Origin of the sequence: Alkalicoccus luteus, assembly GCF_012034335.1 — a bacterium.
In the GTDB taxonomy this organism is placed as follows: Bacteria; Bacillota; Bacilli; order Bacillales; family Salisediminibacteriaceae; genus Alkalicoccus; species Alkalicoccus luteus_A.
This window is the reverse complement of the sequence record NZ_JAATHJ010000002.1, coordinates 1-115,343: the sequence shown is the minus strand read 5'-3', so window position 1 is coordinate 115,343 and position 115,343 is coordinate 1. Positions and strand designations below refer to the sequence as shown.

The following is a 115,343-nucleotide window of genomic DNA, read 5'->3' as shown; positions in this document are numbered from 1 at the left end:
CACAGGACAGAACGCCATGACGCAGGCGAAAATGTTCGGCGAAGCGACAGATGTTTCCGGCATTGTTTTAACAAAGCTTGACGGAACAGCAAAAGGTGGAATTGTGCTTGCAATTCGAAATGAGCTGGATATACCGGTAAAATTTGTTGGACTTGGAGAGAAGGTGGAAGACCTTCATGAATTTGATCCCGATCAATATGTGCACGGCCTGTTTGCAGATGTCATAGAACGTGAAGAACAGGAGAGTTCCTGATTGACAGGAAAACGTGTGTCAAGTAGCATTAATGTGTAAAGGTCCAGTCCTTAACAAGGTGGTGCAGACATGATTGATAAAACGATACGCATGAATTATCTATACGATTTTTATCACGCGCTGTTAACCGAAAAACAGAATCAGTATATGTCCATGTACTATCTGGATGACTGGTCTCTTGGTGAAATTGCTGAGCATTTTTCCATCAGCAGACAGGCAGTCTATGATAATATTCGCCGGACAGAGCTATTGCTGGAAGAATACGAAGAGAAGCTGCAGCTTCTTAAAAAATATGAGGAACGGCGCTCGAAGCTGAATGAGCTGAGGGATCTCCTCGAGGACAGCAGCGATACGAAGCTGAAACAGCTGATCGCAGGCCTTGAAAAAATTGAGTAGGAGGCGCTGAAATGGCATTTGAAGGATTAGCTGAACGTCTGCAAGGCTCTATGAAGAAGATTAAAGGCAAAGGAAAAGTAACGGAGCAGGACGTTAAAGATATGATGCGGGAAGTCCGGCTTGCCCTTCTGGAAGCGGACGTTAACTTTAAAGTCGTGAAACAATTTATTAAAGATGTGAAGGAACGTGCTGTCGGCCAGGAAGTGATGGACAGCCTGACGCCCGGGCAGCAGGTTATTAAAGTCGTAAATGAGGAACTGACCGAGCTTATGGGCGGCGAGCAGAGCAGGCTCAATACGGCGCAAAAGCCGCCTACAGTCGTTATGATGGTCGGGTTGCAGGGGGCAGGTAAAACGACTACCACCGGAAAACTTGCACTGCATCTTCGGAAAAAGCATAATCGCAAGCCGCTCATGGCCGCTGCCGATATTTACCGTCCGGCGGCGATAAAGCAGCTGGAAACACTCGGCAAGCAGCTGGACATGCCGGTTTTTTCTATGGGTGATCAAGTCAGTCCGGTAGAAATTGCGGAAAAAGCAGTTGCTGAGGCGAAAGAAGAGCACCACGATTATGTTTTGATTGATACAGCCGGCCGCCTGCATGTGGACGATGATCTGATGGGAGAGCTTGACCAGATTAAAGCTGCTGTAAAACCGGATGAAGTGCTTCTCGTCGTCGATTCGATGACGGGTCAGGATGCCGTTAATGTTGCTGAAAGTTTTAATGAGCGGCTTGGAATTACCGGTATCGTCATGACGAAGCTCGACGGGGATACGAGAGGCGGTGCTGCGATTTCGGTTAAAGCTGTAACCGGTAAGCCGATTAAATTTGCCGGTATGGGAGAAAAATCAGATGCACTGGAGCCTTTTCATCCGGAGCGAATGGCATCACGAATATTAGGAATGGGCGATATGCTCAGTCTGATTGAGAAGGCACAGACTAACGTCGATGAGGAAAAAGCGAAGGAACTCGAACGTAAAATGCGTTCGAATGATTTAACGTTTGATGATTTCCTTGATCAGCTTGCACAGGTGAAAGATATGGGGCCAATCGACGAGCTGCTGCAAATGATGCCCGGAGCAGGAAAAATGAAAGGAATGAAAAATCTTCAGGTAGATGACAAGCAGATTGCTCATATAGAAGCAATCGTGAAAAGTATGACGAAGGAAGAACGGGATAATCCAGCTGTCCTGAACGGAAGCCGCAAGCGGCGGATAGCGAAAGGAAGCGGCAGGAATATTCAGGAAGTGAATCGTCTTATTAAGCAGTTTGACGAAATGAAGAAGATGATGAAGCAGATGACGGGTATGTCCAAAGGGAAGAAAAAAGGCGGCTTCAAGATGCCGTTTATGTAATGCGGTATTTCTATAAACTTGTGCGTTACAGATGAAAAAAAGCTGTAATACTCGATTTAACGATTGCTTTTATTTGTCATCAAAAGCCAAGAGAGCCTGTTTTAGCAGGAAAAAATGTACTGTAAAGATTTTTTCCTTTACTAGGGTTGCCACCCGTGCCCGGATATGCTAATATAATTAATCGTGTAAGACATTTTTGGAGGTGAAACACATGGCAGTTAAAATTCGTCTGAAACGAATGGGAGCAAAAAAATCTCCGTTCTACCGCGTTGTTGTTGCAGATTCCCGCGCACCACGTGATGGGCGTTTTATTGAAGAAATTGGCGTATACAATCCGCTTAAGAACCCTGTAGAGTTCAGCGTGGATGAAGAAAAGGCTGTAAAATGGATGATGGAAGGCGCTAAGCCATCCGACACTGTTCGTAACCTTTTCTCAAGCAAAGGCTTGATGCAGCGTCTTCACGAAGCAAAAAACAACAAATAAAAAACAGGCGGTGGATGACTGTTGAAAGAACTGGTTGAAACAATCGCAAAAGCGCTGGTTGATCACCCTGACGACGTCCGTGTAACCGAAGAAGATAAAGGTCATTCCCTTTTCATCCGCCTGGAGGTTCACGCGGACGATATGGGGAAAGTGATCGGCAGACACGGCAGAATTGCCAAAGCTGTCCGCTCGGTTGTGTTTGCAGCCGGTGCTGGAAATAGAAAGCGTGTTCAGCTGGATATCGGTTAATGAGCGGGTGCTTCGGCATCTGCTCTTTTTTTCATCCTGAAAACCATGTATACTTGGTTGGGAATGACAATGAGGAGGTGCTCCATTTGGAGATCATCAAAAAAGTGGTAGTAAAGCAGATTTTAACAGAGGACAGCAGAACAAAGCTGCAGGAACAGTTTTTGTCCCGCCAGTATAAGCTGAACAATGAATTAAAGCAGCTGGAGTTTGTTCTACATAAAAAAATGAAGGAAAACAACGATCCGAAATATCAAAAGTCCCTTCAGGAAAGCTTTAATAAAGAAGTTGCCAAGCGTAAGGAACGCATCCGCCAAATCGAGCTGAAGCTCGGTCAGCTTGAAGAACTGGAAATCGGAGCTGAGCTTCGGGAAGGCACCATCCAGATGATTGAGGAAGTTGCAGAAGGCGACAACTGGGATGAGATCATGAAAGGCACAGAAATCGTTGTCAAAGACGGCCTCGTGCATGAACTTCGCCACGGAGGCATGGAAGATGACTGATTGGCTTAACGTCGGGAAAATCGTGAATACTCACGGTATCCGCGGCGAAGTGCGGGTAATATCCCGCACAGATTTTCCGGAAAGGCGCTACCGGACTGGAGCAGTGTTAACTGCTTTCGATTCATCCGGCGCCACGGTTTCTCTGACTGTGTCCAGCTGGAGGCAGCATAAAAACTTCGATTTGCTTACGTTTGAAGAAATTCAAGGCGTGACGGAAGCAGAGGCATTAAAAGAACGTATATTGAAGATTGAAAAATCATCGCTCGAAGATGATGAATTGGCTGATGGAGAATTTTACTATCATGACATTATCGGTCTTCAGGCGTATGATGAGGCCGGAAACAGAATTGGAACAGTGAAAGAAATTCTCCAGCCAGGAGCAAATGACGTCTGGGTCCTTGACACTGAAAAAGGAGAACTTCTTCTGCCTTATATTGAGGATGTAGTGTTAAGCGTAAACCAGCGCGACGGATTTATCACTGTCCGTATTCCTGAAGGACTGGAATAGCATGAAAATTTCAATTTTAACGTTATTTCCAGAGATGTTTGACGGACTGTTCAATCATTCGATCTTAAAGAATGCACAGGAAAAAGGCATTGTATCATACAACGTTATCGATTTCCGGACCTTCAGCAAGGATAAGCATCAGCGGGTGGATGATTATCCATACGGAGGCGGAGGCGGTATGGTTCTAACTCCTCAGCCGCTGTTTGACGCAGTTGAACAGACCGCTGACCGTTCCAAAGCAAGAGTCATCCTGCTCTGTCCTCAAGGGGAACAATATACGCAGGCGAAAGCGGAGGAGCTGGCAAATGAAGAAGAACTCGTTCTGCTGTGCGGTCACTATGAAGGGTACGATGAGCGGATCAGACAGGAGCTGGTAACCGACGAGATTTCGATCGGGGACTATGTTCTGACCGGAGGAGAAATCGGTGCTATGGCTCTTGCGGACAGTGTGACAAGGCTGCTTCCCGGAGCACTGGGAAATGATACTTCTGCCGTTACGGACTCCTTCAGCACGGGGCTGCTTGAATACCCGCACTATACTCGGCCTGCTGATTTTAACGGGCTTAAAGTTCCGGAAGTGCTGCTCTCCGGCCATCATGCCAATATCGAAGCATGGAGGAGAGAACAATCGCTGCGAAGAACGTGGGAACGCCGCCCTGACCTGTTAAAAAAAGCGTCATTATCAGACGCAGAGCGAAAGCTCATTCAATTATGGGAAGAAATTGAATGAATCAAGGAAACTGCCTTGTCATCATGAAGCTGCTGTGATATGATATTCTTTGTGGCTGAAAGGCCAGATCAAGATATTCCGCTGTTTACTAGACATGAGTATCTGTAGGGAAGGAGGCGGACAATAATGGAACAACTCATTCGTGATATTACGAAAGAACAGCTCAAATCTGACATCCCTGAATTTCGTGCAGGTGATACTGTACGTGTTCATGCTAAGGTTGTCGAGGGTACTCGTGAGCGAATCCAGGTATTCGAAGGTGTCGTCATCAAGCGCCGCGGTTCTGGAGTCAGCTCTACGTTCACCGTTCGTAAAGTATCTTACAATGTTGGCGTCGAGCGTACTTTCCCAGTACACTCTCCACGTATCGACAAGCTCGAAGTGAAGCGCCGCGGTAAGGTTCGTCGTGCGAAGCTCTACTATCTGCGTTCCCTTCGCGGAAAAGCAGCTCGTATTCCAGAGCGTTCTATGCGCTAATTTAAAAATGGAAGCCGTCCCGGTCGCCGGGGCGGTTTTTTTGATTATGATGAAGATGGATTTTCTACATCCTGTTTACGGCTTCCTGCGAAACCATTGATCGACAGAATGTGATGAACGAATAAATAATATCTTGAAGCTGCTGTCAGGAAACAGGAATGTCATTTCAGTCATGCGGTGCAATCTGAAACGACGTACTGTAAAATAAACATGAATCTGTCAATGACTGGAGGAGTGAGTTCAATGTACCCGGGAGAGCAGTGGAGATGGTTTACAGCGGTTGTGCTTTGTGTCCTTGTATTAGTTTCGGTCAGGCTGTTTTTGTACTCGCCTGCAGTAGTTGACGGTGATTCAATGGAACCTTCCCTCCGCAATGAAAACAGGATGCTGATCAGTCATGTCGGATACGTTTTCAATGATCCGGAGCGTTTCGATATTGTCGTCTTTACTGCAGACGATGACAGGCATTACGTGAAGCGTGTTATCGGACTTCCCGGAGATACGATCTGGTATGAGGGCAGCAGTCTTATCGTAAATGGAACGATTGTAGCAGAGCCTTTCTTATCCGGTTCAAAACCTGAAACGCAGTCAGGTGAACGGTTTACTGTGCCTGCTGACCATGTTTATGTACTTGGGGACAATAGGCTGAACAGCTATGACAGCCGCCACATAGGTTCAGTGCCGGTTGCACAGATATCCGGAAAAGCAGAGCTTATTTTCTGGCCTCCTGAAAGTGCAGGAATAGTAAATTAAGATTAATGTAAGGGGATGACATATATGAAAATACAATGGTATCCGGGACATATGGCAAAAGCGAAACGCCAGGTAACGGAAAAATTGAAGATGATCGACGTAGTAATGGAAATAGTGGATGCCCGGATTCCGATGTCTTCACGCAATCCGATGATTGAAGAGGTAACGGAAAATAAGCCGAGACTCATGCTGTTAAATAAGGCAGATCTGGCAGATCCGCAGTTGACCAGGGAATGGGAAGCTTATTTCGAACAGGAAAACGTAAAACCGTTAACAATCGACGCCCAGCACGGAAAAGGTATGAAGCAGATACCGGCAGAAGTGCAGAAACTGGCTGCCCCGCTATATGAAAAATGGGAACGCAAAGGCATCAATCCACGACCGCTGCGCTCGCTGATTGTAGGGATACCAAACGTAGGGAAATCAACTGTTATTAATAAACTAGCCGGTAAAAAAATTGCAATTATCGGAGACAAACCGGGCGTAACGAAAAAGCAGCAGTGGATCAAAATGGGAAGCACATTGGAACTGCTGGACACGCCGGGAATTCTCTGGCCTAAATTTGAGGATGAAGCCGTCGGATACAGGCTTGCTTTAACAGGAGCAGTGAAAGAGGAGATTTTTGATTTTCAGGATGCCGTACTTTTCTTTTTGACATTTATGGCATCTGAATATCCACAGCTTCTGAAGAGCCGCTATAACCTCGATTCCATTCCTGAGGACAAAGTGGAGCTCTTCGATGATATTGGCAGAAAAAGAGGCTGTCTTATTTCAGGTGGGCATGTAGACTATGACAGAACGGCAGAAATTATCTTCCGCGATTTCCGCCAGGGATTGTTTGGACCAGTAACATTGGAAAAACCAGTTACTTAACCATACTATTATTATGTAAACTAAAGTAGGCTTCATTTTATCCATTTAGCTAAATCACAGGGAGTGGGACAGATCGCTACTATTAAAGAAATTAAACAGTTACTGCAGCAGACTGATGATGAAAAAGCTGCTGCCCCCTTCAGGGAGGATGGCCGCAGGGGTGTCCAGGCGGAGTTAAAGAAATTTGACAGAAAGATAAAACAGAAGCAGAACGAACAGGACTTGTGGCAGGAGATGTCCCGGTATGAGTGCGAATTGCATGATTATAGTTATATCGCCGGGGTGGATGAAGTCGGTCGGGGACCTCTTGCAGGAGGTGTGACAGCAGCAGCCGTGATTTTACCCGAAGGTACATATCTGCCCGGGCTTAACGATTCCAAGAAAATACCGAAAGTAAAAAGAGAGCAGCTGTTTGAAGAAATCTCGTCCTGCGCCTTTGTCGGGATCGGAAGCTGCACGCCGGAGGAGATTGATACATATAATATCTATGAAGCCTCTAAAAAAGCAATGCTTCGCGCAGTGCAGGAGCTCCCCGTTCAGCCTGATTATTTGCTCGTTGATGCTATGACACTGCCCGTTGAGATTAACCAGATGAACTTAATAAAAGGCGACGCCCGCTCTGTTTCAATTGCTGCTGCATCAGTTGTTGCAAAAGTCACGCGGGATCGCGAAATGTGCGAATTGGACCGGATCTATCCGGGCTATGGATTTAAAGCAAATGCAGGCTACGGAACGAGTGAACATTTGGAGGCTCTCGAGCGTCTTGGACCGACTCCTTCCCACAGGCGCAGCTTTTCACCGGTGAGAGAGCGGATGCACTCTAAATCATGATGTAAACAAAGAGGTGTAGCTGTGGATATTCTTCATGTTTTGCAAAACCAGCTCTCGTCAGGAGTAATGTCAGCAGTCAGGCTTGAGCCAGGAAGTATGATTGAAGGGCGTGTTACGGAATTATACCCCGGCAATATGGCAAAGCTGATCGTGAACGGAAAAAATTTAACGGCAGAACTGAAGACCGGAGTAGAGAAAAACCGTCATTACTGGTTTCGTGTCGAACCATCTGATACTGTGCCGCTGCTGAAAATCGTGCGCGAAGCCGGATCTTTATCTCAGCCGGAGAAGCTGCTTCCCTATCTGAAGACAGAGGTTTCAAAGCCAAATACAGAGACTGTCCGGATGCTTCAGAGAGAAGGAATGCCTCTGCTCGGCAGTCAGATCGAAGCAGTTACAAAAATCAGGATTCGGGATAACATTCCGCCCGCTAAAATGATGGAGGCACTGGCGCTGCTTCATTCCAGGGGGATGCCTGTCCGGGGTGAGACCATTCAAGCTGCACTGGCACTGTCTGAAACGGATAAGTTAGGAAGTTTGCTTAAATCCTCACTGGAAGCTGTGCCGCCGGGCTCAGAAAGGAAATTCCCGTTCCTGAAAAACGCAGGCGACCGGACGATTGTACCGCAGTTGCCAATGATTGAAAGGCTTATTAATGAATCGCTTATTCAAAGTGGCCGGAACAGAGAAACGATCCTTCATGTATTATTTGGAAATCAAAGGCCGGAAGCCTCTGCGTGGCCGGCTGTTCTGAAACAAATTTTGCAAGCTTCCGCTCAATTCAAGGGTTCTGAACACGCTACAGGAGCGATGCAGGTAAAACTTACTGAAAGCAGCCTTCCGCACTTTCTGGCGCGACGGGAAATCCCGCAGCTGCGCGGGGATGTTCAGTCAGCCGCGCTGCTGCAGTCTTCTTTTACGAGAAATCTGCTGCTTGATCATGCTCTCTTATTTCCAAAGGCGCTACCGGGAAGCGGCGAACTACCAGGTGGTTCATCAGAGCTTGGAAAAATCAAATCAGAGCTGGAACTGCTTAAGGGAATGGCTCCAAAAGCAGGCAACACGGCCGATGCTGCAGTACGAATCATTTCGGGTCTGCAGCTTGTCTCATCGGATCAGCCCCAGGCACCGGGAATATGGAGTATGATACCGTTCCCTCTTGATCAGACCGGAATACATATTCAATGGTCAGGTAAAAAAAACGGCTGATGGTACAATCAATCAAAACCATTGCCGGATGTTGTTTTATCTGCAGATGGAGCATTTTGGTGAAATGACGATCGATGTGCAGATTCAGAATCGAATTGTCTCAATTGCCGTTTACAGCCATTTTCCGGAACCGGCTGATTTGAAAGGTCAGTGGTTTGAAAAATTGGATTCAGCTCTCGGTGAAATGCAATATAGTTTATCAGGTGTCATCTGGAAAAACAGCACAGTGCAAACGACCAGAGGAATACCTCACCAAGGTTCGTTCCATACCGGGAAGGTGGACATCCGCATATGAAACAGCACTTTAGAAAAAAAGCCGCAGCACTGGCCTACGATCCGGTAAAGGACACTGCCCCTTCTGTTAAAGCCAGAGGGGCAGGGCTCCGTGCAGAGGATATTATTCAGCGGGCAAATGAGAGCGGAGTTCCGGTTTATCGGGACCCGTCTATGGCGGAAGTGCTTTCTCAACTGGAATTAAATCAGGAAATTCCTGGTGAACTTTACGACGCTGCAGCAGAGATATTTTTGTATATTTACAGACTCGATCAAGAAGAAAAAGTCCGCAGACTGACTGATAAAAACCCGAATTCATAAAAATTTAGAGTTTTTTTAACGTTATCGGTGTATAAAGAAGGCAATCTATTGTAAAATGATGATTGTGTGAAAAGCCTCTCATTTAAACGAGGCTCACATTGATTCAAGTACCAACGACTCAATTGAGGAGGATGGCTATGAATATCCATGAGTATCAAGGTAAAGAAATTTTACGTGACTATGGTGTGGCTGTCCCTAATGGTAAAGTTGCTTACACGCGCCAGGAGGCCGTTGACGCAGCAAAATCTTTAGGAACAGATGTAACCGTTGTCAAAGCACAGATTCACGCCGGAGGAAGAGGGAAAGCCGGTGGTGTAAAAGTAGCTAAGAACCTGGACGAAGTCCGTACATATGCTGAAGAAATTCTCGGCAAGGTTCTCGTTACCCATCAGACTGGACCGGAAGGAAAAGAAGTGAAACGTCTTCTAGTTGAGGAAGGCTGCGATATTAAGGACGAATATTATGTTGGTCTCGTTGTGGACCGTGATACGTCCCGAATCGTCATGATGGGGTCAGAGGAAGGCGGTACCGAGATTGAAGAAGTAGCCGCTGAAACACCGGAGAAAATCTTTAAAGAAGTGATCGACCCCGTTACCGGACTGATGCCATATCAGGCACGCAGACTGGCTTTCAACATGAACATTCCGAAAGAGCTGGTCGGTAAGACCGTTAAATTCATGCTAGGTCTATATAAGGCGTTTGAAGAGAAAGACTGCTCTATTGCAGAAATCAATCCGCTCGTTACGACCGGTGATGGAAACGTCATGGCTCTGGACGCAAAAATGAACTTTGATTCCAACGCTCTCTATCGTCAAAAAGACGTTTTGGAGCTCCGCGATCTGGATGAAGAGGACGAAAAAGAAATTGAAGCGTCAAAATATGACCTGAGCTATATTTCGCTGGACGGTAACATCGGTTGTATGGTCAATGGTGCCGGACTTGCCATGGCCACGATGGATATCATTAAACATTACAGCGGCGATCCGGCCAACTTCCTCGACGTTGGGGGCGGAGCAACAGCTGAAAAAGTAACAGAAGCATTTAAAATTATTCTTTCCGACAAAAGCGTAAAGGGTATTTACGTAAACATTTTCGGCGGAATTATGAAATGCGACGTTATTGCAGAAGGTATCGTGGAAGCTACGAAACAGATGGGTCTCGAGCTGCCGCTTGTTGTCCGTCTCGAAGGAACAAATGTGGAACTCGGCAAAAAAATTCTGGACGAATCCGGTCTCAATATCACATCTGCTGACTCAATGGCAGATGGTGCTCAAAAGATCGTCCAGGCAGTTGGAAAGGCGGGTTAATACATGAGTATTTTACTGAATAAAGATACGAAAGTGATCGTGCAGGGAATCACCGGAGCTACCGGCCTCTTTCACACGAAGCAGGCAATTGAGTACGGAACTCAGATCGTCGGCGGCGTTACACCAGGTAAGGGCGGTACTGAAATTGAAGGTGTGCCGGTATTTAACACGGTGGAGGAAGCGATTGCCGAAACAAAAGCAAATGCCTCCGTCATCTATGTTCCGCCACCGTTTGCTGCTGATGCGATTATGGAAGCTGCAGATGCAGGAATTGAGCTTGTGATCACGATTACAGAAGGTATTCCTGTCGTCGATATGATCAAGGTGAAGCGGTTCCTTGAAGACAAAGATACTCGTCTGATCGGACCGAACTGTCCTGGTGTTATTACACCTGAAGAATGTAAGATCGGTATCATGCCAGGTTATATTCATAAAAAAGGTCATGTCGGTGTTGTATCCCGATCCGGTACACTAACGTATGAGGCTGTTCATCAACTTTCTACGGAAGGAATTGGACAGTCAACAGCAGTCGGCATCGGCGGGGATCCGGTAAACGGAACGAACTTCATCGATGTTCTGAAGCTCTTCAATGAAGACCCCGATACTTACGCGGTCATCATGATCGGTGAAATCGGCGGTACGGCAGAAGAAGAGGCAGCTGAATGGATTAAAGATAATATGACGAAACCAGTAGTCGGATTTATCGGCGGTAAAACAGCACCTCCAGGAAAGCGTATGGGTCATGCCGGTGCGATTATTTCCGGCGGCAAAGGTACAGCTGATGAAAAGATCAGCACATTAAACAGTGCAGGTGTTAAAGTAGCAGAAACACCGGCGGTTATGGGTGAGACACTCATTGAAGTATTGAAGGAAAATAATATCTATGATAAGTGTGTCACGCACGCGGTAAATTAAGCCGCATCTGATTTTTTTGAGGCGTGGAAAGGGAATTGATCCCTCTCCACGCCTCTTTTTTGGTTCTGTAAAAGTCTGCGCTGCAGCAATCAAACAGCTTTCAACAATCTTAGACAGCGACGCCTGAAGCTAATAACTTATTTGAATGTGACTTTAGTTTATTCTTTAAAATCAGCAGATTGCGCCAGGTCAATTCATGTCTCAAAAATAAACGACTGGGAGCTGGTCAAAATGGATCGTAACAAGCTTTTAGCATTACATGAAGCGTGCGGAGGGAACAGTAGAGTTGTGCATAAAATTATACACGCCGATAATGAGCTGAGCTGCCTTCATAAGACGATGGGGGAAATCCCGGTAAGTTGGCCGCCGAACGTTCGTAAAACCGTGTGGGCGGCTCGTCAGACTCTTCAGAATGGCAACCGCAGTGACAGTGGAGATATACAGGTTGTCACATTTGCAGATAGTCATTATCCGGAGCAGCTTCGCCACATCAGCTGTCCGCCGGCGGCACTCTATTTCAGAGGTGATCTTTCAATCGTCACAACCGGCCTGCAGCTTGCAGTCGTCGGATCCCGAAAACCTCCTGCGCAGGCTGTGACAGCATTAAACCGATTAATGCCGGAAGGGCTTCCGGATCAGACAACGATTATCAGTGGTCTGGCAGCGGGGATTGACAGCCACGCTCACAGATCAGCATCAATGGCGGGAATTCGCACTGCTGCTGTTCTCGGTCATGGACATGGTTCATGCTATCCGGCAGAAAACAGGAACCTGAAAAAAGATTTGGAGCGGAAGGAGCTGGTGCTCAGCGAATATCCTCCGAATATAAAGCCTGAACGATGGATGTTCCCTGAGCGAAACCGGATTATCAGCGGACTTGCTGACGCAGTGCTCGTAGTCAGCGCAGCAGCCAGAAGCGGTTCCCTTATTACAGCGGAAATAGCTCTTGAGCAGGGCAGGGAAGTCTTTGCTGTGCCAGGATCTTATGCAGAACCATCTATGGAAGGGTGTAATGAGCTCATTCGGGACGGGGCAGGACTGATCAGCAAGCCAATTCACTTGTCAGAAGAGCTCGAAGCCTGTCTCAGGCGCAAAAGTTGTTTGACAAATTGAGATAGAGTGTTTAATAATAGGGGAGATTCTTCAAAGTTGTAACAAGGGAGGAAAACTGTATATGTCCGATTACCTCGTAATCGTCGAATCTCCCGCTAAAGCGAAAACAATTGGAAAATATTTAGGGAAAAAATATGTCGTTAAAGCATCGATGGGTCACGTTATCGATTTACCTAAAAGTCAAATGGGTGTAGACGTAGAAGATAACTACTCTCCTAAGTATATTACGATCCGCGGGAAAGGTCCGATTTTAAAAGAGTTAAAACAAGCCGCTAAAAAAGCGAAAAAAATCTATCTGGCTGCTGACCCTGACAGAGAAGGGGAAGCAATCGCCTGGCATTTAGCAGATAGCTTAAATATTGATAAAGATTCCAAATGCCGTGTTGTATTTAACGAAATAACGAAACAGGCTATTAAAGATTCGTTTAAGCATCCGCGAGAGATTAATCTGAATTTGGTTGATGCCCAGCAGGCACGCCGGGTGCTGGACCGGCTGGTCGGCTATAACATTAGTCCGCTGCTCTGGAAAAAAGTGAAAAAGGGACTTAGTGCAGGCCGGGTTCAGTCAGTAGCAGTTAAAATGATCATTGACCGTGAAAATGAAATCAATGCATTTGAACCGGAAGAATACTGGTCAATTACGGCAGAGCTTGAAAAAGACGGCCGTAAATTTGAAGCGAAATTCACCCATGTTAATGGAGAAAAAACCGATCTTACCAGCGAGGAAGAAGTAAATCAGATTCTGGAGCAGATGAATGGAAATGATTTAAAGGTGGAAAAAGTAACTCGCCGGGAACGGAGACGAAATCCGGTTGTGCCGTTTACTACGTCTTCTCTGCAGCAGGAAGCAGCAAGAAAGCTGAACTTTCGTGCAAAGAAAACAATGATGCTTGCTCAGCAGCTTTACGAAGGGATCGATATCGGCAAAAGCGGGACAACAGGTCTTATCACTTACATGCGTACTGATTCGACTCGAATATCTGATACGGCCAAGGCAGAAACGAAGGCTTACATTGAATCTCATTACGGCAGTGATTATTTAGGGCAAGAAAGGGAGCAGAAGCAGTCTACCAATTCTCAGGATGCGCATGAAGCGGTCCGGCCTACTTCAGCTGATCTTGATCCGAAAGCGGTTAAACAGTACTTATCAAGAGATCAGTACCGTCTTTATAAGCTTATCTGGGAGCGCCTTGTTGCCAGCCAAATGGCGCCTGCTGTCATGGATACAATGGCAGTCGATCTTGATAATAACGGTGTTCGATTCCGGGCAAACGGCTCCAAAATGAAATTTCCTGGCTTTATGAAAGTTTACATCGAAGGAAACGATGACGGGAAAGAGGAAAAAGACAGGCTGTTGCCGGATCTTGAAGAAGGAGAAACGACGGAAGCACACGAAATTGTACCGAATCAGCACTTTACACAGCCGCCTCCAAGGTATACAGAAGCCAGACTGGTCCGCACGCTTGAGGAGCTGGGCATAGGGCGTCCGTCCACCTATGCGCCGACGCTTGATACAATCCAGCGAAGAGGATACGTAGCACTGGAAGATAAACGGTTTATTCCTACGGAGCTCGGTACCATAGTGCTGGAACTCATCGAAGAGTTCTTCCCAGAGATACTAGATGTCGAGTTTACTGCTTCAATGGAGTCAAATCTCGATGCAGTGGAAGAAGGCAAAAACTCCTGGGTCGGAATCATTGATGACTTTTATCAAGGATTTGAAAAGCGGCTGAAAACCGCTGAAGAAGAAATGAAGGAAGTCGAAATTAAAGACGAACCAGCTGGTGAAGACTGTGAAAAATGCGGTAATGAAATGGTTTACAAAATGGGACGTTACGGCAAGTTTATGGCGTGTTCCAATTTTCCTGAATGCCGCAATACGAAAGCGATCGTAAAAGAAATAGGTGTCGATTGTCCAAAGTGCCAGAAAGGACAGGTCGTCGAACGAAAAAGCAAGAAAAGACGGATTTTCTACGGGTGCGATCAATATCCCGAGTGTGATTTTATTTCCTGGGACAAACCGATCGCTCGGCCTTGCCCAAAATGCGAAAGCATGCTTGTAGAGAAAAAGTCTAAAAAAGGTACACACGTCACCTGTTCATCCTGCGATTATGAGGAAGAGAGAAACTGAGCTGCATGTTCACGCGGAAGCTGTCTGAGCGTACTCAGACGGCTTTCTGCTGTACTAAACGGGAAGGAGTCGAATAACAAATGAATCAATCTGTTAATGTCGTAGGAGCAGGACTGGCCGGAAGCGAAGCAGCCTGGCAGCTGGCGGAAAGAGGAATTCAAGTTGATTTGTACGAAATGAGGCCGGTCAGGCAGACAGCTGCGCATCATACGGATAAGTTTGCTGAGCTTGTCTGCAGCAACTCGCTGCGCGGAAACAGTTTAACCAATGCTGTTGGCGTGTTGAAAGAAGAGATGCGTCAGCTCAATTCTGTTATCATCCGTGCAGCTGATGAATGTGCAGTTCCGGCGGGTGGAGCACTTGCAGTGGACCGGCATGAATTTGCTGCTAAAGTAACGAGCCTTGTTAAAGAACATAAAAACGTTACCGTTCACACTGAAGAAGTAGAAGATTTATTGGAAGGGCCGACTATTGTTGCCACTGGTCCGCTTACCTCTGAAAACCTTGCTGCTAAACTGAAGGCACTGACTGGTGAGGAATATTTGTACTTTTACGATGCAGCTGCACCGATTATTGAAGTGGATTCAATAGACCGTGAAAAGGTATATTTAAAATCCAGGTATGATAAAGGAGAAGCCGCATATTTAAACTGTCCTATGACGGAAGAAGAATTCAACCGCTTTTATGATGCGCTCATTGCGGCTGAAACCGTCCCTTTGAAAGAATTTGAGAAAAAGATGTTCTTCGAAGGCTGTATGCCGGTAGAAGTAATGGCTGGCAGAGGACGGAAAACGCTGCTTTACGGACCGATGAAGCCAGTGGGTCTTGAACTTCCCGACAGTGGAAAGAGGCCTTACGCGGTGGTTCAGCTTCGGCAGGACAATGCTTCCGGTACGCTTTATAATATCGTAGGATTTCAAACACACATGAAATGGGGTCCTCAAAAAGAGGTAATCCGTATGATTCCGGGATTGGAAAATGCAGATATCGTCAGGTACGGAGTGATGCACCGAAATACGTTCGTCAATTCACCTAACCTGCTTCATACGACTTACCAGTACAAGGAGCGCAACGATTTGTTTTTTGCGGGCCAAATGACCGGGGTAGAAGGGTATGTGGAATCGGCAGCTTCAGGTCTGACAGCAGGTATCAACGCAGCCAGGCTGCTGAACGAAGAAGAACCGCTGACATTTCCTGAAGAAACGATGATCGGTGCCATGGCTCACTATATTACAAGTGCCAACCCCGATAATTTTCAGCCGATCAACGTGAACTTTGGGCTGGTACCTCCCTTTGAAAAACGTATAAAAGGGAAACAGGAGCGGTATGAGAAATATGCAGAGCGAGCGCTTGACTCCATTCAGAATTTTGTGAAAAAAATGTAAACATAATTGAAAGAGCTACTAAGTTGTGATACTATTTAGTAGCTCTAATTGTGTGGATAAAGTCCGGACTGGAAGGGATAATATGGATGTAATAATGAGTTCCTTCATTGATTATCTGAGAATTGAAAAAAGGTCCTCGCCTCATACGGTTCAGGCGTATCAGCGTGACCTTGACGAATACAGCTTATTTCTGAACGGCCGCTATAAGAAAGAGATAAAGGAAGCAGGAACAGCAGAGCTCAGAGGATTTTTAACGGAGCTGTATGCACATGGTACCTCGAGGAGGACAGTATCCCGAAAGTTGTCTTCGCTGAGGGCCTTTTATCGTTTTCTGCATCGGGAAGATGTGCATGCTGAAAACCCGGCAGCGCTGCTGTCAGCTCCGAAAAAAGGCCGGAAACTGCCGGTCTTTTTCTATGAGGAAGAACTGAATGCACTTTTTCAGTCCCTTCCCGACAAAACAGCACTGGATGTACGTAACCGTGCTTTACTGGAACTGCTTTACGCGACAGGAATTCGTGTGGGAGAGTGTGTAAAAGCGGATATTAGTGATTATGACAGCGATCTTGGGACTCTCCTTGTCCATGGTAAAGGTGGTAAAGAGCGGTATGTTCCGGTGGGGAGCTACGCCGCTGATGCACTCGAAAGTTATTTAATCGATTCAAGGTCCTCTCTGTCCCCGACTTGCGAAGCTATCTTTTTAAACTACCGTGGAGACAGGCTGAGTGCAAGAGGGATTCAAAAGATTTTGCTGAAACTGTCCGAAGATGCTTCCGTAAGCAGTCGAATTAGTCCGCACGTTATCAGACATTCATTCGCCACACATCTGTTGAATGCCGGTGCAGATTTGCGGACTGTACAGGAACTTCTTGGTCATGAAGGTCTTGCGGCCACACAAATATATACGCACGTTTCAAAGGACAGACTCAGGGCTGTGTATAATCAAAGCCATCCGAGAGCTTAGAAAAGAGGATTCGAATGGAGAAAATTAAAGGTACAACGATATTTGCAGTTAAGCATAATGGAGGCTGTGCGATGGCCGGTGACGGCCAGGTAACTTTCGGAAATGCCGTCGTCATGAAGCATTCCGCCAAAAAAGTCCGCACTCTTTATCGCGGAAAGGTAACAGCAGGATTTGCCGGATCTGTAGCAGATGCCTTTACGCTGTATGATAAATTTGAATCAAAGCTGGAAGAATTCAGCGGCAATCTTCAGCGGGCTGCTGTAGAACTTGCAAAGGAATGGCGCAGCGACCGGGTTCTGAGGCGTTTAGAGGCGATGCTAATCGTCATGGATAAAGAAAGCCTCTACCTGATCGCCGGCACGGGGGAAGTAATTGAACCCGATGATGGCATAACAGCAATCGGCTCCGGCGGCAATTATGCGCTGGCCGCCGGCAGAGCGCTAAAAAAGCACGCGCCGCACCTTACCGCTGCTGAAATTGCAGAAGCTGCTCTTAGAACGGCAGCCGACTTATGCGTCTATACAAACGACCATATTATAGTTGAAGAAGTAAGCACTCAATAAAAGGGGGTACCCTCGTGGAACGAGATTTAACACCTGCAGCGATAGTAGAACAGCTTGATCAGACTATTGTCGGCCAGAAAGCGGCGAAACGTTCAGTCGCCGTTGCCCTGCGCAACAGATACCGCCGCAGTAAGCTTCCTCAGGAAGTGCGGGATGAAGTAACGCCTAAAAACATTTTAATGATCGGTCCGACAGGTGTCGGTAAGACCGAGATAGCCAGACGGCTTGCAAAGCTGGCGAACGCTCCATTCATGAAAGTAGAGGCCACAAAATTTACGGAAGTCGGCTACGTCGGCCGGGACGTGGAGTCCATGATCCGGGATCTGGTAGAAGCATCTGTCAGACTCGTGAAAGAAGAAAAAACCGCTTCGGTTGGCAGCAAGGCGGATACAGCCGCCGAACGAAAGCTTGTAGAGCTTTTGCACCCTCACAAAAAAAAGAAAAAAGCTCCGTCCTATCGAAATCCGTTAGAAATGTTTTTTCAGGGGAACGAAGAAGAAGATTCTGAAGAGGATGAACAGCCTGCTTCGAAGGACGAGTCATACCGCGAAATTCGCAGACGTCTTCAGGATCAGCTCTCCCAGGGAATGCTCGAAGATGAAGAAGTGACGATATTTGTAGAGGAGCAAAGCCGGGGACCGGCTGACATGTTTCAGGGCGGCATGGATCAGATGGGTATGAACATGCAGGAAATGTTCAGCAGTATGATGCCCAAACAGCAGAAAGAAGCAGTGATGACGGTCCGTGAAGCAAGACCGGTGCTGCGTGAGCAGGAAGCCCAGAAAATGATTAACATGGAGGAAGTCACCCGCGAAGCCGTCATGCGTGCCGAACAGCTCGGAATCGTATTTATCGATGAAATTGATAAAGTGGCTGGAAAAGGGCAGCAGTCAGCAGATGTGTCCAGAGAGGGTGTGCAGCGGGACATTCTGCCGGTGATTGAAGGATCAACCGTTATGACAAAGTACGGGCCTGTGAAAACGGATCATATGCTCTTTATCGGGGCGGGGGCATTTCATTTTTCCAAACCCTCTGATTTAATTCCGGAGCTCCAGGGTAGACTCCCTATAAGGGTAGAGCTTACTTCTTTAGGAACAGAAGATTTTGTCAACATATTGACAGAACCAAAGCATGCACTGTTAAAGCAGTATGCTGCTATGCTTGAGGTAGAAGGCATCCATTTAAGCTTTGATGATGATGCGGTCCGTAAAATTGCTGAAGCGGCAGCTGAAGTAAATACGAATACGGAAAACATTGGTGCACGCCGGCTGCATACGATTCTTGAAAGGCTGCTTGAAGATTTATTGTTCGAGGCTCCCGGCATTACAATGGAAGAAATTCGGATCACCGCAGACTATGTAGACGATAAGCTTTCAGCACTAGCGCGCAATACAGACGTCAGTCACTATATACTATAATTTACTGGAGGCAGATACAGATGGATTTACTATCAAAAACGAGAAAACTTAACGACCTGCTGCAAAAAAGCGGAGGCCAGGCAGTCAACTTTAAAGATATGGCAGTTACACTGCGCGATGTGATCGAAGCAAACGTGTTTATCGTAAGCAGGCGCGGTAAGCTGCTGGGCTATGCTATTAAACAGGAAATTGAAAATCAGCGTATGAAATCGATGCTTGAAGAACGTCAGTTTCCTGAAGTGTATACGAGTGGACTGTTCAATATAGAGGAAACATCTTCCAATTTGGATATTGAGTCCGACTATACTGCTTTTCCGGTTGAAAACAAGGACTTGTTTAAAAACGGATTGACTACAATTGTTCCAATTCAAGGCGGCGGTCAGCGCCTCGGCACGCTTATTCTTGCTAGATTAGACGACTCATTTGATAACGATGATCTTCTGCTCGCAGAATACGCATCAACTGTTGTTGGCATGGAAATTTTGCACGAGAAGCAGGAGGAAATTGAACAGGAAGCACGCAGCAAGGCAGTTGTACAAATGGCCATCAGCTCCTTATCATACAGTGAACTGGAAGCTGTTGATCATATTTTCCAGGAGCTGGATGGTAATGAAGGGCTGCTCGTTGCATCTAAAATAGCAGACAGGGTTGGTATTACGCGATCCGTAATCGTAAATGCGCTTCGTAAGCTGGAGAGTGCCGGTGTTATCGAGTCAAGATCTCTTGGCATGAAGGGCACTTATATTAAAGTTTTGAACGACAAGTTTCTCTTAGAGCTGCAAAAGCATAAGAATTAAATGCTGGCTTAGGGTAGGTTCCGTTTAAAAAGATTAACTGTATACGGAAGATTTTAAATTTTTTAATTGAGTCGACAATCGCTATCAGGATTGTCGACTCTTTGTCGTGTTAACTGGCGTTATTGATAACTCTATTGAGGGGGATGCGAGCTGTATCTTTTATGACAATATATGACCACCCAAGTAATAATGCCGGTAAAGATCAGACTGCTAAAGCTGAAGCAACTTACACGAACGAAAGGTGCTTGGCATCGAAGGAGCACGGTTCAACTGGCATATGTGCCCCCGTACAGCGGTTGCTCTGAGCATAAAAAAAGCCAGAAAATTAAAGCAAGTCACTGAGGTAAAGAGTCAGTTAAACGAATTGATTAGTCAAATCGTCTCTCTTTTTACATGTTTTCATAGATTCACAAAAAATTTACACCGGATTGGCGAGTAGTGTGCTATTGTACGAAAAGAGAATATAAATTCGACAAATTTTTCCTTGTCTTTTAGTCTTATTTTAATAGGGACTTTTGCATTTAATTGTTTCAATCTGATAATTACCTTGGACAAAAGGCTTACTTTTTAATACTATTAGAATAGTTTAAACACACATTAAGGTCATAAAGGAGGATATTGACGCATGAATCTCTTACATAATGATAAGATGACTTTGATGGAAAATGCACTGAATGCTTCAGCTCTTCGTCAGAAAACGACAGCAGCTAATATTGCTAACGCAGATACACCAGGGTATAAAGCACAAAAAACGGTGTTTCAGCATCAGCTTGATGAAGAGCAGGCCAGGCTGTCAGCGAGGAGAACGTCTGACCAGCATGTTCACTTTGGTGAACATTCAAACGGTCAGGCCTATGTCACAGAGAATAGAGCCACTACATTTAACCATAACGGCAATAATGTGGATATTGATAAAGAGATGAGCAGTATGGCAGAAAATCAAATTTACTACCATTCATTAATTGAACGGATGAACAGCCAGTTTAATTCAATACGAACTGCAATTGGAAAAGGGAGGTAGCTGATTCATGTTTAATGGAATGAATGTGAGCGCATCAGCGTTGACAGCTCACCGTCTTAGAATGGACGTTACATCAGCTAACATGGCTAACGCTGACTCGACAAGAGGCAGAATGGTAGATGGAGAATGGGAGCCATACAGGCGGAAGCTTGTTCACATGCAGTCTCAGCAAAATCAGGACTTCAGAGCGCATATGCGGCAAGCCGGAGGCGGAAGTGAGCCTGCGGGAGTAACAATCAGTGCGATTGGCGAAGATACGACTCCATTTAAAGAGATGTATCAGCCGGAGCATCCGGATGCAGATGAGAACGGTTATGTACAGCTGCCAAACGTCGATCCGCTAAAAGAAATGATTGATCTGATGGGGGCAACGAGGTCATACGAGGCGAATATAACTGCTTTTGACGCGCATAAGAGTATGCTAATGCGCGCACTTGAAATTGGAAGATAAGCTTAAGGGGGACATGAAAATGCCAATAGAATCAGTTGGTAATCCTGCGTCGATTATGGCAAATCCGGGATATCGAAATGCAATTGAAACAACGCCTGCCCAGGCAGGCAATTCGTTTTCAACCTGGTTAAATGATGCTGTAGGCAATCTGAATGAAACGCGTGCAGCTTCAGACGTAAAGACGGAAGCGATGGCAAGAGGAGAGGATGTTGACCTGCATCAGGTTATGATCGCAGGCCAAAAAGCATCTATTGCTCTCGAAACAACGGTAGAAGTCCGAAACAAAGCGATAGAAGCCTATCAGGAAATTATGAGAATGCAGGTTTAACTTAATATGTATATCGTCTGTATTCCCGAACTTTAAAGTGTTTAAACATAGAAAGATTAATTGCACCAGTTGGCGAGCGTCGGTGAAGTGGGAGGAAGCATGAAAGAGCAGCTATCACAGACCGGAACGCGATTCAAGGAGTTCTGGCAGACACGAACAAAAAATCAAAAAAGCTTATTAATCGGGGCACTGATCCTGATCGTTGTGCTCGCAGCTGCTATTTCATGGGCTGGATCGCGCACGCATTATGTTCCGTTGTATACGAACATGACAATGCAGGAAGCTGGCGAAGTGAAAGCGACGCTTGATGGACGAGGAATTGCGAATGAAGTATCTGCTGACGGAACAGTTGTATCTGTACCGGAACGGATGGTTGATGACCTGAAAGTATCTCTTGCCGCGGAAGGAATTCCAAGAACCGGCCGAATCGATTACAGTACGTTCAGTGAGAACATGGGATTTGGAACAACAGAAAACGAGTTTCAACTGTTAGAGCGGGCTGCACTGCAAACCTCTTTGGAAGATCTGATTCGCAACATTGATGGAATCAGTCAGGCACAGGTGATGATCACAATGGCCGAAGAAAGTCCCTGGCTTGCAGAGGAAGAGGGGGCTTCTACTGCCTCCGTTATGGTAAACGTACAGCCTGGAGCTTCATTGGATGAGGCCCAAGTCCGCTCGCTTTATCATTTAGTTGCACAAAGTGTTCCGAACCTTGCTGTTGAAGATGTCGTGATTACAGATCAAATGTCCAGACACCTTGAATTTGATTCTCAGGATGGCAGCAGTACCGGAACAGCATATGAACAAAACCGTGCTGTTCAACGGGATATTGAACGGGACATTCAAAGAGAACTTCAGCAAATGCTTGCTACCATCATGGGGCCTAACAAAGCGGTCGTATCTGTTTCAACGGATATTGATTTCACTCAAGAGAACAGGCAGGAAGAACTGGTTGAACCTGTTGATGAGGATTTAAACGAAGGAATTGCAATCAGTGTAGAGCGAATCACCGATATTTACGAAGGTCTTGATCCGGAAGACGGAGATGTACCAGGCACAGATGAAGACGATGTTCCTGGATTCCCAGGCCTAGTAGGCGGCGGCGCTTACGGAGATTCAGAACGCATAGAAGAGAGAATTAACAATGAGGTTAACCGAATCTCAAGAGATATCGTAGAAAGCCCTTATAAAATCAGAGATCTCGGGATACAGGTTATGGTGGAGCCGCCTGATCCGGAAGACATGAACTCGCTCCCGCAGGCGCAGCTGAATGATATTCAGGCACTTGTCAGTCAAATTATCCGCACCTCTGTTGATAGTGAAATGACAGCTGAATGGGATGAGCAGGACATTGAAGAACGAGTCCTCGTATCGGCGATGCCGTTTCACGGAGCACCGGACATGGAAGAGCCTGGCGGCGGCTTCTCCCTCTGGATGATCGCATCCGGATTGCTAATTTTGATCGTCGCACTGCTCGTTTTCCTGTTAGTCCGAAAAAACAAAAAAGAAGAAGTAACAGAAACAGGTTTTATCCAGGAAGAATACGAACTCCCGCCACTTGAAGAACGTGAGGATGAATCAACGACCAGACGTAAGCAGCTGGAAAAGCTGGCCAGAGAGAAGCCCGATCAATTCTCTAAACTGATCAGAAGCTGGCTGTCGGAAGACTAAAAGGGGGCGCGTATCATGGCAAAACGAAAAGAATTAACAGGTCGTCAAAAAGCGGCTATCCTCCTTATCTCAATGGGTCCGGATGTTTCAGCTCAAGTTTATAAGCACTTGTCCGAGGAAGAGATCGAAAAACTGACGCTGGAAATTGCTGGCGTTAGGAGAGTTGAGCAAGAACAAAAGGATGAGATTCTGGATCAATTTCATAAACTGGCTGTCGCGCAGGAATACATTTCACAGGGTGGTATCGGTTATGCGAAGGATGTTCTCGAAAAAGCGCTCGGCGGGGAAGAAGCGGACGCAATAATAAATAGACTTACGTCTACTCTGCAAGTGAGACCATTCGATTTCGCCAGAAAAACAGACTCTATGCAAATTTTTAATTTTATTCAAAATGAACATCCGCAGACCATTGCATTGGTATTGTCCTATCTCGACAGTGAACAGTCCGGACAAATATTGTCAGCCCTGCCTCAGGAACTGCAGGCGGATGTAGCGAAGCGGATTGCCATTATGGACAGCACATCACCGGAAATCATTCACGAAGTAGAATCGATTCTGGAGAAGAAGCTCTCTTCGACAGTTACACAAGACTTTACCGAAGCCGGCGGAATTGAATCAGTTGTTGAGGTGCTGAATAGTGTTGACAGGAGCACGGAACGAACGATCCTTGATGCTCTCGAAATTCAGGACCCTGAACTTGCTGAAGAAATCAAAAAACGGATGTTTGTATTTGAGGATATTGTTACCCTCGATAACCGTTCAATCCAGCGTGTTATTCGTGACGTGGAGAATAATGATTTGCAGCTGGCTCTTAAAGTGGCAAGTGAAGAAGTGAAAAACATCGTTTTCACAAACATGTCGCAGCGAATGTCTGAAACGTTCCAGGAAGAAATGGAGTTTATGGGTCCAGTCAGACTTCGGGATGTGGAAGAGGCACAGACGAGAATTGTCGGAACGATCAGAAGACTGGAGGAGTCCGGTGAGATCGTCATAGCCCGTGGTGGAGGAGATGATATTATTGTCTAGCATTATCCGGAAATCCGATAAAACGAGCTCGTCTGTCAAAATCATCCGCCCCCTCGTAATGCCGGCTGCAGAAGAAGCAGCCGCTGTACTGGATACTCCTGCGCGAGAAGACAGTAAGATGGTTCAGCAGAAAATGCAGGATATATCGATGCAGCAGCAAGAGCTGGATAAACAGAAGCAGGAAGTGGAAGAGTGGCGGATTTTTCAGGAGTCGGAATTAAAAGAAAAGTCTCAGCAGCTCTATGAGCAGGCGGAGCAGCAAGGATTTCAAGCTGGATATGACAGCGGCACTGCTCAAGCAGAACTAGAATGGAAACAGCAGATATCGGATGCAGCTTCTATTGTAAAGCTGGCTAAATCAGAGCGGATTCATCAGCTGGAAGCCGTCGAAGATGACGCGATAAAGCTTGCTTTTCATCTCGCTGAGAAAATCATCGGCCGTGAACTTGAAGAAAAAAGTCTTTACCATGAAATGGCAAAAGAAGCTTTAAAAACGAGGAGCTGGACGGAAACAGTAACGGTGCATGCTTCCCAGACAGACTATTCCCTTCTTTGCTCGCAGCGTGAAGAACTGGAAGAAGCGGCCGGGCCAGCTTGTGAGCTCGTTCTCCTTCCCGATCCGGATATGCAGGCAGGTGACCTTGTGATCGAGACAGAAACGTCCCGTTTTGATGCAGGAGCAGATGTCCAGCTGAAAGAGCTGAAGAAAAAACTTTTCACAAACAGAGGGCATAAATCATGAACCCGAGCCTTGATAGGATTCACCGGATGATCGACCGAAGTTCTTCATTAGTTGAATACGGCAAGGTTCGGCAGGTTATCGGACTAATGATTGAATCAGCCGGTCCGGAAGCATCAATAGGTGACGTTTGTTTTATCTATACGTCCTCTGACCAAAAAATACCTGCTGAAGTAGTCGGGTTTCGCAAGGGAAGTCTTTTGCTAATGCCTTACGACCGTGTAACGTCCGTTGCTCCCGGTAATTTAGTTGAAAGCAGCGGGGTACCCTGGAAAGTACCGGTTGGTACCGGACTTATCGGCACCGTATTAGACGGACTCGGCAGACCTCTTGAAGAAGCGGATCCGGTATTTGGATTAACGGAAATATCGACGGATAATAATCCGCCGTCTCCGTTATCCCGGCCTAGAATCGAACAAATACTGCCTGTTGGAGTGAAAGTAATCGACTCACTTTTTACAATCGGAAAAGGGCAGCGACTCGGTATATTTGCGGGAAGCGGGGTCGGAAAAAGCACCCTTCTTTCGATGATTGCTAAACATTCAGAGGCAGATATTAATGTCATCGCTCTAATCGGCGAACGAGGTCGTGAAGTGAAAGACTTTGTCGAGCGCGATCTCGGACAGGAGGGTATGAAACGAACGATTGTCATTGCCGCTACCTCTGATCAACCAGCGCTTATGCGTGTAAAAGGTGCCATGACAGCGACAGCGGTAGCTGAATATTTCCGGAATAAAGGGATGCATGTCAATCTGATGATGGACAGCGTCACCAGAGTGGCAATGGCCCAGCGTGAAATTGGACTGGCAGCTGGAGAACCGCCGGCAACAAAAGGATACACTCCATCAGTTTTTGCTCTTCTTCCAAGACTGCTGGAACGAAGCGGAACAAGCATAAATGGCTCCATTACAGCATTTTATACAGTCTTAGTTGACGGAGATGATTTCAACGAGCCGATAGCGGATACCGTTCGCGGAATTTTAGATGGTCATATTGTTCTCGACAGAGAACTCGCCAACCGCGGTCATTTTCCGGCTGTGAATATTTTGCAGAGCATCAGCAGGGTGATGAATGAGCTATGCTCGCCGGAACATTTGAGAATCGCGGAAGAATTTAGACATCTGCTGGCTGTATACAAAGAACATGAGGATTTAATTTCAATCGGGGCCTACAAAAAAGGATCTAACGAGATTGTTGACAGGGCTCTGAATGTATTCCCCGACCTTATGGAAGCAGTCAAACAGCATGCAGACGAACATTTAACGTTTGAAGAGTCAGTTGAAGTACTTGCAGAAGTCGTTTACAAAGGAGCTGTAAAGTCTTGACGTTTACGTTCTCACTACAAAAAGTACAGGAATTGAAAGAAAACGAACGGGCAGAAGCTGCTGTGAACTACTCAAAGGCCGCAGATCACTTTGAAGAATGTGGCGGCCGGCTGTTTGAGGCGCTGAAACGAAAAGAAATGCTCACAGACAAGCAAAACGCTTCGCTTACAGGCGGAGTAACGGCAGCAAGCCTGATCCGTTTTCTTCAGGAAATGGACTATCTGGAAACTGTCATTTCAGGTCTGCAGCGAGAAGCTCAACATGCTCGCCGCCACATGCAGGAGAAGGAAAAAATTCTTCAGCATCTGGCAGCGGATGTAAGAAAATATGATGTTCTGTTTAAAAAGGAATTAAACCGGTTCCGATCAGAAGAGAAACGGCTTGAGCGGCTTGATATGGACGAAATATCCATGCGCCAGTATGCAAGAAAGATGAGTTGATCAAATAATGCCCGCAGCGAATGAAAAAAAACAAAGCAAAATGCAGCTGATCTTTATGGTAGTTATCATTCCGGTTCTCTTTGCCGTAATGCTCGCAGGAGTTGTTATGTACTATCTCGGATTTCAGCCGGTTCAATATGCAGCTGACTTTACTGCTGGCCTTTTCTCGGATGAAGAAATGGATGAAGAAGAGGAAGCCGTCACGCAGCATGAGAATCAGGAGCTGCAAAGGCGAATTGATGAATTAGAGCTTGAACTGGAAGAAGCACTAGCCGCTCAAGCGACGGCAGAGCAAGATGAAGAGCTCGAAGAAGAGAATGAAGAGGAAGATACGAGTCAGGCCCTTGAGGAACTGGAGGATACGATTCGTACGCTTCAGCTGATGACCGCTTCAAGGGCAGCGGCCATTATGGAAGAGATGACGCTGGATGAAGCAGTTACCTACTTTCGTGGAATGCAGGTAAACAGCAGAGCCGAAATACTTTCACGTATGGAGGAAGACCAGGCAGCTGCTATTATCAATGCGCTTTCCAGCGAATAGAGGATGATAATCACGCTGAAAGGAGGTGAGATAGCAATGATCATACAGCTTTTGCGAGCAGCGATGCATGAAGCTCCTCTGCAAACAAAAGAAGAACACGTATCGCAACGTGATTTCATTGACCTGCTGCAGCTGGCTGAAGAGGAAACGGCTGATTTACTTGATCAAATAGTTCCGGAAGATCTTTCGGAAGAAGCTGAAGAGGCGCTCATGATACCTGAATCTGAAGCAGAAACGATCGTGCGGGAATTGATTGACCGTTTTCATGACCAGGATAGTATGGAAGATCTGCTCGACGGATTTAAAGTCGATACCTCTTCCGGAAAACTTGTATTTGTTAAAGCGGGTCACGCTGTTGAAATGGGGCAGGCGGATGAAGCTGATAAAGAAGATTTCATAAAAGAAGTTGAGAAGCTTGTAAACGGTGAGCTTGACTTACCGGGCTTGATGGCTCTCGATAAAATCGCAAGAGATGAACTTTCTTCATCACAAAATAGTACCGAAATGCAGGTCCCTCTTCCTGAAAAATTACAGGAACTCAATGAAAAAGCTCCTGACAGCAGCGAAGTCCGTTCGGAAGACTCGGATCAGCTTCTAACGGGCCAGGAAGCAGAAGCACTTTTAAGCTTCATTCAGTCGGTACTGAGAGGCAGGGAAACAAGCACGATGGCCGGAAGATCGCTTGCAAACCGCCAGTCGTCTGAACAGCCGGCAGCACAGATAACTGCACAGGATCTGAGCAGCGCATTAAAGACGACCGATGTAATGCCGGTTAGAAGTGATGCACTCTTACAAGATAAGCCGCTTCCTGATATAAGAGTTCAAACGTTCATCCCTCTATCTATGCAGGCAAATTTCCAAACACATTCTCAGGTGCAGGAAACGGCCGGGAGACAGGAAGCGATGATCAAACAGTTTGAAACAATGGTAAAACGGCTTCAAGTACAGCAAATGCAAAATGGGTCTCAGCAGCTGACAATACGTCTTCATCCGCAAAGTCTCGGGAGACTGGAAGTAACCCTTCAGCAGGTAAATGGCGTCATGCAGGCGAGAATCATGACGTTCACCTCTCAAGCAAGAGACGTGATGGAACAGACGGTTCATCAGTTGAAACAAGCCTTTCAACAGCAGAATCTTCAGCTGGACCGTGTAGATATTCAGCAGTCTGTTCAGCAATGGAAAGGGCAGCATGAATCAAAACGGGAGCAACAGGAACGAGATCCTGAAACAGAACAGGGAGCTGAAGAAGAACAAGAAACAGAGCTCGACTTCAGTGAGATGATGGAATCCTTATTAGAGGAGGTGAATGAATAATGCTTCAATCAGCAGGGACGAGTCCTCATCCCGTCTTTTATGAGGATTTAGTGAAACAAAAGCAGAATCAGGCTCCTCAGCAGGATTTAGACAGGGATGCATTTATGAAAATTTTAATGACCCAGCTGCAAAACCAGGATCCGATGAACCCAATGGAGGATAAAGAGTTTATCGCACAAATGGCACAATTTTCTACACTAGAGCAGATGACTAACTTGAATGAAACAATGAGGAAAATGTTTGAAAGCCAGCAGCAGAACGGTTTTGTCTCGCACAGCGATTTAATTGGCAGAGAAGTGACGTACGAAGCAAAGGATGAAGAAGGAAATAAAACAGATAAAACTGGAACTGTCGATTCTGTTCTATTTAAAGATGGTCGTGCAATGCTCGCAGTGGGTGATGAGAAAATACCAACATTAAGTCTGCGTTCTGTTAATCAACTATAAGAGGAGAGGGACAATGACAAAAATCATGCCCCATCATCTCCACTTTCCGCCTCCGGGCACATTGAACGAGCCTAAACAAAGCTCCTCTGCGGACTTTAAACAGGCACTTCAGAAAGCCGAATCCGGAATTCAGTTAAGCAAACATGCGGCTAAACGGATGCAGGAAAGAGATATTTCCATTTCTTCTGAAACGTGGAGAACGATGGATCAGAAATTATCTGAAGCAGAACAAAAAGGGGTGACCGACTCAGTCGTCATAACCGCTGATGCAGCTCTGGTCGTTAATACGGCAAGCCGAACGGTCATTACAGCAGTTGAACGCGGTGAAAGCACCGGAAGTATTTTCAGCAATATCAATGGAACAATCATTTTATAATCGGCTGGACCTGAGGGAAGCCGGCGCACTGCTGACTGACAGATGCAGTGCTCACATTCGAAAGGGGATTACACATATGCTTCGATCATTATATTCAGGAATAGGCGGGATGGGGAATTTTCAGAACAAGCTGGACGTCATCGGAAACAATATTTCAAACGTAAACACACACGGCTTTAAAAAAGGCCGTACAACGTTTAACGATCTCGTCAGTCAGCAGATGCAGGGCGCCGGTGCTGCCGGTGCTCAGCGCGGCGGAACGAATCCGCAGCAGATTGGTCTCGGAGGCGGTATGTCTACAATCGATACCGTCAACACTCAAGGGTCCCTGCAGACGACAGGCAGAGATCTCGATATGGCGATCTCCGGTGATGGATATTTCGTTGTTCAGGACGGCGATCAGATGATGTACACCCGGGCGGGCAACTTTTATCTCGATTCCAATGGAACGCTCGTCAATGGAGACGGACTTAGCGTGATGGGGGTGGGCCCGGACAATGAAGCTGATGCTTTTGAGGAAGGAGCACTTCAACCGCTAACGATTCAGGCAGGTTCAACAGCTGGAGATATCGGGGCAGACATCGATGATGCAGAGGCTACGCTGCAAAGCTTCAGTATTGCTCCTTCTGGTGAAATTAACGGCGTCTTCTCAAACGGACAGTCGGCTGTACTTGGACGAATCTCCATGGCGAATTTTGCCAATCCAGGCGGCCTGAACAAAGCGGGGAACAATACGTACGCGGTGACTGCAAACTCAGGAGATCCACAATATGGAACACCTGGCACCCAGGGACGCGGCGATCTCGTCGGAGCATCGCTTGAAATGTCCAACGTAGATCTGTCCGAAGAATTTGCTGAAATGATCATTGCCCAGCGAGGGTTTCAAGCGAATACACGAATGATCACGACGTCAGACGAAATACTTCAGGAACTGGTTAACTTGAAACGTTAATATACACTGACCGCGGATGAGAGCAGCTGCAAGGCTGCTCCGCCGTGTGAATGGAGGACGCTGCATGATAGAGGTGACCCGCTTAAACAGTCAGCCATTTGTACTGAATGCACTATATATTGAACAGATTCAGTCTTTTCCGGATACGACTGTCACATTAATCAACGGAAAGAAGCTTGTTGTTCTTGAATCGGAAGATCAGCTGGCTGAAAAAATTACGCAATTTTATAAGAAAGTCGGCCTGGCTGGAACAGCGGCCGGACTCGTTCTGGAAGGGGAAAACAATGCTTCAGAATAGGCTCCTGAACGTGATGCTGATGGTGCTGGCTGCCATGACGCTGATTGGCATTATCACATTTTTTCTGTACACACAGTTTTTTGAAACAAGTGCTGAAGGCGAGGAAGAGCCGAGAATTGAAGAAATTATCAGCAGGTCTCTGGAAACGGAAGAAATCACGACAAATTTATATTCCAATCAGATTATCCGCTCATCGTTCGTTTTACAGGCTGACAGTGAAGATGCTAAAGCAGAACTGGAAATGCGGCAGTTTCAAGTGGAAAACATCATAATCGGAGAGCTTTCGGACAGATCCGTAGATGATTTTAGAGGATCTGAAGGGATTCGCAGTCTGGAAGACAGTATAAGGGATGAATTGAATCAATTGATGACCGAGGGAAATGTCGTAGAGGTTTATATGAATCAAAAGGTGATTCAATAGACCGGTTTTACTATAAGGCGAGGTGTTTGGCATGGCAGATGTGCTCTCACAAAGTGAGATCGATGCTCTTCTATCTTCTTTATCTACTGGAGAAGTGGACGCAGATGAGCTGAAAAAAGAAGAAACAGAAAAGAAAATAAAAGTATACGACTTTAAACGAGCGCTCCGGTTTTCAAAGGATCAGGTACGGTCGATTACAAGAATTCATGAGAACTTTGCCAGATTGCTCACGACTCAGCTTTCTGCTCACTTAAGAACGTACGTCTCGATCTCGGTAGCTTCTGTCGATCAGCTCCCTTATGAAGAGTTTATCCGGTCGGTCCCGAAAATGACGATTTTGAATGTGTTTGAACCTTATCCTCTTGATGGACGTTTCGTCATGGAAATGAATCCGAATATAGCATATGCGATGCTGGACCGTATGCTGGGAGGAAGAGGCGAGCCTTATAATAAAGTTGAAAATCTGACGGAAATTGAAATTAAGATCATGACGCAGCTGTTTCAGCGCATGCTGGAGGTTTTCCGCGAGGCCTGGCTTTCAGTTGAAGAATTCGATCCGGTGATGGAGGATGTAGAAGTTAACCCACAGTTTTTGCAGTTGGTTTCCCCAAACGAGACAGTTGTTGTTATCTCGTTTTCAACAGCAATCGGAGAGGCTTCAGGTATGATCAACATCTGCCTCCCGCATGTCGTAATCGAATCGATTCTGCCAAGACTGTCGTTTCATCTGTGGATGCAGGAAAAACAAAAAGAGCGCAATGACGAAGAAATAGAGTCTCTGGAATGGCATGTTAAGGGTTCCCGCGTTCCTTTTGTCGTTGAACTTGGAAGAACCGATGTCACCATTGAAGAATTTTTATCACTCGGTAGCGGAGACATGATTGAACTGAATCAGAAATATGACAGACCGCTTACGGCCAGAGTTGGCGAAGAATCTAAATTTAAAGTACAGCCAGGCAAAATGAAGCAATCACTTGCTGTACAGGTCACGGAAGTACTGGAGGGACACGATAATGATGAATGACGATATGCTGTCACAGGATGAAATTAATGAATTGCTGAACGGGCTTGATGAAGAGGAACCGGCTGAGGCGTCAGAAAAAGAACCGGAACAGCAAACATCTGCAGATCCCGGACTTGATGCAATAGAAGAAGATGCACTTGGTGAAATTGGAAACATCGCTTTCGGCAGTTCAGCAACAGCGCTGTCCACACTATTGAACCAGAAAGTCGATATCACGACTCCAAAAGTACAGATGGTTGAACGGGGAGCGCTTCAACAGGAGTTTCCTAAACCGCATGTAGCTATATCTGTCGAATATACCGAAGGCTTCGAAGGAGTAAATCTGCTCGTTATTAAAACAAAAGATGCAGCAATCATTGCAGACTTGATGATGGGGAACGAAGGTACGGATGTCGAAGAACAGCTGGGTGAAATGGAAATGAGCGCCGTTCAGGAAGCAATGAACCAAATGATGGGTTCAGCGTCAACGTCCATGTCGACTATTTTCAACCAGAAGGTGGATATTTCACCGCCAGGTATTTCGATCATGGATTTACAGGAAGATCCGGGAGGAGCAGAGCTTCCGGATGAAGATCAGCTCGTGCAAATTTCCTTTGATTTGAAGATTGGCACCTTAATTGATTCAAAAATCATGCAGCTTTTCACGCTTTCATTTGCTAAAGACATGGTTCAGAAGCTAATGAATCCCGCAGCTCAGGATATTCCGGACGAAGTAATCAAAGCGGAACCGGCAGAAACACCAGCCGCGGTATCGGAACCGGATACAGAGCAGGTAACGCCGGAAAGAAAGCCTGAACCAAGAACAGACCATCAGCCACAGCACGTCGGTTCCAAATATCCACAGCGGGAAGCGGATGTACACGAAGCTGCATTTACGGATTTTTCAGGTCCTCAGCTGAGCGATCAGGAAACGAGAAATCTGGAAATGCTCATGGAAATACCTCTCGAAGTAACAGTCGAGCTTGGACGGACGAAACGATCGATCAAAGATATTTTAGAGTTTTCGAAAGGTTCGATTGTCGAGCTGGATAAACTTGCCGGTGAGCCAGTTGATATCCTTGTAAATCAGCGGCTGATTGCAAAAGGGGAAGTCGTCGTTATCGATGAAAACTTCGGGGTTAGGGTGCTTGACATCGTCAGTAAAGAAGACAGGATGAAAAATTTACGCGGCTAGCGGATAAGGAGAATGGACAATGGGTAAAAAAGTACTCGTGGTAGACGACGCGGCATTTATGAGAATGATGATTAAAGATATCTTGGAGAAAAATGGGTTTATTATAGCAGGTGAAGCGGCTGACGGCGCTCAGGCTTTGGAAATGTATAAAGAACTCTCCCCGGATCTTGTGACGATGGATATTACGATGCCGGAGATGGACGGTATTTCTTCCTTGAAAGAGATTAAAAAACATGATCCTGATGCTAATGTCATTATGTGCTCTGCTATGGGACAGCAGGCGATGGTAATCGATGCCATTCAGGCAGGGGCAAGGGACTTTATCGTTAAGCCATTTCAGGCAGACCGGGTGCTGGAAGCCATTAACAAATCGGTTGGGTAATACAGGGGGCGTGTAACGTGCGGGTATTAATCATAATCAGCTTTATTCTGCTTCTGCCAGTCACCGCCTGGGCGGAGCCAGAGTATGGGGAACAAGAGCAGAGTGTGCTCGAAGGACTCGAAAACGGAGACAGGGATAACGAGCGGGGCATGCAGCAGGAAGAAGACAGCTGGGATGACACTGAAACGCCCCTTCCAGTAAACGGCGACAACCAGGGAAGCGGCATGTTCATGATGACGCTTCAACTGTTTGGCGGATTGGCAGCAGTATTGGGACTATTATATTTTGTCTTAAAGCTTGTTAATAAAAAAGCCAAAAACTTCAGCAGCACGCGCGGACTTGTGAACGCCGGGGGAGTTGGCATAGGTGCAAACAAATCCGTGCAGCTCGTTAAAGCCGGCGATCGGCTGCTCGTGCTCGGAGTGGGAGATACCGTAACGCTGTTGAAAGAAATAACGGATGAAAAAGAAATAGAAAAACTGCTGGCTGAAGAGCGTTCCGACTTTTCCGTGTCGAAAGAGACAGTCACAGGATGGTTTGCAAGAAAAAAAGAAAATCCATATGCCGCTGACGGCGGTGATGCATTTCCTTCTTTCCTTTCTAAAGAGCTTGACAGAGTCAAGCAGTCACACAGTAAAGTGAAGGATGCGCTGGAGGCTCGTAAAAAATGATGACAGCATTTATTGAAATTCCAGCTTTGGATATTTTCAGCCAGGACGGAGAGAATTTAACTTCCACTGTTCAACTGCTGTTATTGCTCACGGTACTTTCCATTGCACCTGCGATCTTAATTCTGATGACGAGCTTTACGAGAATCATCATCGTGCTTTCCTTTGTCCGTTCAGGACTTGCAACGCAGCAAATGCCGCCGAACCAGGTGATCGTCGGGCTCGCTCTTTTTCTTACTTTTTTCGTAATGGCACCGGTGTTTTCAGAGGTAAATGATAATGCGCTTCAGCCGATGTTTGAAGGAGAATTAACGCAGGAGGAAGCATTCGAAGAGGCTGCTGCACCGATGAAACAGTTCATGGCTGAACACACTCGGGAAAAAGATCTGGCGCTGTTTATGGGCTACGCCGGAGAAGAGAGGCCGGAAACACTTGATGATATCCCGCTGACTGCGCTCGTTCCGGCATTTGCAATCAGCGAACTCAAAACAGCTTTTCAAATTGGATTTATGATCTTTGTTCCGTTTCTCGTTATTGATATGGTCGTGGCAAGCGTACTGATGTCAATGGGAATGATGATGCTGCCGCCGGTTATGATTGCGCTGCCGTTTAAAGTGCTTTTGTTCGTTATGGTGGACGGATGGCATTTAATTGTCAGGTCGTTATTATATAGTTTTTAGGAGGATGAATCATGAGCCAGGAAATGGTGCTCGGCTGGGCGGAACAAGGAGTGTTCGTCACGCTGCTAATAGCAGCCCCGCTTCTTTTAACGGCGCTTGCGATAGGACTTGGGGTCAGTATTTTTCAGGCCACCACTCAAATACAGGAACAGACACTGGCGTTCATTCCAAAAATTGCAGGTGTCATGATCGCACTGATCGTGTTTGGACCTTGGATGCTGACTCAGCTGCTGACGTTTGCTGAATCCATTTTCAGTAATCTGCATCAGTTTATCGGGTAGCCATGGAATGGTTGGAATGGTTTCCGGCATTTCTGCTGATTCTAGTCAGAATGTCAGCCTTCATGATAACGCTCCCTTTCTTCTCCTATCAGACGGTGCCGGGTCAGCTGAAAATTGGTGTTGCCTTATGTATGACATGGATTATTTTTTTTACTGAAGACTGGCCGGTCCTGGAGCTGGACTACAGCTATTTTCTGCTGATTCTAAAGGAAGCTCTCGTTGGCCTGACGATTGGACTCGTAGCAGTCATTTTGCTCTACGCTGTGCAGATCGCCGGCGGATTAATCGACTTAAAGCTGGGCTTTTTAATTGCGAATGTCGTGGACCCGCAGACGGGAACCCAGTCGCCGCTTCTCGGCAGCTATCTTTATACGTTCGCACTGTTGTTTATTCTGGCGGTGGACGGTCATCATCTGATGATAGACGGTGCTTACTACAGCTACCAGTACATCCCGCTTGATCAGCCGTTTTTACCGTTCGGGGATGAAAGGCTCGTTGAGTTTATTATCGTCACATTCAGCACAATGTTTATCATTGCGTTTCAAATGTCGATGCCAGTAGTCGGTTCGATCTTTTTAGTAGATGTGGCACTCGGCATGATTGCTCGCACGGTTCCTCAAGTGAACGTATTTGTCGTCGGACTGCCGCTTAAAATATTTCTTGGCTTGATTGTACTTATGCTAACGATGGCTCCATTTCTGATGCTCGTTCAGCATTTAGTCGATACGACAATTGAGACGATGCGAACGCTTATGCAGATCTATGGAGGCGTATGATGTACTTGAAGCTGAATCTTCAATATTTCGCACAGGAAAAAACAGAGAAGGCGACTCCAAAAAAGCGTCTTGAGTCACGCAACAAAGGACAGGTTGCCAAAAGCACCGATGTGAATACTGCATTTATTTTAATGCTCGTCTTTTTGCTTTTCTGGCTGATAGGAAGCTACATTACCCAGGAGCTGCTTGCGATGCTGCGCTACACATTTACAGACTATATGCTGATGGAACTGACTGAAGAAAGCCTGCACACGTTAATGCTCGAGTTCTCATTTCAGGCATTTTTAATAACGGCACCCGTGATGCTCGCAGCCGGAGCTGCCGGCGTTGCAGCGAATTTACTGCAGGTAGGTGTCTTGTTTGCACCGGAAGCAATCAAGATGAAGCTCGAAAAAATTGATCCGATTAAAGGCTTTAAACGTATTTTTTCGATCCGGGCGCTTGTGGAATTTTTAAAGTCAATGATGAAAATACTCCTCGTTGGCATCGTCACAGGAGGTGTCATGTTTTTCTTTATTGATGACTTGCTGAGGCTTGGACTGTATTCGATCCGGGACGGTATGATTTTAATCGGCAGACTCATCGTCATCATGGGCCTTGCCGTCGCATTTCTGCTGATCTTTCTGGCTATTCTTGACTACATGTATCAGAAATATGATTTTGAAAAAAACATCCGAATGTCAAAGCAGGATGTAAAAGATGAGTACAAAAAGACAGAAGGCGATCCGCTCATTAAGTCAAAAATCAAAGAAAAGCAGCGGCAAATGGCAATGAGCCGCATGATGCAGGAAGTTCCTAAAGCAGATGTTGTTATTACGAATCCGACACATTATGCAATTGCGCTTAAATATGATGAAAACGCGATGGATGCGCCGGTTATTACGGCAAAAGGAGTCGATTACATCGCTCTGAAAATGAAGAACACAGCCAGGCAGCACGACGTTGTCATGGTAGAGAACAGACCGCTTGCCAGAGCCCTTTACGCAGAAGCAGAAATCGGCGATCAGGTGCCTGAAGATTTATTCAAAGCTGTAGCAGAAGTATTAGCATACGTATATCGTATTCAGCAGAAAATCTGAGCGGAGTGAAGGAGATTACGTGTCATGCCATTAAAAGATTTAAGCATTTTGTTGACTGTTATTCTAATCGTGATCATGCTGATCATTCCGCTTCCAACAGTCATCATCGATTTTCTGATCATTATAAACATCACCTTTGCTCTGCTGATTATTCTCGTATCGATGAATACAAGAGAGCCGCTGCAGTTTTCTATTTTTCCAACGCTGCTGCTGTTAATCACATTGTTCAGACTTGGCTTGAACGTGTCGACAACCCGCGCCATTCTCGGGAATCAAGGTGATGCCGGGAATGTCATTGAAACGTTCGGGCAGTTTGTAGTCGGTGGTAACGCCTTAGTCGGCTTTGTTGTATTCGTTATCCTTGTCGTCATTCAATTCATCGTTATTACAAAAGGGGCAGAGCGCGTATCCGAGGTGGGGGCAAGATTTACCCTGGATGCTATGCCTGGTAAACAGATGAGTATCGATGCCGATTTGAATGCAGGCATGATTTCCGATATTGAAGCAAAAGAGCGAAGGCAAAAAATTGAAAGAGAAGCTGATTTCTACGGTTCGATGGACGGCGCGAGCAAATTTGTTAAAGGGGATGCAATTGCCGGTATTGTTATCGTTATCATCAATATCGTTTTCGGTTTAGTGATCGGCATGCTTCAGGAAGGACTGCCGCTTGCAGAAGCCGCCAATAAATACACGCTTTTAACCGTAGGAGACGGACTGGTCAGCCAGATTCCAGCCCTGCTCATATCTACTGCAACCGGGATCGTCGTTACAAGAGCAGCTTCAGAGGGTAATCTTGGTCATGACGTGACGACTCAGCTGTTTGCTTATCCAAAAATGCTTTATGTAGCAGGAGCGACGATAGCAGCGCTCGGTATTTTCACACCGATCGACTTGCTGGTCACTTCTTCTATAGCAGCCGTGCTCGGAGTCGGCGGATATATGCTCGTCAAGTCGCAGCTGGCGGAAGAAATTTGGAACGAGACCGAAGAGAGTCCGCCCTCTGAAACAGAAGAGGATCTGACCTCTCCGGAAAGTGTTGTTAATCTGCTTCAGGTAGATCCAGTAGAGTTTGAATTTGGCTATGGCCTGATTCCGCTCGCTGATACAAATCAGGGCGGCGATCTGCTCGACCGTGTTGTCATGATCCGCCGCCAGCTGGCTGTTGAAATGGGGATGGTCGTTCCGGTCATACGCATCCGCGATAACATTCAGCTTCAGCCGAATGAATATGTAATTAAAATAAAAGGCAGTGAAATTTCCAGGGGTGAACTATTGCTCGATCATTACATGGCAATGAGTCCCGGAATTGATGATGATCAGATCACAGGCATAGACACGATTGAACCGGCTTTCGGACTTCCGGCTCTCTGGATTACAGAAGATATGAAAGAACCAGCTGAGCTATCCGGCTACACGGTGGTTGATCCGCCTTCCGTCGTATCGACCCATCTGACAGAAATGATTCGTAAGCATGCTCACGAGCTGCTCGGCCGCCAGGAGACAAAACAACTAGTAGACCATATGAATGAGAGCTATCCAACGCTCGTGGAAGATGTCACACCGACACCGCTTTCAACTGGAGAAGTCCAGAAGGTGCTGAAAAAACTACTTCAGGAAAAAGTATCCATCCGAAATCTTCCGGTAATTTTTGAAGCATTGGCAGACTACTGCAGAATGACAAAAGATACGGACGTGTTGACGGAGTATGTAAGGCAGGCATTGTCACGGCAGCTGTCGGCCCAGTATTCAACAGAAGGTGAACCGCTTTACGTCATGACAGTCAGTGGATCTGTTGAGAAAATGGTTGCTGATGCAGTGCAGCAGACTGAACACGGTGCCTTTTTAAACCTTGATCCGGAAAACGCGCAAAAACTTGTAGAAGCTGTCATGCAGGAGACAGAAAAAATGCAGGAGATGGGCCGCACGCCTGTTATTCTCTGTTCTCCTGCAGTGAGGATGTACATCAGGCATTTGATCGAGCGTTACCTGCCGCAAGTGCCAGTCCTTTCCTACAATGAGCTTGAACCTGACATTGAAGTCCAGAGCATCGGGGTGGTGAATGTGAAATGAGAGTAAAAAAATATACGGCACCTTCTATGAGCGAGGCAATGGTCCGTGTTAAACAGGATCTCGGCGTTCATGCAGTGATCCTTCATTCGAGAAAGCGAAAAACTGGAGGTATTTTCGGCTTCCTCTCTAAAACAATCGTTGAAGTGACAGCAGCTCACGATCCGGAACCTGCAGGGATGAAACCCCAGACAGCGGCTAAATCAATACATTCGTCGAATTATCCAGCAATGAAGCTTCCAACGTCTTCTGACAGGCAGGAAGATTCAGCAAACATGGCTATTTCATCACCAGATCCAGTCAGTTTCTGGCTGAAGCGTCTTTATAAGGCCGGGCTGGGAGAGACAGAAACGGAAAAAGTAAAGGAAAAGCTTTTTCGAATCTGGTACTCATCTGAGGAGGAGCCTGAAGCGCATGCACTTGAACGTGCTGTGAAGGAAGCTGTCTCGGAGCTGCTTCCTCCGCCTGTGCAGGCCGTAAAAGCTCGCTATATTCAAGTTTTTGGCCCGACAGGAGTAGGAAAAACGACTACGCTAGCCAAACTTGCAGCAAAAACCGTGCTTCAAGATAAAAAGTCTGCAGCTTTTATCACTGCAGATACGTATCGTATTGCAGCTGTGGAACAATTGAAAACATATGCCGAGCTTTTAGAAATTCCGGTCGGAGTAGCTTATTCAGCTGAAGACATTCAGAAGTTCCGTGATCAGTTTAGTGACTATGATCATGTATTTATTGATACGGCAGGCAGGAATTACCGTAATAAACATTATGTAAACCAGTTGCAGGACATACTTGGAGATGATTCTGATACTGAACGCCATCTCGTGCTGTCCGCCACATCTAAACTGGAGGACATGGAAGCTGTCGTATCCCAATTTTCTCATGCGTTGCCGGATTCACTCATTTTAACAAAACTGGATGAAACAGTATCGGCTGGTGCAGCAATCAGTATCGCATGCTCAGCGGGTATTCCCGTAAGTGTGATGGCGACAGGACAAAACGTACCGGACGATCTGCAGAATGCTGAACGCAGCCTTTTGACTGAACGACTGCTGGACTGGAGGAACGAATCGTGAACGATCAGGCATTTATGTTAAGAGAAAAAATGCGCCGCCACCGTCAGCTATCTGCGTCACGTGTAAAAACAACTGCTATATGCAGCGGGAAAGGCGGAGTTGGTAAATCCAACCTTTCAGTCAATCTGGGACTGGAGTATGTGCAGCGTGGCGAGCGGGTTCTCATTATGGATCTGGATATCGGCATGGCAAATGTGCATTTGCTGCTGGGTGCAGAAGCTAAGGGCAGTATTGTCACTATGCTGGATCAAGAACTGCCAATTCAGGACGTCATTACGACACATCATACCGGTCTTCATTTTATTGGAGGCGGCAGTGCACTTAAGCAATTGTTTTCACTGAATATTGAAAAGCAAAACCATTTTCACCGCCAGCTTTCACAGCTGGAAGGTATGTATGACCGGTTTATTTTCGATCTCGGAGCAGGACTGACCCTGGAAAGTCTTCAGTTTTTAAAAGCAGCTGATGATGTGCTGCTTGTCACCACTCCGGAACCGACTTCAGTTACAGACGCCTATGCTGTTCTTAAATATATCAGCCAGCTCAAAGAGAACCGCCCTGTCTCTCTTTTGGTAAACAGAGCCGCTCACGAAAGAGAAGGCCGGCGTACTGCCGAAAGTCTGATTCAGGCTGCTGATAAATTTTTAGCATTTTCTGTGACATTTACAGGAAGTATCCCGGATGATACGGCGGTTGCGAAAGCAGTAAAAGCACAGCAGCCGTTTTTGCTGCACGCTCCAGGTTCGAAAGCCGCTAAAGCTGTAAAGCAGGCTGCCGGCGTATTAGACGGGGGCAGACGGAAACAAGAATCCTCTTTTACGGAACGATTAAAGCGATTGTTTATTAAAGGAGACAGCCCGTGAAGCAGCACCGCATTCTTATAGTAGATGACTCGGCTTTTATGAGAAAAGTAATTTCGGATGCTGTTGATCTGCTGCCTGATTTTACTGTCTCCGGCCGGGCGCGTCATGGACAGGATGCTCTTAAACAAGCGCGCTTTTTAAAGCCGGATATTATAACACTGGACATCGAAATGCCTGTTATGACCGGACTTGAAGCCCTTCCTGAACTTCTAAAGATTGCTCCTTTTAAAGTAATTATGGTATCAAGCCTTACGAGTGACGGAACCGAAGAAACGATAAAAGCTTTAGCAGAAGGAGCAATTGATTTCGTTGCGAAACCTGCGGGGGTAATTTCCTCTCTTAACCAACTGTCAAATGAACTATCCGGAAAACTCAGGGCTGCAGCAGAAGCTACAGTGCAGCTGCAGCCTGTTCTGCCAGTAAAAAGGGTTCCGGCTCTTAACAGAGGAGGAGCGACTGGAAGAGCGATTGTCATTGGCACGTCTACAGGTGGTCCAAAAGCATTGCAGCAGCTTCTCCCGCTGCTGCCGGAAGATCTCCCCTGTCCAGTTTTCATTGTTCAGCATATGCCGCCTGGTTTTACCGCCTCTCTAAGCAGAAGATTAAATGAGCTTTCAGCTATAACAGTAAAAGAAGCAGAATCTGGTGAAATTGTTAAAAATGGTGTTGCGTATATTGCTCCGGGAGGATACCATTTAACTATGATCAGAAAAGGGACTAATGTATCATTACAATTAGATCAGGAATCACCAGTTCACGGGCACCGTCCCGCGGTGGATGTGCTGTTCGCTTCAGCAGCTAAAGCACAATTTGTTCATCTGACAGCTGTTGTGTTGACAGGGATGGGGAAAGACGGGGCTGAGGGACTGCGGCAGATTGCTGCAAACTGTGCATTTACATGTCTTTCTGAATCGGAAGCATCATGCGTTGTATACGGTATGCCGCGCGCAGCTGAGTCTACAGGATTAGTGACAGCCGTTCATCATATAAATGAAATGGCTGCTGAGATCGTCAGACGATGCTGAATCATAAGGAGGGCTGAAAGATGGATAAAAATCAATATTTGGATATGTTCATTGATGAAAGCACAGAACACTTGCAGGCCATAAACGACAACCTGCTGAGACTTGAAAAAACGCCTCAAGATTTAACGATCATCGACGAGGTCTTTCGTTCTGCTCATACGTTAAAAGGAATGGCGGCAACGATGGGCTTCGAAGATCTTACTAACTTAACACACCATATGGAAAACGTACTAGATGGCATTCGAAATGAAAGGATTGACGCCGGGTCCGAAGTCCTTGATATTGTATTTGATTCAGTTGATGACCTTGAACAAATGGTCACCGATGTTGCTTCAGGCGGGGAAGGTCGCAGAGACGTAAGCGTGATCGTAGACCGTTTAGGCAGACTGGAGCAGGACCAGCCCGCCGCCGCGGCACAGTCGGAATATGAAACGCTGACCTTTGATGAATATGAAACCGCTGTCGTCGAGCAGGGCAGGGAGCAGGGATATATTCCATACCAGGTATTTGTAAGCCTGTCTGAAAACGTCGTGTTGAAAGCCGCAAGAGTCTTCATGGTTTTTGAGGCGTTAGAGAAGTATGGTGAAGTGATCAAATCTGTTCCGTCTGCTGAACAGCTCGAAGAAGAAGCATTTGACTTTGATTTTCAGGCAATAGTGCTCTCATCCCATGCCGCTGAAGAGATACAGGCAGCTGTTCTCAAAGTATCAGAAGTAGCTTCTGTCATCTGTGCTGAAGCTGATATGCATAAGCCGGTCAGTCAGGAAAGAAACATCACGGAAAAAGAGTCATCTTCTACAGATTCAGCAATTGCAGAACGAGCAGCTGAACCGGCAAAACATGCGCCTGCCGGAAAAACGATTCGCGTAAATATTGACCGGTTGGACAGTCTAATGAACTTATTCGAGGAACTTGTTATCGACCGCGGCCGGCTGGAACAGATTTCCAAAGAACTTGGAAGTAGTGATCTGACAGAAACGGTAGAGCATATGACAAGGATATCCGGAGATCTTCAAAGCATCATTTTAAACATGCGAATGGTTCCGGTGGATCAAGTTTTCAACCGCTTCCCGCGAATGATTCGCGGCTTGTCGAAGGAGTTAGGTAAACAAGTGGAACTTGTCATATCAGGTGCAGAAACGGAGCTTGACCGCACAGTTATTGATGAAATCGGGGATCCGCTTGTTCATTTGCTGCGAAATTCGATTGATCACGGTATCGAAAGTCCGGCTGACCGTGAATCTTCCGGAAAGCCTGCAGCAGGAACTGTTCGGCTTCATGCCTATCACAGCGGCAACCACGTATTTATCGAGGTGTCGGATGACGGAGCAGGTATAAACAAAGAGAAAGTACTGCAAAAAGCAATTTCAGGCGGTGTAGTTTCAGAAGAAGCAGCAAGTCAGCTCACCGACAGGCAGATTTATGAGCTCTTGTTTTCCAGCGGTCTGAGCACGGCGGAGCAGCTGTCGGATATTTCCGGGCGCGGGGTTGGACTTGACGTTGTAAAGAATAAAATCGAAACGCTCGGCGGCACGGTCACAATAGATTCTTCCCCTGGGGAAGGAACTGTATTTTCCGTACAGCTGCCGCTAACCTTATCGATCATTTCTGTGATGCTTGTAGAAGTGCAGCAGGAGAAGTACGCTGTGCCACTATCTTCTATCATTGAGACTGCGATTATTAAGAGAAGTGATATCTGGAGCGTTCAACAGCAGAAAGTGATCGATTTCCGTGGTCATGTAGTTCCGTTGCTTGATCTGACAGAGTTCTTTCAGGTGCCGGTCGCAGAAGAAGAAACGGATGAATTATCTGTAGTAATTGTTCGTAAAGGTGAGAAGATGGCTGCTCTTGTTGTACACCGTTTCATCGGTCAGCAGGAAATTGTATTGAAATCACTCGGTGATTATTTAAAAAATACGAAAGCTGTTTCCGGTGCCACGATATTGGGCGATGGCCAGGTAGCGCTCATTATCGACTGCAATGCCCTGATTCAATGAATGAAAGCTTATAAGGAGGAATCATTATGGAAACGACAGCCGTTGGAGATGTGAAATTAATAGTATTTCAGCTGCAGGATGAAGAGTACGGAGCTGAAGTAGACAAAGTAAGATCTATAGAACGAATGCAGCATATTACCCGGGTACCCGGTACTCCTGATTTCGTTGAAGGTGTGATGAATCTGCGCGGTGTCGTCACTCCGATTATTGATCTAAGAAGACGATTCCGTATGAACAAGAGAGAAACAACTGATACGACACGTATTATTATTGTTCAGGTTGGCGAGATGGAAGTAGGTCTCATTGTTGATTCAGCCAACGATGTCATCGATATTCAGCAGAGCAATATAGAAGCAGCTCCTGACTCCGCAGCGGAGGCGGATGACTCGTGTATACGCGGAGTAGTAAAGCTTGAGAACCGGCTTCTGATTCTGCTTCATCTCGAGAAGGTGCTTGATGCTGATGAACTAATTGCCGTCGAAAACCTGGAGGAACACCGTGAGCTATGAAATCGGTCCAGTTGAACTTGATTTTCTGAAGGAGGCAGGCAATATCGGAGCCGGGCATGCGGCCACTGCTCTCTCTAAGCTTACTGGGCGCAGAATGGATATGAGCGTGCCATCAGCTTCCCTGATTCCGTTTGAAGACATTTTACTGGATGAAGAAGAGGAAGCTGCTTCTGCAGTCGTGTTCAAGCTTTCCGGGGCTTTAACCGGATGGATGATTTTTATGCTTCCAGCAGCTCATGCAGATCGTCTGGCGCTGCAAATGACAGGCGGCACTCACCCGGCTTCAGTTTCTCTCATGCAATCCGCATTTGCGGAAGCGGGTAACATCGTCTGCGGTGCTTACGTAAGCGCTGTGAGTGATTTGACGGGTAAAGCACTCAGCCTGTCTCCCCCTCAGCAGGCAGCGGATATGAAAAGTGCCCTGATTGCAGAGGCGCTCAGTGCTGTGGCACCGGAAGCAGATGCTGCGCTGATGATAGACGCCTGTCTGACAGGGGACAGCCTTTCTTCAGGGATGCAGGGCAGCCTGCTGATAGTGCCGGAGCCGGGCTCCCTGCAGCAGCTGTTCCCATTCGCAGGTGAAGCGAATGAGTGAGATTATCCGGGTCGGTATGGCTGATATGAAAAGTGCTCATGCAGGTAAACGGCTTCGCACTACCGGGCTTGGATCATGTGTTGGTATCATTATATATGATGAGAAAACCAGTTCAGCAGTAATGGCTCACATTATGCTTCCGGATTCACAAAACACGTCAGCTCCGGTTAAACGTGCCAAGTTCGCTGATACTGCCATTGAAGATATGATCAATTACTTTCTCGGACAGAGAATACCTAAACACAGGCTGCGAGCCAAAATTGCAGGCGGGGCACAAATGTTTTCTTTTTCTAATTCTGATACATTTCGAATCGGTCCTAGAAATACAGAAGCAGTAAAACAGCTCTTGTCAGACGCTTCGATCCGGATTGTTTTTGAGGATACGGGAGGAACAAGCGGCCGAACGATAGAATTTAATCCTGAAGATCAGCGTCTTGAAATTCGTACGGTGCATAAAGGAGTGGTGACGGCATGATTCGATATGCAATGACCGGAGCGGCCGCTGCCGCCCTGCTGACCTTTTTCGTATCTATTCCTGTAAACAGCTCAGCCGTGTCTGTAATACGCGGTTTAGCAGGGGCAGTTTGCGGAGGACTTTCGGGAATTGTATTGTTCTATATCATGAACGCCGTTAAAATGCCGCTGAAACGTCAGCCCGACGAGGAAGCGGAAGCTAGTAATATCGATGAAGCCGCTAAAGATGAAAGCTTTCAGGAGGAGGATGCTGAATGAACAGCCGTCAAATTGCCGAGCCGCTGCACCAGTATTGGGAGGAATGGGAAGAGAATCGATCAGACTCAGCCGGAAGCTCTCTCATTGAGGCATATATGCCGCTTGTGGATTATCACGTTCAGCGTGTAAGAATTCATCTTCCGCGTTCTGTTCGGGAAGAGGAGCTTAAAAGTCACGGATTAATTGGTTTATACGATGCTCTGGAAAAGTTTGATACGTCGCGGGAGTTGAAATTTGATACGTATGCGTCTTTTCGAATCCGGGGGGCGATCATCGACGGCCTTCGTCAGGAGGATTGGCTTCCACGATCTGTCCGTGAAAAAGCGAAAAAAATTGAGCAGGCTGCGGACAGGCTGGAACAGCAGCTGGGCCGCGTCGCAACGGCAGATGAAATCAGCCGGGAAACCGGCTATGAAACGTCAGACATTACGAAAACATTAAATGATAGTTTTATTTCTCATTTCTTATCAATTGATGAAAAAGCCGGAGACGAGGACAGTGATGATTCGTTTGTCCAGACGCTCGCTGATAAAGCTGCAAAAACGCCGGATGAAGCATTAGCTCATAAAGGACTGATTCAGGAACTCGTTCATGCTGTCGGAAGGCTGAATGAGAAAGAACAGATGGTCATTTCGCTATTTTATGCAGAAGAGCTGACATTGACAGAAATTGGAAAGATAATGGATTTGTCAACTTCACGCATTTCGCAAATTCATTCAAAATGCATGAAAAAACTTCAGCAGTTTCTGGCGGAGGATGAATAATGGGGTGTTCAAGGGGGAAATAAAGGATGGAACAGCTGGAGGGGACCAAAATTATCATTGCTTTCGGAGATATGCAGGCATTTATCCGGCCAGGAGCTCAAGGAATCCCTGCCGGAGTTCCGGTAGATCAACTGGAAAAAATACTTCACGAGAACGGCGTAGTATTCGGAATTTCCGCTGATGCACTTAAGCGAATCCATTCAACAGGATGCGAAAGCGAAGTGGAAGTGGCTGTTGGAAAAAAGCCGGTTAATGGTTCAGATGCTTATATGAAGCTGCCGGATCGGAAGGTGAAGGAGCAGGAGAAGCTTGGAAAGGTTAACCTGCGGCATGTTACAGACATATGGATGGCTGAAAAAGGGGATGAAGTAGGTGAAAAAGTACCGCCTGCTCCGGGTTCAGCGGGCACTACTGTTACCGGAAATACGGTAGAGCCGCGGCCCGGAAAAGATTTCAAACTGAGAGCTGGTAAAAATACGGTATTATCTGAAGACGGCATCAGAGTAGTCGCAGCTGCTGATGGACAGATCTCGGTCGACCGCCGGCTCGTACACATTAACCCCGTATATGAGGTCCATGGAGACCTGGACATGCGCACAGGAAACATTATGTTTAATGGCAATGTTGTGATTCAAGGCAGCGTACCTTCAGGATTTCGCATCGAAGCGAAGGGAGACGTCTATATTCACGGTGCTGTAGAGGCTGCATTTATAAAAAGCGGAGGGTCCGTTTACATCAAATATGGCGTAAACGGCTCAGGAAATGGCACGGTTTTCGCGGATAAAGATATTGAAGCATCTTTCCTTAATGAAGCAGATGTGACTGCATTAGGGTCTGTTTACATAAAAAAAGAAGTGCTTCACAGCAGAGTGGAAGCAGGCACCTGTTTTGAGTGTACGCAAGGTGCAGGACTAGTCTCTGGAGGTACGGTTTCGGCGGGAGCCTCAGCTACCATGAATGTGCTTGGAAACAGGATGTACACGAAAACGGACGTATACTGCGGGATCAGCGCAAGAGTCACTGCTCAGCGGGCACGCTATGAACAACAGCTCGCAGAAAACAAAAAGAAATTAAAACAACTTGTTCTCATCCGGCAGACCAGTGCAGCACCGTCAGAGAAAATAGAAGCTGCCATGCGCGAGTCCGCACAGTTGATCAGACTGGCGGAGGATCGGCTTGGAGCATTAGAAAACGATGATGAGGGCGGAAGTATTGCCGTACTTAAAACAGTATATCCCAACGTCACGTTTCACGCAGGTAAATACAGCCGTACGGTCCAGGCAGAATCGGGAGGCATATGCGTGAGGCTTCAAGACGGTGAATTAAGCAGTGACTATATTCAGCACCCGGTTCAGAGATAACAAGGAGGAGATAGATGTGACATTTTTACTGCTGACGAGTCTGCTGCTGCACCTCGCATCGTTTTTTGCAATCGTTATATTGTACAGACGGCAGGAAGCATCGCCTTCACAGGATATGGATACGAAAATGCGACAGATGGAAGACATACTCGCGGCTTATACGGAAGAAATGAAAGACAGCAACGATCAGCTGTTGAAGGAAATTCAGGGAACTTCTAAACCTGAAAAAACCTTTAAACAGACGGAACGAAATACAAATCAAGTCCCTCCGGTCTATGCTCCACCATTCCCGGAGGAGCAGGATACGAATATGGAAGTATCGGACCGTGCAAAAGTGATGCAGCTTTATGCGACTGGTAAAAAACCAGCGCAGATCGCAGAAGAGCTGCAAATGGGAACCGGTGAAGTAGAGCTGCTCATCCGCTTTCACCATCAGCTGGAAAATTGATGATTGTCATCAGAGACAATATATGATATATTTCTCTTTGGTGTTAATTACACACGGTCCGGATGTAAAGGGTGTTGCTGGCAACAGTCCCCTGTGCAGATGAACAGGCCGGAGGTTTAAAAAACAATTACAGGAGGTGAGTGAATATGGCAGTGATCTCCATGAAGCAGCTGCTGGAGGCCGGAGTACATTTCGGACACCAGACACGCCGCTGGAATCCTAAAATGGATCGCTACATTTTCACAGAACGAAACGGTATTTACATCATTGATCTTCAAAAGACAGTGAAGAAAGTGGAAGAAGCATTTAATTTTGTACGTGATGTTGCAGCGCAGGGCGGAACCGTATTGTTTGTCGGTACGAAGAAGCAGGCGCAGGACTCTGTTAAAGAAGAAGCAGAGCGTGCAGGAATGTACTATATTAATCAGCGCTGGCTCGGCGGAACGCTCACTAACTTTGAGACGATCCGCAAGCGGATTTCCCGTCTGAAGCAGCTGGAGCAGATGCAGGAAGACGGCACGTTTGATGTCCTTCCGAAAAAAGAGGTTGTTATTCTCAACAAGGAAATGGACCGTCTCGAAAAATTCCTCGGCGGAATTAAAGAGATGAACAAGCTTCCGGACGCACTGTTCATCATCGATCCTCGTAAAGAGCGTATCGCTGTTGCAGAAGCGCATAAACTTGAGATCCCTATCGTCGGTATCGTTGATACGAACTGTGATCCTGATGAGATTGATTACGTCATTCCGGGTAACGACGACGCGATCCGTGCGGTCCGTCTTCTTACTGCGAAAATGGCAGATGCAATCATCGAGGCAAATCAGGGAGAAGAAACTACAGCGTAAGCAGGAAAAGGGTGATAGAGGGGCTGACCCTTTATCACCCTTTTTGTAAGAAAGGTTTCATTTATAGAAGGAGGAATTAATAATGGCAATTTCAGCTAAAATGGTTAAAGAACTTCGTGAGAAAACAGGTGCAGGCATGATGGACTGCAAGAAAGCTCTTTCTGAAACTGATGGTGACATGGAAAAAGCAGTAAATTTTCTCCGTGAAAAGGGAATTGCAAAAGCTGCCAAAAAGGCTGATCGTGTTGCAGCGGAAGGTCTTGCTCATATCGTAAAAGAAGGTAACCGTGCAGTTATTGTAGAAATCAATTCCGAAACAGACTTTGTTTCCAAAAACGATGGCTTTATTAACATGGTAGATACAGTAGCGAAGCACATTTTGACGAACAGCCCTGCTAACGTGGAAGAAGCGCTCGCTCAGGACTTTGCAGGTGAGCAGGATACGCTTCAGGACTTCATTAATAACCAGATTGCGACAATCGGGGAGAAAATTTCTCTGCGCCGCTTTGAAATTGTGGAACTCGGAGAAAACGAGCACGCAGGTGCATACATTCATATGGGTGGACGCATTGGAGTTCTGACGATTGTAGAAGGTGCAGACGATGAGACAGCTAAGGATGTCGCCATGCACATTGCTGCAATCAATCCGAAGTATGTCAGCCGTGACGCTGTCTCTGAAGAGGAAGTAGAGAGCGAGCGTGACGTACTGAAGCAGCAGGCTCTTAACGAAGGCAAGCCCGAAAACATTGTTGAGAAAATGGTAGAAGGCCGTCTCGGCAAGTTCTTCGAAGAAATCTGCTTGAACGAGCAGGCATTTGTTAAAGACAGCGATCAGAAAGTTGGCAAGTTCGTAGAATCCAAAGGTGGATCTGTGAAGACATTCTTCCGCTATGAAGTTGGAGAAGGCATGGAAAAGCGTGAGGACAACTTTGCAGAAGAAGTTATGTCCCAGGTGAAAAAGTAAGCACATGTTAAAAAGGGACACCCTGGTGTCCCTTTTTCCTGAACGTGGAGAATCTACATCTTTGGAGGGACTTATGGAGCAGTCAAGCTATAAGCGAATTGTACTTAAATTGAGCGGAGAAGCACTGGCAGGAGAGCAGGGATTCGGGATAGACCCGGACATGATCCAGTCGATCGCGGATCAAATCCGGGAAATTCATGAACTAAATGTGGAAATTGCCATCATTGTCGGAGGCGGAAACATTTGGAGAGGAATGGCCGGAAGCGCTAAGGGAATGGACCGGGCTACAGCTGACTATATGGGAATGCTGGCGACGGTTATGAATTCGCTTGCTCTTCAGGACAGCCTTGAAAATATCGGTGTTCAAACGCGTGTTCAGTCATCTATCGAAATGAGGCAGGTCGCAGAACCATACATTCGCCGCCGTGCGATTCGTCATCTTGAGAAAAAACGAGTTGTTATCTTTGCTGCTGGAACAGGAAATCCCTATTTCTCAACAGATACGACAGCAGCACTGCGTGCGGCGGAAATTGAAGCCGATGTTATACTCATGGCTAAAAATAATGTAGACGGTGTCTACAATTCAGATCCTTCCACAGATGAAAATGCTACAAAATACGAACAGCTTACTTATTTGGATATATTAAAGGATGGACTTGGAGTTATGGACTCCACCGCTTCATCGCTCTGCATGGATAACGATATTCCGCTTATTGTCTTCTCCATAGCCGAGAAAGGAAATATCCGTCGAGCCGTAACAGGCGAAGAAATTGGAACAATTATTAGGGGGAATGTCTGATATGTCACAGCAGGTTATTAAAGATTCAAAAGAGCGTATGGATAAATCAGTGGAAGCATTCAGCCGTGAGCTTTCCACCATTCGTGCGGGAAGAGCAAACCCGTCTTTGCTTGATAAAGTTCAGGTGGAATACTACGGCGCATTGACGCCGTTAAACCAGCTGGCAACAGTATCGGTCCCGGAAGGACGTCTGCTGCTGATTACTCCTTTTGATAAAACGTCTATCCAAAATATTGAAAAAGGCATTCAAAAGGCAGATCTGGGCCTCTCTCCAAACAATGATGGGAACGTCATCCGCATCAACATTCCGGCATTAACCGATGAGCGGCGTAAAGAATTGATAAAAATCATCGGCCGCTATGCGGAAGAAGCAAAAGTTGCAGTCCGAAATATCCGCCGTGATGGAAACGATGAGCTTAAGAAAGAACAAAAAGACGGTACTCTCACAGAAGATGAGCTGAAGCGTGAGCAGGATGAGGTTCAAAAGCTTACAGACAGCACGATTAAAACAATAGATGAGTATGCTAAAAACAAAGAAAATGAAGTTCGGGAAGTTTAATTCTCCAAGCTGTCCGCCGATCAGGCTGGCAGCTTTTTCATTTGAAGCGGCTGCCAGTTCGTAAGCATAGTCGAAAGTGGTACGTTTCATCATAATCTTCTTCCGGAAGCAGGAACAGGAAAAAATCGGTTTCCTTATTATAACGGGCTTACAAACATGATAGAATAGTAGAGGAGCTTTTTTAGACATCTAGAACCAGTTGGAGGCAGAGGCCATGTTAAATAAATTAGCACGTAAGATGAAAAGCGAACCTGTAGAGCATACGCTCGCTGATCAGGAAGCCCCTGTCCCAGCCCATATAGCTATTATTATGGACGGAAACGGACGTTGGGCAAAACAGAGAGGGCTGCCGAGAATTGCAGGGCATCGCGAAGGAATGAATGTGATACGGAACATTGTCCGTTCTGCGAACAAAATTGGAGTTGAAACGTTAACGCTTTATGCATTTTCAACAGAAAATTGGAAGCGCCCGAAAACAGAAGTGGATTTTTTAATGAGACTTCCGGAGCGCTTTTTAAGTATGGAGCTGCCTGTACTTATGGAAGAGAACGTCATCGTGCGTATTACGGGCTCAAAGGAAAGACTTCCTGAATATACTCGGAGAGCTGTTGAGGAAGCAGTCACGAAAACAGCTGATAATACCGGGCTGATTTTGAACTTTGCGTTGAACTACGGTGCGCGTAATGAAATAATGGAAGCTTTTGAGCATATTTACGAAGATGTCGACAAAGGACATTTACGTAAAGAGGACATCAGTGAAGCCGTCGTATCAGATTACCTGATGACAAATGGATTGTCAGAACCCGATCTGCTCATACGGACGAGCGGCGAGATCCGTTTAAGCAACTTTATGCTGTGGCAGCTGGCTTACTCGGAATTCTGGTTTACGGATGTTCTCTGGCCTGATTTTAAAGAGCAGCATCTACTGGAAGCCGTACAGTCTTATCAGAACAGACAGCGCCGTTACGGCGGGGTCTAGAGGAGGTTACTATGAAGCAGCGCATCATAACAGGAGTCATAGCCGGCGCTGGCTTTCTTGGGTTGATTTACATTGGGGGAGCCGCGTTTATCATACTAGTCACCGCCCTTGCGCTAATTGGCATGAGAGAGCTGCTTAAAATGAAGCAGATTCAGCCCTTTTCATTTAAAGGGGCAGTCGGATTTATTTTACTGCTGCTGCTCGTCGTACCGGATGTGCTTCTCGTGCAGCTGCCTTGGGAAGTCGACAGACTCGAGCTGTTTTTATTGCTTGTAATCTGTCTGCTCGCGTTAACGGTGCTTTCTAAAAATAAATTTACATTCGATGAAGCTGGGTTCACCGTACTTGCATCTGTTTACGTCGGATTTGGCTTTTATTATTTCATGTATGCAAGATTTCTGGATAATGGGATGGAACTGATCTTCTTTATTCTTATTCTTGTGTGGGCAACAGATTCCGGAGCTTACTTTGCTGGAAGGGCTTTTGGCAGAACAAAACTTTGGCCGGAAATCAGCCCCAAAAAAACCATTGAAGGCTCGCTTGGAGGAATCGCGCTGGCTCTTACAGCCGGTATGATTTATTATTATTTTATCCCCGTCTATCCGAATGTCTGGACAGCAGTAGCAGGCATTCTCGTAGTGTCTACGGCGGGACAGCTAGGTGATTTAGTAGAATCCGCATTTAAGCGCCATTATGCAGTCAAGGATTCAGGACAAGTACTGCCGGGACACGGAGGAATTCTCGACCGGTTTGACAGCCTGATATTCGTCATGCCAGTGCTATACTTATTCAATTTGCTTGGCTGATGGAGATGAATAGACGGAAAAACCCGGGGCTGGTAAGATATCGGTACCGGTTTAAGGCTCATAGAAGGCACACAAAGGATTTGGAGGCAGTCATAATATGAAGCACGTACATCTGCTAGGAGCTACAGGCTCCATTGGAGTACAGACTCTGGATATCATTCGCAGCAATCCGGATTATTTCCGGCTGGGAAGTCTGTCCTTCGGAAAAAATGTAGCTTCTGCTGCAGAAGCTGCGAATGAGTTTTGTCCGCCAGTTATTGGCGCCGGATCTCTTGAAGCTGCCAGAGAACTGAAACATCTTTTAACTTACAGTCCGGATATCATTCCAGGAGATGAGGGGCTCCAGGCTTGCGCCAGAGCAGGAAATCGCGGCGACGTACTTGTTAATGCCGTCATGGGAAGAGTCGGGCTGGAACCGACGCTCACTGCAATGCGCTCAGGTAAGACTATCGCGATAGCTAATAAAGAAACACTAGTTACGGCGGGTCACCTTGTGAAACAGCTTCAGCTGGAAACAGGAGTCGACATTCTTCCGGTAGATAGTGAACACTCAGCCATATATCAGTGCCTGCACGGCAAAAAACAGGATGTTAACAGCCTTATTTTAACGGCCAGCGGAGGAAGCTTTCGTGACAAATCCAGGGAGCAACTTCAGGGAGTCACCGTAGATGAAGCATTAAATCATCCTAACTGGAGCATGGGGGCAAAGATAACGATCGATTCTGCTACGATGATGAACAAAGGACTCGAAGTGATTGAAGCTCACTGGCTGTTTGATATGCCTTACGAGAAAATCGATGTATTGCTTCATTCAGAAAGCATCGTGCATTCGATGGTAGAATATGTGGACGGCAGCGTCATGGCCCACCTTGGTACACCAGATATGCGGGTTCCGATTCAGTATGCGCTAACCTGCCCTGATCGAATGCCAATTAAAGGAAGTCGGCCTTTGAAGCTTTGGGAAGCCGGAACGCTTCATTTTAAAGAGCTGGATCTTAAAAGATATAAAGCTTTTGAACTTGCTCTGGAAGCTGGTAAAGCCGGCGGGTCGATGCCGACTGTGCTGAATGCAGCAAATGAGTCGGCTGTAGACATGTTTTTAAAAGGAAACATTACGTTTCTGGAAATTGACGAGCTGGTCGATCGGGCGCTTGAGCAGCATGAACGAATTGCTGAGCCTGATTTGGAACAAATTATTGATATTGACAGGGAGACGCGCATACGTACTGCTGCGCAGGCCTCCGGATAAAGGAAGTGTAAGCAATGAACACCTTATTAGCGGTAATCGTCATTTTCGGTCTGCTCGTTTTTATTCACGAATGGGGACATCTCGTTGTTGCAAAGCGGGCTGGTATCCTCTGCAGGGAATTTGCAATCGGGTTTGGACCGAAATTGTTCAGTTTTGACCGAAACGAAACGACGTACACGATCAGACTTCTGCCACTCGGAGGGTTTGTAAGAATGGCCGGAGAAGATCCGGAACTTGTTCAAATAAAACCAGGTTATGAAGTTGGGTTGATTTTTAATGAGGAAGGTCTGGTCAGCAGACTTATCATTAATAATAAGTCTAAACATCCCGACTGCCGAGTTATGCAGGTTGAACAAATTGATATGGAGCACGAGTTGTTTGTAAGAGGCTACGTAGAGGAAGAAGAAGAACCGGTGTCATATCGTCTCGACCGGAAGGCCGAATATGTATATGATGAGAAAGCGACTCAGATCGCTCCGTATGATCGGCAGTTTTCGTCAAAAACTGTTTCGCAGCGTGCTGCCGCTATTTTTGCCGGGCCGCTGATGAACTTCGTTCTCGCTGTTTTTTTATTGATTTTATATGCAGCTATTGCGGGTCTTCCGATTAATGAACCGATTGTAGGCGGACTTTCAGAAGAAGGACCTGCCGAAGAAGCTGGACTTGAAGAAGGTGACGTTATTCAGACAATCGACGGCACTGAGGTCAGTACGTGGGAAGATATGACCGGCATTATTCAGGAAGCGCCGAATGAAACGATGGATTTCACTGTTGCCCGGAACGGCGATACGTTTGATGTGACGATGACTACTGAGATTCGTGAAATTCCTGAAGCTGATGATATTGGCGTGATCGGTGTTCTTGCCCCTACAGAAAGAACGTTTACCGGCGCTCTGGCATTCGGATTTACGCAGACATATGAATACACGAAATTAATCATTGAAGCGCTAGGTCTCTTAATTACAGGACAGTTCAGCCTTGATGCGCTCGCCGGCCCTGTCGGTATTTATAACTATACTGGAGAGGTAGCAGCAATGGGTGTACTTGTTCTGATCCAGTGGGCTGCTATTCTAAGCGTGAATCTTGGGATTATCAACCTGCTTCCTTTGCCGGCACTCGACGGTGGCAGGCTGATGTTTATCGGATTGGAAGCAGTGAGAGGCAAACCGATCGATCCGCAGAAAGAAGGGTTTGTCCACCTTGTCGGTTTCGCTTTGCTCATGCTTCTCGTAATAGCAGTAACGTGGAATGACATCAACCGCATTTTTTCTTAGTACAGGGTAAAGTTTGCAGAAGCAGCCGGAGCTGGCATACAGGCTGCTTCTGTCAGAAAACACAGATTTAATCCGGATCGGCTGCTGAAGCTGATCCGGAAAATACATAGTTGATCGAGGTGTCCCAGATGAGACAATCTACATTTTTAGTTCCAACGCTTCGCGATAACCCAAGCGGAGCTGACGCTGTCAGTCATCAGCTGATGCTAAGAGCCGGCATGATCCGTCAAAGTTCAGCCGGTGTCTATTCATTTCTGCCGTTAGGATGGCGTGTTTTACGAAAGGTTGAACAAATAGTGAGGGAAGAAATGGACCGTGCAGGTGCACAGGAGATGATTATGCCTGCCATTCAGCCTTCCGAACTCTGGAAAGAATCCGGAAGATGGGAAGATTACGGTCCGGAGCTGATGAGATTTAAAGACCGTCATCAAAGAGAATTTGCATTAGGTCCGACGCACGAAGAAGTCATTACTTCAATCGTGCGGGATGACGTACGTTCCTACAAAGAGCTTCCGATGACGCTTTACCAAATTCAAAATAAGTTTCGTGACGAGCGGAGACCTCGATTTGGTGTTCTGCGGGGCAGAGAATTTCTTATGAAAGATGCTTACTCGTTTGATCGTGATTTTGACGGATTGGACGAAAGTTATCAGCGTATGTATGAAGCGTATACAAACGTTTTTACGCGGCTGGGACTGAATTTCAGAGCAGTTATTGCTGATTCTGGAGCAATGGGCGGAAAAGATACGCACGAATTTATGGTACTGACCAATATCGGAGAAGATACGATAGCTTATTCTGATCAATCAACTTTCGCCGCTAATATAGAGATTGCTCCATGCGCTGATGAATATTCGCAGCAAGACGGAGAAGCGGAAGAACTTCGTGAAGTTGATACTCCCGGCCAGAAAACGATTGAAGGTGTCGGCCAATACCTTAATCTGCCCGCGGAAAGGTGTATTAAAGCCGTTTTCTATGAAGTCGATGAGGAGCTTGTAATGGTACTCGTCCGCGGTGATCATGAATCCAACGATATCAAGTTGAAACATGTTCTCGATGCCGGTAAGGTAGAGGCTGCCTCTGAAGAACTGATTCGCAGCACTGGAAAAACAGTGCCGGGTTCTGCTGGTCCTGTCGGAATTGAAGGCGAAGTGCATATAATAGCTGATAATGCCGTGAAGTATATGGTAAATGCCTGTACAGGAGCGAACAAAGAAGACGTACATTTTGTAAATGCAAATCCGGGTCGGGATTTTACTCCTGACAGATATGAGGATCTTCGTGTAATAAAAGAAGGCGATCCTTCTCCTGACGGTAATGGAACGATTCAATTCAAAGAGGGCATTGAGGTTGGGCACGTGTTTAAGCTGGGAACAAAATACAGTGAAGCACTGGGGGCCACCTACCTGAATAATGAAGGCAAAGCAAAGCCGATTGTTATGGGGTCCTACGGTATCGGTGTGTCACGAACAGTCGCAGCGCTTATCGAAGAGAATCACGACGAGAACGGAATCGTCTGGCCCAAAGCATGTGCTCCGTTTGACGTACATCTGATCGCGATAAACAGTAAAAAAGAAGACCAGCGCGAGCTTGCAGACCGGCTTTATGAGCAGTTTAGTCAAACGGGTCTCGATACGCTTTATGACGATCGGGCTGAACGTGCCGGAGTGAAGTTTAAAGACGCTGATCTCATTGGAATACCTCTCCGGGTGCAAGTTGGAAAACGTGCAGAGGAAGGATACGTCGAACTGAAGCAGCGAGCTAATGGAGATGCAGAGGAAGTGCATGTTGATCAGCTTGCCTCGCGTATAGGTGATCTGCTGGATTTGTAATCTGTTTAGGATCATAGGAGGGGGCTGTCCGCTCAGACCGCGGACAGCTCCCTTATCTATCTTACTTTATGAAAGGGGTGACCGCTTTGAGCATGGATCTTGAACAGCGGAAAGAGCGGTTTAAACTGCTGATGGAGCAGGTTCAGATGCCGGATGAATTTATGAAGGCATATGCTGATCAAGCCTCAATCCGAAAACTTGAAATTTACCAGAAAAACCGGCAATGGCATTTACATTTAACTGTTCCGCACGTCATGCCTTTCCCGGCTTACGAGCTGCTAAAAAGCCGAGTTGTTAACGGACTGTCCCATATAGCAGATGTGCACATGTATATTTACACAGAGGATCAAAACGGGGCTGATCGTCATTTCGCCTCCTATTGGCCATTTTTTCTGGAGCATCTTAAGCATGCAACAAACGGGCTCATGAAGCGGCTGGAATCTCAGACGCCGGATATTGAGAATGGCAAGGTTTTTGTGGATGTCCTTAATGATACAGAGGCTGAGCTGATGAACCGCCGAGTGAAGGAACCGCTGCAGAAGCTGCTTCGCGAATGCGGGTTTCCGGAATGGGGTTTTGCTTCTCGTGTTAAAGGTGATAAAGAGGAAATACAAAAGTTTGAAGAGCAGAAGCAGGAAGAGGACCACCATAAAGTAGTTGAAGCAATGCTCGAGAAAAAGAAACAGGAATCTAAAGCAAAAGAAATTCAGGAAACGGAGCGGGTAGCGGTTGGAACCGCAATCAAAGATGAGATTACGCCACTTGAACAAATCATTGAAGAAGAGCGGCGAATTGCGGTGGAAGGCTACGTTTTTCATGCTGAAACGAAAGAGCTGAAGAGCGGGCGCGTGCTCTTAACGTTTAAAATCACAGACTATACTGATTCGATGCTTATTAAAGTATTTTCAAATGATAAAGAGGATATTCCAAAGCTCGAAGCTGTTAAAGAGGGCATGTGGATGCGTGCACGCGGACCGGTTCAGTACGATACGTTCATTCGCGATTTAACCATGATGGCGCGCGATTTTCATGAAATCCGGCGGGATCCGCCTCAGGACAGGGCCGACGAAGGCGAGAAACGAGTGGAGCTGCATCTTCATACAACAATGAGTCAGATGGATGCAGTCGCTTCGGCAGGTGACTATGTAAAGCGTGCGGCTGCATGGGGGATGCCTGCTGTGGCTGTAACCGATCACGCCGTTGCCCAGTCTTTTCCGGAAGCCTATGCAACAGGAAGTAAACACAACATTAAAATTTTGTACGGGGTGGAAATAAACCTTGTCGATGATGGAGTTCCAATTGCATATCATCCGGAGCCTCGCGATTTAAAGGAAGAAACGTATATTGTGTTTGATGTTGAAACAACAGGTCTTTCAGCTGTTTATAATACGATAATCGAATTGGCTGCCGTAAAAATGAAAGACGGGGAGGTTATCGATAAGTTTGAAGCCTTTTCTGATCCTGGTGAAAAACTCAGTGCGACGATTATAGAACTGACTGGAATTACAGATGATATGCTGGAAGGACAGCCGCCGATAAAAGATGTATTAACCTCATTTAGAGATTGGTGCGGCACGGATACGCTGGTTGCACACAATGCAAGCTTTGATATCGGCTTCCTTAATGCAGGATATCAGAAGGCCGGCCTGCCAAAAGTGACTAATCCTGTTATCGATACTCTTGAATTAGGTCGTATGCTGTATCCGCACTTTAAGAACTACCGGTTAAATACGCTTTGTAAAAAGTTTAATATTGAGCTGGTGTCCCATCACCGTGCAATTTATGATGCTGAAGCAACAGCTCATCTGCTCTGGAAAATGGTGAAAGATTCGCTTGATAAAGGGATCACCTCTATGGACGAACTGAACGAGCAAGGCTCACCTGAAGATTACAAAAAGCAGCGTCCTTACCATTGCACGATCTATGCGCAAACGAAAGAAGGGCTGAAAAACCTGTACAAACTTGTCTCGTTTTCGCACATTGATTATTTCTACCGTGTTCCGCGTGTGCCGAGATCCATTCTTCAGAAGAACAGAGAGGGTATTCTGGTCGGTTCCGGCTGTGATAAAGGAGAGGTATTTGATTCCTTAATGCAAAAGGGTCTCGAAGAAACAAAAAATACAGCAGAGTTTTATGACTTTCTTGAGGTGCAGCCTCCCGGAAACTATCATCATCTCGTAGAGCGTGAAATCGTAAGGGACGAGCTGGAGCTGAAAGATATTTTAAAACAGGTAGTGAAACTGGGAGAAGAGACAGGAATCCCGGTTTGTGCTACTGGCAACGCACATTATCTGGATAAAGAAGATGCGGTTTATCGTAAAGTGCTGATTGCCTCTCAGGGTGGAGCAAACCCGTTAAACAGACAGACTCTGCCTGAAGTACATTTCCGCTCAACGGACGATATGCTATCCGAATTTTCGTTTCTTTCAGATGAAAAAGCAAAAGAAATCGTCATTACGAACACGCAGGATTTAGCCGAGCGTATTGATGTTATTAAGCCAATTCCGGATGACCTTTACACGCCGCATATCGAAGGCGCAGATGATGAAATGCGCCAGCTCTGTTATGACCGGGCCAAGTCCATCTATGGAGACGATCTTCCGCAGCTTGTTGTCGACCGTCTGGAAAAGGAGCTGACGAGCATTATTTCAAACGGCTTCTCGGTCATTTATTTAATTTCGCAGAAGCTTGTAAAAAAATCTCTCGAAGATGGTTATCTCGTAGGCTCGCGTGGGTCTGTCGGTTCAAGTTTTGTGGCGACGATGACAGAAATTACGGAAGTGAACCCACTTCCGCCGCATTATGTGTGTCCAACATGTAAGCATTCCTACTTTTTTAATGACGGCAGCGTTGGTTCCGGATTCGATCTGCCTGATAAACCTTGTGAGAAATGCGGAACAGCTTACGATAAAGACGGTCATGACATTCCATTTGAAACATTCCTAGGATTTAAAGGCGATAAGGTGCCTGATATCGACTTGAACTTTTCCGGAGACTATCAGCCGGTGGCCCATAACTACACCAAAGATCTGTTCGGTGAAGACTATGTTTACCGGGCAGGAACAATCGGCACAGTAGCGGAGAAAACCGCATATGGCTATGTAAGGGGATACGAAAGCGACGAAGAGCTGCAGCTGCGAGGAGCAGAAATCGACCGTCTCGTGCAAGGCTGCACCGGAGTAAAGCGGACGACTGGACAGCATCCCGGCGGCATTATTGTTGTACCGGATCACCTGGATATTTATGACTTTTCACCTATTCAGTTTCCTGCCGACGACAGGGAATCAGAATGGAAAACCACCCATTTCGATTTTCATTCTATTCACGATAATCTGCTTAAGCTCGATATTCTCGGTCACGATGATCCAACAGTTATCCGAATGCTGCAGGACTTAAGCGGTATGGATCCAAAAAAGATTCCTGTTGATGATCCTGAAGTGTTTAAGCTCTTCAGCGGCACTGAATCTCTTGGTGTAACGCCGGAACAAATTTTATGTAAGACAGGAACATACGGGATACCGGAATTTGGAACCCGTTTCGTCCGTCAGATGCTTGAGGAAACGAACCCCTCAACATTTAGTGAACTCGTTCAGATTTCAGGTTTATCACACGGAGCTGACGTATGGCTGAATAACGCTGCAGATTTGATCGCTGCAGGAACTTGCCAGTTAAAGGACGTCATCGGGTGTCGTGACGATATTATGGTTTATTTAATGTACAAAGGTCTTGATCATCCGCTTGCGTTCAAAATTATGGAGTTCGTTCGAAAGGGACGCGGTCTTGAAGAAGAGTGGATTGAGGAAATGAAAAAGCACGGGGTGCCTGACTGGTATATCGGCTCGTGTTTGAAAATCAAATATATGTTCCCGAAAGCCCACGCCGCTGCCTACGTATTAATGGCAGTTCGAATCGCCTATTTTAAAGTGCATGAACCAATGATGTTTTATGCAGCCTATTTTACCGTTCGAGCTGACGATTTTGATCTGGACACAATGATCAATGGTTCTGCATCGATCCGTAAAAAAATTGAAGAAATCCACGGAAAAGGCCTGGATGCTTCACCAAAGGAAAAAAGCCTTGTGACAGTTCTGGAGCTTTCGCTTGAAATGTGTGAAAGAGGATTTAGTTTCCAGAAGGTTGATTTGTACCGCTCCAAAGCGACTGAGTTTCAGGTTGATGGGGACAAACTGCTTCCTCCTTTTAACGCAATAAACGGAGTGGGAACCAATGCTGCGATAGCTGTAGAAAGAGCTAGGGAAGATGGCGAGTTTCTCTCGAAAGAAAACCTTCGTGAGCGAAGCCGGATTACAAAAAGTGTACTTGAAAAGCTGGATGAACACGGCTGTCTTGATGGGCTGCCGGACTCGAATCAGCTGTCACTGTTTTAGATACCGCTCGTTTGCAGTCTCGTGCGCGCTGTGGTATATTAAGAGCAGACATCGGGATACGAACGTAGGAAAGAGTGGGGCATCCCCACTCTTTCTTTTGCGGTAAATGGCCATTATGAACAGCAGCGAAAGCAGCTGCAAGCCGAATAATATGTTCAAAACATCAGATAATTGAGGAGGTTTGCCTATGTCCCGTAGTATTCAGCAGTCAGTTGAACAGCTTGCAGCTCCTATTTTAGAAGAGCTGAAGCTTGAACTGGTGGATGTTGAGTTTCAAAAAGAAGGAAAGAACTGGTTTTTGCGCGTTTTCATTGATTCAGAAAATGGAGTCGATCTGGATGACTGTACGAAAGTCAGCGAGCGCCTCAGTGAATCACTGGATAATAATGATCCAATTGAACAGGCGTATTATCTGGAGGTATCTTCACCTGGAGCAGAACGCCCGCTTAAGAAAAAGCAGGATATTGAAAAAGCCGTTGGCAAAAACGTGCACGTTACGACCTACGCTCCGGTAGAGGGCGAAAAAGTATTTGAAGGCGAACTGAAACAGTTTGAAGCCGAAACGCTTCACATAGCTGTAAAGGAAAAGCATAAGAAAGTCGTCAAACAAGTGCCTTATGCGCAAGTAGCGAAAGCGCGGCTCGCTGTTATTTTGTAACTGACAGCGGTAAAGCTGCTGTTTAAAATTGGAAAGGGGGATTAAAGCTCCATGAACAGTGAATTTATGGAAGCCCTTGCGACCATTGAGAAAGATAAGGGAATTGATAAAGAGGTGATTCTGGAAGCCATTGAACAGGCACTCATCACCGGTTATAAAAGAAATTTTAATTCTGCACAAAACGTGCGTGTTGATATCGACCGTGATTCAGGTTCGATCCGGGTTTTTGCCAGAAAGCAAGTTGTGGAAGAAGTTTTTGACGACCGCCTGGAAATATCACTGGAGGAAGCACATTCAATCAATCCGCTTTATGAAGTAGACGATATTGTGGAAATTGAAGTGACTCCCCGTGACTTTGGACGAATTGCGGCCCAGACAGCAAAGCAGGTAGTAACTCAGCGCGTCCGTGAAGCAGAAAGAGGGATCATTTACTCGGACTTTATCGACCGTGAAGAAGATATTATGACAGGTATTGTTCAGCGTCAGGATCACCGTTTTATTTACGTTGATCTTGGTAAGGTGGAAGCGCTGATGCCCTTAAGTGAACAGATGCCTACTGAAAACTACAAGCATAACGACCGGATCAAGGCGTATATCACTAAAGTCGAAAAGACGACAAAAGGTCCTCAGATAATGATTTCCAGAACGCATCCGGGTCTTCTGAAACGGCTTTTCGAGCTGGAAGTGCCTGAAATTTATGACGGCGCTGTTGAAGTGAAGTCCGTATCCCGTGAAGCAGGCGAACGTTCCAAAATCTCCGTTCACGCAGAAAACGAAGATATTGATCCGGTAGGCTCCTGTGTGGGGCCCAGAGGACAGCGTGTGCAGACAATTGTGGATGAATTGCGCGGCGAGAAGATTGATATTGTCCGCTGGTCGGAAGATCCAAAAGTATACGTAGCTAACGCACTCAGTCCTTCAAAAGTTGTAAAAGTGACGGTTAACGAAGAAGAGAAAATGACTCAGGTTATTGTTCCGGACTACCAGCTCTCCCTTGCGATAGGCAAGCGCGGTCAAAATGCAAGACTGGCTGCCAAGCTTACCGGATGGAAAATTGACATTAAGAGTGAATCGGAAGCAGAAGAACTTGGACTGCTTGACGGTGAACCAGAAGCTGCTGAAGAGCCGGAAGAGGACCACGACAGTGTTGCCGACTGGCTCAATGAAGATAACTGACTGGAGGGGATTTAACGATGCGCAAGAAGAAAACACCCCTGCGAAAGTGTGTTGTCACACAGGAAATGAAACCAAAAAAAGAGCTGATACGAATCGTGCGCACGCCGGAAGGGGAGGTAGTTCTGGACCCGACCTCTAAAAAGTCCGGTCGTGGAGCATATATTACAAGTGATATCGATGTCATTAATCAGGCAGAAAAAAAACAAGTGCTTGACCGGCATTTAAAAGCATCTGTTCCCGCTGCTCTTTATGAAGAAATGCGTCGGCTTCACCTCAGGGAGCAGCTGCTGTGATCACTCAAAAGCAGTTAAATCTGCTCGGCCTTATGCAGCGGGCCGGCAGACTTACGACCGGGGAGGAACTCGTCGTAAAATCAGTGCAGTCCGGAAAGGCTGCAGCAGTTGTTCTGGCTGAAGATGCCGGAGACGCTGTAAAGAAAAAAGTAACGGACAAATGTCGTTATTATAACGTACCGGTTGTTCAGGCCGGTTCAAGAGAAGATCTCGGCGCTGCCGTCGGGAAAGAAATGAGGGTGACGCTGGCCATTCTTGATGAGGGTTTTGCTAAAGCATTTCTGAAACTCTCTGAAGGTCAGGAGTCATCCTGATATATAGGAGGTACGTTTATGAGCAAAATGAGAATTTACGAATATGCTAAACAAAAGAACGTTACCAGTAAAGAAATTATTACAAAACTGGGTAAAATGGGCATTGAGGTTAACAATCATATGAGCGTCATTACCCAAGATACAATTGATAAACTGGAAGGAAAGAACGAGAAAAAAGTATCTTCCAAACCTAAGAGAAGTGGTGAGAATGCACCCGTGAAACAAAAAAACAACAGCAAACCCAATACTGCAAAAAAACCTGGCCAGAAAAACAATCGTGGCCAGCAGAACACCCGGGGCGGAGGAAGAAAAGGCGGACAAAAGCCACAGAAACAAAAGCCTGCTATGCCTGAATCCATTACGTACGAACTGCCAATTACAATTGCAGAATTTGCCGGCAAGCTTCATAAAGAACCATCCGAGATTATTAAAAAGCTGATGAGCCTCGGTACGATGGCTACGATCAACCAGGAGCTTGATAACACAACAATTGAGCTTTTAGGTGAAGAGTTCGGTGTAAAAGTTGAAGAGAAAATTGTTATTGATGAAGCTGAATTTGAGAACATGATTCAGGAGGATGCTGCAGAAGATCTGCAGGAGCGGTCTCCCGTTGTCACCATTATGGGACACGTCGACCACGGTAAAACAACACTGCTTGACAGTATCCGTCATACGAAAGTGACAGCCGGTGAAGCTGGCGGCATCACGCAGCATATTGGTGCCTATCAGGTAGAAGAAAACGGAAAGAAAATTACGTTTCTTGATACACCTGGTCACGCTGCATTTACTACAATGCGTGCACGCGGTGCTCAGGCTACAGATATTACGATACTCGTTGTAGCAGCTGATGACGGTGTCATGCCTCAGACGGTAGAAGCGATTAATCATGCCAAAGCGGCTGAAGTTCCGATAATTGTTGCAGTAAACAAAATCGACAAAGAAGGATCCAACCCGGACCGTGTCATGCAGGAATTAACTGAACACGGTCTTGTAGCAGAAGCCTGGGGCGGAGAAACAATCTTTGTCAATGTGTCTGCAATTCAGGGAGAAGGAATCGATGATCTGCTAGAAATGATCCTTCTGGTCAGCGAAGTAGCTGAACTGAAAGCGAACCCTGATAAAGAGGCAAACGGCACAGTTGTTGAAGCCGAGCTTGACCGAGGACGAGGTCCGGTTGCCACCCTGCTCGTTCAGGGAGGAACGCTTCGGGTCGGTGATGCGATCGTCGTCGGTAATACGTACGGAAAAGTACGTGCAATGGTAAATGATATCGGCCGTCGTGTTAAAGAAGCCGGGCCATCGATGCCGGTTGAAATTACAGGCCTGAACGACGTTCCGCAGGCAGGCGATCAGTTTAAAGTATTTAAAGATGAAAAGAAAGCCCGTCAAATTGGGGAAACCCGCTCAATGCGTGAAAAAGTGGCGAGCCGCAAACAAAATTCCACTGTCAGTCTGGATGATCTGTTTGATCAGATTCAGCAGGGTGAGATTAAAGATATCAATATCATTGTAAAAGCTGATGTTCAAGGTTCTGCTGAAGCAATGAAGGGATCGCTTGAAAAAATCGAAGTGGAAGGCGTAAAAGTGAACATTATTCACACTGGCGTCGGTGCCATTGCTGAATCAGATATTATTCTGGCCTCAGCATCAAATGCGATTGTGATCGGTTTTAATGTTCGTCCTGATGTTAATGCGAAGCGGACGGCAGACGCAGAAAATGTGGATATTCGTCTTCACCGCGTCATTTATGCTGCGATCGAGGAAGTGGAAGCAGCGATGAAAGGCATGCTCGACCCTGAGTACGAAGAGAAAGTAATCGGCCAGGCTGAAGTTCGTCAAGTATTCAAGGTTTCCCGTATCGGCTCTATTGCCGGTTCATATGTTACAGAAGGTAAAATAACCCGCGACTCTACAGTACGACTTATCCGCGACGGCGTTGTCATCCATGAAGGATCGCTTCAGGACTTAAAACGATTCAAAGACGACGTGAAGGAAGTAGCGAAAAACTATGAGTGCGGAATTACTCTCGACGGCTTTAATGATGTGAAAGAGGGCGACATCATCGAAGCATATGTCATGGAGGAAATTAAGCGTACATGATCGGAGCAGTCACGATTGAAGCTCTGCTTTACGACCCTCAGTCTCTGAAGGAGAAACGGGCTGTCACGAAAAGCTGCGCGGATCACATCCGCAGAAAGTTTAACGCAGCTTTTGCCGAAACGGAACATCAGGATGTTTGGCAGCGTGTAAAATGGGTAGCAGTATCTGTAAGCAGCAGCAGAACAGTCGTGGAAAAAGAGCTTCAGCGGGTGCTTCATTATTTGGATTCCCGGCCTGAACTTGAGATTTCCTCTGTTACCTGGGAATGGCTGTAATTTAGTGTGTCAGGAGTGATTAATGATGGGTAACGTTCGCGCGAATCGAGTAGCTGAACAGCTGAAAAAAGAAATCTCTGATATCATTCAGCGGGAGCTGAAAGATCCACGCATCGGTTTCATTACAGTGACAGATGTGGAAATTACGGGAGACCTTCAGCAGGCCACCGTTTTCGTTACTGTATATGGGGAAGAAGAAGAGCGCAAAAAAACGCTTGACGCCCTTGAAAAAGGAAAAGGCTTCATTCGATCAGAAGCAGGAAAAAGGGTTCAGCTCCGGAAAACTCCTGAAATATCGTTTGAATTTGATGAAAGTATTGAACGGGGCAACCGGATTGAAACACTGCTGAAACAAATGAAAGAAAAAGAATAGCAGGACGTCCCGAAGGGTATATTCCATCCAAAGGAAGGGATATACCCTTCCTTTTCATACATAGAATAACTTGAAGGCCGGAGGGAATCACGATGAACGAAATAAATGGGATTGTACCGCTGTGGAAACCCGCGGGGATGACATCCTTTGAAGCTGTTAAACGGGTCAGGCGAATATATGGCACTAAAAAAGCAGGTCATACCGGAACGCTCGATCCGGAAGTAGAGGGGGTTCTCCCCGTTTGTCTCGGAAGGGCCACAAAGCTTGTGGAATACCTGACAGGTGTTTCCAAGCAGTATGAGGGGACCGTAACGATCGGATATTCGACCGACACGGAAGACAGCCACGGTTCTGTAATAAATCAGACACCGGCTATGCAGGCGCCTTCCGAGGAGGAAGCAGATCAGGCTCTTGCTCAACTAACAGGAGTCATCAGCCAGCAGGTGCCAATGTATTCTGCCGTGAAGGTAAAAGGTAAAAGATTGTATGAATATGCACGTGAAGGGGTGGAAGTCGAGCGGCCAATTCGCAACGTCACCATTCACGAACTAAAACGTACTTCTGCCATTGAAGCAGAAGCTGCTACTGCCTCCTTTTCCTTTACCTGCTTGTGCAGCAAAGGTACTTATATCCGAACGCTGTCAGTTGATATCGGCCGCAAGCTTGGATATGCGGCCCATATGTCAGCGCTGACACGAACAGCTTCCGGCAGCATAGACAGTGCCCAGTGTGTAACGTTCGAACAGCTGGAAGCGTCTGATGACCCCGGCGAATATCTTGTGACGATGGAACATGCTACAGCTCATTTTCCTGCTATCACTATCTCAGACGAACTTGAATTGAAGGTGCTGCAGGGGGCGATTCTACCTCTGCCGGAGCAGTTCACAGAAGACGCCTCATTTGCGGCACTGCACAGCAGCGACGGAAGACTGCTGGCCTTGTACAAACGAGATGAAAAACGTGAAGGCAGCATGAAACCCGAAAAAATGATCAGAACAGCTGATCAGCCGAGGTGATAATGGTGGAAATAATCGAACTTAAACATCCGTTTCAACATAAAACGCCTGCGGCCTCTGCCTGTGCGCTCGGGTTTTTTGATGGGGTGCACCGAGGTCACAGGCAGGTCATTCGCGCTGCCTGCCGCACTGCAGAAGAAAAAGGGCTGAAAAAAGCAGTGATGACTTTTTATCCTCATCCTAAAGAAGTGTTGAGAGGCGAGCAGGCAGAGTATTTAACAACGCTTGAGCAGAAGATAGAACTTCTCCGTGCAGAAGGAATTGATTATTTATTTCTTGTGACGTTCAGCGAGGAATTTGCTGGATTGACGCCGCAGCAGTTTGTTGATGAATACGTTATAGGGCTGCAAATTAAACATGTGACAGCCGGCTTTGACTATTCGTTTGGGCATAAAGGGAAAGGAACTATGGAAACCTTCCCTTTCCACAGCAGGGGACAGGTTAGTTCGGAAACGGTCGATGAATTTCAGGAGAATGATCAGAAAATAAGCTCCACCGCTGTTCGGCAGTGTCTCCACAATGGTGATGTGGAAATGGCAGCGACTCTGCTGGGCAGACATTATGAAATAAAAGGGACCGTCGTTCACGGTGAAAAACGAGGACGTACGATCGGTTTCCCGACAGCGAATGTTGCGATCCCGGTCAAACAACTGGCACCAGCAAACGGCGTATATGCGGTAACAGCTGAAGTAGATGGCTTCATCCATCATGGCGTGGCAAATATAGGAATTGCTCCTACATTTAAATCGGATGGCAAACGAACGCTGGAGGTTAACCTTTTCGATTTCGATAAAGATATTTATGGGAGGGAATGTAACGTTTCTTTTTTAAAGCACATCAGACCGGAAAAGAAATTCGGGTCGGCAGATGAGCTGAAACAACAGATATCTGCAGATGCTGAACATGCAAGAAAGCACCTGCAGCAATATCAGGAGAAGCGGAATACGTAGAAATTTACGATCTTCCCTTGCATCAGCAGAGCAAGTCATGTATATTAAATGAGTCGAACCACAGCGCGGCGCTTCGATTCACCGACGTACGCTGGGCTGCAGGCGATTAAAAAAAGTTTCAGGAGGTGGATTTGGATGGCATTGACTCAAGAGCGTAAAAATGAGCTTATTACTGAGTATAAGACACATGAAAACGACACCGGTTCCCCAGAGGTTCAGGTAGCTATCCTTACAGAACAGATCAACACACTTAACGAGCATCTTCGTACCCACAAGAAGGATCATCATTCCCGTCGTGGACTGCTGAAGATGGTAGGTCAGCGCCGTAACCTTCTTACGTATCTTCGTAAGAAAGACGTTACCCGTTACCGTGCTTTGGTTGATAAGCTTGGTCTTCGTCGATAAGACGGTCAGAGCGGGAGTCTCTCCCGCTCTTTTTTATTGTGCTTAAAGCAGTACTGTCAGCTTTTCACGGTGCTCAATATTTGATATGATGAATGAGGAATTAAAGAACGTACGCTTTTACCTTTTACATAAACTGAACATGAAACCTGCATCATGCAGGCGGGAGGAGATTTATTATATGGCCACAGAAAAGAAAGTGTTTAAGACAGAATGGGCCGGCCGTGAATTAACTGTAGAATACGGCCAATTCGCCAAGCAGGCGAACGGGGCAGTGATGGTACGTTACGGAGATACGACAGTATTATCTACTGCTACAGCATCAAAGGAACCAAAAGATCTTCCTTTCTTTCCGCTTACTGTTAACTATGAAGAAAGACTTTACTCAGCCGGAAAAATTCCCGGCGGATTTATTAAGCGGGAAGGCCGTCCGAGCGATCACGCAGTCCTCACTTCCAGACTGATCGACCGTCCGATCCGGCCGTTGTTTCCGGATGGGTTCCGTAACGATGTTCAGGTGATCAGCATTGTCATGAGTAATGACCAGAACTGTTCTCCGGAGATGGCTGCAATGGTAGGGTCGAGTCTGGCGCTGTCTGTTTCGGATATTCCATTCGCCGGACCGATCGCAGGTGTAACTGTCGGACGCGTAAATGGCGAATTTCTCATTAATCCGACGACTGATCAAATGGAGAAAAGCGATATTAATTTAATTGTTGCAGGTACTAAAGATGCAATTAATATGGTAGAAGCTGGAGCTGACGAAGTTTCAGAAGATGTCATGCTGGATGCAATTTTATTCGGGCATGAAGAAATCAAGCGCCTCGTTGCTTTTCAGGAAGAAATAGCGCAGGAAGTCGCATCCTCCAAGATGGATGTAAAGCTGTTGAAGCATGATGAAGAACTTGTGCAACAAGTTCGCGAAGCTTCAGGCAGCTTGATTGAGGAGGCTGCGACTGTCGTTGACAAACAGGATCGGGACACTGCTGTGAAACAAGCGTATGATGAGATTCTCGAACAGTTTATGCCGGAAGATGATGGGGAAGATCGCACCGGGGAAGTAAAGCAGATTTTGGATATGCTGTTAAAAGAAACTGTGCGCAGGCTCATTACTGAAAAAGGAATTCGCCCAGACGGCCGAAAAGTTGATGAAATCCGTCCGCTTGCATCTGAAATTGATATACTGCAGCGAACGCACGGTTCCGGTCTGTTTACCCGTGGCCAGACGCAGGCTCTCAGCGTCTGTACACTTGGGGCTCTCGGCGACGTTCAGGTACTTGACGGACTTGGTATTGAGGAGTCCAAACGATTTATGCATCATTACAACTTCCCGCTCTTCAGCGTCGGAGAAACGGGTCCTATCCGCGGTCCGGGACGACGTGAAATTGGCCATGGTGCCCTTGGGGAGCGTGCATTGGAGAAGGTAATTCCATCTGAGAAAGAATTCCCGTATACGATCCGTCTTGTGTCGGAAGTACTGGAGTCCAATGGTTCGACTTCACAGGCGAGTATCTGCGCAAGCACGCTTGCGATGATGGCAGCCGGAGTTCCGATTAAAGCGCCGGTCGCCGGAATCGCGATGGGACTTGTCAAGCATGAGGATTCCGTTCAGGTTCTTACTGACATCCAGGGTATGGAAGACGCACTCGGTGATATGGACTTTAAAGTTGCCGGTACGAAAGACGGAGTAACAGCTCTGCAGATGGATATTAAAATTGACGGTATCGATAAGCAGGTGCTTCAGGAAGCACTTGCTCAAGCTCAACAAGGGCGAATGAAAATTCTCTCTAATATGATGGAAGCCATCCCGGCTCCGCGCACCGATTTAAGCGAATACGCTCCTAAGATTATGATGATGTCTATCAATCCAAACAAAATTCGTGACGTCATTGGGCCGAGCGGCAAAACGATCAATCAGATCATAGATGAAACCGGCGTGAAGATTGATATTGAACAGGATGGAACAGTCTATATTGCTTCTACGGATGCTGCTGCAAACGAAAGAGCAAAAAAGACAATCGAAGACCTCGTCCGCGATGTAGAGGTTGGTCAGACATACCTCGGCAAAGTAAAGCGAATTGAGAAGTTCGGTGCATTCGTTGAACTCTTTAAAGGGAAAGACGGGCTGGTGCATATTTCGCAGCTTGCACACGAGCGAGTCAATAAAGTAGAGGACATTCTGGAACTTGGTGATGAAGTGATGGTAAAAGTCACTGAGATCGACAATCAGGGAAGAGTGAATCTCTCCCGCAAAGCAATGCTTGATAAATAAGTATCTATAGCCGGGCCGGCCCGCTGGGAGCACAGCTTCCGGCGGGCTTTCGGTTATTATTAGGCTGGAGGAATGGTTTCAATGGAAAAACGGACGCTTTCAAACAATGTAAGGCTGGTACTGGAGAAAGACACGTCCATCCGGTCGGTATCGGCTGGAATTTGGGTCAGCACTGGTTCCAGGTTTGAACAGCCTGAAGAAAACGGCTCTGCCCATTTTATTGAACATATGCTTTTCAAGGGCACAAAGCAAAAAACGGCCTCTGAAATCGCTGAGGCATTTGATGCCATGGGTGGATATGTCAACGCAATGACCTCGAAAGAATACACAGCTTACTATGCTAAAGTCCTGGATACGCATGCGGCCAGTGCTGTTGCACTTTTAACAGAAATGTTCTTTGAAAGCCGGTTTGATGCCGGAGAAATGGAAAAAGAGAAGCAGGTCGTACTGGAAGAGATTCACATGTATGACGATACACCGGATGATCTCGTGCATGAAATGCTTGCAGAAGCAGCTTTCGGAAGACATCCTATTGCAGCACCGATTCTGGGTACAGAGGAAACGCTCATTTCCTTTAACGAGAGCCGTCTCAGAGATTTTATGAAACGACATTATGGCGGGGAGCGGCTTGTCATTTCGATAGCCGGTAATTTTACAGATGAGCTTGTAGACCAAGTATCAGATGCGTTTACATCCTCTGCACACGACGGAGAGCCGCTGCAGTTGGAGAAGCCTGTATTTCAAGGTAACGTGTTAACAAAAAAGAAAAAAACGGAGCAGGCGCATCTCTGCTTCGGATACGAGGGAGTCTCGCTAACCGACGATACGATTTACAGCGCTGTTCTTTTAAATAATGTGCTTGGAGGTAACATGAGCAGCCGCCTTTTTCAGGAAATTCGCGAAGAGCGCGGACTTGCTTATGCAGTCTATTCGATGCATGAAGCGTTCCGGGATACAGGACTTCTCACAATCTATGCAGGTACGCACGAAAAACATCTGGATGAAACAGTCGATATCATCAAGCGGGTGACCAATGATGTGAAGGAAAATGGGCTGACAGAAAAAGAACTGACGAATGCCAAGGAACAGCTTAAAGGCAATCTGCTGTTAAGCCTTGAGAGCTCCAGCAGCCGCATGAACCGCAATGCTAAAAATGAATTATTCCTCGGAAGAAGCTTGCCGATCGATGAGATGGTAGAAGCGATTGATGCAGTTTCCATGCATGCCATCCAATATACAGCTCGTTTGATTTTACATGACAATCCAGCGGTGTCTCTCGTCAGTACAGCGGGCTCCCTGCCCGCCTCCCTGCGAAATCGTACCGCTGTTGAATGCTGACAGCCTCTGATGCTTAATAAAGCTGTCTCATCCACTGTATTCGCATGTGCAGAGTCTGAGAGGGGCTGCTAAACTATTAGAGTGATGTGATTAGATAGTGATTAAATTGACGGAGGGGTTTATATGACTCAGCAAACATTTAACGTAGCAGTAGTAGGTGCAACAGGAGCAGTTGGTGAACAAATGCTTAAAACACTCGACCGGCTCGATTTTCCGGTTAATGAATTAAAGCTTTTATCATCCAGCCGCTCAGCTGGAAAAGTCAAGACGTTCAGAGGAACGGATATTACGATTGAAGAAGCAAAGCCTGAGTCATTTGAGGGTGTTCAGCTGGCACTGTTTTCAGCAGGTGGTTCAGTCTCGAAGGCGTTGGCGCATGAAGCAGTGAAACGCGGAGCGATTGTCGTGGACAATACCAGTGCATTCCGTATGGATGAAAATGTTCCGCTCGTAGTTCCTGAAGTTAACGAGCATGCACTTGATAAGCATAACGGAATCATTGCCAATCCAAACTGTTCCACCATTCAAATGGTAGCAGCGTTAGAGCCTGTCCGCCGGGCTTACGGCATGAATAAGCTGGTGGTGTCCACTTATCAGGCAGTTTCCGGTGCGGGTGCCGACGCAGTAGATGAAATGTACGAGCAGTCGAGACAAATTCTTGACGATCAAGAAATCGATCCGAAAGTGCTTCCTGTTTCAGGAGATAAAAAGCACTATCAAATTGCGTTTAACGCTGTGCCCCAAATCGATGTCTTTACAGATAACGGATTTACTTTTGAAGAAATGAAGATGATTAATGAAACGAAAAAAATCATGGAGGAGCCATCGATGCATGTTGCTGCAACGTGTGTCCGGCTGCCTGTTGAAACGGGACACTCCGAGTCAGTTTACATTGAAACGGAGCAGGAAGGGTTAACAGTTGATAAATTAAAAGATCTTATGCGCGAAGCTCCTGGAATCACGCTGCAGGATGACCCGTCCAGTCAGCTCTATCCACTTGCAGCTGATGCAAAAGGGAAAGACGATATCTTTGTCGGTCGTATCAGACAGGATCTTGATAATCCAAAAGGATTCCACTTGTGGATTGTCGCAGATAATCTTTTGAAAGGCGCGGCCCTCAATTCTGTGCAAATCGCTTTTTCTCTGATCCAAAAAGGATTGTTAAAATAAACTTTGTTAAATCCCGGCCAGCTGAGTGCCGGGATTTTTTATTGGGGCGATTGGAAATACCGCGTGAACTGCGTTTTACATTTCTTCGCTTGTAGCCTGGCACATGCAGGATTATAATGAAGATGGTGATGCATATATGAAATTAATCGTTCAAAAATTTGGCGGTTCTTCCCTTCAGACGGAAGCAAAAAGAGAGCAGTGCGCAGCACATATTTCTGACGCATTGCAAAATGGATACAAAGTTGTCGCAGTCGTTTCTGCAATCGGCAGAAGCGGTGACCCGTACGCGACCGATACGCTGTTAACGCTCGCCGGCGGCGCCACTCCGGTTGTTTCGGCAAAAGAGCTGGATATGCTGATGGCTTGCGGGGAGACAATATCGTCGGTGGCTTTTTCGGCGCTGCTGCAGCGTAAAGGCATTAAGGCTGGAGCTATGAACGGAGCCGAAGCAGGGTTTCGTACAAATGAAGTTTACGGCGATGCGCGCATAACAGAGATGCAGACAGCGGCGCTGGAAACAGCATTGGAAGAAATGGATGTGATTGTCGTCACTGGATTTCAGGGGCAAACCCCTAAAGGAACGACGGCAACGCTTGGCAGAGGCGGATCCGATACATCAGCAACTGCTCTGGGCGCAGCATTAAAGGCAGATTTGGTAGACATATTTACTGATGTAGCAGGTATTATGACGGCTGATCCACGAATAGCCGGCAGGGCAATGCCGCTTAAAGCAGTTACATATGCGGAAGTAAGCAACATGGCCTATCAAGGTGCAAAAGTCATTCATCCGAGAGCAGTGGAAATTGCCATGCAGGCTGAAATTCCTCTTCGTATCCGAGCATTCTCAGAAGATGGACCCGGCACGATGATCCGCTCTTCAGTTGACGGGGCGGCTGGTCAGGATTTGAAAGAAAGGCCGGTTACGGCTGTAACCCACAAAGATCACGTTTGCCAGATTAAAGCATCCGGACCCGAACCTAAAGGGGATGTCTTCACAGCGATGGCTGAAGCAGGAATATCTGTAGACTTTATTTCCATTCATCCGGATTTTGCGACTTTTACGATTCCTTCCGGGAAGCTTACTGAGGCTCTCGACTCTTTACAAGATCTGCCTCATGACGTAACATGGACGGACGATTGTGCGAAAGTGGCTGTTGTCGGCGGAGGCATGAGTGGAGTGCCTGGAATTGCTGCTAAAATTGTCTCAGCGCTGGAGCAGAGGGAAATAAGGGTTTTGCAGTCAGCAGATTCACATACAACCATATGGGTGCTTGTAAGCAGCCCGCAAATGCCAGAGGCCGTGAACATACTTCATGACAGTTTTTTAATTGGTGAATAAATTCACTGCTTCAGGCTGAAAAGAGGAGGATGACAGATGAAACTGGGAAATGTCGTAACAGCAATGATTACACCATTTAATCATCAGGGTGCTGTCGATTTTGATCAGCTAGGACCCCTTGTTGATCTGTTAATTGAGCGCGGAACAGAAGCTGTAATCAGCGGAGGAACGACAGGTGAATCCGCCACGCTCAGCATGAAAGAAAAAGCAGAGCTTTACCGTGAAACAGTAAAAGCTGCGAACGGAAGAATTCCGGTAATAGCAGGAACCGGAATGAACGACACACGTGCAACAGCCGAATTGTCTATCCAGGCAGAGAAGGATGGAGCGGACGGCATTATGCTGGTAGCGCCGTATTACAATAAACCTTCCCAGCAAGGGATGTTTGAGCATTTTAAAACGATCGCTGAAAAAGTAAATATTCCGGTTATGATTTACAACGTTCCTGGGAGAACGATGGTGAACCTGCTTCCTGAAACAGTGATTGCTCTCTCAGAAATACCGAATATTACGGCTGTTAAAGAAGCCAGTGGAAACCTTGATCAGCTTACAGCGCTGGTAGCAGGAACTCCAGCCAATTTCTCAGTCTATTCCGGTGATGACAGCCTGACGCTTCCTTCTGTAGCAGTTGGGGCAGATGGAATTGTTTCGGTATCCAGTCATATTATAGGACGTGAAATGCAGGAAATGATCGCGCATTACAGAGAAGGCAGACCAGAACAGGCTGCATCGATGCATCAGAAGCTGGTGCCATTCATGAAAGCAATGTTTATAGCACCAAGCCCTTCACCGTTGAAGACAGCGTTAAGCATGCAGGGCTTCGACACCGGAGGGGTCAGGCTGCCGCTTGTGGCGCTTGATGAAACTGAAAGGGCGCTCGTGCAGCGTGCGCTTCAAGATGTTTCCAGTATGAGCAGATTTTCCAGTTAACGAGCCGTCACTATCAAACAGCATCAGAAGCCTGCCCCTTGGTGCAGGCTTCTTTTTTTATTCTGCATTGATGATAGGCAGTTTACCGATCTGTGACATCTTCATTGATAAGGCAGGCGCCAATATTGGATTGGCAGCATAGTCATCAAGTGATTTGAGCGCTGCAGGCGTATAAACTGGAAGTCCAGCTTGTGAACCTGCGCCTCGTTCATGTATACTTATGAAAGAGGTTCAGATCGGCTTGGTCAGCAGATAAAAATGAATGTGGAAACAGTGCATGTCCAGAGAACGTCTGAGGAGACAGACGTTCTTTCTGGTGGACCGGTGATCATTTTTTCCGCGCCTAAGCGCCTGCTGTCGCATTTACTGAATAATGAACATCTACACAGTTGAACTTTAGTTACAGGAGGAATTAATTTGGCAAATCAACAGACCGACAAAATTAAAATCTTTGCCCTAGGTGGGCTGGGAGAATCCGGGAAAAACCTCTACGTGGTAGAGCTGGATGAGAACATTTTTATTCTTGACGCCGGATGCATGCATCCGGAAGATGACATGCTTGGAGTAGACATTGTGATACCGGATATGTCTTATCTTATTGAAAATAAAGACCGTGTCCAGGCATTGATTCTTTCACATGGGCACGAAGAACATATCGGTGCTGCAGCTTACCTGCTGCGTGAGATCAAAGTGCCAGTTTACGGATCCAAGTTTACGCTCGCACTGTTAAAAGATGAATGCGATGAAATTAAGCTCAAAAAGAAGCCGAAATTTCATGAAGTGCATGCAGACTCCAAGGTCCGTATTGCAAAGACACCTGTCAGCTTTTTCAGGACGAACCACAGTATTCCTGATTCACTTGGCATTGTCATTCACACGTCGCAAGGTCCGATTCTTTATACAGGAGACTTCAAATTTGACCAGAATCCTGTCGATGGACAGACGATGGATATAGACAAACTTACTGAAATAGGCTCAAAAGGGGTTCTTTGTCTTCTCTCAGACAGCTCCGCTGCTGAAGTACCCGGATATACCCCATCCGAGTCTATTGTGGCTGAAGGTCTTAAGGATGCATTTCATGAAGCTCCTCAGGCGTTGATCGTCTCTGTTTATTCAACACATCTTCACCGGATTCAACAGGTACTGAACGCTGCAGCCCATAAAGAGCGCAAAGTAGCTGTGGTCGGAAAAACGATAGAGCGCGCGGTCGAATTAGGACTTGAACTCGGCTATCTCACAGATGATGACGACGTGCTGGTGTCTAAAAAAGAAATAAAGTCGCTGGACCGTGATGAGCTTGTCGTTCTGACGACAGGAACACAGGGAGAGCCAATGAGCGATCTGATGAAGATGGGCAAAGGCTCCCACCCGTTATTTAAAATTCAGAACAAAGACAGAATGATCATGTCATCCATGCCGAAGCCGGGCAATGAAAAGCTCGTTTCACAAATGATTGATTTAATCTCACGTACCGGTGCAGATGTCGTATATGGCAAAACCAAAAAGATTCACGCAAATGGCCATGCAAGCCAGGAAGAATTGAAGCTGATGCTGAACGTAGTGAAGCCACAGCACTTTATTCCTGTCAGCGGCGAGTATCGTATGCAATATGCGCATCAGAAGCTTGCAGCTTCTGTCCATGTGGAGACGGATAATATTTACCTGCTGGAAAAAGGCGAGACAGTCGAATTCCAAAAGCGTAAAGGTAAGCGGGGCCCTAAGGTTCCTTCCGGTCATGTTCTGATCGATGGTCTCGGTGTCGGCGATGTTGGCAACATTGTGCTGCGGGACAGAAGGCTGCTCTCAAAGGACGGCATTCTGGTTGTCGTTGTCACACTTAATAAAAAGCACAATGAAATCCTTTCAGGTCCCGATATCATTTCCAGAGGATTTGTATACGTCCGCGAGTCGGAAGCATTGATTAATGAAGCAGAATCGCTTGTGAAAAAATCTCTGGGTGAAGCAATGGAGCAGAATCAGACAGAATGGTCCCAGTTGAAAAGCCATGTCCGGGACCAGCTGAGCCGCTATTTGTATGAAAAAACAAAACGCCGGCCAATGATTATGCCAATTATCATGGAAGCCTAATGAATGTCGACAGTGTCTCCCTGCAGGTACCTGCATCGCGGGGGCACTGTTTGTTTTCACAGCAGGAATGCGGGAAGGTCGGATACATATGCCAGCTAAAAAAAAGAAAAAACCTACAAAAAAGGAACAGCAGTGGAAGCGACTGCTTAAATTTGAAGCTTCCGGTGCCCTTTTAGCTATCACTGCAGTTTTGATTATTTTCCGGCTGGGGTGGATCGGTGAAATAGGCCAAAACGCTTTAAGGTTTGCCGCCGGCAGCCTGTATTGGCTTCCGGCAGCCGCGCTGCTTCTTTCAGGACTGTTCCTGATGTGGAAAAGAAAATTTCCTCACTTGTTGTCGAGAACGACAACAGGAATTCTTCTGGCAGCAGCAGGTTGCACAAGCCTGCTTCAGATTCCCTTTCGAAGACGGTATGCTGAAGGTGTGCAACAAGGAATTGCCGAACAGTCGGCTTCTTTTGGACAGATAGAGGGGTTTCATGGCGGAGTTTCCGGAGTGCTTATATTTGAAAGCACTGCGGTTCTCGCTGCAGCGCCGGGAGCCATCATGCTGGCTCTGTTGCTAGTTGCAGCAGGTGCTGTGATTGCGAGCCGAAAGTCAATCATTGATATGATGAAATGGAGTGCTGAAAAACAAAAGCCGTTTGCTGTTACATTCTGGAAAAAGCTGAAGTTGGCAGGTGTTACAATTGCAGAATCTGTGAAGCAGCGATTTCAGGAGCGTCAGACAAAAGAAAATACGAAGATAGAAACGGATGAACCCGCTCCCATATCAGGAACTGATAAGGCAGAAGAAGTTCCTGAAGAATTGAATCAACCAGTGGAGAAAGAACCATTGATTTATGATTTTACTGCGACTGCATACGAAGAGCCGCAGCACCAGGTAGAAAAGAAAGAGGCTGAGCAAGGTGAGGCTGAGCCGGTTGAATCAAAACGACAGGGTCTCGTTGTTCAGGAAAGCGAAAACGTGGACTATAAACTGCCCTCGGTTTCCCTTCTCGCTCCTCCATCGAAACAGACGCAGTCAAAAGAGCACTCCCAGCTGTCAAAAAATGCACGAAAACTGGAAGACACGCTTGCAAGTTTCGGTGTGTCTGCGAAGGTTACCAAGGTACATCTTGGCCCTGCAGTTACGAAATACGAAGTGTATCCGGCTACCGGAGTTAAAGTAAGCCGTATCGTTAATTTATCAGACGATCTTGCTTTAGCGCTGGCAGCCAAAGATATCCGGATGGAGGCACCAATTCCGGGAAAATCCGCTATCGGAATCGAAGTGCCGAATCAGGATGTGGCTCTCGTAACGTTCCGTGAAGTGATCGATTCTCAGCAGATGAAGAATGAAGCCAACCCGCTTGCGATAGCACTCGGCAGAAACATCTCCGGAGAAGCGGTTGCAGCTCATTTAAATAAAATGCCGCACCTGCTCGTAGCCGGAGCGACCGGAAGCGGAAAGAGTGTCTGCATCAATGGTATTATTGTCAGTATTCTGCTCAGAAGCAAACCGCATGAAGTCAAGCTAATGATGATAGACCCTAAAATGGTGGAACTGAATGTATATAACGGCATTCCTCATTTGCTCTCTCCGGTTGTAACTGAACCGAAAAAAGCAGCTCAGGCATTGAAAAAAGTCGTCAGTGAAATGGAAAGAAGATATGAATTGTTTGCAGCAACGGGCACGCGTAATATAGAAGGGTATAACCAGCATATTCACAGAGAAAATGAAACAAGAGAAGATCCTTATTCTCCGCTGCCTTATATCGTTGTCCTCGTAGATGAGCTTGCAGACTTAATGATGGTCGCATCAGGTGATGTGGAAGATGCGATTACCCGTCTGGCCCAGATGGCACGGGCCGCCGGGATTCATTTGATCATTGCAACACAGCGGCCTTCTGTAGATGTCATTACGGGCGTCATTAAAGCAAACATCCCATCCAGAATTGCATTTGGTGTTTCAAGCTCAACAGATTCAAGAACGATTCTCGACGGAGCGGGCGCCGAAAAACTTCTTGGTAAAGGTGATATGCTGTTTATGCCGGTTGGTTCGGGTAAGCCGGTGCGCATACAAGGGGCGTTTTTAAGTGATGAAGAAGTGGAAAAGGTAGTAAGGCACTGTATTGAACAGCAGCAGGCACAATACTCAGAAGAAATGATCCCTGACGATGAACCAGAAACAACCAGTGCTGAATCAGATGACGCACTTTTTCCAGACGCAGTCGCACTCGTCACTGAAATGCAGACAGCCTCTGTGTCGATGCTCCAGCGACGTTTCCGCGTCGGGTATGCACGGGCGGCCAGATTGATAGATGAAATGGAACAGCAGGGGATTGTAGGTCCTTACGAAGGCAGTAAGCCCCGGGAGGTGTTGGCTGCCAGAGGGGAAGATGGGCAGAGTAATTGATTTAGAGAGAACTATCAAAACTAATGGCAGGAGGCATCCACGTTGATAAAATCCGATTCACGACCGCTTTATCTGCAGGTGATCGATAAAATAAAAGAGGATATTGAAAAAGGCCGTTATAAAGCAGGAGAAAGACTGCCTTCTGAGTTTGAACTCTCGAGACAGCTCGGTGTGAGCCGGGCTACGCTGCGCGAAGCTCTTCGAATGCTGGAAGATGAAAGTGTCGTCGTGAGGCGTCATGGAGTCGGAACTTTTATTCATACGAAACCGCTATTCTCATCAGGAATTGAAGAGCTATTTAGTGTGACCGACATGATACGAAGAGGAGGAAGGGAGCCCGGAACCAATTTTCTCTCCTCAGGATTTATTGAGGCAACGCCTGAAGACAGAGATCGTTTCCAGGAAGAGGACCTCCGTCAAGTGATGAAAATTGAAAGGCTTCGGACAGCCGACGGGGAACCGGTCGTATACTGCCTCGATAAACTTCCTGAAAACCTGCTTCCGGATCCGGTATCCCGCGGGGATGAATCGATCTTTAATCAACTCGAACAGAATGGGATTACAATCGCATATGCCATGACTGATCTGGAGCCGATCGGTTATCACGAGCACGTTTCCGAGCTGCTGCAGTGTGAGCCGGAAACTGCACTGCTCGTATTAAAACAAATGCACTATGATGACCAGGAAAGGGCCGTTTTGTATTCAGTAAACTACTTCAGGGCCGATAAGTTCAAATTTCACGTATTGCGAAAGCGTGTATTTTAGGAGGCGGTTCACGATGCCAGAAGCTAAAAAAACAAAGTCTGTTCGTACAACAGTTATTCCGAGCAGCACATTTAAAACAACAACTTTTGTAATGCATATCCGCACGCCGCTTCAAAAAGAATATCTGACTGAAAAAGCACTGCTTCCGTCCGTTCTTGAACGAGGAACGAAACATTTCCCTTCACGAGAAATCATACAGGCTGCTCTTGAAGAAATGTACGGGGCACATCTCACAGCAGATGCAGTAAAAAAAGGAGAACATCATATTTTATCATTTAAACTGGAAGTGGCTAATGAGAAATTTTTAAAAGAAACTGTGCCTCTCACAGAACGGGCAGTTCAAATGCTCGCTTCCATAGCTTTCTATCCGAATTTAAATGAAAAAGGAGCTTTTCCTGATTTAATTGTTGACGAGGAGAAAAGAAATCACGCTCAGAAACTGGCTGGAGTAAAAGATGACAAAATGCGCTTTGCTAATAAACGCCTTGCAGAAATTATGTGCGAAGGCGAACCTTACGCCCTGCCGGTTCTTGGTTACGAGCAACAGCTTGAAGCGATAACCGGGGAGTCACTTGCTAAAGCACACGAGTCGTTGTTAAAGGACAGCGTCGTTGACTTATATGTAGTAGGAGACGTAAATGAGCAGGAAATAAGCAGGTATGCAGACCAGTACATGAAGTTCAGCAGCAGGCCTTTAGCTCCAATCCGAAGTGCTTTTAAGAAGCCTGATGAAGTCCGCGAAGTAAAAGAATCAGATGAGGTTAGTCAGGCCAAGCTGCATATAGGTTTCCGGACTCCTGTCGTATTCGGTGATAAGAACTATTTTGCGCTGCAAGTGTTCAACAGCCTGTTTGGCGGAGCTCCCCACTCGAAACTCTTTACTAACGTTAGAGAAAAAGAGAGCCTGGCATATTACGCAGCTTCACGGGTTGAGAGCCATAAAGGTCTCGTTATCGTCATGGCAGGTATTGAAACAACTCAATATGATAAAGCGCTCTCGATTATTCTGCAGCAATTGGAGGACATTAAAAACGGGACATTTTCAGATGAAGATGTATCCAAATCAAAGGCGGTTCTGCGAAATCAGCTGCTGGAAACGATGGACTCTCCCCGGGGAAGAGTTGAACTGGAGTATCACGGTACGTTGATCGGGGAAAATTGGAATGCAGACAATTGGATCACAGAAATTGAAAAAGTTCAGGCTGCAGATGTAAAAGCAGCAGCAGCCTCTCTTGAGCTGGATACGATCTACTTCTTGCACGGGAAAGGATGACAATATGGAGAAAATAAGCTTTGATCAGCTTCAGGAACAACTCTATCATGAAAAACTGGATAATGGACTTTCTGTTTTTTTACTTCCAAAACCCGGTTTTCAGAAAACATATGCCACGCTGACGGCTAATTATGGGTCGATTGACAACCATTTTGTTGCTGGCGACGGAAGTGAAAAAAAGGTTCCGGACGGCATCGCCCATTTTCTGGAACACAAAATGTTTGAAAGTGAAGAAGGCGATGTTTTTCAGGAATTCTCTGCTCAGGGAGCATCTGCTAATGCATTCACGAGTTTTACCCGTACTGCTTATTTGTTTTCTGCAACATCCAATGTGGAAAAGAATCTGACAACCCTGCTCGATTTTGTACAGGAACCTTATTTTACAGAAAATTCAGTAGAAAAAGAAAAAGGGATCATTGAACAAGAAATAAAAATGTATGAAGATAATCCGGACTGGCAAAATTTCTTTGGACTTCTGAAGGGGTTATATAAGCATCATCCTGTCCAAATTGATATTGCCGGTACAGTGGATTCCATCCGCCAGATTTCCAAGGAAGATTTATATACCTGCTATGAGAGTTTTTATCATCCATCCAACATGGTACTTTTCGTTGTAGGAAATTTAGAGCCTGAAAAGATGATGACGCTGATTCGCGCTAATCAGTCGGCTAAAACATTTCCTGAATCAAATCCTCCCCAGCGGATTCTTCCAGAAGAGCCAGTTGATGTCCAAAAAACGGAAGCAGTTATTCCGCTTCCTGTACAGACTCCGAGATGCCTGATTGGAATCAAACAACCGGCTGCCGGTCTTGAAGGCAGAGATTTGCTTCAGCATGAGCTCGGTATGCAGCTGCTGCTTGAACTGGCCTTTGGAAGTAGTTCATCTGCTTACCAGCGTATGTATGCAGAAGGCCTCATTAACGACAGCTTCAGTTTCGATTACACTTCTGAAAAAGAGTTTGGTTTTATTGCAGCCGGCGGTGAAACAGCACGGCCCGATGACCTTGTCGAAGCGTTGCGGCGGGAACTAATTTCATTGAAGCAAAGCGGGGTTGAGGCAGACCATTTTGAACGTCTGAAAAAGAAAAAAATCGGCTTTTTCCTGCGAGCTCTTAATTCGCCGGAGTATATTGCGAACCAATTCACTAGGTATCATTTTAACGGAATGAATCTTTTTGATGCTGTTCCTGTTCTGGAGGCACTGGATGCGGCTTATGTCGAACGTTTGCTGGAGCAGACATTAGATTTTGAGAACCGCATGACTGTTTCCAAGGTGATTCCAGCCGGTGAGGCATCCGCTGGGTGAAGCGGCCGACGGCTTTTATAACAGGTGCCTCCGGAGCCATTGGAAAAGCATGTGCGGAACGCTTAGCGCCTGATTACCGGCTGCTTCTTCACTGCAATTCAAACCCGGATCTTGTAAGGAAAACAGCTGTTGAGCTTTCCGGTGTGACTGATACTGATATATATCAGCATGATCTTTCGACGGGAGAAGAGCTGCCACCCTTTCCAGCAGAAAATATTCACGTATTTTTGCATTGTGCCGGAAATTCTTCGCCGGGTTTATTCCAGGATACTCATCCAGACGAATGGACTGCTTCGTTTAATATTGCCTGCAAAAGCCCGGTATTATTCTTAAAGCAGATTACTCCTCACATGATCAGACGCCGAAAAGGAAAAATTATCTTTGTCAGCTCTATTTGGGGAGAGACGGGTGCTTCGATGGAAACAGTTTATTCTACAGTGAAATCAGCTCAGCATGGACTGGTAAAATCACTAGGTAAAGAGCTTGCCGCAAGCAATATTCAAGTCAATGCAGTTGCACCCGGTGCTGTGGATACAGCGATGCTGTCGGCTTATTCAGAGTCAGATAAGCAAATGCTTCGAAACGACATTCCGGCTGACAGGCTTGGCACACCTGAAGAGATTGCTAATACAGCAGCGTTTCTTGCTTCCGATCACTCCTCTTATATGAATGGACAGATTATTCATGTCAACGGAGGCTGGCACACGTGAAAATAGGCATTTCAATTGGAAATAACTACTTTTCAACTGCGATTCAATCGATTATGATGAAATTAGCCTTTAATGCTCGTCAGAACTCCTTTTGAAGGGGGATTAACGCATGGAACGAAAAGAATGGTACCTGGAATATCAGATTCATGAAAATCGTCCCGGACTGCTTGGAGAAATAGCTTCATTGCTTGGGATGCTCAGTATAAATATTTTGACGATTAACGGGGTCGAACACAGGAGAAGAGGCATGCTTATCCTCAGCAAAAGCGATGAAGCCATTAAACGTCTGACGTTTATTTTAGAAACGATGGACATTATAACGCTGCGGAAGATAAGAGAACCAAAGCTTCGGGACAGACTGGCTGTGCGGCATGGACGCTACATTGAAAGGGATGAAGATGAGAAAAAAGTTTTTCGGTTTGTCCGGGATGAGCTTGGAATTTTAGTCGATTTCATGGCAGAGCTGTTTATGAAAGAAGGGCACAGATTAATTGGTATACGCGGTATGCCGAGAGTGGGCAAAACAGAATCAGTCGTAGCTGCAAGCGTTTGTGCAAACAGAAAATGGTCTTTTCTGTCATCGACCATGTTAAAACAGACAATGCGAAGTCAGCTTGCCGATGATGAGATGCTTGAGGATAATATTTATATTATCGATGGCATCGTGTCAACCATGAGAGGATCTGAACGCCATCGTATGCTCGTATCAGAAATGATGCGCCTTCCCGCCACAAAAGTAGTTGAGCATCCCGATATTTTTGTGCGGACGACTGAATATACGCTCGACGATTTTGATTACATCATTGAACTCAGAAGTGACGAAAATCAAGTTATTTCCTATGAACAGGTAGAACAGGATTACTCCTCCTTTTAGTACTGCGAGGATTGTATATTAAACGAAGTTAGTAGGTGTGTACCGTGTCAGAACTAGGAACAAGACTGCAGACTGCGCGACTTGAAAAGGGTTACTCCCTTGATGAGCTTCAGCAGCTTACAAAAATTCAAAAACGGTATCTGGAAGCGATTGAAGAAGGCGATTTCAGTAAGATGCCCGGGGAATTTTATTCACGTGCATTTGTAAAAAGTTACTCAGAGGCCGTAGGTTTGGATCCCAATAAGATTTTTGAGGAACACGAATCAGAGCTTCCTAAACCAAAACGGAGCGAAGTTCAGGAGCTCCCTCCCCGGACTGCAAGAACACGCGCTTCCTCAAGTTCCGGAACGAAAAAATCGGCTTTTTCTTCGCTCGTGCCGACGCTGTTAGCCATTTTGTTTATCGGTGCCGTTGGTTTTGCTGTATGGCTTTTTAACCAGGATAATGAAGCCGCTCCAGTCGATCCGGAATCGGAACAGGCCGTCAACGTAGATGACAGTCTCCCCGAAGACGAAGAAAATGACGGCAATAACGATGTGATTGAAAATGAAAATAACGAAGAAGAAAACGTGGAAAATAACGAAGATAATAACGCGGATAATAACGGGTTAAACGAACCGGAAGATTCCGACGCAGGCTCTGAGCTGGCCTTTGAAGGATCGGAGGGTAACAGCTACACCTACACGCTTCAAGCAGATGAGTTTGACGTTGAACTCAGTTTTTCAGGTCCCAGCTGGATCCAGATTCTTGATGAAGATGGTGAGGAAATCTACCAGCAGGAACATGCGGACGGGGATTCAGAAAGCTTTGATTTCAGTGACTATGAGGAAATCATGTTTAACATGGGAAGCACTGTGACGGCTGAGCTGCTTATTAACGGAGAAGAGTTGATTTACGAATCAGAAGATCATCATCAGAGAATCATCATTCAACAGGATAATTCATAGTCGAAAGGGTCCGGCTCCGGCAGTGTCCGGACGGACTTTTTCCTCTTTTATGCTAGGTTCGCAAATACTTCCATTGTCTGTTAAAATGAGTAAGGCTCATAGTCGTTCAGGTCTTGGAACAGGAGGACAGTAATGAACATACCTAATAGAATTACCATTTCACGCATCTTTCTTATTCCTGTTTTTATGATATTTCTGCTGATTGATTTTGGCTGGGGATCGTTTTTGCTGCTTGGAGCCGATATTCCGGTTTCCCATTTTGCCGCAGCGGTCGTATTTATCATTGCAGCGGCTACAGATTGGCTGGATGGATTTTATGCAAGAAAATACAATTTAGTAACGAATATGGGCAAGTTCCTGGATCCGCTAGCTGATAAGCTGTTAATTACAGCGGCTTTCGTCGGACTTACCGGAATGGATATGTTTCCCGCCTGGGCTGCGGTCCTTATTTTAAGCAGAGAGTTTGCTGTAACTGGTCTACGTCTCGTGGCTTCCGGATCCGGGGAAGTGATAGCTGCAAGTATATGGGGGAAATGGAAAACAGTCAGTCAGATTGTTGCAGCCTCTGCAGTGCTTTTACACAACGTACTGTTTGAACTTGCAGGCATTCCGTTTGACACCATTATGATATATACGGCTGTTGTATTAACTGTCTTTTCGGGAGTCGATTACTTCGTTAAGAACAAGCACGTTTTAACTTCTTCAGACTAGGAGGATCTAGTTCATGAATGCAGAAATCATTGCAGTTGGAACCGAGCTGCTGCTTGGTCAGATCGATGATACGAACGCAACTTTTATATCCAGACAGCTATCAGAAGCAGGCATTAATGTCTACTTTCGTCAGACTGCAGGTGACAATGAGGAACGGTTAAAGAATGTGATTCAAACGGCTTCAGAACGGTCTGATATCGTTATACTAACCGGCGGACTAGGTCCGACCAGAGATGATTTAACCAGAGACGCTCTTGCCTCCTTTACAGGACTTCCGCTGAAGGCAGATGAGGAATCACTTGAAAAGTTAAAAGTATTTTTTGAAAGCCGCGGCAGAGAACTGACTGAATTCAATAAAAAACAGGCGTTAACGCTGGAAGGAGCAGACGTGCTGCCAAACGATGAGGGGCTTGCATGCGGATCATTTTTAGAGCATCAGGGGAAGAAGTTCCTGCTGCTTCCGGGGCCTCCTAGAGAAATGAGAACCATGTTTACGCAGTACGCGCTTCCGAAGTTGCGTAGCGGGATGGAAGAGCAGCAGATTCAGTCAGAAGTACTGCGATTTTATGAAATTGGAGAATCCCTGCTTACAGAGAAGCTGGATGATCTGATCGAAAATCAGACAAATCCCACGATTGCCCCTCTCGCATCTGAAGGCGAGGTTGCGTTACGTTTAACTGTCCGCGGTCCTTCAAAAGAGACGAACGAAGAAATGCTCTATGAGCTGAAGCAAAAGATTTTTGCGGAGGTCGGGGATTATTGCTACGGCGAGGGTGACAGCCAGATTGAGCAGGTAACTGCGGAGCTTCTGCGTGAGCAAGAAAAAAGTATTAGTGCCGCTGAAAGCCTGACAGGTGGCATGTTTGCGGACACTATGACCTCCTTTTCCGGAGCATCAATGATTTTCCCCGGCGGCATCGTATGTTATAGTAATGAAGCCAAGATACAGACGCTCGGGATATCAGAGAAACTTCTTGAAGAACACGGAGCAGTCAGCGCGGAATGCGCCGAAGCAATGGCGGACGGATGCCGCCGCGTATTTAGCTCTGACTACGGAATCAGCTTTACAGGTGCGGCAGGGCCTGATCCTCTGGAAGGATATGAACCTGGACAGATGTTTATTGGCATAGCGACTCCCGAAAAAACAGTTTCACATTTTGTGAACATCGGGGGCAGCAGAAACAGAATTCGTACGTACGCGGTGAAACAAGGGCTTTACCTATTGTTTCAGGAGTTACGAAATAAAAAAGGTGGATGAATAATGGTAATGAAGTTCGACGATTTTGACATTAGTTCTAGTTTAAACAAAGCAACAAAAGAGATGGGATTCGAAGCACCGTCTCCAATTCAGGAGAAAGTTATTCCTGTCATTCTGGGCGGACGTGACGTAATCGGTCAGGCTCAGACCGGAACCGGTAAGACAGCTGCATTCGGTATTCCGATCATTAACGATATCAACGCTAAACAGAAGCACGTCCAGGCGCTAATCCTAACGCCGACACGAGAGCTGGCTATTCAAGTAGCTGGAGAGTTTCAAAAGCTTTCCAAGTTTAATAAAGTTCAGACTCTGCCGGTTTACGGCGGACAGTCTATCGGACATCAGATTAAATCGCTTAAGCGCGGTGTGCAGGTTGTTGTAGGAACGCCGGGACGTGTTTTGGACCACATAAACCGCGGCACGCTGAAGCTTGATCGTCTAAGCAAGCTTGTTCTGGATGAAGCTGACGAAATGCTCGACATGGGCTTTATTGATGACATTGAGAAAATTCTTCAGAACGCTAACACGGAGCGTCAGAGCTTGTTGTTCTCAGCAACGATGCCTCCCGCTATCCGTAAGCTTTCTTCCCGATATATGAATAATCCAGAGCATATTACGATCGATAAAGGCGAAATGACTGCTCCTTTAATCGAACAGGTTTATTATAAGGTTCTCGATAAAAACAAGCTTGATTCTCTCTGCCGGATTATTGACAGTGAGACACCCGAGCTCGGTATCGTATTCTGCCGGACGAAAAAGGGTGTTTCTGAGTTAACAGAGTCCTTACAGGCCAGAGGTTATGCTGCTGACGGACTGCACGGAGATCTGACTCAGTCTCAGCGTGATGTTGTTATGCGCAAGTTTCGTAAGGGTACGATCGAATTTCTGATTGCAACCGATGTTGCAGCTCGGGGTATCGACGTACAAAACGTTTCACACGTCATCAACTATGATATTCCTCAGGATCCGGAAAGCTACGTGCACCGCATTGGCCGGACGGGTCGTGCTGGTAAAGAAGGCATTGCGATTACGCTTGTAACACCGAGAGAAATGAAGCACCTTCGTTCTATTGAGCGTGAAATCAAATCACAAATTCCAGCAAAAGGAATTCCCTCCATTGAGGAAGTTGTGGAGAAGCAGCAGGCTGCATGGAAGCATCAAATCGTTGAACTGATTGAAGACAACGAGCAGGACGATGCCTTATATGCTGAACTGGTTGCTGAACTTCTCAGCGAATTCCCAGCTGATAAAGTCGTAAGTTCTCTCATGAAACTTGCATTTTACAGCCATGACGAAAAAACGACGTCAGCTGGCTATGACTTTGGCGAAACAGGTGCTCAGAAAGGCATGACGCGTTTCTTCATCAACGTTGGCCGCAATGTCGATATGACGCCTAAAAAGCTTGTGGATGATGTTTCAAGATTAGTAGGCATCAGTCCAAAAGTTATCGGTAAAATCGATATTTTTGAGAATTTTACTTTCATGGAAGTTCCTCAGGAGTCCGCTCCGTTTGTGTATGAGGGATTGAAATATGCGCGTGTCGGCGGTGCCAAAATTAATCTGGAGCCAGCTAAACCGCGTCCTGGAAGAAAATAAATAAATTACTAAGGCCGCCCTGTTTTCATTGACGGGGCGGCCTGAATTCTATATACTGATAAGTAGCGAACGGGTGTTTGCAGTACGTTGGCAGGCGCAGCTCTGCTGTACGTTTGAATAGACCACTCAAAGGAGAGATGTTCACGTGTCAGATCGTAAACAGGCGCTTGATATGGCGCTTAAGCAAATTGAAAAACAGTTCGGTAAAGGCTCAATTATGAAACTTGGAGAGCAGACGGACCGGCGTGTATCCACGATATCCAGCGGAACGCTTGCACTGGACATTGCGCTTGGAGTAGGCGGCTATCCTCGCGGCCGCGTCATCGAAGTGTACGGACCGGAATCATCTGGTAAAACGACGGTAGCTTTGCACGCTATTGCTGAAGTGCAGCGCAACGGAGGACAGGCTGCTTTTATTGACGCAGAGCATGCGCTGGACCCGGTTTATGCACAGAATCTGGGAGTAAATATTGATGAACTTCTGTTGTCACAGCCGGATACCGGAGAGCAGGCACTTGAAATTGCGGAAGCCCTCGTGCGCAGCGGCGCTGTCGATATGATCGTAGTCGATTCTGTAGCGGCACTTGTACCAAAAGCCGAAATTGAGGGTGAAATGGGTGACAGCCACGTAGGTCTGCAGGCTCGTCTTATGTCACAGGCTCTTCGTAAACTTTCGGGTGCTGTATCCAAGTCCAATACAATTGCCATGTTCATTAACCAGATTCGTGAGAAGGTCGGCGTGATGTTTGGTAATCCTGAGACAACACCTGGCGGACGTGCCTTGAAATTCTATTCTTCTGTGCGTCTTGAAGTGCGCCGGGCTGAAACCCTCAAACAGGGGAATGAGATGATTGGTAATAAGACGAAGATTAAGGTCGTTAAAAATAAGGTAGCGCCACCGTTCCGTACAGCTGAGGTTGATATTATGTATGGTGAAGGTATTTCCCGTGAAGGCTCGTTAATTGATATCGCTTCCGAGCTCGATATTGTTCAAAAGAGCGGTGCCTGGTATTCCTACAATGAGGAACGCATGGGTCAGGGACGTGAAAATGCAAAGCAGTATTTAAAAGAAAATGATGATGTGATGCAGGAGATTGACAGAAAAATCCGCGAACATCATGGGCTTCTTGAACCAATTGAGGTGCCGGCGCCTGAAGATCCGGAAGATAATGAAGATGTACTTGATTTGAAGTAATAAGAATGAATGTCATGAATGAAAAGCTGACTTTTGGCTGACTTAACAAAAAGGTTTCTCCAAATTTATGAACGAGCCGACAATCGATACCATGATTGCCGGCTTGTTTTTTTAATGGCATATAGCATCGGGCCATCTAGTACCGGAGGAGACTGTCATAGATTTTTTTATCGAAACGTCTGCCCCTTCTATATGTTTGTAAGAGCAGAAAGATACCTTTATTAGTATATCAGGTGAGGACAGCAATCTGTTCCGTCACTTAACATATAGCAGTAGCAAAAATGGTGCTGCAACAGGCAGGTGAATTAATCAAAACAGCTTTGGCAAACAGCTATAAAAGGAGCTCAAACAAGCATGACAGCAGCGTTTCCTCACTTTTCCAATGCTTGACAGAGCCCGTAATGAAGCATACAATTAACAAGTACACGTTTTTACAAAGCGTCGGAATCCAGTTCGAGTGGATTTTTTGTGAAATCGTGATACTATTCCTACAATTGTTTTATTTGATGAAACAGTACTACTACAGAAATAGCTGTGAGGAGGTGAGTCAAGGGTGACTATGACACTTCAAATCCTCATTTTGCTATTCACTGCAGTAACCGTGTTCTTTGTTGGATATTTTGTGCGTAAATCTATTGCTGAAGCGAAGATTTCCAGTGCGGAAATGCTTGCTAAACAGACGATAGACGATGCGAAACGGGAGGCGGAAGCCAGCCGTAAAGAAGCTGTCCTGGAAGCAAAAGATGAAGCACATAAAATTCGTCTGGAAGCTGAACAGGAACTGCGAGATCGTCGTAACGACGTTCATAAGCAGGAAAACCGTCTCGTCCAGAAAGAAGAAGTTCTGGACCGCAGAAGTGAATCTGTAGACAAAAAAGAACAGTCTTTGGAAGTACGGGAGCAGCAGCTGTCGGAGCGACAGCAAGAAGTCGACGACATGAATAGCAAAGTCGAGGAACTTGTCAAAAGGCAGCAGCAGGAGCTCGAACGTATATCCGGATTTACGAAGGATGAAGCCCGTGACATCATTATGGAAACGATGGAGAATGAGCTGACACATGAGAAAGCCGTTCTTGTGAAAGACTACATGACGAGAGCGAAAGAAGAGGCGGATAAAAACGCCCGTGAAATTCTCTCGCTTGCTGTACAGCGGTGTGCCGCAGATCATGTAGCGGAAACGACTGTTTCCGTCGTCAATTTGCCTAACGATGAGATGAAAGGGCGGATTATTGGCAGGGAAGGCCGAAACATCCGTGCTTTAGAAACATTGACTGGTATCGATTTGATCATTGATGATACACCGGAAGCTGTTATTTTATCCGGTTTTGATCCAATTCGAAGGGAAATCGCGAAAGCCTCTTTGGAGAAGCTTGTCCAGGATGGCAGAATACATCCCGCCCGTATTGAAGAAACTGTCGAAAAATCCCGTCGGGAAGTTGATGAGATGATTCGCGAATACGGGGAACAGACGACATTTGAAATGGGTATTCATAATCTTCATCCGGATCTGATTAAAATACTCGGGCGCCTCAAATTCCGAACAAGCTATGGACAAAATGTACTTAAACATTCTGTTGAAGTAGCACATTTAAGCGGAATTATGGCTGCAGAATTGGGAGAAGATGTTCAACTGGCCCGGCGTGCCGGCCTGCTGCATGATCTTGGTAAAGCTATCGATCACGAAGTAGAAGGCAGTCACGTTGAGATAGGCGTTGAACTTGGTACAAAGTACAAAGAACATCCAGTGGTTATTAACAGTATTGCTTCTCATCATGGAGATACAGAAGCTACCTCTGTTATCGCAACTCTCGTTGCAGCAGCGGATGCATTATCAGCTGCCCGTCCGGGAGCGAGACGTGAAACATTGGAAACGTATATCAAACGCCTTGAAAAGCTTGAAGAAATTTCAGAGTCCTTTGATGGAGTGGAAAAAACCTACGCTATTCAAGCGGGACGAGAGATTCGTATTATGGTCAGACCGGATACGATCTCCGATGAAGATTCTTACCGGTTGGCGAGAGATATTACGAAGCGTATTGAAGACGAACTTGACTACCCTGGTCACATTAAAGTAACTGTGATTCGGGAAACGAGAGCAGTTGAATACGCAAAGTAAAGAAAATGGACCGACCGCGGAGCGCCGCTCTGTGCGGCGGTCTTTTTTCTTGTACGATTATACAGCTGAGGAGGATGTACATGAAACTGCTATTTATAGGAGATATAGTTGGCTCTCCCGGCAGAGAGATGCTTCAGGAATACTTGCCGAAACTGAAAGCAAAATACCGTCCGGACTATACAATTGTGAATGCAGAAAATGCAGCACACGGGAAAGGAATTACGAAGAAAATATATCATGAGCTGCTTCAAGCTGGAGCAGATATATTAACGATGGGAAACCATACATGGGATAAAAAGGATATTTTTGAGTTTATTCATGAAGCAGACAGTCTTGTGAGACCTGCTAATTTTCCGAATGGTACACCCGGAAGTGGATTAAAGGTGCTAGGTACCGGTAAAAACAAAGCTGTTGTTATTAACCTTCAAGGCACTACTTTTCTTCCTCCGCTTGACAACCCTTTCCATGCAGCAGACGAACTGGTTACAGAAGCAAAAAAACATTCGGATATTATTTTTATTGATTTTCATGCGGAAGCAACTAGTGAGAAACAAGCTCTGGCGTGGTATCTGGACGGAAGATGTACAGCAGTCATCGGAACGCATACGCATGTGCCGACAAACGACAGTCGCATTCTGCCAGGCGGCACAGCGTTTCAGGCGGATGCAGGAATGACCGGGCCTTATGATGGCATACTGGGTATGAAACGGGAGGCAGTCTTAAACCGGTTTTTGACACATTTACCGGCCAGGTTCGAAGTGGAAGAAGGGAGTACCCAGCTTAATGGCGTCTTTGTGGAAGCAGATAAAAACTCGGGGCGGGCGACTTCGATTAAGTCCGTTCAAATTAATGATGATAAACCATTTTTCGATTAGAAACAGAATAAAGAATGCTGGCAGCACCCATCCATTTCTCGTTCAAGGTCGAACAGGATAGGAAACAGAGGCCGTTTAAATAGAGGTTTAGCAACGGGGCAGAAAGTGGTACATGATTAGAAAGATATGAATCTTCATTCTCCATCCAGCTAATTTGTGCCGTACTAAATAAGGTTTACTATTCAAGAGGAGGTCCCTACATGGAAATTTTAAAGGTTTCTGCTAAATCCAATCCTAATTCCGTTGCAGGTGCGCTTGCAGGCGTAATACGTGAACGGGGGACTGCTGAAATACAGGCGATAGGAGCAGGCGCTCTCAACCAGTCAATAAAAGCAGTAGCAATTGCGCGGGGATTTGTAGCCCCGAGCGGCATTGATTTAATCTGTGTCCCTGCATTTACAGATATTACGATTGATGGAGATGAACGAACAGCGATTAAACTGATTGTTGAACCGCGCTAAATAATTTTTTGTCCGGACAGTGTATCTGTCCGGATTTTTTACGCCTTTATATCTATGTCCGGAAAGACGACATGCTAAATTCTTCTTATAAAGTGTCCTTCAAGGAAAAACTGTGCGCTTGTGAGACACATTTTTTCGTGGTAGGATAAATTTATAAGAAAGGAGGAATGTCATGAATAGAACAATGAAAGCGGTTGTGAAGCAGGATCGAGCCCGCGGAGCTGTTTTGAAAGAGGTCCCGGTACCGACTTGTGGAGCTCAGGAAGTGTTAATTAAAGTGAAAGCAACATCAATATGCGGAACAGATGTACATATTTATGAATGGGATGAGTGGTCAGCCAGCCGGGTGAAGCCTCCATACGTGTTTGGTCATGAATTTTCAGGCGAAGTCGTTGAAACCGGAAGTCTTGTAAAAAGCGTCAAAGTGGGGGACCAAGTTTCCGCAGAAACTCATATTGTCTGCGGCCGATGTCCACAATGTATGAGCGGTAATGCTCATATTTGTGAGAAGACCGAGATTATAGGTGTGGACCGGGACGGCTGTTTCGCTGAATACGTCGTGCTGCCTGAAGAAAACATCTGGCAGAATGAGAAATCTCTTCCCTGGGATGAAGCTAGTATTCAGGAACCAATGGGAAATGCCGTTCACACGGTACTTGCAGGGGAAACCGCAGGACGAACTGCAGCGATTATCGGATGTGGTCCTATTGGACTTATGGCATGTGCAGTAGCTAAAGCTGCAGGTGCAGCTGAAGTGTTTGCGATTGATTTAAATCCGTATCGACTAGAGTTAGCTCAGTCACAAGGAGCGGATTATATCGTAAACCCGTTGGAAAACGATCCCGTTCAGTATATTCGGGAAAAAACAGGCGGACGCGGGGTAGATATCGTTTGTGAAATGAGCGGGCATCCGGTGGCAATGAATCAAGGGTTCAAAATGGCTACCAACGGAGGGCGTATTTCTATCTTAAGCCTCCCTGTCAGACCAGTAGAAATAGATATTACAAATGATATCGTTTTCAAAGGCTTAACTGTACAGGGAATCACAGGCAGAAAAATGTTTCAGACTTGGCAGCAGACGGCCGGATTGCTCCGGTCTGATAAAATGGATGCAGCATCAATCATTACCCACCGTTTTCCACTCGAGGATTTTGAAAAGGGCTTTGATCTTATGCTTGACGGTAAATGTGGTAAAGTCGTATTACATCCATAGATAAAAAAGGAGTGCATTCATAATGAAAGGTTTTGAACATCTCGAACAGGAACTTCAGGATATGAAAGACGCAGGCACATTTCGTGAACTCGTTCCAATTGAATCCGATCAAGCTGAAAAAGTAACAATCGACGGTCGGGAATTAATTCAACTCTCCTCCAACAACTATTTAGGTCTCACAACTCACCCGAGACTCAAACTTGCTGCTGTAAAAGCAGTTGAGAAATACGGTGCCGGTACAGGATCGGTTAGAACGATAGCTGGAACGTTTAACATGCATAATGATTTTGAAAAGAAACTAGCTGAATTTAAGCATACAGAAGCAACTCTCGTCCTGCAGTCCGGCTTTACAGCTAACCAGGCAGTGCTTGCTTCCATCCTTTCCAAAGAAGATGTCGTTATTTCAGATGAGCTGAACCATGCTTCGATTATAGACGGAATCCGATTAACGAAAGCAGACCGTAAAATATATAAGCATGTTGATATGAAAAGTCTGGAGGAAGCACTGCAGACTTCCGGCGATTACAGAAGCCGCCTTGTTGTAACAGATGGTGTCTTTTCAATGGACGGAAATATAGCACCGCTGCCTGAGATCGTTGAGCTGTGTGAAAAGTATGACGCAATCATCATGGTCGATGATGCACATGCAAGCGGCGTTTTAGGGCGAAATGGGCGAGGAACGGTAGACCATTTTGATTTAAATGGCCGCGTCCACATTCAGGTAGGTACCCTGAGTAAAGCAGTCGGTGTTCTCGGAGGATATATTGCCAGCACACAGGCAGTCAGAGACTATCTGATCCAAAAAGGCCGTCCATTTCTTTTCAGTACGTCACATCCTCCTGCAGTGACAGCGGCCTGCAGCGAGGCAATTGATGTCTTGCTTGAGGAGCCGGAATTAATTGAAAGGCTCTGGGATAACACTAATTATCTGAAAAAAGGCTTAAAGAAACTCGGCTTTGATACAGGTAAAAGTGAAACGCCGATCACGCCTGTCATCGTAGGAGATGAGCGGAAGTCCCATGAATTTTCAGATAAGCTTCGGGAATATGGAGTGTTTGCGCAGGGAATTGCTTTCCCGACTGTGGCAAAGGGGCAGGCTCGAGTAAGAACGATCGTGACAGCGGAACACAGCAGGAAAACGCTCGATGAAGCGTTGAAAGCATTTCAAAAAGCTGGTAAAGAGCTTCATATTATTAAATAGCGCGACTGAGTGACGGTCTTTATTTATCTTTTGGAAGCCCGGCTATACGGCCGGGCTTTTTACTCATTTTTTCGTTTTGCTGACAGTAAGCTATAGTTGAAAGGCTTGTCCTTAGCAGCACAACCGTTTATAATTATAGGTTGACAGTCTACTTAAACAAAGGAGCTATGCATCCTATGAATGAAGAGCAAAAAAAGAATCAGCTGAGTACTGAAAAGGATTATTCTCAGTACTTCCAGACCACATATCGTCCTCCGGATTTGAAGCAGGCGAAAAAGCGAGGGAAAGAAAACGTTGAAATTCATTATGATTTTGACGTACCGGAATCGATGAAAGGAATTGGAGCAGGAAAGAAATTTCTTATCCGCACATACGGGTGCCAAATGAACGAGCACGATTCTGAAAACATGGCCGGCATTCTAATGAATATGGGCTTTCAATCGACGGCATCAGTTGATAATGCAGATGTGATATTAATCAATACGTGTGCGATCCGTGAAAATGCGGAGAATAAAGTATTTGGTGAAATCGGCCATCTTAAGGCTCTGAAGCGTGAAAATCCAGGTCTGATCATTGGTGTCTGCGGCTGTATGTCCCAGGAAGAATCAGTTGTTAATCGTATTCTTGAAAAGCACCAGCAAATTGATCTGATCTTCGGAACTCATAATATTCACCGGCTTCCACAGCTGATCAAACAGGCGGTAATGAGCAAAGAAATGGTCATCGAAGTCTGGTCAAAAGAAGGCGACATTATAGAAAATATGCCGCGGGCAAGAAAAGGGAAAATTCAGGGCTGGGTCAATATCATGTACGGCTGTGACAAATTCTGCACGTACTGCATCGTTCCTTACACGAGAGGAAAAGAACGAAGCAGGCGTCCGGAAGACATCATTGAAGAAGTCCGTCATCTTGCCAGAAATGGCTACAAAGAAATCACACTCCTCGGACAAAACGTCAATGCTTACGGTAAAGATCTAGCAGATATCGATTACGGATTAGGGGAATTGATGGACGAAATCAGGAAAATCGACATTCCAAGAGTCCGGTTTACGACCAGCCATCCACGTGATTTTGATGATCATTTAATTGAAGTTCTCGCAAAAGGCGAGAACCTGGTGGAACATATTCATCTTCCGGTGCAGAGCGGCAGCAATGCGATTTTAAAACTGATGGCCCGAAAGTATACGCGGGAATCATACATTGAGCTCGCGCATAAAATTAAAACTGCGATTCCACACGCCTCATTTACAACAGATATCATCGTAGGCTTTCCAAACGAAACGGAGGAGCAGTTTGAAGAGACGCTCACGCTGGTAAAGGAAATGGAATTTGACAGTGCGTTTACGTACATCTACTCTCCGAGGGACGGCACACCTGCTGCCAATATGCAGGATAATGTTCCGCATGATGTGAAACGTAAGCGGCTTGCACGTCTGAATGAGCTTGTGAACAGTCTATCTGCAGCGAAGAATAAGGCTTGTGAAGGGGAAGTGCTGGAAGTGCTCGTCGAAGGCGAAAGCAGAAAGAATCCGGATGTTTTAAGTGGAAGAACCCGTACGAACCGGCTCGTAAATTTTAAAGGGCCAAAAGAATGGATTGGACGTCTTGTAGATGTACAAATTACAGAAGCAAAAACCTGGTCTTTAAACGGCGAGGCGGCTGCTTTGGCTGAGGTGAATAAATAATGAGCACTTATACGAAGAAAGATATTATGAATGAAGCTCGTAATCTTGCAGAGAAAATAGCAGATACAGAAGAAGTTGATTTTTTTAAACGTGCAGAACTGCAAATTAATGATCATCTGCGAGTTCAGGAAATTATTGCTAAAATCAAGTCACTGCAGAAGGAAGCCGTCAATTTGAAACACTATGAAAAAACAGAAGCATTAAAAGCGACAGATGACAAAATTGATGAGCTGCAGGATGAACTGGACAACATTCCGCTCGTTCAGGAATTTAAACAGTCCCAAATGGAAGTGAATGAACTTCTGCAGATGGTAAGCAATACAATCTCCAATACAGTCACGCAGAAAATCATCGAATCAACCGGCGGAGACGTGTTGAAAGGTACAACGACGAAAAGTCCCTTCTCAGACGGATGCTGATCCGCTGCTGACTGCTGTTCATCCTTAATTAGGCATGAACAGCAGTTTTTATATCACGATACATACGGAAGGTTGATAAAATGGCACAGACGACCCCGATGATGAAGCAGTATTTAGCAATCAAACAGCAGTATGAAGATGCATTTTTGTTTTTTCGTCTAGGCGACTTTTACGAGCTTTTTTTTGATGATGCAGATCTCGCTGCAAAGGAACTGGAGATTACTTTGACGAGGCGAGGCAAGGGCGAGGATGCAGTACCAATGTGCGGCGTTCCGCACCATTCAGCTGAACAGTATATTAACACACTCGTATCTAAAGGATATAAAGTCGCACTCTGCGAGCAAACAGAAGATCCTCAGTCAGCTAAAGGTGTTGTAAGGCGAGAAGTTGTGCAAGTGATTACCCCGGGTACAGTGATGGGAAGCGGTGTTCAGGATGCCCGAAATCAATATGTTGCGGCTATCACTGAAACGATGTCCGCTTACGGTGTTTTTGCAGCAGACCTGACGACAGGTGAGACGTATGCGTGTGTAGTTGAAGATGCTGAAAGAGCGATGGAAGAACTGCTTTCTTATCGACCTAAAGAGGTGATTCTGGAAGATAACAGCACTCTTACAGAGCTGATTCGCGAAAAGTCAGATGCGTTTATTACGTATTTACACTCACCTGATGATACTGCCAAAGAGGCTGCAGAGCTTCCAGAAGAGCTTCAGTCCGGCGCCTCGTTGCTAACAGCTTATTTGTATCAAACTGCTAAACGCAGCCTGGAGCATTTGCAGGCGTTCTCACAATATGAACCTTCCCGTTTTTTGCAGATCGATCACTATTCCAGGAGAAACCTTGAAATCACAGAAACGATGAGGGACAGGAGCAAATCCGGCTCTCTGCTCGGTGTACTTGATTTTACCCGGACTGCAATGGGCGCAAGGCGGCTGAAACGCTGGATGGAGAAACCGCTATACAGTCAATCAGAGGCAGAGGAACGACATTTAATGACAGGTACCCTGCTTGACCGTTTTTTAGAGCGTGATCACATCAGAGAGCTGCTTAAACATGTGTATGATCTGGAAAGGCTAAGTGGTAGAGTATCATTTGGAACGGTGAACGGACGTGAACTGCTTCAACTGAAAAAGTCTCTGCAGCAGTTACATCCGCTCACCGAAATACTCAAATCCCTTGACTGCGCTCCGGCAAAAAAGCTCGCATCCGGGATGACACCGCCTTCAGAACTCATCAACCTGCTGGAATTAAGTATTTCTGAAACGCCGCCTGTTTCCATCACGGATGGAGGCGTTATAAAGGATGGCTACAATGAACAGCTGGATCAATACCGGGATGCGATGACAAACGGCCGCAGCTGGATTGCGGCGCTCGAAGCGAAAGAACGTCAGGCAACAGGAATCAGGTCATTAAAAATCGGTTTTAATAAAGTATTCGGTTATTATATTGAGGTATCCAAAGCTAATATCAGTCACGTTCCGGAAGACAGATACGAGCGTAAACAAACGCTCTCAAACGCCGAAAGGTATGTAACGCCTGAACTAAAAGAAAAAGAAAAAGTGATTCTGGAAGCAGAGGATAAGAGCGGAAAGCTGGAGTACGAATTGTTTACCGCTATCAGAGATGAAGTAAAAACGTTTATTCCACAGCTCCAGTCAGCGGCTCTTTCTGTCAGTTCACTGGACGTGCTGCAGAGCTTTGCTGAAGCAGCAGAGCGGCATCGATATGTTAAACCTGTATTTAATCAAGAGAAAACGATCTCGCTTTCCAGGTCCCGGCATCCGGTAGTAGAATCTGTTATCGACGCCGGTGCATATATTGAGAATGATTTTGACCTGACAGCTGATCAGGATATGCTGCTGATTACAGGGCCCAATATGGCAGGAAAAAGTACGTATATGCGCCAGCTGGCATTGATAGTGATCATGGCTCAGGCGGGCTCCTTTGTTCCGGCTGAGCAGGCAGAACTTCCGCTTTTTGATCATATATTTACGCGTATTGGAGCAGCAGACGACCTTGCATCTGGTCAAAGCACCTTTATGGTGGAAATGAACGAAACTCGCCGGGCTGTTGATGATGCCACGTCAAGAAGTTTGATCCTGCTTGATGAAATTGGGAGAGGGACTTCGACGTATGACGGGATGGCACTTGCTCAATCCGTCATTGAATATATTCACAATCGGATCGGAGCCGTGACTCTTTTTTCTACCCATTACCATGAATTGACAGTGCTTGCGGAAAAGTTGAATCGTCTTGAAAATGTCCATGCAAGTGCAAGAGAGGACAACGGAGTGCTGACGTTTCTGCACCGTATTCAGCAGGGTCCGGCAGATAAAAGCTACGGAATCCATGTAGCACGGCTTGCAGGATTACCGGATGAACTGATTCGAAGAGCAGATGACATTTTGCACACGTTTGAAAAGCGGAACCGTCAGCGTACGAAAGAAACGCAGCAGGTAGAGCAGCTGTCGCTGTTCCCGGAGGCAGAGACAGATCATCCGGTAATTGAGGAGCTGAAGCAGGCCGATCTTCTTCACATGACACCGGTTGAAACGGTAATGTACCTGGATAAACTGCAGCGGCAGCTAAAAGAGGAGGGTGACGATGAAGCGAATTCGAAAGCTGGACAGTCTGCTCGCAGATAAAATTGCAGCGGGAGAAGTAGTGGAGCGACCCGCTTCTATCGTCAAGGAGCTTGTGGAAAATGCTATCGATGCTTTTGCTTCCGTCATTCGAGTGGAAGCAGATGAGGGCGGTATAAGCCTGGTCAGAGTGATGGATGACGGACTTGGTATCGTCCGTGAAGACAGAGAAACGGCATTTGAGAGACATGCAACGAGTAAAATTCAGTCTGACAGGGACTTATTCCGAATCAGATCGCTCGGATTTCGCGGTGAAGCGCTGCCAAGTATTGCATCCGTATCCGAGCTGCAAATGACGACAACAGCAGCAGGAGAGGATGGGGAAACCTTGCTGTACCGGGATGGTATATTGATGGAACGAAAGCCTGCTGCTCCGCGCAGAGGAACGGATATCTCTGTGCAGAAACTATTCCATCGCACCCCGGCCCGGTTAAAGCATCTTAAAAGTGTTCTGACAGAAGCAGGACACATTTCGGATGTGATAAACCGAATGGCACTTGCTCACCCTGAAATTAGATTTGACCTTTATCACAACGGGAAAAAGCAATTTTCGTCACCGGGAGACGGACGGCTTTTGAATGTTATGAGACATGTGTACGGGCCGAGAACAGCTGCTGCGATGAAAGAGTTTCACGCGCAAAATGCTGATTTCGAGATAAGAGGCTGTGCGGCTCTCCCTGAACATGCAAGAGCCGGCAGATCTTATATGACGGTCATTATGAACGGGAGGTTCGTAAAAAGTCCGATCGTGACCCGGGCGATACTGGATGGGTATCAATCTTTGCTGCCAATTGGACGCTATCCCATCATTTGCATTCATATCACATTGAATCCTTCACTCATCGATGTGAACGTTCATCCGTCCAAACTTGAAGTCAGGCTCAGTAAAGAACCAGAGCTTTCAACTTTTATTAAGGAAGAAATTAGAAAGCTCTGGTCTGAAGCCAGACTGATACCCGAAATGAAACAGAAGCCGGCGACTCAGACAAAACCTGAAACAGAAGCAATCCCTCTGTCTTTTTACCCGGAAGAGTCAGGCAAATCAAATGTTGTGCAGGAGCATGGGATGAAACCGGAAACACCTATGAAAGAGACTCCGCCGGATCGGAAAGCTGACAAGACGATTCCCATTCCTGATTCCAGTGCTCCTGTTCATGACGCTGAAAAAGAAACGACACAGCGTAGCGGGGAAATCAGCGAGGAGAGACATTATTCGGATGCTGCTGTCCCTTATCTTGAGATCGTCGGGCAGCTGCACGGTACGTATATTGTTTGTCAGAACGAAACTGGTATGTATATGATTGACCAGCATGCTGCTCAGGAACGAATCAACTACGAGTATTACCTAAAAAAGCTGGCAACTCCTTCCAGAGATCTGAAAACATTGCTTGTACCGATAACCATTGATTTATCGGCATCAGACGCTGCCGCTGTTCAAGAATATCAAGAGGAGCTTGAAACATCCGGTGTATTTTTGGAATCGTTCGGCGGTAACTCGTTTTTGGTGAGGTCTTGCCCTTCCTGGTTTCCAGAAGGGGGCGAAGAAAAAGCTGTCTATGAGCTGATCAATTACGTGACGAAATCTGGTAAAATCGACCTTTCCATCTTACGGAACGACGCAGCCGCACTGCTTGCATGTAAAGCTTCAATTAAAGCCAATCACAGTCTCCCCTTATCTCATATGCAGGGTCTGATAGAGCAATGGCGAAACTGTGATAATCCATATACATGTCCGCATGGGCGCCCCGTTATGATTCATTTTTCAACGTACGAAATTGAGAAAATGTTTAAGCGGGTGATGAACTGATGCAGAAACCAGTGGTAACTACAGGCAGAAAAAACGCTTCCCGTTATCGTTTGTATGCGGAAGATTTTGCACAGCGTTATGGGTTGGAGTTTCACGAGAGAAAAGGGTCACTTGTTGATACTGTCAGCACGCAGCCGGCATTCCTGGCAGGCGGAGGAAGTCTTCGTCTTTATGCACCGGGAGGCACCCGCCCGCTCTCATTTCACCCTAGTTCCGCCCACCTTCGCGTGCACGATCAGCTTAACGGCAGCGTGGATCCGCTCATTCGTCTGATGCCGGATATCAATGGGGCAAGAGTGCTGGACTGCACGTTCGGTATGGGGAGTGACAGTCTGCTGATGGCGTGGAATCATGCAGAAGTGACAGCGCTTGAGAGCAGTTTCCCGCTCTACATTCTTATGCATGAAAGTCTTCGTAACGCCGACAGATTGGCCTCTCCATTTAACGAAGCCGCAAAGAGGATCGAGCTTCTTCACATTAATGCTGAAGTTTTTTTAGCTTCATGTAAAGATAACGACTTTGATTATGTGTATATTGATCCGATGTTTCATACACCTGTCCTGTCGTCTGCTGCGATAGATCCGCTGCGAACCTTTGCGGATCATGCAGAACCGAATGACACGTTTATAGCAGAAGCTAAACGGGTTGCAGCCCGCAAAATTATTTTGAAAGACCATTTTTCCAGCAAGCGTTTTGATCAGTTTGGATTCAAACATCTTCATCGAAAGCATGCTTCTTTTCACTACGGCTACATAAAGTGCGGGGAGGGACAGGATGCATAAAAAAAAGTTAATCATTATAGCAGGTCCTACCGCATCGGGAAAAACAAAGCTTGCTTTAAAGGCCGCAAAAGCGATTGACGGCGAAATAATCAGCGGAGACTCTATGCAGATCTATAGGGAGCTCGATGTCGGAACCGCCAAGCCAACGCAGGAGGAAATGGAGCAGGTGCCGCATCATCTTATTAATGTTGTGCCTATGTGCGGAACATTTACTGCGGCTGATTTTCAAAGGACAGCGACAGACGCAATTGAAGATATTCACAGTAGAAATAAAATTCCGATTCTTTGTGGCGGCGCCGGACTTTATATCCAAAGCCTGCTGTACGGCTATCAGTTTTCCTCTGCTGACTCTGATCCTGCAGTCAGGGAAAAGCTGGAACGTGAAGCGGATGAATACGGAGGCGCTGCTCTTTATAAACGATTGCAGCAGGTAGATCCGGCTGCGGCTGAATCTGTTCACCCAAACAATATAAAGCGCGTGGTTCGGATGCTGGAGGTGAACACGGTAACGGGCGGGTCAGTTTCGACTCAGGAAGAAACCGAGCGGGAAAGTCCTTACGATTACTTAATCTGCGGTCTTTATCAGGAGCGGAAGGTGCTTTATGACCGGATTAACAGCCGGGTTGACATGATGGCTGCTTCCGGACTTCTGGAGGAAGCAGAAAAGCTTTATGATGCCTGCGGTCCGGAAGCGCAGGCTTCCCAGGCGATCGGGTATAAGGAGTTGTTTCCTTATATACGTGGCGAACACGAACTTGAAACATGCCTGCTTCAGCTGAAGCAGCACACTCGGCGATTTGCGAAACGGCAGCTCACTTGGTTTCGCAATAAGCTGCCGGTAACATGGTTTGATTTGAGTGGGGACAGGGAAGAAAGAGAAAAAGCGGTTATCGGTGAGATATCCCGTTTTATCGGTCCGCTAAGATAACAATTCTGATTTTTTCAGGAGGGGGAAGCGCAATATGAAACAGCAGCCAGTAAATATTCAGGATCAGTTTCTCAATCAGCTGCGTAAAGAAAGCATTCCGGTTACCGTATTCCTGCTGAACGGTTTTCAGCTGCGAGGTCTCGTTAAAAGCTTTGATAACTTCACTGTTATTCTTGACACTGACGGAAAGCAGCAGCTAGTTTATAAACACGCCATTTCCACCTTTTCCCCTCAGAGGAATGTCCAGTTCTATCAGGATAAACCTGCTCCCTCGTCATAAAGAAGAGAGCCCGGATGAATGAATCATACCGGGTTTTTTTCTGTAGTTCAGCACTAAAGGAGGCAGATTATGCCAAGTCATAATGAAACGGTCATTTTAACTGGTGTCCGTAAACAACAGCAAAGTGAAACAACGTTTGAATACCGTATGGATGAACTCTCGGCGCTGACTGAAACGGCCGGCGGCAGACCTGTAGCACGAGTCATTCAGACGCTGAAGGCCCCGCGTGCAGCAACATACATAGGCCCGGGTAAAGTAGAAGAACTGGCTGCAGCAGCGGAAGAACATGGAGCAGGGCTCATCATTTTTAATGACGAACTTTCTCCTACCCAGCTTCGAAACCTAACTGCAGCTCTGCCAGCTGCAGTGATTGACCGTACGCAGCTTATTCTGGATATCTTTGCTCAGCGTGCTAACTCACGTGAAGGCCAGCTGCAGGTTGAACTTGCCCAGCTAAGCTATACGCTGCCAAGACTGCGTGGTCAGGGGACTTCCCTCTCAAGGCTGGGAGGCGGGATTGGAACAAGAGGTCCCGGAGAAACGAAGCTTGAAACGGATCAGCGCCACATCCGAAACCGTATGGCGGAGCTGAGACGCCGACTTAATGAGGTCAGCAGCCACCGTACCCGCTACAGAGAAAACAGAAAAGAGAAAGAAGTTTTTCAAATCGCACTTGTAGGGTACACAAATGCCGGAAAATCAACGCTCCTTGAACAACTTGCTAAAAGCGAGACGTTTACAGAGGATAAGTTGTTTGCAACGCTTGACCCTCTCTCGAGAAAGGTAAAGCTGCCCTCGGGATTCAATCTGCTTTTAACAGACACAGTCGGTTTTATTCAACAACTGCCGACAACGTTGATTGCAGCTTTCCGGTCAACGCTGGAAGAGGTACGGGAAGCAGATTTTCTTCTGCACGTCGTAGATGCCTCTCACGCAGACGCAGACAATCATGAGACCTCTGTAAATAAGCTGTTAAACGAGTTAGGGGCTGGAACTGTGCCAGCAATGACTGTTTACAATAAAAAAGATTTAATAAAAGACGGCCATGTTCCTTCAACAGGCTCCGGAAACTCCATTGCGGTCAGCGCGAAAAATCCCGACGATGTTCAGCTGCTGTTTCAAGCACTTGAGCAGCAGCTGAAAGCTCAGTTTCTCCCCTATGTTATTCGTTTTGCTGCATCAGAAGGTAAATTTCTGCACCGGCTTAAGCAGCAGACGATTGTAGCAAACGAAACGTTCAATGAAACGACGGATGAATATGAGTTTTCCGGTTATGTACCGCCTGAAACTGCTATTGCCAATGAAGTAACGAGAATGAGGAGGGAGAAGCCGGAATGGTAACCGGCTGTTTTTATGATGGAACGAACCGATATTCATACAATGAGTGATGCTGTGCACCGCAGCTTAATGGAACGATTTTTTACAATTGGTCAAACGGTGGAATATAATCAGAGACGAGTATTGAATGCTTTTCGGGAGGCGGAAGTTTCTGATTATCATTTTGCGCCCTCTACTGGCTATGGATATGATGACTCTGGAAGAGATAAGCTTGAAAACATATATGCAGAAGTGTTCGCTGCTGAATCAGCACTGGTTAGAGGTCAGTTTGTGTCAGGAACTCACGCAATCAGCACTGCTCTCTTTGGAGTGCTGCGTCCCGGCGATGAACTGCTTTATATAACAGGCCGTCCTTACGATACGCTGGAGGAGGTGATAGGTTTAAAAGGAGAAGCCGGAAACGGTGCCCTGAAGGATTATGGTATAACGTACAAAGAAGTAGAGTTGAAAAATGGAAACATTGATGTGGAAGAAGTATTGAATCAAATCACAGATAATACAAAAGTCATCGGGATCCAGCGTTCAAGAGGATACGGGAATAGACCGTCCATCACAATCGATGCAATGGAAGAAGCGATTCATTCTTTAAAGGCTGTTCATCCAGGTTTAATTGTATTTGTTGATAACTGTTACGGTGAATTTGTGGAAACGAGAGAACCAGGACATGCAGGCGCAGATTTAACAGCTGGTTCACTTATTAAAAATCCTGGAGGAGGTCTGGCGCTTACCGGCGGCTACATTTGCGGCAGGAAGGATTTAGTAATCAAATGTGCCAATCGGCTCGCGGCTCCAGGAATAGGAGCAGAGGGCGGCGCGACAACAGGTGTTTTACATGGAATGTTTCAAGGTTTCTTTCTGGCTCCACATGTTGTAGGAGAAGCGCTTAAAGGCGCAGTATTTACAGCGGCTATGCTGGAGGAAGCAGGAATGAGCGTAGAGCCGAAAGCATCCGAAGAGCGAACAGATTTGATTCAGGCCGTCCATTTCAACTCCGCTGAGGAAATGACTGCTTTTTGTCAAACGATCCAGAAGTTCTCACCGGTAGATTCACATGTGACTCCATATCCGTCTCCAATGCCAGGGTATAGTGATGATGTCATCATGGCAGCTGGCGCATTTATTCAGGGGGCTAGCATTGAATTATCTGCGGACGGTCCCCTGAGACCGCCGTACCGGGCTTATGTTCAAGGTGGTCTCACGTTTGAACATGTAAAAACAGCTGTTACTGAAGCTGTTTCCGCAGCTTTGACAGGTGTAATCAGTAGAAAGTGAGAGGAAAACCGATGAAACGTGAGATATTACCCGGACATATTTTAAAAAAGCAATTGATCCTCTGAAATGATTGTCAGAAAATTTCCCTGTTAGATTATCTGACAATCACCTTTTCATAAGAGGTAAAGTTCGGTAGGATACAACTATCGCAGTTTTCAGAATTACCTGAAGCTGTTCAGATCATCGAAGGAGGAGAATATAGACATGAGCAATACGACTAAAAAAGACATTATGAAAATGGCCGAGGAGGAAAACGTAAAGTTTATCCGACTCCAGTTCACTGACCTGCTGGGTATTATTAAAAACGTAGAAATCCCGGTGGATCAGCTGCCAAAAGCACTTGATAATCTGATGATGTTTGATGGTTCCTCCATCGAAGGTTTCGTACGAATTGAAGAGTCTGATATGTACCTTCATCCGGACCTTGAAACGTGGGTCGTGTTCCCTTGGACACCTGAAAAAGGGAAAGTAGCTCGTTTAATCTGTGATGTTCATAATCCGGATCCGGAACGCACGCCATTTGCCGGTGATCCACGCGGTATCCTGAAAAAAGTACTTAAGGAAGCGGAAGATCTTGGCTTCTCCGATTTCAATATTGGTCCTGAGCCGGAATTCTTCTTATTCAAAAATGATGAGAACGGTGAGCCGACGCTTGAATTGAATGATAAAGGCGGATATTTTGACCTTGCTCCAACAGATCTTGGTGAAAACTGCCGCCGGGACATCGTGCTTGAGCTTGAGGATATGGGCTTCGAAATTGAAGCTTCCCACCACGAAGTAGCTCCTGGTCAGCATGAAATTGACTTTAAATATGCAGACGCAGTTACGACAGCTGACAACATCCAGACTTTCAAGCTCGTTGTAAAAACAATTGCACGTAAGCACGGACTGCATGCTACTTTCATGCCTAAGCCGCTCTTCGGTGTTAACGGAAACGGAATGCATGCAAACATGTCTCTGTTCCGCAGCGAGAAAGACAACGCATTTTATGACGAGTCTACAGAAACCGGTATGAGTGAAACGGCTATGCAGTTCCTTGCTGGCATTCTAAAACACGCGGACGCATTTACAGCAATTACGAATCCGACAGTTAACTCTTATAAGCGTCTTGTACCTGGTTATGAAGCACCTTGCTACATTGCATGGTCTATGCGTAACCGTTCACCGCTCGTACGTATTCCTTCGTCACGTGGTCTTTCCACGCGTATCGAAGTACGAAGCGTTGACCCAGCCGCGAATCCGTATCTTGCGATGGCAGCTCTTCTTGCAGCCGGCCTTGATGGTGTCCGCAAGAAGCTTACACCACCGGAAGAAACGAACCGCAACATTTATGCGATGGACGCTCAAGAGCGTGAAGCAGAAGGGATTCAGGCACTTCCAGCATCACTCAAAGAAGCAATTGAAGCACTTGCTAAAAACGAAACAATTACAAAATCTCTCGGCAGCCACGCTCTCGAGCACTTTATCGAAGCGAAGGAAATCGAGTGGGATATGTTTGCAACCCAGGTTCACCCTTGGGAGCGCGAGCAGTACATCCAGACTTATTAATGGAACAAAACCCTGGAGCCAAATCGGCTCCAGGGTTTCTTTTGGTCAGATCGTTTTTTATGCACTGTATTCAGCTGAAAAACTGGAATGTGAGCTCATAAATACGTAAATAGTTGAAAACACCCTCGAGTTTGCTTATCGATGTAACTCTGTGCCATTGCGAATGTGAGGGTATTCTTCAAACGTGACCCGTGAACTGATCCGAAAAACCAGGAGTTCCGATATAAATCGGAACTCCTGGTTTTTTTAAAATGAAACTCAGTGAAGCGTGCGGAAGACTCCGACTACTTTTCCGAGTATATGCACGTAATCTAAAATAATCGGTTCAAGTGAGGCATTTTCCGGCTGAAGCCGGAAATAGTCTTTTTCCTTAAAGAAACGTTTAACGGTAGCTTCATTCTCATCGGTCATAGCGACGACAATGTCCCCATTGTCAGCGTGAGCCTGCTGGCGTACAACAACGTAGTCGCCGTCAAAAATACCAGCTTCAATCATTGAATCACCGGAGATTTCCAGGATGAACGATTCTTCATCCTGAGCGAGGCTTGCAGGCAGCGGCACGTATTCTTCAACATTCTCGATAGCTGTAATCGGCTGACCGGCTGTTACTTTACCAATAACGGGAACAGAAATGGCCGGGGTATGTGTAACAGACTGATCGCCTTCCTGTCCTATAACCTCAATAGCTCTCGGTTTCGTTGGATCTCGGCGTATGAAGCCTTTTTTTTCAAGCCTGGACAGATGACCGTGTACTGTAGAGCTGGAAGCGAGACCGACAGCCTCACCAATTTCTCTGACAGACGGAGGATAGCCTTTATCCTTAACTTCATCCCGGATAAAATCGAGGATCGCCTGCTGCCGGGTGGATAATTTCGTCATGTGAACACCTCATTATTTTAGGTTAGAAACATTCGAGCTCATATTTCCTTATGGAAAAGTATAGCATGAGAACAAAGGTTTCGCAAACGTTCGTTCTATTATTCTGTTGACACGAACGTTCGTTCCTTGTATGCTTGGAATAGACAATGCGAACAAATATTCCTGCGAACAAAGGGGCGAACAAATATGATCAGACAATGGAACATCACAGGACCAGTAACATCACTACTTGCAGCCGCAGCTATTTTTACTGCCGCCGGTGCGAGCGGAGGAGAACATCCGCATACGCCTGCTGACGGCGAGCATATCGTGCAGGAAGGTGAATCTCTCTGGACTGTGGCTGATTCAGTGTCTGGGGAATTGGACATGAAGCTCGAGGAAACCGTATACTGGCTTAAACAGGAGAATGAATTGGACAGCGAAACGATTTATCCCGGCCAGTCTCTGACGGTACCAGGAAAATGGATTGGAGTGGCATCAGATTGAACGCATTTATTTACTGCCGTGTCAGTACGGAAAAAGAAACCCAGCAATCATCCCTGGAGCGGCAGGAAGAGGAGCTTACAGCTGCAGCGAGAGACTGGGGCATGAATACGGTGAGAATCGAACGGGAAGAAGCAAGTGGATACGACGTGGACAGGCCGGGGATTCTTACCATACTGGAAGGAATTAAAGAAACAGAGCATCCTTGTCTGTTAATTCAGGATGAAACGAGACTGGGACGCGGCAACGCCCGAATGGCTCTCCTTCATCAGCTGAATAAGTATGAATGCACAGTTTATTCTATTAAAGACAGCGGGAAGCTTCAGGTATCTGAAACTGACTCTATGGTATTGGAAATCGTGTCGCTTGTGGAAGAATATCAGCGCAAGCTTCAAAATGCCAAAATCCGGCGCGGTATGAAAAAAGCTGTAGAGGAAGGGTATAAGCCTCACGACAATTTAGAGAGGCACCGTCTTGGCGGAAGAAAAAAAATGCATGTTCCGGTAGAGGAGATCGTCCGCCTTCGCCACAACGGCATGACGTTCCACGAAATTTCGGTCATGTTGCGCGGACTTGGGTTTACCGTATCAAAAGCTACCGCCCACCGCCGCTACAAAGAGTTTGTCAATGAGAGCAGCATACTTGAAAATGACTCCGTGAATCGGTAAAATGAATGTACTATACTCATTGGAGGCATGTTACAGGTGATCAGTAAAGAGAAGCTTGACCGTATTAATCTGCTGGCTAAGAAAGCTAAAACAGACGGGCTTTCCATTAAAGAACAAAAGGAACAGAAAGAACTGCGTCAGGAGTACTTGAAAAATGTTCGGAGCAGTTTCAAAAATCAGCTAAGCTCTGTGAAAGTAGTTGACGAAGAAGGCAATGATGTTACGCCTGTAAAGCTAAAAGCTGAAAAACGAAACAATAATATTATTCACTAAATAAAAAACCATTCTTTCAGAGGAATGGTTTTTTTAGATTAATATTGTTTAATGAATGAACTATTGGGTTGGGTGCCTGTCTGTCAACGCTGTATTACCTTATAGACGTACGTACAATTGTGTGCAAAGTTTCGTTTTCAGGTTGTCTAACCGGTGCGAAACATATATCATAAAACGAGTAAGGTAAATTATAACGTAAAGTGAGGGTGTTAATTCATGACAATGACCACTTCCGTTGATCAACTGTCGATTAATACGATACGAACATTATCAATTGACAGCATTGAAAAAGCTAATTCCGGACATCCGGGTATGCCAATGGGGTCCGCTCCAATGGCGTATAAGCTATTCACTGAGTTTATGCAGCACAATCCTGCAAATCCGGACTGGTTTAACCGGGACAGATTTATTCTGTCAGCCGGCCACGGTTCCATGCTGCTTTACAGCCTGCTTCACCTGCACGGTTATGACGTAACACTCGATGATCTGAAAAACTTCCGGCAGTTTAACAGCCGTACACCCGGTCACCCTGAATATAAGCACACACCAGGTGTGGAGGCGACGACAGGTCCACTTGGCCAGGGTATTGCAATGGCCACAGGCTTCGCAATGGCTGAAGCACACTTGAGTGCAGTATACAATAAGCCCGGCTACGATCTTATCGATCACTATACGTACAGCATCTGTGGAGATGGAGATCTGATGGAAGGTGTTTCTGCTGAATCTGCTTCTCTTGCAGGTCATCTGAAGCTTGGTAAACTGATTGTTCTCTATGATTCCAACGATATCTCACTTGATGGAGACTTGCATCAGTCATTCTCTGAAAGCGTTGCTGACCGTTATCGTGCATACGGCTGGCATGTTCTTTATGTCGAGGATGGAAACGATCTTGGAGCGATTACAAAAGCTGTAGAAGAAGCTAAGGCGGATGATCGTCCATCTATGATTGAAGTGAAAACGGTTATTGGTTACGGCTCTCCCAATAAAAGCGGAAAATCTGCTTCTCACGGAGCCCCACTCGGGGAAGAAGAAGCAGCAGCAGCTAAAAAAGCGTATAACTGGGAGTATGAAGAGCCGTTCTACATTCCAGATGAAGTTAAGGCCCATTACAACCAATTGAAAGAAAAAGGCCAGCAGCAGGAAGACGCATGGAACGATCTTTTCGCATCTTATAAAGAGGAATTTCCAGAGCTTGGCGCGCAGCTTGAGCGAGCGATTCACAACGAGCTTCCGGAAGACTGGGATGCAGATATTCCCGTTTATGAGGATGGCGATAAATCGGCTACAAGAGCATCCGGCGGCGAAGTATTAAATGCCATTGCCGGCCGGGTTCCTAACCTGTTTGGCGGCTCAGCAGACCTCGCGTCGTCCAACAAAACGATGCTGAATGGTGAAGAAGACTTTTCCCGCAACAACTACGCAGGACGAAACATCTGGTTCGGCGTTAGAGAGTTTGCGATGGCAGCTGCTGTCAACGGCATGGCGCTTCATGGTGGCGTAAAACCTTACGGCGCGACGTTCTTTGTATTTTCCGACTATCTGCGTCCGGCAGTTCGTCTTGCAGCTCTCATGAAGATTCCATCAACTTTTGTGTTTACGCATGACAGTATTGCGGTAGGCGAAGACGGTCCGACACATGAGCCTGTCGAGCAGCTGCCTTCACTTCGTGCAATGCCAGGCCTGTCCCTCATCCGCCCTGCGGATGGGAATGAGACAGCAGCTGCGTGGAGACTCGCGGTAGAATCCAAAGATCATCCAACAGCTCTCGTTTTAACCCGTCAAGGACTGCCTGTGCTGCCTGGTTCTAAAGATGCTGCTCTGGAAGGTGTTAAAAAAGGTGCGTATGTGATCAGTGAAGCAAACGGACGTCCTGACGGCCTGCTGCTTGCATCAGGTTCTGAAGTGTCACTGGCAGTTGATGCACAGTCTGCACTTGAAAAAGAAGGTATTTTCGTATCTGTTGTTTCTGTTCCGAGCTGGGACCGGTTTGATAAGCAGTCAGATGCGTATAAAGAATCTGTACTGCCTTCTGATGTAAAAGCCCGCCTTGCAATTGAAGTTGCCTCTCCGCTGGGCTGGGAGCGCTACACTGGTTCAGAGGGATCGGTACTTGGAATTGAAACGTTCGGTGCCTCCGCACCCGGGGATCAGATTATGAAAGAGTACGGCTTTCATACAGAGAACGTTGTTAACCGATTTAAACAGCTTTTAAACAAATAAGCAGTGACAGCAGGCGGCCTCTTACCAACAGGCCGTCTGCTTTTTAGCGTGTGCCCGGCATGTCTGACAGCTTGGTGGTGAAAGTCCACTACGGGCTTGGCAATGGGAACCGTTAGCGAATGGCAAGGGTGTCCGGGGCGACCCGGAATCTGAAGGAAGCCGGACGCAAACAC

Annotated in this window: 116 protein-coding genes (1 of these 116 running past the window's edge); 115 read left to right on the top strand and 1 reads right to left on the bottom strand. The window is 46.3% G+C overall.

Annotation, left to right across the window (positions count from 1 at the left end; translation table 11 throughout):
• From ftsY to glnA, 111 genes are all read left to right on the top strand, one after another.
• Nucleotides 1-253: the 3' portion of a signal recognition particle-docking protein FtsY gene (ftsY, locus tag HCN83_RS02145; RefSeq protein WP_168004667.1), read on the top strand. 743 nt of this gene lie to the left of the window's left edge; 253 of the gene's 996 nt are visible here — the last part of the coding sequence; its start codon lies beyond the left edge, outside the window; its stop codon occupies nt 251-253.
• A gap of 69 nt (nt 254-322) precedes the next feature.
• On the top strand, nt 323-649 hold the full coding sequence (locus tag HCN83_RS02140) for a putative DNA-binding protein (protein WP_168004666.1): 327 nt from the start codon (nt 323-325) through the stop codon (nt 647-649).
• Nucleotides 650-660: 11 nt separating this feature from the next.
• A complete protein-coding gene (gene ffh, locus HCN83_RS02135) occupies nt 661-2,004 on the top strand; it encodes a signal recognition particle protein (protein WP_168004665.1) in 1,344 nt (447 codons plus the stop codon).
• 211 nt (nt 2,005-2,215) lie between these two features.
• Nucleotides 2,216-2,488, top strand: coding sequence for a 30S ribosomal protein S16 (gene rpsP / locus HCN83_RS02130; RefSeq protein WP_168004664.1), 273 nt, complete (start codon nt 2,216-2,218; stop codon nt 2,486-2,488).
• A 21-nt stretch (nt 2,489-2,509) separates the two neighbouring features.
• Nucleotides 2,510-2,737 (top strand): KH domain-containing protein, encoded by a 228-nt coding sequence (locus HCN83_RS02125; RefSeq protein ID WP_168004663.1) that lies wholly within the window; start codon nt 2,510-2,512, stop codon nt 2,735-2,737.
• Between the two features lie 86 nt (nt 2,738-2,823).
• Nucleotides 2,824-3,237, top strand: coding sequence for a YlqD family protein (locus HCN83_RS02120; RefSeq protein WP_168004662.1), 414 nt, complete (start codon nt 2,824-2,826; stop codon nt 3,235-3,237).
• Nucleotides 3,230-3,745, top strand: a complete 516-nt coding sequence (gene rimM / locus HCN83_RS02115) for a ribosome maturation factor RimM (protein WP_168004661.1) — start codon at nt 3,230-3,232, stop codon at nt 3,743-3,745. The genes HCN83_RS02120 and rimM overlap by 8 nt, the downstream gene beginning before the upstream one ends.
• Nucleotide 3,746: 1 nt before the next feature.
• The gene (gene trmD, locus HCN83_RS02110) at nt 3,747-4,475 is read left to right on the top strand and encodes a tRNA (guanosine(37)-N1)-methyltransferase TrmD (protein WP_168004660.1); all 729 of its coding nucleotides are present in this window, start codon (nt 3,747-3,749) and stop codon (nt 4,473-4,475) included.
• 126 nt (nt 4,476-4,601) lie between these two features.
• Nucleotides 4,602-4,952, top strand: coding sequence for a 50S ribosomal protein L19 (gene rplS, locus HCN83_RS02105; protein ID WP_168004659.1), 351 nt, complete (start codon nt 4,602-4,604; stop codon nt 4,950-4,952).
• Nucleotides 4,953-5,195: 243 nt separating this feature from the next.
• Entirely contained in the window at nt 5,196-5,705 is a 510-nt protein-coding gene (gene lepB, locus HCN83_RS02100) for a signal peptidase I (protein WP_168004658.1), read from the top strand.
• A gap of 24 nt (nt 5,706-5,729) precedes the next feature.
• Nucleotides 5,730-6,578, top strand: coding sequence for a ribosome biogenesis GTPase YlqF (ylqF, locus tag HCN83_RS02095; protein WP_168004657.1), 849 nt, complete (start codon nt 5,730-5,732; stop codon nt 6,576-6,578).
• Between the two features lie 63 nt (nt 6,579-6,641).
• Nucleotides 6,642-7,409: a ribonuclease HII gene (locus HCN83_RS02090; RefSeq protein ID WP_168004656.1), complete on the top strand. Its 768-nt coding sequence runs from the start codon at nt 6,642-6,644 to the stop codon at nt 7,407-7,409.
• Between the two features lie 21 nt (nt 7,410-7,430).
• The gene (locus tag HCN83_RS02085) at nt 7,431-8,618 is read left to right on the top strand and encodes a hypothetical protein (protein WP_168004655.1); all 1,188 of its coding nucleotides are present in this window, start codon (nt 7,431-7,433) and stop codon (nt 8,616-8,618) included.
• Nucleotides 8,619-8,646: 28 nt separating this feature from the next.
• Nucleotides 8,647-8,913: a hypothetical protein gene (locus HCN83_RS02080; protein WP_168004654.1), complete on the top strand. Its 267-nt coding sequence runs from the start codon at nt 8,647-8,649 to the stop codon at nt 8,911-8,913.
• The gene (locus tag HCN83_RS02075) at nt 8,910-9,212 is read left to right on the top strand and encodes an EscU/YscU/HrcU family type III secretion system export apparatus switch protein (RefSeq protein ID WP_168004653.1); all 303 of its coding nucleotides are present in this window, start codon (nt 8,910-8,912) and stop codon (nt 9,210-9,212) included. The genes HCN83_RS02080 and HCN83_RS02075 overlap by 4 nt, the downstream gene beginning before the upstream one ends.
• Nucleotides 9,213-9,349: 137 nt before the next feature.
• Nucleotides 9,350-10,519 (top strand): ADP-forming succinate--CoA ligase subunit beta, encoded by a 1,170-nt coding sequence (gene sucC, locus HCN83_RS02070; protein WP_168004652.1) that lies wholly within the window; start codon nt 9,350-9,352, stop codon nt 10,517-10,519.
• Between the two features lie 3 nt (nt 10,520-10,522).
• Nucleotides 10,523-11,434, top strand: a complete 912-nt coding sequence (sucD, locus tag HCN83_RS02065; RefSeq protein WP_168004651.1) for a succinate--CoA ligase subunit alpha — start codon at nt 10,523-10,525, stop codon at nt 11,432-11,434.
• Between the two features lie 288 nt (nt 11,435-11,722).
• Entirely contained in the window at nt 11,723-12,547 is an 825-nt protein-coding gene (dprA, locus tag HCN83_RS02060) for a DNA-processing protein DprA (protein WP_168004650.1), read from the top strand.
• Between the two features lie 61 nt (nt 12,548-12,608).
• A complete protein-coding gene (gene topA / locus HCN83_RS02055; RefSeq protein WP_168004649.1) occupies nt 12,609-14,678 on the top strand; it encodes a type I DNA topoisomerase in 2,070 nt (689 codons plus the stop codon).
• Nucleotides 14,679-14,758: 80 nt separating this feature from the next.
• Nucleotides 14,759-16,063: an FADH(2)-oxidizing methylenetetrahydrofolate--tRNA-(uracil(54)-C(5))-methyltransferase TrmFO gene (gene trmFO / locus HCN83_RS02050; protein WP_168004648.1), complete on the top strand. Its 1,305-nt coding sequence runs from the start codon at nt 14,759-14,761 to the stop codon at nt 16,061-16,063.
• Between the two features lie 82 nt (nt 16,064-16,145).
• Nucleotides 16,146-17,027 (top strand): tyrosine recombinase XerC, encoded by an 882-nt coding sequence (gene xerC / locus HCN83_RS02045; RefSeq protein WP_168004647.1) that lies wholly within the window; start codon nt 16,146-16,148, stop codon nt 17,025-17,027.
• Between the two features lie 14 nt (nt 17,028-17,041).
• Nucleotides 17,042-17,590 carry an ATP-dependent protease subunit HslV gene (gene hslV / locus HCN83_RS02040; RefSeq protein WP_168004646.1) on the top strand — a complete coding sequence of 183 codons (549 nt, stop codon included), beginning with the start codon at nt 17,042-17,044 and terminating at the stop codon, nt 17,588-17,590.
• 14 nt (nt 17,591-17,604) lie between these two features.
• Entirely contained in the window at nt 17,605-19,008 is a 1,404-nt protein-coding gene (hslU, locus tag HCN83_RS02035) for an ATP-dependent protease ATPase subunit HslU (RefSeq protein WP_168004645.1), read from the top strand.
• A gap of 20 nt (nt 19,009-19,028) precedes the next feature.
• Complete coding sequence (gene codY / locus HCN83_RS02030) at nt 19,029-19,805, top strand: GTP-sensing pleiotropic transcriptional regulator CodY (protein ID WP_168004644.1); 777 nt, start codon at nt 19,029-19,031, stop codon at nt 19,803-19,805.
• Nucleotides 19,806-20,430: 625 nt separating this feature from the next.
• Nucleotides 20,431-20,826 (top strand): flagellar basal body rod protein FlgB, encoded by a 396-nt coding sequence (gene flgB / locus HCN83_RS02025; protein ID WP_168004643.1) that lies wholly within the window; start codon nt 20,431-20,433, stop codon nt 20,824-20,826.
• Between the two features lie 7 nt (nt 20,827-20,833).
• Nucleotides 20,834-21,277 (top strand): flagellar basal body rod protein FlgC, encoded by a 444-nt coding sequence (gene flgC, locus HCN83_RS02020; RefSeq protein WP_168004642.1) that lies wholly within the window; start codon nt 20,834-20,836, stop codon nt 21,275-21,277.
• Between the two features lie 19 nt (nt 21,278-21,296).
• Nucleotides 21,297-21,605 carry a flagellar hook-basal body complex protein FliE gene (gene fliE / locus HCN83_RS02015; protein WP_168004641.1) on the top strand — a complete coding sequence of 103 codons (309 nt, stop codon included), beginning with the start codon at nt 21,297-21,299 and terminating at the stop codon, nt 21,603-21,605.
• A 99-nt stretch (nt 21,606-21,704) separates the two neighbouring features.
• Nucleotides 21,705-23,279, top strand: a complete 1,575-nt coding sequence (fliF, locus tag HCN83_RS02010; protein WP_168004640.1) for a flagellar basal-body MS-ring/collar protein FliF — start codon at nt 21,705-21,707, stop codon at nt 23,277-23,279.
• A gap of 15 nt (nt 23,280-23,294) precedes the next feature.
• Complete coding sequence (fliG, locus tag HCN83_RS02005) at nt 23,295-24,305, top strand: flagellar motor switch protein FliG (RefSeq protein WP_168004639.1); 1,011 nt, start codon at nt 23,295-23,297, stop codon at nt 24,303-24,305.
• Entirely contained in the window at nt 24,298-25,047 is a 750-nt protein-coding gene (locus tag HCN83_RS02000) for a FliH/SctL family protein (RefSeq protein WP_168004638.1), read from the top strand. The genes fliG and HCN83_RS02000 overlap by 8 nt, the downstream gene beginning before the upstream one ends.
• Before the next feature lie 26 nt (nt 25,048-25,073).
• Nucleotides 25,074-26,369, top strand: coding sequence for a flagellar protein export ATPase FliI (gene fliI / locus HCN83_RS01995; protein WP_246238061.1), 1,296 nt, complete (start codon nt 25,074-25,076; stop codon nt 26,367-26,369).
• On the top strand, nt 26,366-26,809 hold the full coding sequence (gene fliJ / locus HCN83_RS01990) for a flagellar export protein FliJ (protein WP_168004636.1): 444 nt from the start codon (nt 26,366-26,368) through the stop codon (nt 26,807-26,809). The genes fliI and fliJ overlap by 4 nt, the downstream gene beginning before the upstream one ends.
• Nucleotides 26,810-26,849: 40 nt before the next feature.
• Nucleotides 26,850-27,350 carry a magnesium transporter MgtE N-terminal domain-containing protein gene (locus HCN83_RS01985; RefSeq protein WP_168004635.1) on the top strand — a complete coding sequence of 167 codons (501 nt, stop codon included), beginning with the start codon at nt 26,850-26,852 and terminating at the stop codon, nt 27,348-27,350.
• Between the two features lie 36 nt (nt 27,351-27,386).
• Entirely contained in the window at nt 27,387-28,664 is a 1,278-nt protein-coding gene (locus tag HCN83_RS01980; RefSeq protein ID WP_168004634.1) for a flagellar hook-length control protein FliK, read from the top strand.
• On the top strand, nt 28,664-29,110 hold the full coding sequence (gene flgD, locus HCN83_RS01975) for a flagellar hook assembly protein FlgD (protein ID WP_168004633.1): 447 nt from the start codon (nt 28,664-28,666) through the stop codon (nt 29,108-29,110). The genes HCN83_RS01980 and flgD overlap by 1 nt, the downstream gene beginning before the upstream one ends.
• A gap of 13 nt (nt 29,111-29,123) precedes the next feature.
• Entirely contained in the window at nt 29,124-29,486 is a 363-nt protein-coding gene (locus tag HCN83_RS01970) for a TIGR02530 family flagellar biosynthesis protein (RefSeq protein ID WP_168004632.1), read from the top strand.
• A 76-nt stretch (nt 29,487-29,562) separates the two neighbouring features.
• The gene (flgG, locus tag HCN83_RS01965; RefSeq protein ID WP_168004778.1) at nt 29,563-30,438 is read left to right on the top strand and encodes a flagellar basal body rod protein FlgG; all 876 of its coding nucleotides are present in this window, start codon (nt 29,563-29,565) and stop codon (nt 30,436-30,438) included.
• A gap of 64 nt (nt 30,439-30,502) precedes the next feature.
• Nucleotides 30,503-30,736, top strand: a complete 234-nt coding sequence (locus tag HCN83_RS01960; RefSeq protein ID WP_168004631.1) for a flagellar FlbD family protein — start codon at nt 30,503-30,505, stop codon at nt 30,734-30,736.
• A complete protein-coding gene (gene fliL / locus HCN83_RS01955; RefSeq protein WP_168004630.1) occupies nt 30,723-31,157 on the top strand; it encodes a flagellar basal body-associated protein FliL in 435 nt (144 codons plus the stop codon). Before HCN83_RS01960 ends, fliL begins: the two co-directional genes overlap by 14 nt.
• Before the next feature lie 31 nt (nt 31,158-31,188).
• A complete protein-coding gene (gene fliM, locus HCN83_RS01950) occupies nt 31,189-32,181 on the top strand; it encodes a flagellar motor switch protein FliM (RefSeq protein WP_168004629.1) in 993 nt (330 codons plus the stop codon).
• On the top strand, nt 32,171-33,355 hold the full coding sequence (gene fliY, locus HCN83_RS01945; protein WP_246238060.1) for a flagellar motor switch phosphatase FliY: 1,185 nt from the start codon (nt 32,171-32,173) through the stop codon (nt 33,353-33,355). The genes fliM and fliY overlap by 11 nt, the downstream gene beginning before the upstream one ends.
• A gap of 19 nt (nt 33,356-33,374) precedes the next feature.
• Nucleotides 33,375-33,737, top strand: a complete 363-nt coding sequence (locus HCN83_RS01940; protein ID WP_168004628.1) for a response regulator — start codon at nt 33,375-33,377, stop codon at nt 33,735-33,737.
• Nucleotides 33,738-33,754: 17 nt separating this feature from the next.
• Nucleotides 33,755-34,408 (top strand): flagellar biosynthetic protein FliO, encoded by a 654-nt coding sequence (locus tag HCN83_RS01935; protein ID WP_168004627.1) that lies wholly within the window; start codon nt 33,755-33,757, stop codon nt 34,406-34,408.
• Entirely contained in the window at nt 34,405-35,085 is a 681-nt protein-coding gene (gene fliP / locus HCN83_RS01930; RefSeq protein WP_168004626.1) for a flagellar type III secretion system pore protein FliP, read from the top strand. The genes HCN83_RS01935 and fliP overlap by 4 nt, the downstream gene beginning before the upstream one ends.
• Before the next feature lie 11 nt (nt 35,086-35,096).
• Nucleotides 35,097-35,366, top strand: coding sequence for a flagellar biosynthesis protein FliQ (fliQ, locus tag HCN83_RS01925; protein ID WP_168004625.1), 270 nt, complete (start codon nt 35,097-35,099; stop codon nt 35,364-35,366).
• Between the two features lie 2 nt (nt 35,367-35,368).
• Nucleotides 35,369-36,142: a flagellar biosynthetic protein FliR gene (gene fliR, locus HCN83_RS01920; RefSeq protein ID WP_168004624.1), complete on the top strand. Its 774-nt coding sequence runs from the start codon at nt 35,369-35,371 to the stop codon at nt 36,140-36,142.
• Nucleotides 36,142-37,221, top strand: coding sequence for a flagellar biosynthesis protein FlhB (flhB, locus tag HCN83_RS01915; protein ID WP_168004623.1), 1,080 nt, complete (start codon nt 36,142-36,144; stop codon nt 37,219-37,221). Before fliR ends, flhB begins: the two co-directional genes overlap by 1 nt.
• A 24-nt stretch (nt 37,222-37,245) precedes the next feature.
• Complete coding sequence (gene flhA, locus HCN83_RS01910; protein WP_168004622.1) at nt 37,246-39,291, top strand: flagellar biosynthesis protein FlhA; 2,046 nt, start codon at nt 37,246-37,248, stop codon at nt 39,289-39,291.
• On the top strand, nt 39,288-40,364 hold the full coding sequence (locus tag HCN83_RS01905) for an AAA family ATPase (RefSeq protein ID WP_168004621.1): 1,077 nt from the start codon (nt 39,288-39,290) through the stop codon (nt 40,362-40,364). The genes flhA and HCN83_RS01905 overlap by 4 nt, the downstream gene beginning before the upstream one ends.
• A complete protein-coding gene (locus HCN83_RS01900; RefSeq protein ID WP_168004620.1) occupies nt 40,361-41,227 on the top strand; it encodes an AAA family ATPase in 867 nt (288 codons plus the stop codon). The genes HCN83_RS01905 and HCN83_RS01900 overlap by 4 nt, the downstream gene beginning before the upstream one ends.
• Nucleotides 41,224-42,252 (top strand): chemotaxis response regulator protein-glutamate methylesterase, encoded by a 1,029-nt coding sequence (locus HCN83_RS01895; RefSeq protein ID WP_343033637.1) that lies wholly within the window; start codon nt 41,224-41,226, stop codon nt 42,250-42,252. The genes HCN83_RS01900 and HCN83_RS01895 overlap by 4 nt, the downstream gene beginning before the upstream one ends.
• 20 nt (nt 42,253-42,272) lie before the next feature.
• The gene (locus HCN83_RS01890; RefSeq protein ID WP_168004619.1) at nt 42,273-44,249 is read left to right on the top strand and encodes a chemotaxis protein CheA; all 1,977 of its coding nucleotides are present in this window, start codon (nt 42,273-42,275) and stop codon (nt 44,247-44,249) included.
• Nucleotides 44,250-44,275: 26 nt separating this feature from the next.
• On the top strand, nt 44,276-44,758 hold the full coding sequence (locus tag HCN83_RS01885) for a chemotaxis protein CheW (protein ID WP_168004618.1): 483 nt from the start codon (nt 44,276-44,278) through the stop codon (nt 44,756-44,758).
• On the top strand, nt 44,748-45,353 hold the full coding sequence (locus HCN83_RS01880) for a chemotaxis protein CheC (RefSeq protein WP_168004617.1): 606 nt from the start codon (nt 44,748-44,750) through the stop codon (nt 45,351-45,353). The genes HCN83_RS01885 and HCN83_RS01880 overlap by 11 nt, the downstream gene beginning before the upstream one ends.
• On the top strand, nt 45,346-45,828 hold the full coding sequence (locus HCN83_RS01875; protein WP_168004616.1) for a chemotaxis protein CheD: 483 nt from the start codon (nt 45,346-45,348) through the stop codon (nt 45,826-45,828). Before HCN83_RS01880 ends, HCN83_RS01875 begins: the two co-directional genes overlap by 8 nt.
• On the top strand, nt 45,825-46,085 hold the full coding sequence (locus tag HCN83_RS01870; protein WP_168004615.1) for a hypothetical protein: 261 nt from the start codon (nt 45,825-45,827) through the stop codon (nt 46,083-46,085). The genes HCN83_RS01875 and HCN83_RS01870 overlap by 4 nt, the downstream gene beginning before the upstream one ends.
• Nucleotides 46,082-46,849 carry a FliA/WhiG family RNA polymerase sigma factor gene (locus tag HCN83_RS01865; RefSeq protein ID WP_168004614.1) on the top strand — a complete coding sequence of 256 codons (768 nt, stop codon included), beginning with the start codon at nt 46,082-46,084 and terminating at the stop codon, nt 46,847-46,849. The genes HCN83_RS01870 and HCN83_RS01865 overlap by 4 nt, the downstream gene beginning before the upstream one ends.
• Nucleotides 46,850-46,875: 26 nt before the next feature.
• Nucleotides 46,876-48,210, top strand: coding sequence for a DUF342 domain-containing protein (locus tag HCN83_RS01860; RefSeq protein WP_168004613.1), 1,335 nt, complete (start codon nt 46,876-46,878; stop codon nt 48,208-48,210).
• Between the two features lie 16 nt (nt 48,211-48,226).
• Nucleotides 48,227-48,658: a DUF6115 domain-containing protein gene (locus HCN83_RS01855; RefSeq protein WP_168004612.1), complete on the top strand. Its 432-nt coding sequence runs from the start codon at nt 48,227-48,229 to the stop codon at nt 48,656-48,658.
• Between the two features lie 146 nt (nt 48,659-48,804).
• Complete coding sequence (gene rpsB / locus HCN83_RS01850; protein WP_168004611.1) at nt 48,805-49,503, top strand: 30S ribosomal protein S2; 699 nt, start codon at nt 48,805-48,807, stop codon at nt 49,501-49,503.
• 82 nt (nt 49,504-49,585) lie between these two features.
• Nucleotides 49,586-50,467 (top strand): translation elongation factor Ts, encoded by an 882-nt coding sequence (tsf, locus tag HCN83_RS01845; protein ID WP_168004610.1) that lies wholly within the window; start codon nt 49,586-49,588, stop codon nt 50,465-50,467.
• Nucleotides 50,468-50,540: 73 nt separating this feature from the next.
• The gene (gene pyrH / locus HCN83_RS01840; protein ID WP_168004609.1) at nt 50,541-51,266 is read left to right on the top strand and encodes a UMP kinase; all 726 of its coding nucleotides are present in this window, start codon (nt 50,541-50,543) and stop codon (nt 51,264-51,266) included.
• Between the two features lies 1 nt (nt 51,267).
• Nucleotides 51,268-51,825 carry a ribosome recycling factor gene (gene frr, locus HCN83_RS01835; protein ID WP_168004608.1) on the top strand — a complete coding sequence of 186 codons (558 nt, stop codon included), beginning with the start codon at nt 51,268-51,270 and terminating at the stop codon, nt 51,823-51,825.
• Nucleotides 51,826-52,063: 238 nt separating this feature from the next.
• Nucleotides 52,064-52,804 carry an isoprenyl transferase gene (locus tag HCN83_RS01830; protein ID WP_246238066.1) on the top strand — a complete coding sequence of 247 codons (741 nt, stop codon included), beginning with the start codon at nt 52,064-52,066 and terminating at the stop codon, nt 52,802-52,804.
• Nucleotides 52,805-52,815: 11 nt separating this feature from the next.
• On the top strand, nt 52,816-53,610 hold the full coding sequence (locus tag HCN83_RS01825) for a phosphatidate cytidylyltransferase (RefSeq protein ID WP_168004606.1): 795 nt from the start codon (nt 52,816-52,818) through the stop codon (nt 53,608-53,610).
• 97 nt (nt 53,611-53,707) lie between these two features.
• Nucleotides 53,708-54,859 carry a 1-deoxy-D-xylulose-5-phosphate reductoisomerase gene (gene dxr, locus HCN83_RS01820; RefSeq protein ID WP_168004605.1) on the top strand — a complete coding sequence of 384 codons (1,152 nt, stop codon included), beginning with the start codon at nt 53,708-53,710 and terminating at the stop codon, nt 54,857-54,859.
• Between the two features lie 14 nt (nt 54,860-54,873).
• The gene (gene rseP / locus HCN83_RS01815; RefSeq protein ID WP_168004604.1) at nt 54,874-56,133 is read left to right on the top strand and encodes an RIP metalloprotease RseP; all 1,260 of its coding nucleotides are present in this window, start codon (nt 54,874-54,876) and stop codon (nt 56,131-56,133) included.
• Between the two features lie 128 nt (nt 56,134-56,261).
• Nucleotides 56,262-57,965 (top strand): proline--tRNA ligase, encoded by a 1,704-nt coding sequence (locus HCN83_RS01810; protein WP_168004603.1) that lies wholly within the window; start codon nt 56,262-56,264, stop codon nt 57,963-57,965.
• 92 nt (nt 57,966-58,057) lie between these two features.
• A complete protein-coding gene (locus tag HCN83_RS01805) occupies nt 58,058-62,353 on the top strand; it encodes a PolC-type DNA polymerase III (RefSeq protein WP_168004775.1) in 4,296 nt (1,431 codons plus the stop codon).
• A 187-nt stretch (nt 62,354-62,540) separates the two neighbouring features.
• Nucleotides 62,541-63,011 (top strand): ribosome maturation factor RimP, encoded by a 471-nt coding sequence (gene rimP / locus HCN83_RS01800; protein ID WP_168004602.1) that lies wholly within the window; start codon nt 62,541-62,543, stop codon nt 63,009-63,011.
• Between the two features lie 51 nt (nt 63,012-63,062).
• On the top strand, nt 63,063-64,187 hold the full coding sequence (gene nusA, locus HCN83_RS01795; protein ID WP_168004601.1) for a transcription termination factor NusA: 1,125 nt from the start codon (nt 63,063-63,065) through the stop codon (nt 64,185-64,187).
• A 17-nt stretch (nt 64,188-64,204) separates the two neighbouring features.
• Nucleotides 64,205-64,480 (top strand): RNase P modulator RnpM, encoded by a 276-nt coding sequence (rnpM, locus tag HCN83_RS01790; RefSeq protein WP_168004600.1) that lies wholly within the window; start codon nt 64,205-64,207, stop codon nt 64,478-64,480.
• Nucleotides 64,477-64,794 carry a L7Ae/L30e/S12e/Gadd45 family ribosomal protein gene (locus HCN83_RS01785; RefSeq protein WP_425483577.1) on the top strand — a complete coding sequence of 106 codons (318 nt, stop codon included), beginning with the start codon at nt 64,477-64,479 and terminating at the stop codon, nt 64,792-64,794. Before rnpM ends, HCN83_RS01785 begins: the two co-directional genes overlap by 4 nt.
• A gap of 18 nt (nt 64,795-64,812) precedes the next feature.
• The gene (gene infB / locus HCN83_RS01780; RefSeq protein ID WP_168004599.1) at nt 64,813-66,894 is read left to right on the top strand and encodes a translation initiation factor IF-2; all 2,082 of its coding nucleotides are present in this window, start codon (nt 64,813-64,815) and stop codon (nt 66,892-66,894) included.
• Nucleotides 66,891-67,169, top strand: coding sequence for a DUF503 domain-containing protein (locus tag HCN83_RS01775; RefSeq protein ID WP_168004598.1), 279 nt, complete (start codon nt 66,891-66,893; stop codon nt 67,167-67,169). Before infB ends, HCN83_RS01775 begins: the two co-directional genes overlap by 4 nt.
• A 25-nt stretch (nt 67,170-67,194) precedes the next feature.
• Nucleotides 67,195-67,542: a 30S ribosome-binding factor RbfA gene (gene rbfA, locus HCN83_RS01770; RefSeq protein WP_168004597.1), complete on the top strand. Its 348-nt coding sequence runs from the start codon at nt 67,195-67,197 to the stop codon at nt 67,540-67,542.
• A 92-nt stretch (nt 67,543-67,634) separates the two neighbouring features.
• On the top strand, nt 67,635-68,558 hold the full coding sequence (gene truB, locus HCN83_RS01765; RefSeq protein WP_168004596.1) for a tRNA pseudouridine(55) synthase TruB: 924 nt from the start codon (nt 67,635-67,637) through the stop codon (nt 68,556-68,558).
• Between the two features lie 5 nt (nt 68,559-68,563).
• Nucleotides 68,564-69,508, top strand: a complete 945-nt coding sequence (locus tag HCN83_RS01760; RefSeq protein WP_168004773.1) for a bifunctional riboflavin kinase/FAD synthetase — start codon at nt 68,564-68,566, stop codon at nt 69,506-69,508.
• Between the two features lie 135 nt (nt 69,509-69,643).
• Nucleotides 69,644-69,913, top strand: a complete 270-nt coding sequence (gene rpsO, locus HCN83_RS01755) for a 30S ribosomal protein S15 (protein WP_168004595.1) — start codon at nt 69,644-69,646, stop codon at nt 69,911-69,913.
• Between the two features lie 178 nt (nt 69,914-70,091).
• Nucleotides 70,092-72,182 carry a polyribonucleotide nucleotidyltransferase gene (gene pnp, locus HCN83_RS01750; protein ID WP_168004594.1) on the top strand — a complete coding sequence of 697 codons (2,091 nt, stop codon included), beginning with the start codon at nt 70,092-70,094 and terminating at the stop codon, nt 72,180-72,182.
• A gap of 81 nt (nt 72,183-72,263) precedes the next feature.
• A complete protein-coding gene (locus HCN83_RS01745) occupies nt 72,264-73,520 on the top strand; it encodes a M16 family metallopeptidase (protein ID WP_168004593.1) in 1,257 nt (418 codons plus the stop codon).
• A gap of 123 nt (nt 73,521-73,643) precedes the next feature.
• A complete protein-coding gene (locus HCN83_RS01740) occupies nt 73,644-74,690 on the top strand; it encodes an aspartate-semialdehyde dehydrogenase (RefSeq protein ID WP_168004592.1) in 1,047 nt (348 codons plus the stop codon).
• Between the two features lie 136 nt (nt 74,691-74,826).
• A complete protein-coding gene (dapG, locus tag HCN83_RS01735) occupies nt 74,827-76,029 on the top strand; it encodes an aspartate kinase (protein WP_168004772.1) in 1,203 nt (400 codons plus the stop codon).
• A gap of 36 nt (nt 76,030-76,065) precedes the next feature.
• On the top strand, nt 76,066-76,959 hold the full coding sequence (dapA, locus tag HCN83_RS01730) for a 4-hydroxy-tetrahydrodipicolinate synthase (RefSeq protein WP_168004591.1): 894 nt from the start codon (nt 76,066-76,068) through the stop codon (nt 76,957-76,959).
• 417 nt (nt 76,960-77,376) lie between these two features.
• Nucleotides 77,377-79,047 (top strand): ribonuclease J, encoded by a 1,671-nt coding sequence (locus tag HCN83_RS01725; protein WP_168004590.1) that lies wholly within the window; start codon nt 77,377-77,379, stop codon nt 79,045-79,047.
• An 88-nt stretch (nt 79,048-79,135) separates the two neighbouring features.
• Nucleotides 79,136-81,445: a DNA translocase FtsK gene (locus HCN83_RS01720; RefSeq protein ID WP_168004589.1), complete on the top strand. Its 2,310-nt coding sequence runs from the start codon at nt 79,136-79,138 to the stop codon at nt 81,443-81,445.
• Nucleotides 81,446-81,487: 42 nt separating this feature from the next.
• Nucleotides 81,488-82,210 carry a GntR family transcriptional regulator gene (locus tag HCN83_RS01715; protein WP_168004588.1) on the top strand — a complete coding sequence of 241 codons (723 nt, stop codon included), beginning with the start codon at nt 81,488-81,490 and terminating at the stop codon, nt 82,208-82,210.
• Nucleotides 82,211-82,223: 13 nt separating this feature from the next.
• Complete coding sequence (yfmF, locus tag HCN83_RS01710) at nt 82,224-83,483, top strand: EF-P 5-aminopentanol modification-associated protein YfmF (protein WP_168004587.1); 1,260 nt, start codon at nt 82,224-82,226, stop codon at nt 83,481-83,483.
• Nucleotides 83,484-83,487: 4 nt separating this feature from the next.
• Nucleotides 83,488-84,789 (top strand): EF-P 5-aminopentanol modification-associated protein YfmH, encoded by a 1,302-nt coding sequence (yfmH, locus tag HCN83_RS01705; protein WP_168004586.1) that lies wholly within the window; start codon nt 83,488-83,490, stop codon nt 84,787-84,789.
• Nucleotides 84,786-85,499, top strand: a complete 714-nt coding sequence (ymfI, locus tag HCN83_RS01700) for an elongation factor P 5-aminopentanone reductase (RefSeq protein WP_168004585.1) — start codon at nt 84,786-84,788, stop codon at nt 85,497-85,499. Before yfmH ends, ymfI begins: the two co-directional genes overlap by 4 nt.
• A 109-nt stretch (nt 85,500-85,608) precedes the next feature.
• The gene (locus HCN83_RS01695) at nt 85,609-86,373 is read left to right on the top strand and encodes a DUF3388 domain-containing protein (protein WP_168004584.1); all 765 of its coding nucleotides are present in this window, start codon (nt 85,609-85,611) and stop codon (nt 86,371-86,373) included.
• A 44-nt stretch (nt 86,374-86,417) separates the two neighbouring features.
• On the top strand, nt 86,418-87,320 hold the full coding sequence (locus HCN83_RS01690; RefSeq protein WP_168004583.1) for a RodZ domain-containing protein: 903 nt from the start codon (nt 86,418-86,420) through the stop codon (nt 87,318-87,320).
• Nucleotides 87,321-87,452: 132 nt separating this feature from the next.
• Nucleotides 87,453-88,031, top strand: a complete 579-nt coding sequence (gene pgsA, locus HCN83_RS01685) for a CDP-diacylglycerol--glycerol-3-phosphate 3-phosphatidyltransferase (RefSeq protein WP_168004582.1) — start codon at nt 87,453-87,455, stop codon at nt 88,029-88,031.
• A gap of 13 nt (nt 88,032-88,044) precedes the next feature.
• On the top strand, nt 88,045-89,289 hold the full coding sequence (locus HCN83_RS01680; RefSeq protein ID WP_168004581.1) for a competence/damage-inducible protein A: 1,245 nt from the start codon (nt 88,045-88,047) through the stop codon (nt 89,287-89,289).
• Between the two features lie 3 nt (nt 89,290-89,292).
• On the top strand, nt 89,293-90,885 hold the full coding sequence (locus HCN83_RS01675) for a DEAD/DEAH box helicase (RefSeq protein ID WP_168004580.1): 1,593 nt from the start codon (nt 89,293-89,295) through the stop codon (nt 90,883-90,885).
• 145 nt (nt 90,886-91,030) lie between these two features.
• Nucleotides 91,031-92,080 (top strand): recombinase RecA, encoded by a 1,050-nt coding sequence (recA, locus tag HCN83_RS01670; RefSeq protein ID WP_168004579.1) that lies wholly within the window; start codon nt 91,031-91,033, stop codon nt 92,078-92,080.
• A gap of 559 nt (nt 92,081-92,639) precedes the next feature.
• A complete protein-coding gene (gene rny / locus HCN83_RS01665) occupies nt 92,640-94,196 on the top strand; it encodes a ribonuclease Y (protein ID WP_168004771.1) in 1,557 nt (518 codons plus the stop codon).
• An 80-nt stretch (nt 94,197-94,276) separates the two neighbouring features.
• Entirely contained in the window at nt 94,277-95,071 is a 795-nt protein-coding gene (locus tag HCN83_RS01660) for a TIGR00282 family metallophosphoesterase (RefSeq protein ID WP_168004578.1), read from the top strand.
• 200 nt (nt 95,072-95,271) lie between these two features.
• Nucleotides 95,272-95,532, top strand: a complete 261-nt coding sequence (locus HCN83_RS01655) for a stage V sporulation protein S (protein WP_168004577.1) — start codon at nt 95,272-95,274, stop codon at nt 95,530-95,532.
• Nucleotides 95,533-95,704: 172 nt separating this feature from the next.
• Nucleotides 95,705-96,745: an L-threonine 3-dehydrogenase gene (gene tdh, locus HCN83_RS01650; RefSeq protein ID WP_168004576.1), complete on the top strand. Its 1,041-nt coding sequence runs from the start codon at nt 95,705-95,707 to the stop codon at nt 96,743-96,745.
• Nucleotides 96,746-96,767: 22 nt separating this feature from the next.
• Nucleotides 96,768-97,946 (top strand): glycine C-acetyltransferase, encoded by a 1,179-nt coding sequence (locus HCN83_RS01645; RefSeq protein WP_168004575.1) that lies wholly within the window; start codon nt 96,768-96,770, stop codon nt 97,944-97,946.
• A gap of 176 nt (nt 97,947-98,122) precedes the next feature.
• Nucleotides 98,123-99,631 (top strand): tRNA (N6-isopentenyl adenosine(37)-C2)-methylthiotransferase MiaB, encoded by a 1,509-nt coding sequence (gene miaB, locus HCN83_RS01640; RefSeq protein WP_246238058.1) that lies wholly within the window; start codon nt 98,123-98,125, stop codon nt 99,629-99,631.
• Nucleotides 99,631-100,050, top strand: coding sequence for a RicAFT regulatory complex protein RicA family protein (locus tag HCN83_RS01635; RefSeq protein ID WP_168004573.1), 420 nt, complete (start codon nt 99,631-99,633; stop codon nt 100,048-100,050). Before miaB ends, HCN83_RS01635 begins: the two co-directional genes overlap by 1 nt.
• A gap of 80 nt (nt 100,051-100,130) precedes the next feature.
• Nucleotides 100,131-102,695, top strand: coding sequence for a DNA mismatch repair protein MutS (mutS, locus tag HCN83_RS01630; RefSeq protein ID WP_168004572.1), 2,565 nt, complete (start codon nt 100,131-100,133; stop codon nt 102,693-102,695).
• Nucleotides 102,655-104,499 (top strand): DNA mismatch repair endonuclease MutL, encoded by a 1,845-nt coding sequence (gene mutL, locus HCN83_RS01625; protein WP_168004571.1) that lies wholly within the window; start codon nt 102,655-102,657, stop codon nt 104,497-104,499. The genes mutS and mutL overlap by 41 nt, the downstream gene beginning before the upstream one ends.
• Complete coding sequence (locus HCN83_RS01620) at nt 104,499-105,281, top strand: class I SAM-dependent methyltransferase (protein WP_168004570.1); 783 nt, start codon at nt 104,499-104,501, stop codon at nt 105,279-105,281. Before mutL ends, HCN83_RS01620 begins: the two co-directional genes overlap by 1 nt.
• Nucleotides 105,274-106,209 (top strand): tRNA (adenosine(37)-N6)-dimethylallyltransferase MiaA, encoded by a 936-nt coding sequence (gene miaA, locus HCN83_RS01615; protein WP_168004569.1) that lies wholly within the window; start codon nt 105,274-105,276, stop codon nt 106,207-106,209. Before HCN83_RS01620 ends, miaA begins: the two co-directional genes overlap by 8 nt.
• A gap of 34 nt (nt 106,210-106,243) precedes the next feature.
• A complete protein-coding gene (gene hfq, locus HCN83_RS01610) occupies nt 106,244-106,489 on the top strand; it encodes an RNA chaperone Hfq (RefSeq protein ID WP_168004568.1) in 246 nt (81 codons plus the stop codon).
• A 69-nt stretch (nt 106,490-106,558) separates the two neighbouring features.
• Nucleotides 106,559-107,830: a GTPase HflX gene (hflX, locus tag HCN83_RS01605; RefSeq protein ID WP_168004567.1), complete on the top strand. Its 1,272-nt coding sequence runs from the start codon at nt 106,559-106,561 to the stop codon at nt 107,828-107,830.
• 12 nt (nt 107,831-107,842) lie between these two features.
• The gene (locus HCN83_RS01600; RefSeq protein ID WP_168004566.1) at nt 107,843-109,099 is read left to right on the top strand and encodes a methionine gamma-lyase family protein; all 1,257 of its coding nucleotides are present in this window, start codon (nt 107,843-107,845) and stop codon (nt 109,097-109,099) included.
• A 204-nt stretch (nt 109,100-109,303) separates the two neighbouring features.
• Complete coding sequence (gene glnA / locus HCN83_RS01595; protein WP_168004565.1) at nt 109,304-110,647, top strand: type I glutamate--ammonia ligase; 1,344 nt, start codon at nt 109,304-109,306, stop codon at nt 110,645-110,647.
• 258 nt (nt 110,648-110,905) lie between these two features.
• On the opposite strand, the gene lexA is transcribed toward glnA, so the two are convergent.
• Complete coding sequence (lexA, locus tag HCN83_RS01590) at nt 110,906-111,526, bottom strand: transcriptional repressor LexA (protein WP_168004564.1); 621 nt, start codon at nt 111,524-111,526, stop codon at nt 110,906-110,908.
• Between the two features lie 186 nt (nt 111,527-111,712).
• Between lexA and yneA the strand changes: the two genes are divergently transcribed.
• From yneA to tkt, 4 genes are all read left to right on the top strand, one after another.
• Nucleotides 111,713-112,012 (top strand): cell division suppressor protein YneA, encoded by a 300-nt coding sequence (gene yneA / locus HCN83_RS01585; RefSeq protein WP_168004563.1) that lies wholly within the window; start codon nt 111,713-111,715, stop codon nt 112,010-112,012.
• Nucleotides 112,009-112,677 (top strand): YneB family resolvase-like protein, encoded by a 669-nt coding sequence (locus HCN83_RS01580; protein WP_168004562.1) that lies wholly within the window; start codon nt 112,009-112,011, stop codon nt 112,675-112,677. Before yneA ends, HCN83_RS01580 begins: the two co-directional genes overlap by 4 nt.
• A gap of 36 nt (nt 112,678-112,713) precedes the next feature.
• Nucleotides 112,714-112,950, top strand: a complete 237-nt coding sequence (locus tag HCN83_RS01575; protein WP_168004770.1) for a DUF896 domain-containing protein — start codon at nt 112,714-112,716, stop codon at nt 112,948-112,950.
• A gap of 222 nt (nt 112,951-113,172) precedes the next feature.
• A complete protein-coding gene (gene tkt / locus HCN83_RS01570; protein ID WP_168004769.1) occupies nt 113,173-115,170 on the top strand; it encodes a transketolase in 1,998 nt (665 codons plus the stop codon).
• Nucleotides 115,171-115,343: the final 173 nt, after the last annotated feature.

What these genes read in the sequence shown, in the direction of transcription:
- HCN83_RS01775 (WP_168004598.1), top strand. Translation starts at nt 66,891, where the DNA reads ATGATCGGAGCAGTCACGATTGAAGCTCTGCTTTACGACCCTCAGTCT.
- dapA (WP_168004591.1), top strand. Translation starts at nt 76,066, where the DNA reads ATGAAACTGGGAAATGTCGTAACAGCAATGATTACACCATTTAATCAT.
- tdh (WP_168004576.1), top strand. Translation starts at nt 95,705, where the DNA reads ATGAATAGAACAATGAAAGCGGTTGTGAAGCAGGATCGAGCCCGCGGA.
- rnpM (WP_168004600.1), top strand. Translation starts at nt 64,205, where the DNA reads ATGCGCAAGAAGAAAACACCCCTGCGAAAGTGTGTTGTCACACAGGAA.
- flgD (WP_168004633.1), top strand. Translation starts at nt 28,664, where the DNA reads ATGCTTCAATCAGCAGGGACGAGTCCTCATCCCGTCTTTTATGAGGAT.
- rseP (WP_168004604.1), top strand. Translation starts at nt 54,874, where the DNA reads ATGAACACCTTATTAGCGGTAATCGTCATTTTCGGTCTGCTCGTTTTT.
- rplS (WP_168004659.1), top strand. Translation starts at nt 4,602, where the DNA reads ATGGAACAACTCATTCGTGATATTACGAAAGAACAGCTCAAATCTGAC.
- rimM (WP_168004661.1), top strand. Translation starts at nt 3,230, where the DNA reads ATGACTGATTGGCTTAACGTCGGGAAAATCGTGAATACTCACGGTATC.
- rimP (WP_168004602.1), top strand. Translation starts at nt 62,541, where the DNA reads ATGTCCCGTAGTATTCAGCAGTCAGTTGAACAGCTTGCAGCTCCTATT.
- HCN83_RS01970 (WP_168004632.1), top strand. Translation starts at nt 29,124, where the DNA reads ATGACAAAAATCATGCCCCATCATCTCCACTTTCCGCCTCCGGGCACA.
- rbfA (WP_168004597.1), top strand. Translation starts at nt 67,195, where the DNA reads ATGGGTAACGTTCGCGCGAATCGAGTAGCTGAACAGCTGAAAAAAGAA.
- hfq (WP_168004568.1), top strand. Translation starts at nt 106,244, where the DNA reads ATGAAACAGCAGCCAGTAAATATTCAGGATCAGTTTCTCAATCAGCTG.
- HCN83_RS02140 (WP_168004666.1), top strand. Translation starts at nt 323, where the DNA reads ATGATTGATAAAACGATACGCATGAATTATCTATACGATTTTTATCAC.
- HCN83_RS01885 (WP_168004618.1), top strand. Translation starts at nt 44,276, where the DNA reads ATGGAAACGACAGCCGTTGGAGATGTGAAATTAATAGTATTTCAGCTG.
- nusA (WP_168004601.1), top strand. Translation starts at nt 63,063, where the DNA reads ATGAACAGTGAATTTATGGAAGCCCTTGCGACCATTGAGAAAGATAAG.
- HCN83_RS01635 (WP_168004573.1), top strand. Translation starts at nt 99,631, where the DNA reads ATGAGCACTTATACGAAGAAAGATATTATGAATGAAGCTCGTAATCTT.
- hslV (WP_168004646.1), top strand. Translation starts at nt 17,042, where the DNA reads ATGGAGAAAATTAAAGGTACAACGATATTTGCAGTTAAGCATAATGGA.
- tsf (WP_168004610.1), top strand. Translation starts at nt 49,586, where the DNA reads ATGGCAATTTCAGCTAAAATGGTTAAAGAACTTCGTGAGAAAACAGGT.
- HCN83_RS01825 (WP_168004606.1), top strand. Translation starts at nt 52,816, where the DNA reads ATGAAGCAGCGCATCATAACAGGAGTCATAGCCGGCGCTGGCTTTCTT.
- rpsO (WP_168004595.1), top strand. Translation starts at nt 69,644, where the DNA reads ATGGCATTGACTCAAGAGCGTAAAAATGAGCTTATTACTGAGTATAAG.
- ylqF (WP_168004657.1), top strand. Translation starts at nt 5,730, where the DNA reads ATGAAAATACAATGGTATCCGGGACATATGGCAAAAGCGAAACGCCAG.
- hflX (WP_168004567.1), top strand. Translation starts at nt 106,559, where the DNA reads ATGCCAAGTCATAATGAAACGGTCATTTTAACTGGTGTCCGTAAACAA.
- HCN83_RS01695 (WP_168004584.1), top strand. Translation starts at nt 85,609, where the DNA reads ATGGAACGAAAAGAATGGTACCTGGAATATCAGATTCATGAAAATCGT.
- sucD (WP_168004651.1), top strand. Translation starts at nt 10,523, where the DNA reads ATGAGTATTTTACTGAATAAAGATACGAAAGTGATCGTGCAGGGAATC.
- pgsA (WP_168004582.1), top strand. Translation starts at nt 87,453, where the DNA reads ATGAACATACCTAATAGAATTACCATTTCACGCATCTTTCTTATTCCT.
- HCN83_RS01645 (WP_168004575.1), top strand. Translation starts at nt 96,768, where the DNA reads ATGAAAGGTTTTGAACATCTCGAACAGGAACTTCAGGATATGAAAGAC.
- HCN83_RS01810 (WP_168004603.1), top strand. Translation starts at nt 56,262, where the DNA reads ATGAGACAATCTACATTTTTAGTTCCAACGCTTCGCGATAACCCAAGC.
- yfmF (WP_168004587.1), top strand. Translation starts at nt 82,224, where the DNA reads ATGCCAGAAGCTAAAAAAACAAAGTCTGTTCGTACAACAGTTATTCCG.
- codY (WP_168004644.1), top strand. Translation starts at nt 19,029, where the DNA reads ATGGATTTACTATCAAAAACGAGAAAACTTAACGACCTGCTGCAAAAA.
- HCN83_RS01740 (WP_168004592.1), top strand. Translation starts at nt 73,644, where the DNA reads ATGACTCAGCAAACATTTAACGTAGCAGTAGTAGGTGCAACAGGAGCA.
- dapG (WP_168004772.1), top strand. Translation starts at nt 74,827, where the DNA reads ATGAAATTAATCGTTCAAAAATTTGGCGGTTCTTCCCTTCAGACGGAA.
- HCN83_RS01745 (WP_168004593.1), top strand. Translation starts at nt 72,264, where the DNA reads ATGGAAAAACGGACGCTTTCAAACAATGTAAGGCTGGTACTGGAGAAA.
- miaA (WP_168004569.1), top strand. Translation starts at nt 105,274, where the DNA reads ATGCATAAAAAAAAGTTAATCATTATAGCAGGTCCTACCGCATCGGGA.
- yfmH (WP_168004586.1), top strand. Translation starts at nt 83,488, where the DNA reads ATGGAGAAAATAAGCTTTGATCAGCTTCAGGAACAACTCTATCATGAA.
- fliM (WP_168004629.1), top strand. Translation starts at nt 31,189, where the DNA reads ATGGCAGATGTGCTCTCACAAAGTGAGATCGATGCTCTTCTATCTTCT.
- HCN83_RS01875 (WP_168004616.1), top strand. Translation starts at nt 45,346, where the DNA reads ATGAGTGAGATTATCCGGGTCGGTATGGCTGATATGAAAAGTGCTCAT.
- mutL (WP_168004571.1), top strand. Translation starts at nt 102,655, where the DNA reads ATGAAGCGAATTCGAAAGCTGGACAGTCTGCTCGCAGATAAAATTGCA.
- fliE (WP_168004641.1), top strand. Translation starts at nt 21,297, where the DNA reads ATGCCAATAGAATCAGTTGGTAATCCTGCGTCGATTATGGCAAATCCG.
- HCN83_RS01660 (WP_168004578.1), top strand. Translation starts at nt 94,277, where the DNA reads ATGAAACTGCTATTTATAGGAGATATAGTTGGCTCTCCCGGCAGAGAG.
- dxr (WP_168004605.1), top strand. Translation starts at nt 53,708, where the DNA reads ATGAAGCACGTACATCTGCTAGGAGCTACAGGCTCCATTGGAGTACAG.
- HCN83_RS01890 (WP_168004619.1), top strand. Translation starts at nt 42,273, where the DNA reads ATGGATAAAAATCAATATTTGGATATGTTCATTGATGAAAGCACAGAA.
- fliR (WP_168004624.1), top strand. Translation starts at nt 35,369, where the DNA reads ATGGAATGGTTGGAATGGTTTCCGGCATTTCTGCTGATTCTAGTCAGA.
- fliF (WP_168004640.1), top strand. Translation starts at nt 21,705, where the DNA reads ATGAAAGAGCAGCTATCACAGACCGGAACGCGATTCAAGGAGTTCTGG.
- flhB (WP_168004623.1), top strand. Translation starts at nt 36,142, where the DNA reads ATGTACTTGAAGCTGAATCTTCAATATTTCGCACAGGAAAAAACAGAG.
- HCN83_RS01720 (WP_168004589.1), top strand. Translation starts at nt 79,136, where the DNA reads ATGCCAGCTAAAAAAAAGAAAAAACCTACAAAAAAGGAACAGCAGTGG.
- fliP (WP_168004626.1), top strand. Translation starts at nt 34,405, where the DNA reads ATGATGACAGCATTTATTGAAATTCCAGCTTTGGATATTTTCAGCCAG.
- HCN83_RS01865 (WP_168004614.1), top strand. Translation starts at nt 46,082, where the DNA reads ATGAACAGCCGTCAAATTGCCGAGCCGCTGCACCAGTATTGGGAGGAA.
- flgG (WP_168004778.1), top strand. Translation starts at nt 29,563, where the DNA reads ATGCTTCGATCATTATATTCAGGAATAGGCGGGATGGGGAATTTTCAG.
- lexA (WP_168004564.1), bottom strand. Translation starts at nt 111,526, where the DNA reads ATGACGAAATTATCCACCCGGCAGCAGGCGATCCTCGATTTTATCCGG.
- HCN83_RS01980 (WP_168004634.1), top strand. Translation starts at nt 27,387, where the DNA reads ATGATCATACAGCTTTTGCGAGCAGCGATGCATGAAGCTCCTCTGCAA.
- rpsP (WP_168004664.1), top strand. Translation starts at nt 2,216, where the DNA reads ATGGCAGTTAAAATTCGTCTGAAACGAATGGGAGCAAAAAAATCTCCG.
- HCN83_RS01940 (WP_168004628.1), top strand. Translation starts at nt 33,375, where the DNA reads ATGGGTAAAAAAGTACTCGTGGTAGACGACGCGGCATTTATGAGAATG.
- trmFO (WP_168004648.1), top strand. Translation starts at nt 14,759, where the DNA reads ATGAATCAATCTGTTAATGTCGTAGGAGCAGGACTGGCCGGAAGCGAA.
- trmD (WP_168004660.1), top strand. Translation starts at nt 3,747, where the DNA reads ATGAAAATTTCAATTTTAACGTTATTTCCAGAGATGTTTGACGGACTG.
- fliL (WP_168004630.1), top strand. Translation starts at nt 30,723, where the DNA reads ATGCTTCAGAATAGGCTCCTGAACGTGATGCTGATGGTGCTGGCTGCC.
- HCN83_RS01680 (WP_168004581.1), top strand. Translation starts at nt 88,045, where the DNA reads ATGAATGCAGAAATCATTGCAGTTGGAACCGAGCTGCTGCTTGGTCAG.
- HCN83_RS01985 (WP_168004635.1), top strand. Translation starts at nt 26,850, where the DNA reads ATGCAGCTGATCTTTATGGTAGTTATCATTCCGGTTCTCTTTGCCGTA.
- tkt (WP_168004769.1), top strand. Translation starts at nt 113,173, where the DNA reads ATGACCACTTCCGTTGATCAACTGTCGATTAATACGATACGAACATTA.
- HCN83_RS02080 (WP_168004654.1), top strand. Translation starts at nt 8,647, where the DNA reads ATGTTGTTTTATCTGCAGATGGAGCATTTTGGTGAAATGACGATCGAT.
- HCN83_RS01860 (WP_168004613.1), top strand. Translation starts at nt 46,876, where the DNA reads ATGGAACAGCTGGAGGGGACCAAAATTATCATTGCTTTCGGAGATATG.
- flgC (WP_168004642.1), top strand. Translation starts at nt 20,834, where the DNA reads ATGTTTAATGGAATGAATGTGAGCGCATCAGCGTTGACAGCTCACCGT.
- glnA (WP_168004565.1), top strand. Translation starts at nt 109,304, where the DNA reads ATGAGCAATACGACTAAAAAAGACATTATGAAAATGGCCGAGGAGGAA.
- fliY (WP_246238060.1), top strand. Translation starts at nt 32,171, where the DNA reads ATGATGAATGACGATATGCTGTCACAGGATGAAATTAATGAATTGCTG.
- HCN83_RS01830 (WP_246238066.1), top strand. Translation starts at nt 52,064, where the DNA reads ATGAAAAGCGAACCTGTAGAGCATACGCTCGCTGATCAGGAAGCCCCT.
- HCN83_RS01655 (WP_168004577.1), top strand. Translation starts at nt 95,272, where the DNA reads ATGGAAATTTTAAAGGTTTCTGCTAAATCCAATCCTAATTCCGTTGCA.
- HCN83_RS01905 (WP_168004621.1), top strand. Translation starts at nt 39,288, where the DNA reads ATGAGAGTAAAAAAATATACGGCACCTTCTATGAGCGAGGCAATGGTC.
- HCN83_RS01870 (WP_168004615.1), top strand. Translation starts at nt 45,825, where the DNA reads ATGATTCGATATGCAATGACCGGAGCGGCCGCTGCCGCCCTGCTGACC.
- truB (WP_168004596.1), top strand. Translation starts at nt 67,635, where the DNA reads ATGAACGAAATAAATGGGATTGTACCGCTGTGGAAACCCGCGGGGATG.
- topA (WP_168004649.1), top strand. Translation starts at nt 12,609, where the DNA reads ATGTCCGATTACCTCGTAATCGTCGAATCTCCCGCTAAAGCGAAAACA.
- rpsB (WP_168004611.1), top strand. Translation starts at nt 48,805, where the DNA reads ATGGCAGTGATCTCCATGAAGCAGCTGCTGGAGGCCGGAGTACATTTC.
- mutS (WP_168004572.1), top strand. Translation starts at nt 100,131, where the DNA reads ATGGCACAGACGACCCCGATGATGAAGCAGTATTTAGCAATCAAACAG.
- infB (WP_168004599.1), top strand. Translation starts at nt 64,813, where the DNA reads ATGAGCAAAATGAGAATTTACGAATATGCTAAACAAAAGAACGTTACC.
- HCN83_RS01675 (WP_168004580.1), top strand. Translation starts at nt 89,293, where the DNA reads ATGGTAATGAAGTTCGACGATTTTGACATTAGTTCTAGTTTAAACAAA.
- ffh (WP_168004665.1), top strand. Translation starts at nt 661, where the DNA reads ATGGCATTTGAAGGATTAGCTGAACGTCTGCAAGGCTCTATGAAGAAG.
- HCN83_RS01960 (WP_168004631.1), top strand. Translation starts at nt 30,503, where the DNA reads ATGATAGAGGTGACCCGCTTAAACAGTCAGCCATTTGTACTGAATGCA.
- rny (WP_168004771.1), top strand. Translation starts at nt 92,640, where the DNA reads ATGACACTTCAAATCCTCATTTTGCTATTCACTGCAGTAACCGTGTTC.
- HCN83_RS01600 (WP_168004566.1), top strand. Translation starts at nt 107,843, where the DNA reads ATGATGGAACGAACCGATATTCATACAATGAGTGATGCTGTGCACCGC.
- xerC (WP_168004647.1), top strand. Translation starts at nt 16,146, where the DNA reads ATGGATGTAATAATGAGTTCCTTCATTGATTATCTGAGAATTGAAAAA.
- HCN83_RS01805 (WP_168004775.1), top strand. Translation starts at nt 58,058, where the DNA reads ATGGATCTTGAACAGCGGAAAGAGCGGTTTAAACTGCTGATGGAGCAG.
- miaB (WP_246238058.1), top strand. Translation starts at nt 98,123, where the DNA reads ATGAATGAAGAGCAAAAAAAGAATCAGCTGAGTACTGAAAAGGATTAT.
- fliQ (WP_168004625.1), top strand. Translation starts at nt 35,097, where the DNA reads ATGAGCCAGGAAATGGTGCTCGGCTGGGCGGAACAAGGAGTGTTCGTC.
- HCN83_RS01620 (WP_168004570.1), top strand. Translation starts at nt 104,499, where the DNA reads ATGCAGAAACCAGTGGTAACTACAGGCAGAAAAAACGCTTCCCGTTAT.
- flgB (WP_168004643.1), top strand. Translation starts at nt 20,431, where the DNA reads ATGAATCTCTTACATAATGATAAGATGACTTTGATGGAAAATGCACTG.
- flhA (WP_168004622.1), top strand. Translation starts at nt 37,246, where the DNA reads ATGCCATTAAAAGATTTAAGCATTTTGTTGACTGTTATTCTAATCGTG.
- pyrH (WP_168004609.1), top strand. Translation starts at nt 50,541, where the DNA reads ATGGAGCAGTCAAGCTATAAGCGAATTGTACTTAAATTGAGCGGAGAA.
- frr (WP_168004608.1), top strand. Translation starts at nt 51,268, where the DNA reads ATGTCACAGCAGGTTATTAAAGATTCAAAAGAGCGTATGGATAAATCA.
- lepB (WP_168004658.1), top strand. Translation starts at nt 5,196, where the DNA reads ATGTACCCGGGAGAGCAGTGGAGATGGTTTACAGCGGTTGTGCTTTGT.
- pnp (WP_168004594.1), top strand. Translation starts at nt 70,092, where the DNA reads ATGGCCACAGAAAAGAAAGTGTTTAAGACAGAATGGGCCGGCCGTGAA.
- fliG (WP_168004639.1), top strand. Translation starts at nt 23,295, where the DNA reads ATGGCAAAACGAAAAGAATTAACAGGTCGTCAAAAAGCGGCTATCCTC.
- yneA (WP_168004563.1), top strand. Translation starts at nt 111,713, where the DNA reads ATGATCAGACAATGGAACATCACAGGACCAGTAACATCACTACTTGCA.
- HCN83_RS02075 (WP_168004653.1), top strand. Translation starts at nt 8,910, where the DNA reads ATGAAACAGCACTTTAGAAAAAAAGCCGCAGCACTGGCCTACGATCCG.
- sucC (WP_168004652.1), top strand. Translation starts at nt 9,350, where the DNA reads ATGAATATCCATGAGTATCAAGGTAAAGAAATTTTACGTGACTATGGT.
- fliI (WP_246238061.1), top strand. Translation starts at nt 25,074, where the DNA reads ATGATCGACCGAAGTTCTTCATTAGTTGAATACGGCAAGGTTCGGCAG.